This is a genomic window from Actinocatenispora thailandica (assembly GCF_016865425.1).
Classification (GTDB): Bacteria; Actinomycetota; Actinomycetes; order Mycobacteriales; family Micromonosporaceae; genus Actinocatenispora; species Actinocatenispora thailandica.
Genome location: NZ_AP023355.1, coordinates 7,220,518 through 7,329,722, shown reverse-complemented (window position 1 = coordinate 7,329,722; position 109,205 = coordinate 7,220,518). Strand labels below are relative to the sequence as shown.

The following is a 109,205-nucleotide window of genomic DNA, read 5'->3' as shown; positions in this document are numbered from 1 at the left end:
GACCCCGCGCCAGCTGCTCGGCGGCGACATCGACCGGTGCCGGTGCGGACACGACCACTCCGCCTCGTACCGGCCGTTCCTGGCCACCCGCCGCCACCCGCCGCCGCGGTGACCCGTCGCGCCGCGGCACGCGCCGGGTGCTCCGGCACAGCCGCAGCGACGCGCGCGTTTTCTTCAAGACCCGGCAGTGGCACCGCCCCTACGTTGGGCCGGTGTCCGACCTGACCTCGCTGCGTGCCGCGCTCGACGGCGCGGCGCTCGTCCCGGGAGACCCCGGGTACGAGGCGATCCGCCGCCCGGCCAACCCCGCGTACCGGCGCGTACGGCCGCGGCTGGTGGTGCGGTGCCGTTCGGAGCGGGACGTGGTGCGCGCCGTGCGGTACGCGAAGGCCCACGGTCACCACCTCGTACCGCGCGGCGGCGGGCACTGCTTCGCCGGACGGTCGTCGACCGACGGGATGGTGCTGGACCTGTCCGGCCTCGCCGGCATCGCGGTGGCCCCCGACGGGCTCGCCACGATCGGTGCCGGAGCCCGGCTGGGACAGGTGTACGCGGAGCTGCACGCCGCCGGCCGCACCCTGCCGGCCGGGTGCGGTGCCACGGTCGGCATCGCCGGCCTCACCCTCGGCGGCGGGATCGGCCTGCTCGGCCGCGAGTACGGGCTGACCTGCGACCGGCTGGTCGGCGCCCGCGTCGTGCTGGCCGACGGCAGCGTGGTCGACTGCGACGCGGACCGCGAGCCGGAGCTGTTCTGGGCGCTGCGGGGCGCCGGCGGCGGCCAGTTCGGCGTGCTGACCTCGCTGCGGTTCGACACCATCGCCGAGCCGGTCACCACGCGCATCGAGGCGCACTGGCCGCTCGGGGACACCGTCGCGGCGTGGCAGGAGTGGGCGCCGGACGCGCCGGAGCAGCTCACCCTGAACCTCACCGTGGTCGCCGAACCCGGCACGCCGGCGCGGGCGGTGCTGTTCGGCGCCGCCACCCTCGACGCGGGTACCACCCGCGGGCTGCTGCGGGAGTTCACCGGCCGCGCCGGCGCGGCGGCCGGGTTCGCGCTGCGCGCCGGCCTGCCGTACCACCGGGTCAAGGGCACCCTGGCCGACCCGCGGGAGGCACCCGGACGGGCGGTGCGGATCCGGTCGGAGTTCTTCGCCCGCCCGATGACCGGGGGCACCGTCGCCGCGCTGCTCGGCCGGCTCGGCGTACCGGGTGGCACGGACCGGCGGCTCGCGCTCACCGCGATGGGCGGCGCCTACGACCGGGTCGCCGGGGACGCCACCGCGTTCGCCCACCGCGGCCAACGGTTCCTGCTCGAACACGTCGGCGAACCGGACGATCCCTGGGTCGACGACTCGTGGACGACCGCGCACCGGGACGGTTCGGGGCGGGTGTACCCCAACTTCCCCGACCCGGCGCTGCACGACTGGGCCGTGGCCTACCACGCGGGCAACCTCGCCCGGCTGGCCGCGGTCAAGAACAGCTACGACCCGGGCCGGTTCTTCGACTTCCCGCAGTCCGTCTGACTGCGGCCCACACCAGCGAGGGGAACGACATGAGCATCCTGGTCACCGGAGGGTTGGGCATGATCGGCGGGCACACCGCCCGCGCCCTGCTCGACCTCGGCCGCGACGTGGTGGTCACCGCGCACCGCCGGTCCGACGTGCCGGCGTTCCTGGCCGGCCGGGTCGCGGTGGAGCAGTTGGACGTCACCGACCCCGACGCGTTCCGCGCGCTCGGGGACCGGTACGACGTCACCGAGATCGTGCACCTGGCCGGCAGCGTTCCCGGCGACGACCCGGTCGGGTTCTTCCGTACCGACACCGCCGGGCTGCTGAACGCGCTGGACGCCGCGCGCGCCTGGGGAGTGCGGCGGTTCGCCGTGGCCAGCAGCCTCGGCGTCTACCTCGGACGCGACGAGGTGCCGTGGCACGAGGAGCTGGCGCTGCCCACCGCGGAGCTGCCGCACCTGATCGTCGCGTTCAAGAAGGCCGTCGAGCCGATCACCACGCACGCGCTGCGGGGCAGCGGGGTGCAGCCGGTGGTGCTGCGCATCGGCAGCATCTGGGGGCCGCTGATGGACCCGGAGTCGCCGTTCAACCCGATCCCGTCCTACGTCAGCGCGCAGCTGCGCGGGGACCGGCCGGCACCGCTGCCGGCGCAGCTCGGCGGCGACTGGTGCTACGCGCCCGACGCCGGCCGCGCCATCGCGCTGCTGACGACGGCGGAGCACCTGCGGTACGACACGTACAACGTCTCCGGTGGCCGCCCGTACACCCGCCAGGAGCTCGCGATCGCGCTGGGCGCCGCGGATCCGGGCCCCGACCCGCAGCCCGCGCCCTACCAGGACATCGGCCGGTTGACCGCCGAGACCGGCTTCGAACCGGAGTTCGACCTGCCCCGGGCCGTCGCCCACTACCGCGCCTGGCGCGCCGACAACCCACGCTGAAAGGAAGACCAGCATGCTCGATCCCGACGTGCGCCGCGTCCTCGACGGCGCCTCCATCGCCCACCTGGCCACCGTGCTGCCGGACGGTGCGCCCCATTCGGTACCCGTCTACATCGGTACGCACGACGACCGGATCGTGTTCCTCACCGGTCCGGACTCGCGCAAGGCGCGCAACCTGCGCCGCGACCCGCGGCTGGCGCTGTCCGTCGCGCCCGCCGACGACCCGTTCCAGCCGGTGCTCGTGCGCGGCCGGGTGGTCGACTGGATCGACGGCGACGAGGCGTGGCGGATCATCGACCGGCTGGTCGCCAAGTACGTCGACCTCACCTACCCGCGGGACCAGCCGCGGGTGGTGGCCGTGATCGAGCCGGACCGGCAGTCGTTCGGGATGGGCTGAGCCGTGTACGGGGGTCTGATCCGGTTCACCTGCAAGCCCGGCAAGCGGTCCGCGTTCCTGGACATCGTGCGCTGGTCCGCCCGGTTGGCCCGGGACGGCGAGCCCGGCACCCTGCGCCTCGACGCCTACGTCGTGGACGGCGAACCCGACGTCGTCTACGGCTACGAGGCGTACGTCGACCAGGACGCCTTCCAGGCGCACATCACCAACCCGGCGGTGCAGCGGTTCGGCGCGGTGCTGGACGAGCTGGTGGAGGGCTGGACGATGATCGTGCCGTTCTGCGACAGCGTCGTGTCCAATGTGGACGATGATGGCGGGGATACCGCCCCGCAACGGTGAACGGCGGCGACCCCACCGCGAGGAGCGGCACGCGTCGTTCGTCGCGGTGCGGGGCCCGCATCGGACTTGCCGGCCTTGTGGCGACGATCCGCATCGTTCCCGGCAAGCGTGGACGCCCGGGTCGGCAGGACGAGCCGCCGCGTGACGTGCCGGCGGATCCGCCCCCCGGCCACCCCCGGGTCGGCCGCACGCGCCGTACGGCCGACCGGGTGCACCGAGCGGCCCCGGTGGGACCCCCCGTTCGGACCTGCTGGCGGCACGGCACGCCGCATACCCTCGGCAGGAGGGCCGCACCACATCGCCACCTGGGCCGACGGGGGCCGCCGAGCGGGGACGGGGGTCCGGGCGCGGCGGGCGGCACCTCCGTGGGGGGAGCCGGACGATGGACTCGATCACCGACACACGCACCGCCGCACCGGCCGGAGCACCGCCGGCCGCGGCGGCCACCTCGCCGCCGACCGCGCGGCAGCCGGAAGGCCCGGCAGCCACCTCGCCGCCGACCGCGCGGCAGCCGGAAGGCCCGGCAGCCACCTCGCCGCCGACCGCGCAGCAGCCGGAAGGCCGGGCGACCGCCGGTACGCCGCCCGCGGCGCCACCGGCCGCCCGGCTCGCGGTGGGGCTCGTCCTGCTGGCCGCGGACCGGCTCAAGATCACCGACGCGGTACCGGCACCGGCACGGACCGCGCTGACCGCGACCCTCGGCCTGGCGGACGAGGCCGCCGGCACGGTACGACGCGGACGCCGGGAGGCGATGCGGACGGTACGGTCGGTGGCCGGCACCGTCGACCGGATGGCGAACCGCTTCGCCGACGATCACCAGCGGCTGACCGCACCGGCCCGGCGCGGCGCCACCGCGGTCCGGCACCGGCTCGACCGGGCACGGCGTGCCGGGGACGCCGCCGCGAGCGCCGGCCGCGCCGACGCCGAACGGTACGTGGCGGGCCGGGTCGAGGACACGCTCGCCTGGGCCGGGCAGCGCGCCCTGCCACCGCTGCTGGACATGGCGGTGCCGCAACTGGTCGGCGACATCGTGCCGCGCATCCTCGACGGCGTGCTGCCGCTGATCCGGGACCGGCTGGTACCGACCATCATCGACGATCTCGCCGACGACCCGGCGGTTCGCGACCTCGTCCGGGAGCAGAGCCGGGGCCTGGTCGCCGCCGCGGCCGAACAGGTGCAGAACGCGACGGGCAGCGCAGACGACCGCATCGAGACGGGCCTGCGGCGACTGTTCGGCGGGCACCGGTGACCGCGCCCGCCGATCGGCACGGCTTCGCCGGCCTGGTCACCCGGCTCACCGGCCTGGTCACCGACGTCGGCCTGCTGACCATCGCCAGCCTCGCCCTCAGCAGCCTCCCGCCGGCCGCCTGGCGGCAGCTGATCGGGGACGAACCGCGCTGGCTCGACGTGCTCTGCGGCGTGCTCGCCGCGCTGCTCCCGTGGGCGTACTTCACGGCGTGCTGGGCCATGGCCGGCGCCACGATCGGCGGGCTGCTCGTCGGTACCCGTACCTGCCGGGCGGACGGCGCGCCGCTCGGGCCCGGCCGCGCCGCGGCACGCGCGTTCGTCGGCCTCGCCGCGGCGCCGGTCTGGCTCGTCGGCCTGCTCGGCGTCCTCACCGACGGGCACCGGCGGGCCTGGCACGACCGGCTGTTCGGCACCGTCGTGCGCCGCACCGGCGCCGGGCTGTCGCCGTTCGACGCCGGGCGTACCCGGCCGGCACGGCGCCGGGCGGGGCCGGCGGGCCGCCTGGCGCGGTGATCGCCGGTACCGGCCGAGGAGGCGGCGAGGATGACAGCGACGGCACGTGCCAGGGCCGGAACGGCGTCCGGGTTGATCCTGTTCACGCTGGCCTCGGCGCAGTTCCTGATGACGCTCGACAGTTCGGTGATGAACGTGTCGATCGCGACCGTCGCCACCGACCTGAACACGACGGTGACCGGCATCCAGACCGCGATCACCCTGTACACGCTGGTGATGGCGTCGTTGATGATCACCGGGGCGAAGGCCGGCGAGATCCTCGGCCGGCAGCGCGCGTTCGCCGCCGGGTGCGTGGTGTACGCGCTGGGCTCGTTCACCACCGCCATCGCACCGAACCTGCCCGTCCTGCTGCTCGGCTGGTCGTTTCTGGAGGGCATCGGCGCCGCACTGATCATGCCGGCGATCGTCGCGCTGGTCGCGTCGAACTTCGACCGCTCGCAACGGCCGCGCGCCTACGGGCTGGTCGCCGCCGCCGGCGCCATCGCGGTCGCCGCCGGCCCGCTGATCGGCGGGCTGCTCACCACGTACGCGTCCTGGCGGTGGGTGTTCGCCGGCGAGGTCGTCATCGTGGTCGCCATCCTGCTGCTCGCCCGGCGCGTCCGGGACACCCGGCCGGAGCGCGCCGGTCACCTGGACCTGGTCGGTACCGGCCTGTCCACGCTCGGCCTGGCCCTGGTCGTGTTCGGGATCCTGCGCGCCGGCGCCTGGGGCTTCGTGAACCCGAAGCCCGGCGGGCCGTCCTGGCTCGGCCTGTCTCCGGTCCTCTGGCTGACCCTCGCCGGCGGTTGCGTGCTGCTCGTCTTCCTCGGGTGGGAACGCCACCGCCGGCGGCGACAGGCCGACGCGCTCGTCGATCCGGCGCTGCTGCGCATCCGGAACCTGCGCGGTGGCCTGCTGTCGTTCTTCTTCCAGTACCTGCTGCAGGCGGGTCTGTTCTTCGCCATCCCGCTGTTCCTGTCCGTCGCGCTCGGCCTGTCGGCGATCGAGACCGGGCTGCGGATCCTCCCGCTGTCGGTGGCGTTGCTGGCCACCGCGATCGGCGTACCGAAGCTGTTCCCGAAGGCGTCACCGCGCCGCGTCGTCCGGCTCGGGTTCCTCGCACTGTTCGCGGGGATCGTGGCGCTGGCCGCGGCGCTGGACGCCGGTGTCGGCCCCGAGGTGGTCACCTGGCCGCTGGTACTGGCCGGGATCGGCGTCGGCGCGCTGGCCTCCCAGCTCGGCAGCGTCACCGTGTCGGCGGTCGGCGACGAGAAGAGCACCGAGGTGGGTGGCCTGCAGAACACCATGACGAACCTCGGCGCGTCGATCGGCACCGCGCTCGCCGGCGCGGTACTGATCTCTGCACTCAGCTCGTCGTTCTTCGCCGGTATCGAGGCCAATCCCGCCGTACCGGCGAACCTGTCGTCGCGGGCGCAGGTCGAGCTCGCCGGCGGGGTGCCGTTCCTGTCCGACCGCGACCTGTCCGCCGCGCTGGACGAGGCGGGCGTGACCGAGCCGACGAAGTCCGCGGTGGTCCAGGAGAACGAGGCCGCCCGGTTGGCCGGGCTGCGCTCCGCCCTCGCCGTACTGGCCGTCGGCGCCCTCGTCGCGCTGTTCGTCACCCGCGGCATCCCGCGCCGCCAGCCGGGCACGGAGCCCTGACCGGCGGGCGGCGCGGTTCGGGCCGGGGCGGGCCGGGTCGGGGCGGGCCAGGGCGGGGCGGGCCAGGGCGGGGCGGGCCAGGGCGGGCCGGCCAGCCGGGGCGGGCCCGGCCAGCCGGGCCGGGGCGGGCGTGCCGGCCGGGGCCGGCCGGCTTCGCCGATCGGGTCAGCGCTTCGTGCGGGCGCGGTGGATGCCGAGCCCGATGCAGCCCACCCACATCAAGGTGACCAGGCCGACCAGAGCGTCCGCGCCCCAGCCGTTGACGGCGTAGAAGTCGGCGGCGTTCATGCCGAAGTAGAGCGACGGCACGGCGAGCAGGTTGATCGCCGCGACGACGACGCTGCCGCCCAGGGTCCAACCGGGGACGATGCGCGGTCCGGTCGATCGCCGCACGGCGCGGACGAACCCGAGGAAGAACATCGCGATCCACAGGTGCGCGATCGGCCCGTGTGCCAGTGCCATCGCGGCGGCCAGCGGACCGTCGGTGGTCGGGTCCAGCGACCTGCCCGGGTAGGCGAGCGGGGTACCGGCTTCGAGCGAGGTCGCGAACAGGATGACCGCCCCGTAGGTCAGCAGCGACACGATCGACAGCTGCCCGGCGACGGTGCGCCAGCCGCCGTCGTCGACGGGCAGCAGCCGGGACAGCGCGACGCCGAAGAGGGTCAGCACGGCGACGATGGCCAGCGTCAGCAGGCTGCGCGTCAGGACGTTCCAGGCCGGTGGCGGGCCGGAGTAGACGAAGTAGAGGGCAACCAGGAGCACGGACAGCACACCGACCGTACCGCCGGCCCACCCGGCGAGCCGTGCGGACGACCGGTCCGGCGCGGTGGCCGCGGAACGGGTGGTGGACGCGCCGGGTGCGATCGATGGCGTCGTCACAGCGACCCCCGGACGGTCCCGGTCCGGTTGGCGGCGGTCGACCAGTGCCGTCGGACCTGGTCGAGCAGCAGCAACCCGGCGTCGATCAGCACCGCGCTGGCCGGTGTCCAGAGCCACCACGGGCCGTCCAGGTGCGCCCCGAAGATGGCCAGCATCAACCAGACGATGACCTGTACCGCGGTGGCGAAGGCGGCAACGGCCGTGGCGGTGAAACGCGCTCGGGTAGTGGTAGCGGGGTGCCGCTCGGCTGGGTTCAGCCCCAGCAGCATGCTGAGGTGGTGTCGGGTCTTGTTCATGCCGGCAACGATGTCGCCCCGCACCGTCCCGGGACGTCTGCCGTTCGGGCCGGGCGGGTCAGCCAACGGCCATCGGTGACTACCACTTTCGTTGACTGTCCGGGCCGGCGCTGCCGCCTAGGCTGACCGGGTGCAGCTCTCTGCGACCGACTCGCGCGGCAGCCGGCAGCGATGGGAATCACGCGGGAGGTCGGCGCTGCTGGTGCTCGCCTCGTTCGCCGGTGGCCTCGCGATGCTGTTCCTGGTCCTCGAACAGCGGCCCGGCGGCGGGTGGCGCGTCCTGGACGTCACGGTGGGTGCTGCCGCCAGCATCACCCTGCTGCTCCGGCGGCGCGCCCCGGTCGGCGTCGGACTGGCGCTCGCGGTCGTCGCCGGCTTCGCCGCGACCGCCGGCGTCGCCAACTACGTGGCACTGTTCGCCGTGGCACGTACCCGGCGCATCGAGCTCGCTTTCCTGGTCGCGTTCGCCGACCTGGCCGGCGCGCTCGGCTTCTGGCTTCTCTACCCGGCCAACTCCGTACTCAGCCTGACCATCGTGGTCAACGCGGCGATCGCGCTGGCGGTCGTGGGCTGGGGGGCGCTGCAGCAGAAGCAGCAGGATCTGGTGGCCGTCTACCGGGACCGGGCGGCGCGCATCGAGCGGGAGCGCGCGCTGCGGGCCGAACAGATCCAGCAGGCCGAACGTGCCCGGATCGCCCGGGACATGCACGACTCGGTCGCGCACTACATGTCCCTGATCGCGCTGTACGCCGGCGGGCTCGAAGTCGCCGGCGCGAGCGCGAAGGACGTGGGGCCCGCCGCCACCACCATCCGCACGACCGCGATCAAGGCGCTGGACGAGCTGCGCTCGGTGATCGGCATGCTGCGCGACGGCACCCTGGTGGTACCGCAGGAAACCGACCAGGAGCGGACCGTCCAGAGCCTCGTCGACGAGGCCCGGCAGGCGGGACAGCTCGTCGTCGCGCACCTCGACCAGGACACCGGGCAGGAGTCGGGCCCGGCCGCGGAAGAGGTCTACCGCATCGTCCAGGAGGGGCTGACCAACGCGCGCAAACACGCCCCCGGCGCGCTGGTGACCGTCGGCGTGCGCCGGGACGGCCGGGACATCCTGGTGACCGTCACGAACCCGGTCGACGAGGGCGCCCCGGCGCTGCCCGGCAGCGGCGCCGGGCTGCGCGGCCTCGCCGAACGTGCCACCGCCATCGGCGGCACGGTGCAGCACGAGATCATCGAGCACGGGGACGGTTCCGGCGAGTTCCGGATGCGTGGCAGAGTCCCTCACCGATGAACACCACCGTTTCGATCCTCATCGTCGACGACGACGCGATGGTCCGCGCCGGGCTGTCGATGGTCCTGTCGGCCGACCCCACGATCACCATCGTCGCCGAGGCACCGAGCGGTGCCGACGCCGTCGCCGCCGCCATCCGGCACCGGCCCGACGTCGTACTGATGGACCTGCAGATGCCCGAGATGAACGGCGTCGAGGCGACCCGCCGGATCCACCACGCGGTGCCATCCGCCGCGGTCCTGATGCTCACCACGTTCCACCTGGACACCCACGTGCTCGACGCGCTGCAGGCGGGCGCCAGCGGCTACCTGCTGAAGGACGTGGCGCCACAGGAACTCTGCCACGCCATCCACCTCGCCGCCGCCGGCGAATCCGCGTTCTCCGCGACCATCACCCGGCAGCTGGTGGCCCGCCAGGCGCGGTCGCGCGGCGACGACGGCAACGCCCGGGCCGCGCGCACCCTCGCGGTACTCACCGAACGGGAACGTGCGGTGGCCGAAGCGGTGGCCGAAGGGGCCGCCAACGCGACGATCGCCAAGGCCCTGTTCATGAGCGAGGGCACCGTCAAGACGCACATCTCGCGCGCACTCACCAAGACGGGCCTGGACAATCGCGTGCAACTGGCGCTGCTGGTGTTCCGGGCCCAGCAGAGCCGGTGAGCCGGGCACCGGACGGCTCGCGCCCGGCGCGCCGTGCCGGGCCGGCGTTGCGCCGACCGCGGAGGGCGACGGCGAGCAGCGCGACGGCGGCAGCAGCGCACAGCCAGGCGAACCAGTCGCCAACCCGGGCGTACGGGGTGGGCGTCGCCCCGGTGGCGACCGCGGCGACGAGGACGGCGTCCGGCCGTGCGGTGGCATCCGCCTCCGCGACGACACGGCCGGTGGGGTCGCTGACGGTGAGCCTGCCGTAGCGGCCGGCGCGGGCGATCCACAGCCCGCTCTCCACCCCGCGCAGCACCGCCATCCGGGAGTGCAGCCAGCCGTCACCACCCAGGTCCCAGGCCGGCGCGAGCAGCACCGAGGCGCCGTGATTCCGGTTGTCCCGCACCAGATCCGGGAAGTCGAGATCCTTGCAGACGATCAGCCCGTACCGGGTGCCCGGTACCCGCCGCAGCGGGCCGTGGCCGGGTTGCACCTCGTCGGTCTCCAGCCCGGGGATCAGGTGCCGCTTGGAGTAGCTGACCGGGGCCGCGCCGTCGGCGGGGAACGCGACGGCGACGTTGGTGGCCGTACCGCCGCGCCGGGCGACGGCACCGACCACGATGTCGACGTGCCGCCGTCGAGCCAGCCGGGCCAGCGGGCCGGCGACCAGCGGCCAGGTGCGGGGTGTGGTGTCGAAGACCTTCTCCGGCAGTACCGCGACCCGCGCACCGGCCGCGGCGGCCGCGGCGATCTGCCTGGTGTAGCGGGAAAGCAGCGCGCGGCCGGCGGCCGAGTCGGGCGTCGGCTCACCGTCGACCGGCCCGCCCAGTACCGCCACCCGGACCCGGTTCGCGGGCGGCGCGGCGGCCAGCCGGTAGGTCGTGTAACCGGCGGTCAGCAGAAGCAGTACGGTCGCCGCGACGGCGAGGCGCAACCGCGGCACGGCCGGCGCCGCGAGCGCGGCGATGACCGCCGGTACGCCGGTGACCAGGAACGTGACCCCCCAGGCGCCGGTGAGCGACGCGACCTGGACGACGGGGCGCAGCCCGGCCTGGGTGTAGGCGAGACTCAGCCAGGCGCCGTGCGGTTGCGCGATCGACAACAGGTACTCGCCGGCCGCCCACACCGCGGGAACCGCCAGCGCCGCAGCCACCGGCCGGCCCCGGCGCAGCAGTACCCGGAACAGCCCGACCGCGGCGACCGCGAGCAGCGGGTAGAACGCCAGTACCGCCACCAGGATGCCGGGCGGCATCCGGAGCTGGTGGGCGAAGTAGGACCACAGGGTGGACTGGGCGGCGATCCAACCGGCCGCGGTGGCACCGAGCGCCCACGGCCAGCGCAGCCGGGGCGCGGCGAGCAGCACCGGCAGCGGCACCAGCCAGGTCAGCGCGGCGACCGGGTGCAACCCGGTACCGAGGTAGCCCAGGGCGCCCGACGATGCGGCGGCGACCAGCGCGAGTACGGCGCTTCGCCCGATGGACCGCTCATCCGGTGATGCCATCGAGGATCCTCTCCAGGTTGCGGTGGCACAGCGCGCGGAATTCGTCGTCCGGCAGGCCGATCCGACCTCCGTGGTGCAGCGCGATCAGCCCGTGCAGCTGGGCGGCGAGGGTCAGCGCGACGCCGACCGGATCGTCGTCGCGCAGGACGCCGCGGCGCATTCCGTTGCGCAGCGCCTCGATCAGGACGTTGAGGGTGGGCGAGTCGCCGGCGGCGAAGTCGTCCGGGTACCGGCGGGCGGCGGGGCGCGGCGCGGTGAACAGGTAGTCGTAGAGGCGTGGCCGGTGCAGCGCGAAGTCGAGCAGCAGGTCGGTCGTCGCGTGCAGGTCGGCCAGCGGATCCTGTTTCGTGGTGCGCTGCCGCCAGCCGGCCGCCACCTCGTCGAACGCCTCCTGGCAGACCTGTTCCAGCAGCGTCTCCCGGTTCGGGAAGTGCCAGTAGGGCGTCATCGCGCTGACCCCGCACTCGGTCGCGATGCGCCGCATGGTCACCGCGGCGACGCCCTCGTCCTCCAGGATCCGCCGGGCCGCCGCCGCGATCGTCGCTCGTGTCTCGGTCACTTTTACACCGTAAGAGTGAGATCCGGCGAGCACCCTGGGGCCAGCCCCCGTAGTTCCGCCGCGCCCGCACCACGCTCGACGCGATCAGCCCTTCCGGCCGCGAGGTCTCGTCGGAGACACCGTGCCGCGCCGGACACCGGCACCGCCCGCCGTGCTGCCCGACCGGCATCCGCGCGCGTGACGATCGCGGACCATCGACGCCGTGCATACCATTTCCGGATGAGCGAACGGGGCGCAGATCAGGAGAAGTACGACGAGCCTTGCATCGACCTGGATTCCGAACCAGCCGGCCGCGGGGAAGCGGTTCGTCGGAAAGAGGCTCGTCCGAGCGTGTGGGCGGCGCTCGGGCGCCCAGAGCCCCTGGCACTCACCGGGTTCGTGCTGGCGCTGACCGGTCTGCTGGGTTCCGACTTTCTACAGCTGTTGCAGTACGCGATAGCCGGCCCGCTGACGGTGACCAGCTCGGCCGTGCTGGGCGAACAGCTGATGCACACGGCGGGACGGATCGGCCTCGCGCTGGGACTCGTATCCGGCGGTGTCTCGCTGCTCGCCCTCCGGCGCTCCATCACGCTGCGGGTCGGCGGATGGCCACAGGCGGTCGCTGGTGCCGGGGTGTTGCTCGCGGTGGTGATCGTCGTGGCCCACGCGTTGGTGCTGGCGCGGTGAGCGGGTCCGCAGCGAGATCCAGCTGCCGTTACACCGTGGACACCTGTCACCGGAGCCGCGGCCAGGCGGCGGACGCCGCCCAGTAGGTACTGGAACAGCTCATGGATCAGCAGCTCCCTATGCCACCGCCGCGACCGCGCTGATCACCATCGTCCGACGAACCCCCCGCTCTGCATACCCGAGTTGCCGGCAGCGCGTTCGCCGTGCCGGTCTCAGGAGCGGGTGGACAGGAACTCCAGCGTGCGCGAGGTCAGCAGCGCCGCCGCTTCCGCCCGGTAGGAGGGCAGCGTCGGGTCGGCGAAGTAGTGCTGGTCACCGGGGTAGACGAACAGTTCGGCGTGCCGGCTCTCCTTCGCCAGTTCCCGCGCCGCGTCGAGGTCGCCTTCCCCGGCGAAGATCGGATCGGCGTCCATGCCGTGCACCTGCACCGGGACGTCTCCCGGCCAGCGGCCGCCGAACTCCACGGTCGGCACGCACGCGTGGTACAGCAGGGCGCCGCGCGCACCCGCCCGGGTCTGGGCGAGCTTCTGCGCCGGCAGCACCCCCAGCGAGAAGCCCGCATAGACCAACGCGGCGGGCAGGTCGTCCACAGCGCGGGTGCCTCGTTCGATCACCTCGCCGAAGCCGATCTGCTCGACGTGACTCATCCCCTCGGCGATGCTGCCGAACGTCCGTCCCTCGAACAGGTCCGGGGTGTGGACGATGTGGCCGGCGCGGCGCAACTGGTCGGCGAAGCCGACGACGCCAGGCGTGAGCCCGAGCGCGTGGTGGAACAGGACGACTTCGGCCATGCTTCCTCCCTGATCGAACGGCGGGTCACCGCCAATGATCCACGAAGTTAGTATATTCGAGTGACTTCGATCAATAGGAGCTTCCCGGACTACGATCTCGACGCAGCCAAGATCGTGACCGCGCCGCACGAGCTGCGCGCGATCGCCGACCCGTTCCGCGGCATCCTGCTCGACCTACTGCTGGAACGAGCAGCGACGGTCACCGAACTCGCCCAGGCGGTCGGCCGCCCGAAGAGCACCGTCGCCCATCACGTGAAGGTGCTGCTGGACGCGGGACTCGTCCGAGTGGTGCGGACCCGGCGAGTGCGGGCGATCGAGGAGAGCTTCTACGGTCGGACAGCCCGCAACATCTCCGTGGGCAAGGTGCGGCCACAGGACGTCACGCCACCGCCCTGGCCCAACGAACTCGCCGACGCCGCCGAGGAATCCATGCCCGCCTACCACGCCGACCAGATGCGGGCGCTGCGCCACCACGCACACATCTCCGCCGCCCAGGCCGGCGCCTTCTGGGAACGCGTCGTCGCCCTGCTCAACGAGTTCGACCAGCTGCCTCGGGAAGGAGACACCTCGTACTCGTTCGTGGTCAGCCTCTATCCGGCCGAGCACCCCACCCTGCCGCCGGCGGCGCCGTGACCCCGCGGCCCGGCCCGCGCCGACCCCGCCACCGCCCGCAGCCCGGCCCAGGAACCACCCGCAGGCCGCTGTGACCTGCACCAATACCTGGACTTGGCGGCGCCGACCGGGCACGCAGGCAGCACTCCGCTTGGGGTACCGTGTCCGGTGCAGGGTCGCTAGCTCAATTGGCAGAGCTGCGGACTTTTAATCCGTAGGTTGTGGGTTCGAGTCCCACGCGACCCACGCTGTTATGAGACGCTTTCTCATTGGAAGGTCCCTAGCTTCGCTGAGAGTCACGGGCTTTTACCGCGGCAGGAGATCAAGCGTAGGCAGCCCGTCAACAACGCGCATTGTTTCGATACTGACCGTTGTCACCCGACAGATCAAGTCAACGATGTAGCGTGGGTCGTCGTGCTCGTCACACCAGTCGTTCGGGTCGTTAACGATGCCGGCCGCCTTGTCGATCTTCACCTGGTACCGATCGATCAGCCACTCCAACGCCGTACGCGAGCCGAGCTGGTAGCGGTGTGCCTCGTCCGGGATGCCGGCCAGGGTGACCTGCGAGTTGTAGACGATCGCGGAGTGGTCCGACTTCGACCGCCACTTCAGCTTCGTGACCCGCCACAGCTCCCGCTCGCCCTGCGCCGACTTCTCCCTGAGCTGCATCTCCAGCGGGTATGGCTTGACCGACTCGTAGTCCACATGCAAATGCGCCAGTTGCCGACCGGCCTCGGCGAACGTCGCCGACGGCCGGCTCGACCCGCAGCGGCGGGTCACGCTGCCGGCCGCGGACGAACGCCTCGAACCGCTCCCGATCTGGCGCCTTCGGAACCCGCGGCAACATCTTCCGCAGATCCCCAGCAAACAGCGAGGTTGGAGGCCTAAGCCCACGCTATGAATTGATGAAGACAGGGTTCTACATTCATGCGATATTGGACTATTCTGACCCGTCTCTCGACATTCCGGTCGTCTACCCCAACATTGACCATGAGGTTGACGAGTCTCAGTTCCAAATTCGAGTAGTTGCCGCATATAGGGAAGTCATAGAAACTGCGAATGTCATGGCATCGGAGGGGGACTCGCCTAATATAGAGGGCCTCCGTGAGAAATTTCGATCTACCGTCAAGCCGATATCGCGGGATTTCGGCATGACTGCTTCCGAGTGGGACAATTCCGCTAGCTAACCTCGATCATGGTCTTTTATCGCACGAATCTTCGTTGTTCGTGATCTCGGTGGGCAGCTCCGCTGAATGCGGAACTCAAGCGCGACAACGCGATCCTCAAACAGGCGTGGACGATGCCAAGGCAGTCGCGACGTTCTTGGAAACCCAGGCCGTTGACAACTTGAGCTTCATGCTCGAAACCGCGAAGATTGTGACGAAGCTTCTGGGGGCGATGACGGATGCCGCTGTCGATACGGCCGGGATTGTGTCGATTCCTGAGGCTTTGGACAAGCTCGCTGGGGCATGCGGGTCGATCGTGGAAGAGGGTTTGAACAACCTGATCGACATGGTCAAAAAGTTCGCTGGCGACTACGCAAAGACGATGGACCTGTTTGATCAGGGGAATACGCGATCCTATCTACCGAAGGGGCACTGGCCCAAGGTTGCGCCATAGTGGCATGTCACCCCTTGGGGATGTTTCCCGCTATTCCGTCGAGGGCGGAGCGGATACCGCGAGAGAAGATCTCCGGTGGCAGTGGCTGCGAGCCGCGCGGCAGGATCAGCTGCGACGAAAGCACGAGGTTGTCGTAGCTAACGATCGTGATGTACATCGTTTCAGCGCTTCGTGACCGCATGACCGTAGTGGCCTGGTCGCCAATGCTCTCATGAGTGACCGTGTCCTGCTTCTCGGACGCATAGGGCTTGAAGGTCTCGACTTCGCTGAGGTAATCGTTGCGGGCATCGCTTGTGCTGCGCCATACACTCGCCGTGAACTGGAACTTCGCATCACCGGCAGCGTGGCCGACATGGTGGTCGGTAGCTGCCAGATCCACTGCGCAGGAGCGCGAATCGGAGTCGTGTGTTGACTTTCCTGGCCGCTTCGCGCTGTATCCAAGCTCATCGAAGCTCTGTTGTGGAAGCAGGCTGCATCCGGAGCTGTAGCCCAGATGATAAGGCTGTGCCAGGGTCGGTCCGGTTCCGAAGAGGAAGGCCGGCCGGACAGTGAACACGACAATGCCAATGATCAAGATCACCGCGACGCCCAACAATGCGGATATCGTGGGAACCAGCCACGGCTTGCGCCATCGAATAGGGGTCGAGGACTGCGTAGAGTGGGAGGGCAGCATGGGCTACAACATAGCGATATGGCGCAAAGCGCAACGATCGATGTCAGAGCACACGCCACCATACTCGGCGTGCACAGACCCGATCTGTGAAGTCGACGGCGTCGGCGCCGTCCGCGAGGCGGTCTCAGGACAGCTCGAGGACCCCGTCAGTACCGGAGCGTGGATGACCTCGACGAACACGGCCGCTGTGCTCGACACAGACGACGCATCTCCGCAGGCCGCCGGCCGGCCTTCCCTGAGGTGGCAGTTCGGCGATGTCGGTGGGCAGTGGAATGCTGACGCCGCAACCCCGCTCACTGTGATCTCTGGAGGTTCGATGTCCGGCGAACGGTCGGGAAGCGGCTCATCGGGTGGCTTCAGCCCGGGTTGGTGCGCTACCGGCCTGGGTGAATACCGGCCCTGCCGCTATACCTACCAGCGCTATCCCTATGAGAGCCTGCCCCCTCTGGACTCCGCCGAGTTCACAGGCACCTTCCGATGGCTCGGTGGTCTCGGAGAGCCTGTTGCCGAGCAGGTCACGGTGCTCGATCGAGTGTCGGCCAGCCTCGCGGCCGAGGGTCTGACGCTGCCGTTGGACTTCGTCGCTTTCCAAACCGACTCGAAGCTGGACGGGGCACTGGACGAGGTCTCGGTGACCGGATGCTGGACCGACATCTCGCAGCCGTTACCCAGCCCGGTCGAGGCTGGCGCCTTTCTGGTGCGGTTCCTGCGCGACCAACAGGACTGCGTGATCTGGTACCTCTACCTGCGTCCCGCGGGTGAGACGTTCGTGGTGTTCTCCGATATCGACTACGAGGGGGAGTACGAGGCACGGCGCGACGGCTACGAGACGGAGACCGACCTCGACGACCCGGAGCAGCAGAGAAGCGCGATCAGCTGGTGTGCGCCCTCGTTCGAGGAGTTCGCCTACCGGTTCTGGGTCGAGAACCACCTCTGGCGCGCCCTCCGCGCCAACGACGTGTCCGGGCTCGAGCCCTGGGTGCGTGACTACCTGCGCCACTACTTCCCACCGTCGTCCTAGCCGTCACCGGGCCCGCGCAGCGGATCCAGGCAGTCTGTGCGGTCCAGTGGGACTGTCCCCCGAGCGTGCGGCACGTCGACACTGTTGACCGAGGCGTCGATGTTCTGCCGAGGGTCGGCGTCATGCTGCAGCGAGAAGCTCAGCTTCGAGCGCGTTCAGGGCCGAGGGGTGAGCCCGTCGCATGCTCAGGCGACGGTCCGCCCGAGGCCGCATGGCCAGAACGCTGGTTGGCGAGGCGCTGGTGTAAGACCGTGTCTCATTTGGTGATCTTGGTGAGTCTTCGGTAGCAGATCATCATGCAGGCGATCACCGCGAAGGCGTGGAAGTGTTCGGGTAGGCGATCGTAGCGGCGGGTCAGGCGCCGGTAGTTGACCAACCAGGACATGGTGCGTTCGACCACCCAGCGGTGTCGGCCCAGCCGTTGTGAGGACTCCACACCCTTGCGGGCGATGCGCACCTTGATCCCGCGAGCAGCGATCTCCCGCCGTAGTCGCCGCTGGTCGTAGGCCTTGTCGGCGTGCAGCTTGCCCGGCCACCTGCGCGGACGCCCGATGCGGCCCCGCACCGAAGGTAGAGCATCCAGCAGCGGCAGCAGCAACGCCGCGTCCGGGGTGTTGGCCGCGCTGATGTCGGCGGCGAGCGGCAGCCCGCCACGATCGGTGATCACATGGATCTTGGAGCCGGGCTTGCCGCGATCCACCGGCGACGGGCCGGTCAGATCCCCCCTTTGACCGCCCGCACCTGCACCGAATCGATCATCGCCCGGTCGAAGTCCAAGCCGCCGTGGCGTCGTAGCTGGTCCAACATCGCCCGGTGCAGCCGGACCCACAGCCCTGCATCGGTCCATTCGCTGAACCGGCGATGCGCGGTGGCTCTGGTCGTGCCGAACAGATGTGCCGGCAGGCTCCACCACGAACATCCCGCCTGCGCCGCGAACAGCATCGCCGCCAACAGGGCTCGATCGCTGGTACGGCGCCGGCCTCCGCCCTGCCGCCGGGACGGGGCGGCCGGGATCAACGGCTCGGCCAACTCCCACAACGAATCCGGGCACCACCGCTGCACATCCGACACATGATCATGAACGAACCAACCCCAAATGAGACACGGTCTAAGGCATCCTTCAACGGGCCAGCTGCCGGGCCGAGGACGCGCCGACGCCAGGCCGCGTTGTTCAGCTGCCCTGTACAACCTGGACCCGGCCGGTGATTGTCGGCAGCGATGATGCCCACGCGCGTGGAGTAAGGGTGGAGACCCAGGCGACCGCATCGGGCAGTGTCTGCTGCCCGGTCATCTCCGCAGCGGCGAGGTGGGGCGGCATGGCGCCCGTCTCGTGTAGCTGGTGCCACTGGGCCTGGTTGAGGACCAGAACTCGCAGGTTCGGTAGCTGTGCCACGAGGGTGAGGTCGGGCACGGTGACCGTCGACAGGTCGAGGCGGACCAGTGCCGGCATGTCGAGCAGCGGGGTGATCGTGACCGGGTGTGTGGCGTTGGCGATTTCCAGGTCCCAGAGGGTCGGATGGCCGGCCAGCGGCGTCAGATCGATGGCGTCGGCGCGGACGCTCAGCGATTCCAGCGGAACCGTACGGGGGATGGTCAGCTCGACTGCTTGCGCTGTCTGGATTGCCAGCTGGCGTAGTTGCGGCAGCGTTGCCAGCTCGGCCAGGTCGGAGCGGTCGCCGTCGTGCAGGTAAAGCTTCTGGACGTGCGAAGGTGCGGCGAGATCGGCGACCGCGGCAGCCAGTGACGTGTTCGCCAGGTTCAGTACTGCGCTGCCGTCGACCTCGATGGCGGCGCCGATCTGATCGGGCAGCCCGAGGTACTCCTCGTCTGGATACTCGTCCTCGACCTCGCCGGCTTGTAGGGCGGTGACCACTTCGGACAGGATCGCCGTCACCGACTCCGCGACATAGCCGACCGACTCGTCGTAGTCGCGGCCGTAGACGAACAGTTGGCCTGAGGTGCCGTCGGGAGCGGGGTCGAGGTCGATCGCGCACCAGTTGCATGCCCGGTCGGTGGCGACGGTGATCCAGCGGACGTTGCGAGACATCCGCCGAATCCGGCCGTACGGGGCGGCGTCGTGCACGACCCGTACGGGGCCGAACAGGTCGTCGTTCCATCCCCACGCGCCGAGTTCGGAGTCGAGGTAGTGCCGGACCACCTCGTCCAAAGGCAGCAACGACTGGCATCCCAGCAGACCATGCTCGGCGTCGTCATCGTGCACCAGCCGGTACAACGCGCGAAGGTCTTCGGGCAGCCGCAAGCCGATTCGTGCTTCCGCAGCAGCGATCTCGGCCTCGCTGTGACCGGGCGCGAACTGCGGCGGCCGGCCCTTGAGTTGCTCGTAGCGCCGCACGAACTCGTCCACCAGGCCGCCTACCTCCGCCAGTACGGCAGGGTCGGTGTCGCCCGGCTCCGGTGTGGTGGCCACCGACCGCACCGCCAACGGATGATGGGGGTACCGGAACTGCTGGTCGCCCACGACCCGCGCCGGCGACAACGTCCGCAGCCCGAGCGTGTATCGGAACTCGTAGGTGCCGGCCGGCCCGAACCTCAGCTCCATCGCCACCCCGGTCTGGTCCTGGGCCAGCGCGTTGACGACGGCGTCGATCTGGTCGCCGTCGTCAACTAGCTCGCCCTGCCAAGCGCGGCCCTCCCGGTCGTAGAGCCGCACCCCGGTGAACCGATCGTGGTAGCCGACCTGCAGCACGCCAGTCGCGTCACCCATCGACCGCGCGAGCATGACGGCCATCTCCTCCACCAGAGCCGCCAGCTCTCGTACCATCTCGCACATCACCCTTCACGCGTCCACGCCACCAACTCGGGTAGCCATCGGTCCCGCCACCGACCGCGCCGGCACGTGTCCGACACCTCTGCTGAGCCGCTAGAAGACTACGTCTGGCTCGAACGCTGAGGTGGCCCGCCACGGCCCGACCACGGACCTACGCCGCCTGACATCGACAATCTGAGCGCGACTCTCGCTGCTCAATGAGCCACACGACGCTGACCCGAGTTGACTGCTGGCTCCGACTCGCCAGACGCTGCGGATCGGGGCATACCGTGAGGCAGACAGGCACCGTGAGGAGGCACGCGTGACTGAGGATCTCGGCCCTCGGCCTGGCGAGTTGGACGCGGACTTCCGCGAGCGCATACGGCTGTGGTTCCTCTCTGTGCAGGAACACCGGATCGCGGCCCCTTACAAGGAGAGTGGGAATACGTCGCCTCCTTGTTAGGTGTAGCGACCCCCGGGCTCTGGAACGAACCCCGCGGCGACCACTGAGCGACGGCCACTCGACGCATCTCCAGCAATGCTGCCGGCAGCGCTGACCGCGCATCGTGCGGACTCATCGTTCGGGACTGCCGCGGTGCCAGTCTGACCGCCGACGACAGCTCGCGACAGAACGGTCTGGTCTGTGTCGGTGCACCGCGCCGTCTGGCTAGCCTCAGGCCGAGGACATATTGTCGAGTACTGGTTTGAGCAGGTCCGTGACCGTCTGGACGGGGTCGGGTTTGGTGACGAGGTCAGCGTCGAGCTCCAGCCGTAGGTTTCCCACGATGCAGACGGCGCCTGCGCCGGCACCGTAGTCACTCATCGTCGGGGTGCAGGTGTAGCCGCGGCTGTCGGTGTGGATTGTGGTGTCGAAGTTGAACTCCTTGTTCAGGTCGGCGATGGCGACGTCGGTGGCGTCGACGTGCCCACGATGGTGGAACAGCTTGATGCTCAGAGAGACCATTGCGCGGTCGCGGGGTGGGATGTCGGTGCCGCGTTTCCAGTCGATGTCGCAGGTGTCCTCGCCGTCGTCCATGCCGAGATCGCTGCGCCGGCCTTCGGAGAAGTAGTGGGTGAAGGCGTCGCCGTGCATCAGGTCACAGGGGTTGGGGATCGAGGTGTAGGGGCCGTCTTTGGCGAATGCTCCACGGTAGTAGGCAGTGATGGTCCCGCCTGCTGCCAGCACCACGAGGGCGGCGAGGGAGGCAATGACGGCAGCGATTGCCCGCCGGGAGCGGCGCCGGGGCGGTTCGGCCGGTGGGTTCGATGTGGACGCTGGCGGCGTCAGTGAGACCGGTGTTGGTGCCGGCGAGGGCTTGGTGGGCGAGCTGGTGGTTGCCGGTGCGGGTGGGGCGCCAATCGTGGGCAGGTGCACGGTTGTGGGGGCTGGGGACTGCCCCGAGTTTGGTTGACACTCGGGGTTGATGGGTGTCAGGCCGCGTGTGCGGTGGTGTAGATGGTCTCAAACTCGATCGGGGTCAGCCGGCCGAGGCGGGCTTGACGACGCCGGCGGTGGTAGGTGGCTTCGATCCAGGTCACGATCGCCAGCCTCAGCTGGTGACGGGTGGCCCAGCGGCGGCGGTTGAGCACGTTCTTCTGCAGCAGCGCGAAGAACGACTCCATCGCGGCGTTGTCGCCGCAGGCACCGACCCGTCCCATCGACCCGGTCAGCCCGGCCTGGTGCAGCGTGGTGACGTATTTCCGGGACCGGAACTGGCTGCCGCGATCGGAATGCACAATCGTGTGGTCCGGGCAACGCAGCCCGATGGCGTGCCGCAGCGCGGCGACCGCCAGCTCAGAGGTCATCCGAGAGTCGATGGAGTAGCCCACGATCCGGTTGGACCACAGGTCCTTGATCGCGCACAGATACAGCTTGCCCTCGGCGGTGGGATGCTCGGTGATATCGGTCAGCCACACCCTGTTGGGTGCCGCAGCGGTGAAGTCCCTGCCGCCGCCTGGCCGTTTGATCAGGTCGTCATGCACCGGCGGACCGGGCCTGCGGCCCAGACCGCGTTTGACCGAGTGGGCGCAGATGATCCGCTGGTCGCGGCACAGCCGCCATACCCGGTTGTCGCTGGCGTGGTGGCCGGCGGCGCGGAGCTGGTCGGCGACCAGCCGGTAGCCGAACTCCGGGTCATCGGCGTGCGCATCGAGTGCGGCGTTGGTCAGCCACGCATCCTGGTAGTCACGCTGCGAGACCGGCTCACGCACCCACTGGTAGTAGCCCTGCCGGGAGAAGCCCAGCACCCGACACGTCACCGCGACCGGCACCCGAACAGGGGCGCCGGCCGCGGCCAACTCTCGGACGAGCGGGTAGATCATTTTGGGTTGATGTCCCGGGCCAGATAGGCAGCCGCACGCCGCAGGACCTCGTTCTCCTGCTCCAGCAGCCGGTTGCGGCGCTTGAGCTCCCGCAGCTCCTGCGACTCCTCGCGGGTCACGCCGGGCCGGTTGCCGTCGGCAACATCGGCCGCTTTCAGCCAGTTGGACAGACACGACTCCGAGATCCCGAAGTCCTTCGCGATCTGCGTCAGCGGCGCGCCGCCGGCACGGGCGACCGCGACCACGTTGTCCCGAAACTCGCGGGGATAGGGCTTGGGCACAGCAAACATCCTTCCAGCAAGGCCAACAGCCTCACAGGTCAGGCGTCAACCAAACCCTGGGCAGTCCCGATCATCGACAAGGACCCTCCTGCCCTCGGCCAGGACTGCGTTGTTGGCGGTGTCCCAGGCGACCCCGAGTCCTTCGGCGACCCGGGCGATGGTGAGGTGCTGGACCACGATGGCTTCCAATGCCCACCGCAGCCCGGCCCGTGACAGCTTGGCCCGCGGCTCGGCCGCCGGAGTGGTGTCTTGTCGCCACACGTGCCCGCACTCGCGGCACCGATAGCGACGCACCGCGATTTCCAAGATGGTGGGCCGCCAGCCCAGCGGTTCATGTGCCAGGCGCCGGATCACCGTGTCACGGGCCACCCCTTCGGCATCGCAGCGGCGACACCACCGGTCGGGCTCGACAACTCGACACGCAAGCACCGCCCGGTCCGGCTCGAGTCGCTGCCCGATCACGGCGAGGCCGAGGCCGTCGAGCCGGGCGAAAGTGGTCAGGTCAGGCCGGCCGAACCCGGCCGGCACGGTAGCGTCAAGCACGTCGAGGTCTTCCAGATGGCGAGCGTGAGAACTTCCATCTTCGGGGACCTCGACGCCTACCTGGGGACCAACGCGCCAGCCCGACCTACACCCTCATCTGGGAAGAGCCGGTTTGCAGCTACCTCCACACAGTTCCCACCGTTAGTGCCGCGCCGGATCCTTCCGGATCTGATCAGTTCCCGGATGGGAGCAACGATTCGACTCGGGTGCGGGCAAGCTACCGCGAGTGCGCCGAGGGCTGGGAACAGATCGTTCCCGCGTTCCACGGCGCGGTCGTCGAGAGGCGGCATACCGGTGTGTGGTCGGCGCGGCGCATCACCGTCAATGTCACCCTACACTTGCGGTTGAGCTACCCAGACGGACGACGGGAACTGGTGTGGATACACGCGCGGGCCGAGAAGCCGGACCCGTTGGAGATCGACGCGGTGCTGTGGCTGTTGGAGCAGGCGGCCGACGATCTGCTGCAGAACGCGGAGCCGGTCTTTGTCGATGTGCGCCGCGCTCGTCTGATCCGTCTGCGGCCGTCGCGGGCGACCACCCCATGGATGGAAGCTGAGGCCGCCGGATTCGCCGAGCTGCTCGACCAGTTCGCGACGTCGGCCGCATAGCCAGATGTTGGGGGTAGGCGCTGACCACGCCTACCCCCACGGCGACCTCGACGCGCGGCCTTGCAGACACGACGAGCTCGCACTCACCGACCTCCTCGACGATCTCGGTGGTATCGACTACAGCTTCTCTTGAGCCGGGGCCCCACTGTTCGTTCCCCGACAGGGCGTCTGACAGCCGCGCGCAGTCGACTCGGCTTGCTGAGCGATCGACGGGTGCTCGGCCCGGCAGAGGCGATGAACGACGGCGTCTCCCGAAATACTTACTCAGAGTGAGACTATCAGGAACCGTTGCTCAACGATGTGGCACGACATCGCCAACGCCGAGTTCAAGCCGGTCCAGCTTCAGGTCGCTCATGAGCTGGGCCTTACCGTGCCCCGGCAGTGGCAGCAGCTGGCCCACACGAGGCATACACCGGGCACAAAAATCAGCAGCTCACCGCGTGAAATCACCGGTCAAAGCCATGTCCGGAAAACGTGAAGCCCCTCAACCAAAGGTTTCCGATAGCTCTTGCTGGACCCTGTTGCGGCGCAGATAGATCAACGACACCACCACCGCCTTGAACAATCCGAGCGTCGGCGGCCAGGTCTTATTTTCGTCCGCGATGTTGCGGTTGATCATGGCGCACAGTTCCTCAAGGCCAGCGCGAGAAAGGCCGGTGGTCTGATACATGTCAGACGGTCCGTTTGTTTGAGAGTTGAGTCGGGCAAGCCGAATTCTCCCAACAATCGGGCCGTCCCTCATGCCAACACGCCGTTATCAGCTCCACTTCGAGAGTGCCTAGATAGACCTCATTGTCCCCAGCCATGATGCGTCCGGAGTGCTAGCACACTCACGCCAACCATGATCCGCGCCACAGGCACGGTCGACAACTAGATGCAACGGGATCGCGGGCCTATCCCAATACTCTCCGACGCTGACGGGTTCGGCCCATTCCGCCGCCACTTTGGTCACTATCTTGATAAACACCGGACGATCGCGAAGCGCAGACTTTAAGAGTCTAGCTGGATTGCGAAGCGTCATGACGTAGCTAGATGCCGGAAGCCATTCAAGGTCTGCGAGGCACTCGTCAAGGGCCGGCCAGTTCCGCCCAAAATAGTCGGGCAGCATAGCTGCTTGGGCAAACTCGTCAAATAAGGCATCGAGCGTAGTCATCCTAGCGCCTTCAAGCTCGATCTTCTTACCTCCGCTGACGATGAGCTGGTCTGCCATTTTCCCGAACCGGTTTGAGTCAAGGTCGGCCGCAAATATCCACGGCGGGCCGATACTCAAGAGCGGGTTCTCAACCATCCGACTCACCGTACCCTATAGAACGATTTATAATGATCGTCCGTATACCAAGCGGACCCGTCGCTACCGGTTACCAATCGCTCCTCCTCACCTCGTGAAACGCCCTTGACCTTTGAGTTCACATCCCACTCACGATAAGTTACTCCATTGCCGCCGGGTAGAATAAGCGCTCCTTGGGACTGCCCCGAGACGTTCCTAATAGATGTCAAGTGGCTGTGGCGAGCTGTCGAAGGTCGGCCCGGAGACTGTAGTAGATCTCTCGGGCTATGTAGCGTTTCAGGCACCGGATGATGTCCTTTTTGGACAGTCCTTGCTCGGTGCGACGCTTGGCATAGGCGCGGGTGCGCTGGCAGTAACGCAGCCGGACCACGGCGATCAGGTGCAGGGCCCGGTTGGCTTGACGGTCGCCGAAGGGGTTGAGTCGGTGGCGTGTGGTCTTGCCCGAGGAAGCGGGGATGGGGTCGGCAGCGCACAGGTGAGCAAAGGCGGCCTCGCTGTGTAGCCGATCGATGTTCTGACCGGCGGTGATCAGCATCTGCGCGGTGTGGATGGGGCCCATGCCTAGCAGGTTGAGGGTGCGGGGTGCTGCGGCGTGCACCATCTCGGCCAAGCGCTGTTCGATTTCGGCGGCCTCGGCGGTCAGCGCTGCGATGCGGCGCGCCAGGCCGCGCAGAGCAAGCTTGGCCGCCTGGACGGGGTCGGCCAGCTGGTTGTGGTTCGGACGCCAGGTGGTCGCCTGACTGGCTTTGCCCGCAAGCGTTGTGGCGGTCAACGACCGCCGGATGGATTCGGGGGCCGTGATGGCCAGTTCGCTGAACTGGTTGAATGCTGCGGTTCGAGCCTTGACCGCGGAGTCGCGGGCAGTGTGCAGCAGCCGGATGGCCTCCACGATCCCGGTCGTGTCTTTGGGAACTGCGATGCATTCCCCGGCCAGCACCTTGCGAGCGGCTGCCTCAGCGTCGATGGCGTCGGTCTTACCACGCAGGGGCCTGTCAGGAACTCTGTGGGTGGGCTGGTGATCCAGAATGCTGGGGCGAGTGTCTCGGCGGGAAGGATCGTCTGTGTCGGAGTGGGAGTCAGCGGCGGAGGATTCCGCTGGGCAGGCGGCTGGTCAGACGCCGGAGCGTGAGCCTGGTGTGGATGTGCGGATCGCGCAGGAGCTGCCGAATCGCAGAAGGCAGCCAACCGCGCCCACGCACGGCTACGCGGCCCCGGCGAACGCGCGAACGCACAGCTCAAGACCTGGAAGGTACTCGCCAAGCTACGCTGCAGCCCGCACCGCGCCGGCCACCTCGCCAAAGCCATCCACGTCCTGCACAACCACGAACTCGCAGCAGGATGAAAAAGGCTCAGTGGTGACGAATTACAGGAGCTCTCGACAAGACCCCATGGCGGATGTTCTGGTCTCGCCCGGGTGAGCTATAACAATTCAAATCCTGCCACTGTGGGTAGGCATGCAAGATTGGACAACACGTAATGCTGCAGGACGATTTTAGAGTGGGACAGACGTTAACGCTGTCCTGCGAGCCTACGGATGCTCGAGTCGAGAGCATAACGAAACACTACGTTTCTATTGAATGGCCGTGGCGTGAGCCTGATCCGGAGTCTCAGATCCGATGGAGTGGGAAAATCTCCCTACCTTCGCGCGTCGACAGCGCCGAGTGGATCAATACTCCGTGGCGTACTGAACCTTCTGTTGAGGATCTCCGCGCAGGAATTGTTTGCATGATTGGAATTCCGCCAACGAATGTGATAGTGCGCGATGTGCGGATCTTCACTCCCGCGCGAGACGTCGGTTGGCTTCCACGTCCCACCCTGGGGCTCGGGGTCGTCCCCGAGGGGGAGAGCGAGAACGATCCGGAGGCCGGCTACCTCATATATGTTGACGGTGGGGAACCTATTTCCGTGATCCGAAGCTAGATTATCTCTTCCTATGTGGCCGTGGTTAATAGTCTGCCGAATTGCTTGGCCCGGGAGGGATCGTTGCTCGGGTTGATGGAGGTGAAGCCTGATTTTGGCGGCATCGAGCGGGCATTCTGGTGTCGCCTTGCTTGCAAGGCCGGCTGAGACGGGGTCGTGCCAGGCGAAGCGTAGACCGGCGAACACGCCCGTGTCGGTCGAGTGGCCGGACCGGCGATCGCGTGGTGGCGCTGCATGGCGGTCAGGCAGCAGAGTGAGACGGCGAAGCTGGCCGCGTTGGCCAGCAGGCCGATCACCGGGCCGCCGGCCTGGGCGATCAGGCCGCCGAGTTCTGGCCCGCTGACCTGGGCGACCTCGCGGCTGCCCAGCAGCTTGGCGTTGCCTTCGGCGAGGCCTGTCTCGTCGACTACCCCGGGGAGCAGGACCTGGAAGGCGCTGTGGAAGAACACGGCCGCTGCGCCGGCGATCAGGGCGACCGTGATCAGCTGCACCACCGTCAGTACTCCGCGCCAGGCGGCCGGGGAAGAACGTGATGCCGGCCAGATGCAGCCGGTAGAACAGGAAGTACAACGGCAGCAGGCCGAGCACGAAGGTCGGGAACGACAGGCAGGTCAGCGCGAACAGGGTCGCCGCCCGGCCGCACTCGCCGACCTCCTCGACGATCTCGGTGGTACCGACCACAGCGTCTCTTGAGCCGGGCCCCACTGTTCGTTCCCCGACAGGGGCCTCTGACAGCCGCGCACAGTCGACTCGGCTGGGTGAGCGATCGATGGGTGCTCGGCCTGGCAGAGGAGATGAACGACGGCGCCTCCCGAAATACTTACTCAGAGTGAAATTGTCGGGAACAGTTGCTCAGCGATGTGGCACGACATCGTCAACGCTTCACTGGCGGGGCCGGATCACACATTTTGTGGTAGTTCACCGGCCGAGTCAGGCGCAGTTTCGTCCCGTGCCTTGGCCGGTTGCCGCAGTCGACTCTCCGCCGCTGGGTGCTCCAACGGTGCTCCATCGGGCTGAACTTACTTTTCGTTAGATTGCGCTAGCTTTCAGTTCCGTCACCGTGCGCAGTCGGCGATCGGGCAGGTTCGCTGTGCAACGAGGCGATGCTGTGGTAATCTAAGGTAAATCAAGTTCATAGCCGTTGAGCTAAAGATCAACAAGGCTATGGGCTTTTAATCCGTAGGTTGTGGGTTCGAGTCCCACGCGATGCACCTGCCTTGACCGGCGGAAATACCTTTTCCGGTATGGCCGAGTCGATCCCTGGGTGTCACGCGGATGCCATGCGATCGTCGACCCGCCAAGCGGCTGATTACCCTTCGGATTCTCACCGCCGGTCCGGAGACTCGCCCAGGATTCTTGCTGCTATTCGGCCGGTCGTTTCTTGTGCTATTCCTGGCTGCGGTCGCGCGGTACAGGGTGGTGATCCCCTCGTTGCATCCGCGCCGCGCTGGCGGCGACTGTCGGTGGCCGCCGTCGGCCGGCGCCGCCCGGCCTGGTGTGGATGTCGGGACTGCAGGCAGAAGCGATGCTCAGGTGATCAGGCCGGCGCTGGTCAGCCAGATGTGTTCGCATGTCGCCGATGCCTGTCGGAGCTCCTCGCGGGATTCCTGTGAGGCGTGGTAGAAGGTGCGCTCGATCATCCAGCACAGCGAACGTGCCATCGCCGGGGCCTGGTAGGGCTTGGCGCCGGCCTGAATGCCGGCGCGTTCCAGAACGGCGGTGATGGCCTCGATGAACAGGTCAGCCGTGTGCTGCCAGAGTTCACCAATCTCCGGCACGGTCAGCGACAGGTCGATCGCCGTGCGCATGACCAGGCCGTGCTCGTTCCACAGTTCGACCGTGCGCTGCATGGCTGCTGCGATGGCCTGGCGCGGCTCCTCGGCCTGCGCGGTGGCCCGGGACCGTTCCCACAAGTGCTCCACAGTCCGGGCGACGAGTGCGGTGACCACCTCTTGCTTGGAGCCGAAGTAGAAGTACAGCGCGCCGCGTGTGATGCCGGCACCCTGGGCGAGGTCGCCGACGGTCATGGCGTCGTAGCCCTTCTGCGCCAGTAGGGCTTCACAGGTGTCCAGAATGGACCGCTCCCGGACATCGCCCTTGCGTTCGGTGGCGCGTCGGCTTCGCCCCGGGTGATGGCCGGTCATCAGAGCTGGGCGCCATCGGCGAAGTCGGTCGTGCGCGAGAGCGTCTCCCACGCCCGAATGTCCTTGTCCACCGCCGTCCGCGCGGCCGTGACCAGCCGCAGCGCATCCGAGCCGAGTACGAGGTGGGCCGGCGGCTGGTCGACCGACGCGATGTGCACGACGGCGTCCCCGGCCTTGGCGGGATTGCCCAGTTGGTTTCCGCTGGCCTTCTGCCGGGCCTCGCGGATGGGGGTGAACAGCTCGTCGTAGTCGTCGATGGATCGCACGGCGCGGGTCATGGACCGTCCGGCCCAGTCGGTGCGGAAGGAGCCGGGTTCGATCGCCGTCACCTGGATCCCGAACTGTGCGACCTCCTTGCCCAGCGCCTCCAGGATGCCTTCCAGAGCGAACTTGCTGCCGCAGTACGCGGACATGCCGGGCACGGCCATCAACCCGCCCATGGAGGTGACGGCCATCAGGTGTCCGCGGCGGCGCCGTCGCATGTGCGGCAGGGCCGCCTGCAAGGTGGCCACGGCCCCGAACACGTTGACGTCGAACTGTCGCCGCACCTCGGCCAGCGGGGTTTCCTCGAAGGTTCCCTCCAGGCCGTAACCGGCGTTGGCGATGACGACATCCAGCGGGCCGACGCTTCGTTCCAGCTCCGCGACGACGCCGGCGACGGTGTCGCCGTCCGTCACGTCCACGATGCGGCCGTGAGCACGCCCCGGGCTGAGTTCTTCGAAGGCTCGCCGGTCCGCCTCGGCGCGGACGGTGCCGGCGACGGTGTGCCCGGCGGCCAGGGCAGCCAGGGCGATTGCGCGCCCGAGGCCGGTGCTGACGCCGGTGATCAGCCAGTTCCGCGTGCTCATGGTTCTCCAGTCGGGTCTCCCGGGGACTTCGTACGCCCCAAAAAATCTACACCATGTCGAGTTTTCTCGCCACGGTGTCGATTCCGAGCCGCGCGCGGGGGCGTGCCACCCGGGCGCCTAGCGCTGCGAGGGGCGTCGCCGGTGGTCGGCGACGCCCCCGAGACGGCGCGTCAGCGTGCGGTCGCCGGCTCCGAGTCGGGCACGCGTTCCGGTCGCCGAGTCCGGAACACCAGCAGGACCAGTAGCGCGCCGAGGATGGCGATGCCGGCGGCGCCGAGGAACGCGGCCGAGTAGCCGGCGGTGAGGTCGGTGGGGTGCCCGATCCGGTCCGCACCGTAGGAGACGCCGACGGCGGTCATTGCGGCGAGCCCGAGCGCGGAGCCGACCTGGTACGACGTGTTGACGATGCCGGCCGCCAGGCCGCCTTCCTCCGGCCGGGCGCTGCCGATGGCGGTGCCCAGCGAGGGGATGAACGCCAGCGCCTGGCCCAGCGCGGCGAGCAGCGACGCCGGGAGTACGTCGACCAGGAAGTTGCCGGTGGGCCGCGCGAACGACAGCCACACCAGGCCGGCGGCCAGCGCGAGCAGGCCACCGACGATGAGCGGCTTGGTACCGAACCGGGCGATCAACCGGGGCGCGACGGCGACCATCAGGACCACGATGAGCAGCGTCATCGGCAGCAGGGCGGTACCGCTGGCGAAGGCGCCGTAGCCGAGCACCTGCTGCAGGTACAGGTTCAGGAAGTACCACATCGGGATCCAGGCCGCGCCGAGCAGCGCCTGCGCCAGGTTCGCGGCGCCCAGCTGCGGGGTGCGGAAGATCCCGAGCCGGACCAGCGGCTCCCGCCGGATCCGTTGCAGGACAAGGAACCCGGCCAGCAGGGCGACGGCACCGGCCAGTACGGCCAGGGTCGACGGCGCCGCCCAGCCGGCCTGCGGGGCGCGCACGATCGCCAGTACGGCCAGGGCGAGGCCACCGGTCACCGCGGCGGCACCGGTGACGTCCACCGACCCGCGCCGGCGGGCCGCGGCCGGCATCAGCAGTGCCGTGGCGATGATGGCGACCGCGGCGATCGGCACGTACAGCCAGAACACCCACGGCCAGGACAGCCACTGGGTGATCACGCCGCCGAGGAACACCCCTGCGGTACCGCCGGCCGGTGCCGCGGCGCCGTAGATCGCCAGCGCCCTGCCGAGCTCGCCGGGCCGTGCCCCGAAGAGCGTCATCAGCAGGGTCAACGCCGACGGCGCGATCAGCGCCGAGCCGGCTCCCTGCACCACCCGGCCGACGAGTTCCACGCTGGCGGTGCCGGCGAGCGCGGCGAGCACCGACCCGATCGCGAGGATCACCCACCCGGCACCGAACACGCGGCGCGCGCCGAGCAGGTCGGCCAGCCGGCCGCCGAGCAGCAGGAGACCGGCCAGCGCGATCACGTACGCGTTGAAGACCCACGACAACCCGCCCGGTGAGAACCCGAGATCGGTGCGCATCCGCGGTAGCGCCACCCCGATGATCGAGGTGTCCATGATCACCATGAACTGCGCCAGCGCGATGAACCCCAGCGCCCACCAGCGCCGCGTACCCGTTGCTTCGAACGACATGACATCCTCCGACGGTATGGCAATACCCCCTAGGGGTATCGCGCTGCCGGACGTTAGCGCACCCGAACCACGGAACACAAGTACCCCGTGGGGGTATGTGAGCGCGACCGCACGGCGCAACTCGGGCGCCGGGAAGAGGTGGCGACAACCCGGCATCGCGCCAGGCCCCGCGGGAGGTGGTGCGGGATCATCGGCCGCGCGGCACGTGCGCGCGGTCGCAACCGGGGCCGCGCGGCACGTTCGCGCGGTCGCCACCGGGGGCGCGCGAGACGGTGCCGGCCACGCTCGACCGGCCGGCGCGGTGACCGTCGCCGCATCCGGTGGCAGCGGCGAGCGCGGCTGCGCCGACGGCCACCGACCGGGTGCGCCGAAGGTGCGCGCATCCGAACATGATGGTGTACTCGGTTCCGTTGCCGGTCCGGAAGCCGCGCCACCGCCGGCACGGGGCCGCCGGCCGGCGCGCACCGATTCACCGAAAGCACTCGTCGCAGATACCCGCGTGGGGTATCGTACGCCGATGGTGACGGCGAGGACGGTGCGATGACCGCGGTACTGCTGCTGGGCGGGCTCGCGGTCCTCGCGATCGCCGGCCTGTACGGCGTGGGTCGGCTGGTCCGGGTGGCCGCGCAGGGCACCGCCCGCACCCCGTTCCTGTCCGGGAACCCACCCGTCGAGCACGCCGTCTCCCGCTACCACGTGCGCTGGTACACGGTGACGATGCTGTTCCTCGCGTTCGACATGGAGATGGTCTTCATGTACCCGTGGACGCTGGTGGTCGCCTCGGTCGGGGCCAGCGCGGTGATCGAGATGTTCGCGTTCCTGGCGGTGCTCGTCGCCGGCGTGCTGTACGCGTGGCGGGAAGGCGCGCTGCGATGGGTCTGACCGCGACGCTGCGGCGGATGACCCCGCTGCGGCCGATGATCGTCACCGCCCCCGGCGGCGAGCCGGCCCGGATGGCGGTGGAACGCTGGTGCGACCGGCACGGGTGGCTCCCCGCGTACGCCCCGGCGCAGGCGAACACGCTGGTCGTCTGCGGTGCCGGGGCCGGCGAGTTCGACGACGCGATCGACGCGGTCTGGGACCAGCTCCCGCTGCCCCGCCGGCGGGTCACCGTGACCGGCCCGGACGAGGTCGACGCCGCCCTGCAGGACGCGATCACCGCGCTGCGTTCCGGCGCGGACGCCGGAACCAGCGGACCCGCCGCGCCGAGTGACGGCCGCCGCCCCGCGGACGGCCAACGGGCCGCGGGGCACCGGGATGCGGACGGTACGCCCGGCGGACACCGGCACGCCGACGGCGAGCCGCCCGCCGCGCCGGACCGGCCCGAGCACGCAGACCACGAACCCAGCGGACACGACGAGCACGACCACGGCGGGCACGAGCCCGACGAGCACGGCGGAAACGACGAGACCGAGCCCGGGCACGGCAAGCGCGAGCGCGGGATGGAGGAGCCCCACCCGCACGAGCACGGCGCGCACGAGCAGGCGGGTCGCCAAGCCGGGCACCCCAGGGACGAGCACGGCGGGCACGAACGGGGCGAGCACGGTGGGCACGAGCACGGCACACACGAGCACGCGGGTCACCAAGCCGGGCACGGCGGGCACGAGAACGGCGGGCACGAGAACGGCGGGCACGAGAACGGCGGGCACGAGCACGGTGGGCACGAGCACGGTGGGCACGAGCACGGTGGGCACGAGCACGGCGGGATGATGATGCCGGGCGGGGTGGCGATGGCCGATCGCGGCACCGATCGGGACGGGCTGATGCTCGACCGGTTGCATCTCACGCTCGGGCCGGCGCTGTACCCGTGGCCGGCGGGATTTCTGGTGCGGCTGGTCCTCCAGGGCGACGTCGTGCAGGAAGCCGAGGCGCAGCGGTTGCCCGGCGGGCCGCGGCCACCGACGACACCCGCGGTGCGGCTGCTCGACCAGGTGCAGGCCCTGCTGGTACTGGCTGGCTGGCAGCGGGCGGCGCGGGACGGCCGCCGGCTGCGGGACGAGGCGCGGTCCGGGACGGCGCCGGCCGGCTACCGGCGCTGGGCGGCGCGGCTCCGCCGTTCGCGCCTGTTGCGTTGGTCGCTGGCCGGGCTCGGCCGGCTCCCGGTCGAACCGGCGACCCCGGCGAGCCCGCAGCACCGGCACCCGGTCGACCCGGCGGCCCCGAACGGGCGGCTCTCGGACGAGCCGGCAACCCCGGCGAGCCCGCAGCACCGGCGCCCGGCCGACCCGGCGGAGCCGGGCGGGCGGCTCGCGGTCGAGCCGGGGGCGGGCGCCGACGTGTACGACCGGTTGTCGGCCTGGCTCGACGGGCTGGACGCGGTGTTCGCCGGCCACCGCGTCGAGCTGGTCGAACCCGATCCTGGCCTGCTGCCGGCGGCGCTGGCGGGCGGTGATCTCGCCGCCGCGCGGTTGACCGTCGCCAGCCTCGCCGCGATGCCGGCGAGCCGGTCCGCGGTGGAGCGTGCCCGATGATCGAACAGGCTCCACTGTGGACGGTACCGGTCGCCGGTGCGGTACTGCTGGCGCTGGCCGGTGGCGCCGCGGCCCTGCGCGGCGGGCTGGCCGCCGGCCGCGCGTCCGGTGCCGGTACGCCGGGGGCGGAAGCGGCGCGGCTGCTGGTCCAGCAGCGGCGGTCGACGGTGGCCGCGGACCGGCTGCTGTGGCGGTTGGGTCCGGCCGCGGTGTGCGTGGCCGCGACGCTGGCGGTACTGGTGGTGCCGCTGGGCCGGTGGACGGTCTGGGACTCGCCGGTCGGGGTGGTCTGGTTCAACGCGATGGAGGTCGTCGTCTGGGCCGGCCTGTGGCTGACCGGCTGGGGCGCGAACTCGGTGTGGGGGCTGGTCGCCGGCTACCGCTTCCTGGCGCAGGGGCTGGCGTACGAGCTGCCGCACATGTTCGCGCTGACCACGGTGGCGCTGGGCGCCGGTTCGCTGCGGGTCGGCGACGTGGTGGCCGCTCAGTCCGGGCTGTGGTTCGTGGTGTGGATGCCGGTGGCGTTCGTCGCCTACCTGGTGGCGGCGCTGGGGATGGCGTTCTGGGGCCCGTTCGACGCGCCCGCCCAGGCGGACCTGGCGGGCGGGGTCGGCGCCGAACTGTCCGGGGTGGACGCCCTGCTGCTGCGCGCCGGCCGCTACCTGATGCTGACCGCCGCGGCGGCCTTCGCGGTACCGGCGTTCCTGGGCGGCGGCGCCGGGCCGCTGCTGCCGGCGTGGCTGTGGTCGCTGGTGAAGACGGCGGCGGTGTTGACGCTGCTGGTGTGGTTGCGGGACCGGTTGCCGACGGTACGGATGGACCGGTTCACCGAGCTGTCCTGGGTGGTGCTGCTGCCGGCGACGCTGCTGCAGGCGCTGCTGGTGGCGATCGTGGTGTTGGTGAGGTGAGCGGGATGCAGCTGGTGGTGTTCGTCGTCTGCGCGGTGGGCGCGGTCGCGGCCGGTGCGGCGGTGTTCTGGGTCGACTCGATGGCGCGGGCGACGTTCGCGCTGCTCGCCTCGTTCCTGTTCGTCGCGGTCGACGTGCTGCTGCTCGACCTGGCGTACCTGGGGGTGTTGATCATCCTGATGATGATCATGGAGATGGTCGTGATGGCCGTTTTCATGATCATGTACATGATGAATCCGGCCGGGCTGATGCCGATGAGCATGGTGCACAACAGGAGAGGCTCGCTGGCGATCGCGGTCGGCACCTTCCTGGTGCTGGCGGCGGGCATCCTGCTCATCCACTGGCCGACCCGGCGCGGCGCGCCGCCGGCGGAGCCGACCCGGCAGCTCGGCGAGGCGCTGATGGGCTCGAAGATGCTGGTGATGATGGTGCTCGGGCTCGCGCTGTTCGCCACCATGGTCGCCACCGTGGTGTTGGCGCAGCACCGCGGCCGCTACCACCGGTACGGGGACGAGCTGGACCGGCGCGCCCCGGACGACCCGATCCGCGGCGGGGTGGGCCGATGATGCTCCAGCTGTTCCTGCTGCTCGCGGCGGCGCTGCTGGCGATCGGGCTGTACGGCGCGCTGTCCCAGCAGTCGATCGTGATGATCATGATGGGCATCGAGCTGATGGTCAACGCGGTCATCGTGGCCGGCGCCGCGTCCTGGTGGTTCCTGTCCCCGCACCGGCCGGACGGCCAGGTCCTGGTGGTCGTGGCGATCACCGTGATGGCGGTCGAGATGGCGATGGGGTTCGCCGTCACCACCGCGATCTTCCGGGCCCGCGACGTCGACATGACCGACATGGCCGCGGACCTGAAGAAATGATCGCCCTGCTGCTGGTCGTGCTGCCGGTCGCCGCCGGCGTGGCGCTGCTGGCCGCCGGCCGCGCCGCGAACCGGGCCGCCGCACCAGTCGCGGCCGGTACCGCGGCGGTCACGGTGGTACTGGCCGCGCTCGCCGCCGGGACCCGGCCGGCGGCGTCGGTGCCGCTGTTCGCCGGGTTGCCGGCCGGGCTGCGGGTCGACGGCCTGTCCGCGGTCCTGGTGCTGACCGTCTCGGCGGTGACCCTGGCGGTGTCGACCTACGCGGCCGGGGAGCTGTCGGCGGATCCCGGCCGGTGGCGGTTCTTCGGGCTGATGCTGGTGTTCGCCGGCGCCATGCTGGTGACGGTCACTGCGACGACGCTGCCGGTACTGCTGGCGGCGTGGGAGGTGATGGGAGCCACCTCGTACGCGCTGATCGGCTTCTGGCACCGCGACCTCGACCGGGTCCGCGGCGGCGAGGTGGCGTTCCTGACCACCCGCACCGCCGACGTCGGCCTGTACCTGGCGGCGGGTGCCGCGGTGGCGGCCGGGGTACCGGGGCTGCGGCTGGCCGGGCTCACCGGCGCACCCGGCGGGTGGCGGGACGCGATCGCCGCCGGCGTGGTGCTGGCCGCGCTCGGCAAGTCGGCGCAGCTGCCGTTCAGCTTCTGGCTGTCGCGGGCGATGGCCGGCCCCAGCCCGGTCTCCGCGCTGCTGCACTCGGCGACCATGGTCGCCGCCGGCGGGTACCTGCTGCTGCGGCTGCACCCGCTGCTCGCGGCGACGTCCTGGGCCGCGCCGCTGGTCGCCTGGGTCGGCGCCGGTACCGCGCTGCTCCTCGGTGCGGTGGCGGTGGCGCAGCGCGACCTCAAGCAGCTGCTCGCCGCCTCCACCTGCGCGCAGCTCGGGTACCTGGTGCTCGCGGCGGGGGTGACCGCGGTGGCCGGCGGTGCCCAGCAGTTCGTCGCGCACGCCGCCACCAAGGCCCTGCTGTTCCTGTGCGCCGGCGCGTGGCTGACCGGGCTCGGCACCAAGCAGCTGCCCGGGCTGGCCGGCGCGGCCCGACGGTACCCGCTGGTCGGGGTCGTGTTCACGATCGGCGCGGCGAGCCTCGCCGGGCTGCCGCCGCTGTCGATCTGGGCCGCCAAGGACGAGATCCTCGCCGCCGCCGGGCGTTCGTCGCCCGCGCTGTACGCGGTCGGGCTGGCCGCCGCGGTGCTCGCCGCCGCGTACTCGGGCCGGGCGATCGCGGCGGTGTGGCACCGCGGCCCCGGCGACGACCGGTACCGGGAGCAGCCGAGCGCGCCGGTGACCGCGCCGATGCGGGCCGCGCTGGTGCCGCTCGCGGCCGGCGCCGCCGGGCTCGGCGCGCTGTCGCTGCCGCCCGCCGCTGCCGCCTGGCGCGCGCTGCTCGGGGTGCCGGCGGAACCGGGCCCGTCGGCCACCGAACTGGTCACCTCCGGCCTGCTCGCGGCGGTCACCCTCGGCGGCGTCGTCGCGGCGCAACGGGTGTCGGCCCGGCGCCGACCGTCGACCACGGCGCCGGACCCGAGCACGGTACCGGTACGTCCGGCGTCGCGCGGCGCGGCGCCGGCGGCCACCCGGCTGCTGGTCGACTGGCTCCTGCTGGAACGGGCCGCGACGGTGCTGGTCGCCCGGCCGGTGCTGCGGCTCGCCCGAATGCTGGCCACCGTGGACGATCGGCTGGTCGACGGCGGGGTCCGCGCCGCGGTCTGGTGCGCGACCGCCCTGTCCACGGCCGCCGGTGCGGTGGTCGAGCTGCGGGTCGACACCGTGGTCCGTTCCCTCGCGGCCGGGGTGCGTCGGCTCGGGTCGTGGGCCCGGCTGCCGCAGACCGGGCAGCTGCACCAGTACTACGCGCAGGCGGTGCTCGGCCTCGCGCTGTTGATCCTGCTGCTGATCGTCTTCGGGTCGAGGTGAGCTCGTGCTGCTGAGTCTGGTGGTGTTCTGGCCGCTGCTGGTCGGCGTCGGGCTGCTGGCCGTGCCCCGGCTGCCGGACCGCGCGGTCCGCTGGCTGTGGGTGGCGGCCAGCGCCGTCGACCTGGCGCTGGTGGTGGCCATCTGGGTCGGCTACCGGGGCCACGGCATCGGGTACCAGACGAACCTGGCGTGGATCCCGTCCGTCGGCGTCGGCTATCACGTCGGCGTCGACGGGCTGTCGCTGCCGCTGCTGGCCATGACCGCCGTGCTGTTCCTCGCCTGCGCGATCTACTCGCTGCGGCAACGCACCCGGGTACGCGGGTTCGCCGCGCTGTTCCTGTTCCTGGAGACGGTCAGCCTGGGGCTGTTCGTGTCGCTGGACCTGATCCTGTTCTTCGTCTTCTTCGACCTGTCGATCGTCGGCATGTACTTCGTCATCGCCGGCTGGGGGCACGGGGACCGGCAACGCTCGGCGCTCAAGTTCTTCCTGTACACGTTCCTCGGTTCGCTGGCGCTGCTGCTGGGCTTCATCGGCCTGTACCTGTCGGCGACCCCGCACACGTTCGACATGGTGGCGCTGACCCGCGCGCATCCGCTGACCGGTCTGGGCGGCGGCCTCGCGCTGCTGGCGATCGGTCTCGGGCTGGCGATCAAGACGCCGACGGTGCCGTTCCACACCTGGCTGCCGCCCGCACACACCGACGCGCCCGCGGCCGGCTCGGCGATCCTGGCCGGCGTGCTGCTCAAGATGGGCACCTACGGGTTCGTCCGGATCGCGATGCCGATGCTGCCGGACAGCTGGCGGCGGTACGCGCTGGTCGCGGTGGTGATCGGGGTGGTGTCGGTGGTCTACGGGGCGCTGGTCGCGCTGGCGCAGCGCGACTTCAAGCGGATGATCGCCTACACCTCGGTCAACCACATGGGCTACATCCTGCTCGCCGTGGGCGCCGCCGGCCTGCTCGGCTCGGGCGCCGCGGCGCGCTCGCTGGCGGTCACCGGCGCGGTCACCCAGATGGTCAGCCACGGGCTGATCACCGGCGCGCTGTTCCTGCTGTCCGGGGTGCTGTACCAGCGGGGCGGCAGCTACGCGATGGACTCCTACGGCGGGCTCGCCACCCGTACGCCCCGGTTCGCGATGCTGACCGCCGCAGCCGCGTTCGCCTCGCTCGGGCTGCCCGGCTTCTCCGGCTTCATCGCCGAGTTCCAGGTGTTCGCCGGCAGCCTCGGCCCGGTACCGGTCGCCACCGCGATCGCGGTGCTCGGCATCCTGCTCACCGCGGCGCTGTTCCTCGCCGCCCTGCGCCGGGTCTTCCTCGGCGGCTACCGGGCACCGCGCGGCGCCACCGTCACCGACCTGACCGCCGTGGAGGCGGTGGCGATCGTCCCGCTGATGCTGCTGGCGCTGCTGATCGGCGTGCTGCCCCGGTTCCTGCTCGACCTGATCGAACCGGCCGCCCGCACCGCGGCGGAGCTGGTCGCGCGATGACCGGCCTGCACGAGGATCCCGGCGCGCTGCTGCCCGAGCTCGCCCTGGCCGTCGCGGCCGTCGCCGGGCTGCTCGCCGGCTCGTGGCTGCCCCGGCGGCGGCAGTGGCTGGTCCGGCTGCTCGGCGCGATCGGCTGTACGGTCGGCATCGCCGCGGCCGTCGTCGCCGCCACCGGCCCCGCCCGTACCGTGTTCGGCGGCAGTTACGCGGTCGACACCGGCCTCGCCGTGGCGCGGGTGGTGATCCTCGCCGGCACCCTGCTGGTCCTCGCGATGGCCGGCGGCACGCTGTCCGGGCACCGGCGGGAGACCGAGTTCGTCGTCCTGCTGCTGCTCGCCGCGCTCGGCGCCATGGTGCTGGCCGGCACCGACGACCTGCTGCTGCTGATCGCCGGCTACCTGCTCGCCAGCGTCCCGCTCTACGCCCTGACCGCGTTCGACGCCGACCCGGCGGGCACCGAGGCGGCCCTCAAGTACTACCTGATCGGGGCGCTGTTCGGGGTGGTGCTGATGCTCGGCGTCGCGGCCCTGCTGGCGGCCGGCGGCGGCACCGACTACCCGACGCTGGCCCGGACGCTGCCCGGTGCCCCGCCGGTACTGGCCGCCGCCGGGTTCGTCGGGGTGTTCGGCGGGCTGCTGTTCAAGGCCGGCGGCGCACCGGCGCAGTTCTGGGTACCGGACGTCGCCGAGGGCGCCGGCACCCCGGTCGCCGCGTTCGTCACCACCATCCCGAAGATCGGCGCGCTGATCGCCGCGTACCGGCTACTCGACGTGGCGGTACCCGGGGTCGCCGGCGGCCGGCTGCTGGTCGCCGCCGTCGCCGCCGGCACCATGACGCTGGGCAACCTTGCCGCGTTCGCGCAGACCAACCCGCGGCGGCTGCTCGCCTACTCCACCATCAGCCAGGTCGGCTACCTGCTGATGGCCGTCGCCGCCGCCGGGCACGCCGCCCTCGCGCTGCCCGGCCTCGGCTTCTACCTCGCCGGGTACGCGGTCACCAACATCGGCGCCTTCGCCGTCCTGGCCGCGCTGCCGTCGGCGACCCTGGACGGCCACCGCGGGCTGTTCGGCCGGCGGCCGGTGCTGGCACTGGCGCTGGTGATCTGCCTGCTCGGGCTGGTCGGCACGCCGCCGACCGCGATCTTCGTGGGGAAGCTGTCGGTGTTCACGGCCGCGTTCGACGCCAACCTGCTCTGGCTGGTCGTCGTCGCCGCGGCCAACACGCTCGCCAGCCTCTACTACTACCTGCGCTGGATCGTCCCGCTGTTCCAGCGGGACGGCGCGCCGCACCCGACGCCCGCCGGCCGGTGGCCGGCCGCGGTGGCCGTCACCGCCGCCGCCGGGTCCCTCGCCCTCGGGCTCGCCGCCGAACCGGTCGTGCACGCCCTCTCCGGCCACCTGCTGCGCTGACCCGGGAGCCGTGCGCGGCGACGGCGGCCGTCACGCCCCGGCGACGCAGCGGCCGTCACGCCGTGGCGAAGCGGCGGGCGAAGGCGGCCCGGTTCGCGGACTCGGCGGAAGGCGGAGGTGCGGGTGCATACCGGTGACGTATGCGCCCGTGCCGACAACGCCGCGAGCGGGCGAACGGGCCCGGCGCAGCCGGGTGGCTGGCCATGAAGACACGCCCTAGCCTCGGCGAGCCCAAGCGGCCCAACGGTTATCGCCGGCGCCGCCGGGCGCGCAGTACCCGCCAGCCGGCGAACCCGGCGACGGCGAGCACGGCGGCGCCGAGCAGGTACAGCTGGTACCGGGTGATCAGGTGTTCGATCGCGGGCAGGTGCCCGCCGGCCAGGTACCCGAGGGCGGCCCAGACGCCGACCCAGGCGGCGGCGCCGATCATGTTGAACGCGAGGAACCGGCGCCACCGCATCCCGGTGACGCCGGCGAGCAGGCCGTTCGCCTGCCGCAGGCCCTCCACGAACCGGGCGATCACCACGACCTTCCCGCCGTGCCGCAGCATGAACCGTTCGGCCCGGTCCAGCCGGCGCGGGGTGAGCAGCACGTACCGGCCGAACCGGTGCAGCAGCGGCCGACCACCGAAGTGGCCGATGGCGAAGCCGATGTTGTCGCCGGCGACGGCGGCGACGAAGGCGATCGCCGCGACGGCGAGGATGTTCAACCGGCCGGCGTGCGCCGCGATCGAGGCCAGGATCAGCACCGTCTCGCCCGGTGCGGGCACCCCGAAGTCCTCCACCAGCACCAGCACGGCCACCGCGAGGTAGCCGTACTGGCCGAGCAGGGCGCCCAGGTCGACGAACGCCGCAGTCACCGGTATCGGCCTCCCCGCGGGCCCGGCACCGCGCCCCCCGGCGGCACCGTCCGACGCCTCCCACGGTACGGGGCCGGTCGGTGTCGTTCGCCCATCCCGCGCACCCCCCGACCGATCGATTACTACAACACACTGTAGTAGTAAGCACGGCCGCGGCCTCCGTCCCGGACGGACGGGTCGATACGGTCCACCGGTGGCAGCCGACCGATGGCAGCGGAACCCGGCCTCGGGCGAGGCGTTGTTGACCGGTTGGTCACCATGGGGCCGCCCGGGTTTGGCGGGGGCGCCGGGTGGGGTGAATGCTGGGGTGGACCATCCCCGTACGAAGGAAGACACATCGTGCGCGTGAACGCATATGCGGCACCGTCGGCGACCGAACCGCTGGTCCCGACCACCATCGAGCGCCGGGACGTCGGCCCGTCCGACGTGCTGATCGAGATCAGGTACGCCGGCATCTGCCACTCCGACATCCACCTGGTCCGCGGTGACTGGGGGCCCGTCACCTACCCGCAGGTGGTCGGGCACGAGATCGTCGGCGTCGTGGCCGAGGTCGGCGCCGAGGTCACCCGGCACCGGGTCGGCGACCGGGTCGGCGTCGGCTGCCTGGTCAACTCGTGCCGGGAGTGCGAGAACTGCCGCGCCGGCATGGAGCAGTACTGCCTGAACGGGGCCGTCGGCACCTACGCCTCGGTCGACCGGGACGGCACGATCACCCAGGGCGGCTACTCCACCCACGTCGTGGTGGACGAGGACTTCGTGCTCCGGGTGCCGGAGTCGATCCCGTTCGAGAAGGCGGCGCCGCTGCTGTGCGCCGGCATCACCACGTACTCGCCGCTGGCGCACTGGCAGGCCGGCCCGGGCACCCGGGTCGCGGTCGTCGGCATGGGCGGCCTGGGGCACATGGCGGTCAAGATCGCGCATGCGATGGGCGCCACGGTCACCGTGCTGTCGCAGTCGCTGAAGAAGCGGGACGACGGGCTCGCCCTGGGCGCCGACGAGTACTACGCGACGAGCGACCCGGACACGTTCGAGGCACTGAAGAACAGTTTCGACCTGATCGTCAACACGGTCAGCGCGCCGCTGGACATGGACGCCTACCTGGGGCTGCTGCGGTTGAACGGCACGCTGGTCAACGTCGGCGCCCCGCCGGAGGCGCTGCCGGTGCACGCGTTCGCGCTGTCCCGCAACCGGCGGTCGTTCGCCGGGTCGAGCATCGGCGGTATCCCGGAGACCCAGGAGATGCTCGACTTCTGCGCCGAGCACGGCATCGCGCCGGAGACCGAGCTGATCTCCGCCGACTACGTGAACGAGGCGTACGAGCGGGTGCTGGCCTCCGACGTGCGGTACCGCTTCGTCATCGACATCGCCACGCTGGCCTGAGCACCGCCGCCACGCTGGTCTGAGCACCGCCGTCGCCGCCGGCCCCGCGCCGGCGGTGACGGCGTCAGTCCGGCAGGTCGGCGATGCGGGTGGAGATCCGCTCCAGCACGGCCAGGTCGTCCCGGCTGAGGTGGTCCAGCAGCCGCCGCCGGACCGACTCCAGGTGGCCGGGCGCGGCCGCGGCGAGGGTCCGGAAGCCGGCGTCGGTCAGGTGGTAGATGGAGCCGCGTCCGTCGGCCGGGTCGGGTTCCCGCTCGATCAGCCCGCGCGCCTCCATCCGGGCGGCGTGGTGCGACAGCCGGCTGCGGCTCCATTCCATCTTTTTGGCGAGGTCCTTGAGGTTCCAGCGCCAGCCGTCGCGTTCGGAGAGCGTGCTCAGCACCTCGTAGTCGGTGGTCGACAGTCCGAGCTCGGCCAGGTCGCGGCCCAGCCGGGCCGGTAGCGCGGTGAGCAGCCGGCGCAGCGCGCGCCAGGACCGGTCCTCGTCGGCGTCGAGCCACCTCGTCTCGGGCACCGGACCAGTCTACTTTCCGTTGACGCGTCACCTAAACCGCGGTACTGTCATTGACATGTCACAGAAATTCCCGGCGCTGCCGGCCCGGCCCGCGACCGCGCGGGACGTGCCCGAACTGCTCGTGCTCCAGCGCTGCTGCTGGGTCGACGAGGCCATCGCGAACGACACGCTCGACATCGCCGCGCTGCACGAGACGCTGGCCGACGTCCGCGCCGGGCTGAACCGGTGGCACACCTGGTGCCTGCGCCACGACGGCCGGCTGATCGGCGCGGTCCGGGCCCGCCGGGACGGCGCCAGCTGGCACCTCGGCCGGCTGATGGTGGCGCCGGACCAGCGCCGCAGCGGGCTCGGCCGGGCACTGCTGCGGCACGCCGAGGCGCAGGCGCCGCCCGGGATCGACACGTTCGTCCTGGAAACCGGCCGGCGCAGCACCGACAACATCCGGTTCTACCGCAGCTGCGGGTACCGGCTCGCCGGCAGCGCGGGCCCGCACGCCGTGCGGTTGGTCAAACCGGCTGCCGCCGAGACCACGACGAACCGGGCCGGCACCACGACGAACCGAGCCGGCGGCGCCGAGCCCGCGGCGAGCGGGACCGGCGGCGCCGAGCCGGCTGCGAGCGGGACCGGCGGCTGACCCGGCGGCGGCTCAGGGCTCCAGATCGGTGCAGGCCCGCCCGGTCGGGAAGTCCAGCGGCACCGAGGCCTGGTCGTGCGCGATCAGCCAGTCGTCGCCGACCTTGCGGAAGCAGAACGTCCCCCGCACCCACATCCCCTCGGTGGCGGTGCCGTCCGCCAGCGTCCCGCTGAGCCGTCCGAAGCAGTGCGCGAACGCCACCACGTCGCCGACCTCGACGGCCAGGTCGCGTACCTCGTAGTGCAGGTCGTCGAGCATCGCGAAGGCGCGCTCCCAGTTCTTCAGCTTCGCCTCCACACCGACGTGCTGTAGTGGCGGTTCGACGTCGAAGGACACGACGTCCGGTGCGTAGATCCGCCGCAGCGCGTCGAGGTCCTTCGCGCCGAGTCCGTCGGCGATCCCGCTGATCAGCTGCCGGATCGTGGCCTCGTCTGCCTGGTGTGCCGTCGACATGGTCGGTGTTCCCTCCGGTACGGGTGAATGCTTGGTCCGATACCGGTACGACGAAGCGCGGCCACCGAATGTCAGGGGGCGCGGCGACCTCACATTCCAGCCGGCTGCGTCGTCGTACCGGTAGGGGAGCCGACCGAGCAGACTGCCGGCCCCGCGTGCCGAGACCGGTGAGGAGCATCCGACGGCCATGACGAGCGACCCGGCGCCAAGGCAGGACGGGTCCGGGACGGACCTGAGCGTGATCATGGGCGAGCGACGACAGCTGATCAGCCTCGCGTACCGGCTGCTCGGCTCGCTGGCCGAGGCCGAGGACGCCGTGCAGGAGACCTATACCCGGTGGTACGCGATGTCGCCGGAGCAGCGGGCCGCGATCGAGTCGCCGGGCGGCTGGCTGACCCGGGTGGCCAGCCGGATCTGCCTGGACCTGCTCGGCTCGGCGCGGGCCCGCCGGGAACGCTACGTGGGCGAGTGGATCCCGGAGCCGGTACCGGACCGTACCGGCTGGATCAGCGGGCGCGCGACCGGCGGCACCGACGACGCGGACCCGGCCGACCGGGTCACCCTGGACGAGTCGATCAGCATGGCGTTCCTGGTGGCGCTGGAGGCGATGACCCCGGCGCAGCGGGTCGCGCTGATCCTGCACGACGTGTTCCGCTACTCGTTCGCGGAGATCGCCGAGATCACCGGCCGCACCCCGGCGGCCTGCCGCGAGCTGGCGTCGGTGGCGCGGCGCCGGATCCGCGCCCAGCGGCATCCCGCGGCGCCGACGGCGGCGCAGGCCGGCCTGGTCCGGCACTTCAAGCACGCGTGGGCGGCGAAGGACATCGACGGCCTGGTCCGGCTGCTCGACCCGGACGCGGTGTTCACCGCGGACGGCGGCGGTCTGGTCCGCGCCGCGCTCGAACCGGTCGCGGGCCGGGAGCGGATCGCGCGGTACGTCGTCGCGATCTCCGGCCAGCTGACCGACCGCGTCACGATGGAGGAGACCACCGTCAACGGCCAGCCCGGCCTGGCGATCCGGCACGACGACATCGTCATCTCGGTCTACGCGTTCGACGTCGTCGGCGACCACATCACGCACATCTGGGCGGTACGCAACCCGGACAAGCTCCGGCCGTGGACGCTCGGCTGACCGTACCGCTCGGCCTGCCGGTCGCCAGCGGTCCGGCCATTCCCGGCCGCGCCGCGGCTCGTCGGGTGTCGAGCCGCGGCGAGCGGGCGGTCCGGACGCTTCCCGCGGCAGAATCGGCGGATGGGCAGGTCGGTACTGCAGCAGGCCCGCGGCGGCAGCGCCGCGGCGTTCCGGGAACTCGTCGAGCCGCACCGCGGCGAGCTGCACCTGCACTGCTACCGGATGCTCGGCTCGCTCGCCGACGCCGAGGACCTGGTGCAGGAGACGCTGCTCGCGGCCTGGCGGGGGTTGGACGGCTTCGCCGGCCGCTCGTCGATCCGGACCTGGCTGTACCGGATCGCCACGAACCGCTGCCGCAACGCGCTGCGCGACGCGAGCCGGCGGATCCCGGCCGAGCCGGTCCCACCGTTCGCCCCGCCGGCGCCGTCCCGGCGGGCCGCGGTGACCTGGCTGCAGCCGTACCCGGATGCGGCGCTGGACCGCATCGTCGAGCGCGCACCGGACCCGGCCGCCCGGTACCTGAGCCGGGAGACGGTGGAGCTGGCCTTCGTCACCGCGGTGCAGCAGCTGCCGCCGCGGCAGGCCGCGGTGCTGCTGCTGTGCGACGTGCTCGACTTCGGCCGTACCGAGGTCGCCACGATGCTGGACACCACGCCGAACGGGGTCAAGGGCACCCTGCAGCGGGCCCGGGCCAGCCTCGCCGAGCACCGCGAGACCGACGTCCGGGACGCCGTCCAGGGGCGGGTACGGCCGCCGGCCGGCGGCGGGGACGATGCCGGCGCCGGGGACGAGTGGGAGCTGGCGCGGCGGTTCGCGGTCGCGTTCACCGCGGACGACATCGACGGCGTGCTGGCGCTGCTCACCGACCAGGCGTGGCTGGCGATGCCGCCGGCGCCGCACGAGTATCACCGGGCCACGGCGATCCGCGCGTTCCTGGCGGCCAGCACGCGGGGTCGCGGCGGCCGGCGGCTCCGGCTGGTACCGACCGGCGCGAACCGGCAGCCGGCGTTCGGCTGCTACCTGGACGATCGGCCGGGCGCCGACGACGTGCCGGCGACGTTCGACGGTGTCCTGGTGCTCACGCCCGCGGCGGGCCGGATCGGGCGGATCACCCGGTTCCTGGATCCGAGTCTGGCGGAGCCGTTCGAGCTGCCCGTTCACCGTTGACCGTTCCGATTCCCGGCCGGCCGGTGTCTGTACCGGAAAGGCCGCGGCCGAACCGGCGGCGCCAGGCCGTACGGCTTCGGGTGACGGCACGACACGGGAGGTAGTCATGGAACCGAACACCGATCCGGTAACCGCCTACTACGGGCTGTTGCTGGACGGGACGGCGTCGTTCGACCCAGCTCGGCTGCGGCCGTTGCTGGCCGACGAGCTGGTCTTCGAGGGCCCGATCGCCGGCCGCGTGGTCGGCGCGGACCGGTTCGTCCGGGGAGTCACCGGCTTCGTCGAGACGATGCGCGGGATGACGATGCTGCACCGGCTGGCCGGCGACGGCGAGGCGGCCACGATGTACGACGCGGAGCTGCCCGGCGGCACCGTCCGGTTCGCGGAGTTCTTCCGGCTCGCCGACGGCCGGATCGCCGGCCTGCGCCTGCTGTACGACGCCGACCGGTACCGCGCCGCCGGCGGTCGCTGACCCGCCACCCGCCGACCGCAGCGGCGGGGGTCGGGCCGGCCGGCCCGACGATCGCGCCGGACGGCCCGGCCCCGACCGACGCACGTCCCCGGGCCACGGCGGGCGCCCCGCATCGCACGTACCCGGACCACGGCGGGCGCCCCGCATCGCACGTACCCGGACCACGGCGGGCGCCCCGCATCGCACGTACCCGGACCACGGCGGGCGCCCCGCATCGCACGTGCCCGGGGGACGGCGGGCGCGCCGCCGGTTCCGCCGACTCGCGGGTCCGCGGCGCGCGGTCGCCGTAGCGTGACGGTACGGGCCGGCGAGCCAGGGGGCGGTGGTGGACGGGGCGACGGGGTCGGCGGCGGGCCACGAGGCGCGTACCGGCGCGGGAGTGCTGCGGCTGGTGCTGCTCGGCGCCGCGATCGGGGTGCCGGCCGCGTTCGCCGCGGCCGGGTTCCTCGCCCTGGTGCACTTCCTGGAGACCTGGCTGTGGACCGACCTGCCGTCGGCGCTCGGTCACCGCACGCCGCCCTGGTACCTGGTGGTCGGGTTGCCGGTGGCCGGTGCGCTGATCGTGTTGGCGGTGCGGCGGCTGCTGCCGGGTGACGGCGGGCACCGGCCGTTGCAGGGCATCGGTGGCGGGCCGACGCCGCTGGCCGCCGGCCCCGGTGTCGTGCTCGCCGCGCTGGGCACCCTGCCGTTCGGGGCGGTGCTCGGGCCGGAGGCGCCGATCGTCGCGATCGGCTCGGTGCTGGGGGTGGCGGCGTCCCGGCTGGCCCACCTCGATGCACGGCGCACCCAGGTGCTGTCCACGGCCGGCTCGTTCTCGGCGATCTCGGCGCTGTTCGGTGGCCCGGTGGTGGCCGGAATGCTGCTGCTGGAGGCCGGTCTCGCCGCCGGTTCGGCGCTGCTGCCGGCGCTGGTGCCGGGCGTGGTCGCCGCCGCGATCGGCTACGTGATCTTCATCGGGTTCGGCACCTGGGGCGGCCTGAACGCGCCCGGCCTGACCGTGCCGCACCTGCCCGCCTACCAGGGGCTGCACCTGTACGACCTGCTCATCGCGATCGCCGTCGGCATCCTGGCGGCGCTGCTGCTCGCCGGCGTGCACCGGGTCGCGAGCCGGGTGGAGCGGCTGCAGCAGCGGTTCGGGATGGCGCCGGTGCTGGTCGGCGGCGGCCTGCTGGTGGGGTTGCTGGCGCTGGCGGCCACCGGGCTCGGCGCGGACTCGACCAACGTGCTGTTCTCCGGCCAGACGTCGCTGCCGGCGCTGGTCGGTGCCGGCAGCGTGGGCGCGCTGCTGGTGCTGCTGGTCGGCAAGGCGCTGGCCTACGCGGTGAGCCTGGGCTGTGGGTTCCGCGGCGGGCCGATCTTCCCGGCGATCTTCCTGGGCGTCGCGCTGGCGGCGGTGGCCACGGTCGGGTTCGGGGTGTCGCCGACGCTCGCGATCGCGGTCGGTACCGCGGCCGGGATGGCGGCGCAGGCCCGGTTGCTGTTCTCCCCGTTGGTCTTCGCCGCGCTGCTGGTCGGCCACGCCGGTACGGACGCGGTACCGGCGGTGGCGCTGGCCTCGGCGACGGCCTGGCTGGCGGCGCAGGCGCTCACCGGCCGGAAGCACACTTGACAGTGCTTATATAAGCACTGTTACATTCGATCCCGTGACGGAGGACGAGGACGACCCGACCGAGCGCAGCCGGTGGCGACCGGTCCGGCTGCTGCTCGCCGCGATGGACGACGAGATCGCCGCGGTCTACGCCGATGCGGCGATCGAGGGGCTGCGGCCGACCTGGGCGATGGAGCTGATCCGGCTGCACCGGCGCGGCCCGATGACGATCACCGAGCTGGCCCGGTCGGTGCAGGTGACGCACTCGGGCGAGAGCCAGAAGGTGGCCGCGATGCGGGCCGCCGGCCTGGTCCGCACCGTGCCCGGTCCGGATGCCCGCAGCAAGCGGGTGACGCTCACCGCGAAGGCGACCCGGCTGGTCGACCGGCTCGCCGCCGAGTGGGAGGCCACCGAGGCCGCGCTGGAGGACCTGGAGGACGAGCTGCCGTACCCGCTCAGCCGGGTCGTCACCGACATCCAGGAAGCGTTGGCGCGCCGGAGCTTCCACGACCGGATCCGGGACCGACTCGACCGGGACCCACGATGGGTGTGAGCGGCGCGCTGCTGGACGTCACGCCGCTGCGCAGCTCCCCCGCGTACCGCCGGCTCTGGCTCGGTGGAGTGTTCTCCGGTTTCGGCAGCCAGGCGACCATGGTCGCGGTGCCGTACCAGATGTGGCAGCTGACCCACAGCACCGTGTGGACCGGCGCGGTCGGCATCGCCCAGGCGGCGCCGCTGATCGCGGTCGGCTTCGCCGCCGGTGGCCTGGTGGACCGGGTCGACCGGCGCCGGCTGTACCTCGTCGCGCTGACCGGGCAGGCGCTGTGCTCGGTGCTGCTCGCGGTGCAGGGCTTCGCCGGCGTCGTGCCGGCGATCGGGGTCCTCGCGATCGTCGCCGTGCAGTACTGCTTCGTGGCCACCGGTGGCCCGGCGGCCCGGACGTTCATCCCACGGCTGCTGCCACCGCAGCAGCTCGCCGCCGGCCTGGCGCTGAGCCGGATCTCGTTCCAGGGCACCATGCTCGTCGGGCCCGCGGTGGCCGGGTTGGTGATCGGCTGGTTCGGGGTCGGCGGCTGCTACCTGATCGACGCGGTCAGCTTCCTGCTGGCCTTCTACGGCGCGGCCCGGCTGCCGGCGATGCGCCCGGACGGCGAGTCGGCCCGGCCCGGCCTGCGCGGCGTCGCCGACGGGTTGGCGTTCCTGCTGCGTACCCCGGTGGTGCGCGGCGCGCTGCTCACCGACCTCGCCGCGACGGTGCTCGCGATGCCGATGAGCCTGTTCCCGATCGTCAACGCGGAACGCTTCGGCGACAACCCGCGAACGTACGGGCTGTTCCTGACCGCGATCGCGGTCGGCGGCGTGCTCGCCTCGGTGCTGTCCGGCACGTTCACCCGCCGGGCCCGGCCGGGCCGGGCGATGCTGGCCGGCGCCGCCGTCTGGGGCGTCGCGCTCGCCGCGTTCGCCGTGGCGCCGAACCCGTGGCTCGGCCTCGCGTTCCTGGCCGTCGCCGGCGCCGCCGACACCGTCTCGGTCGTCTCCCGCAGCACCATCGTCCAGCTCGCCACCCCGGACGCGCTGCGCGGCCGGGTCGCCGCCGCCGAGCAGGCGGTCGGCCAGGCCGGCCCGGACCTGGGCAACCTGCGCGGCGGCCTGGTCGCCGGCGCCACCTCCGGTACCGCGGCGCTGCTGTCCGGCGGGCTCACCTGCCTGGCCGGCGTCGCCGCGATCGCCCTGACCACCCCGTCCCTGCGCCACACCCGTACCGAGCCGGAACCCGCCCCGAGCCCGCCCGCACCTGACCGCCGCCCCGGCGCTGTTGATCATGGTGTTGTCCGAACGGTAAGCGCTTACCGAACGAGCTAAGCCCATGACCAACAGGGCTCGGGCGCCTCGGGGGTGGGATGGGTCAGGGGAGGGTGTGTTGGGCCTGGTCGATGAGGCGTTGCAGGTGCAGGCCGCGGTGCACGTCCAGGTCGGACGAACGGCCGGCGCGGACCGCGGCGGCGAACTCGCGGCGCAGCGTCGCCCAGCGCTCCGCGTCGTCGGCGGTGTCCGCGGCCAGCGCGGCAAAGTCCAGCGACAGCGAGCCGGCCGGGCCGAACAGCTCGAACGTCTCGTACCGGCCGTCGCCGGTGCGCGGCACCACGCCGGACAGCGCGAGCTGGCTGATCGCGCCGCCGGCGTGCCGGCAGGTGAGCGTCAGGTACCGGCGGGAATCGCCGGCGGCGGTCACCTGCTCGACGGGGCCGACCGCCGCGTCCAGCAGGTCCAGCGCGTGCGGCCCGATGTCGTGCAGCGCGCCGTACTCCAGCCGCCACCCGTGCGCGTAGTCGCCGGCGATGAACGCCCCGGTCAGCTGCCGGGCCTGCGCCCCGTACGCGTCGAACGCCGCCGCCGCGCGAAGGAACTCGCGGACCCGCGGCCGGTACCGGTTGCTCAGCGCCAGCTGGCTGACCACGCCGGCGGCGTCCACCGCCTCGGTCAGCGCGATCGCCTCGGCCAGGTCGAGCCCGATCGGCTTGTCCAGCAGCAGCGCCCTGCCCGCCCGCGCCGCCTCGATCGCCATCCTCGCCTGCACGTCCGGCGGTACCGCGAACGCCACCGCCTCGCAGCGATCCAGCAGCGCGGCGTAGTCGTCGTACGCCTCGGTGCCGTGCGCGGCGGCCAGCTCCCGCGCCGCGTCCGGCCGGCGGGCCCACACGCCGACCAGCTCCGTCTCCGGCCCGGCGGCCAGCATCGGCGCGTGCATCCCGCGCGCCCACGGCCCCGCCCCGACCAACCCCACCCGTACCGGCTGCGCCTCAGTCATGCCCCGACCCTACGGTTCGGTCCGTCGTACCGGCGCGACGCGACCGGAAGTCACGACCCACGCCCCGCGCAGTCGGCGAGCTGGCCCAGGGCTGACCCGGCGCAGCCGGCGGACCAGCTCGGCGCAGCCGGGGGGCCGGCTCGGCGCAGCCGGCGGGTCGGCCCGGGCCGGCACGGCGGGCCGGCCCGGCGGGCACCGTCAACGTCGGCCGGTGAGCCGGACGCTGAGGTCCCAGAGTTGTTGCTGGATGCGCGGGTCGTACGCGTCGGGATGCGCCCGGGCCGGCTCGGTACGGTCGAAGAACTGACCGCTGACGCCGTCCATGGCCGGGTCGAGGACCAGCCGCCGGGTGGCGTGCAGGCCGGTTTCGAGCGAGTCGACGGTGTGCCCCACGGTCTGCAGGACCATCTTGGTCGGCATGTAGGTGGCCGGGTGCAGGCTGTTGACCGTGACCCGGCGCGGGTCGAGCTGCCGGGCGAACACCAGCGCAGTGGTGATCATCGCGAGCTTGGACTGCCCGTACGCGCGCATCCCGGTGTAGCCGTTGGCGAGGAACGGGTCGTCGAAGTCGATCGGGGCCTGCCCGAGCGAGGCGACGTCGACCACCCGGGCCGGCGCGCCCCGGTCGAGCAGCGGCAGCAGCCGCCGGGTCAGCGCGAACGCGGCGAGGTGGTTGACCGCGAACCGCAGCTCGTACCCGTCGGGGGTGAGCCGACGGTCGGTGCCGTCCGGTTCGCCGCCGCCGACGCCCGCGTTGTTGACGAGCACCGAGAGGTACCCGGTGCGGTTCTCGATGTCGTCCGCGAGCCGGTGCACCTGCGCCAGCTCGGACAGGTCGGCGCGGACGGTCTGGATCGCGGCCGGCGCGTCCGCGAGCTCGGCGGCCAGTTCGTCGAGCCGGCGCTGGTCCCGCCCGTGCAGGAGGAGTGTGGTGGCGGGTTCGCGGGCGAGGGCGCCGGCGAGGGCCCGGCCCAGCCCGTCCGTCGATCCGGTGACCAGGATGATCCGATCGGCCATCTGTCGCTCCCTGCCGCGGTTGTCGGGTCGCGGCCGGGGAGTGTCCGCGGCGTGCACCCGGGCCGTCCCGGCCAGCCTACCCATTAACGAGACGCAGTGTCTAGAAACTGGCCGGGCCCCGGTACCGGTCAGCCCGTCCGGGTGGCGCCGTGCGCGGCGAAGGAGTTGCGGTCGCCGGCCCAGGCATCCCGCGGTACCGCGGCCTCCAGCCGGTCGAGTTCGTCCGCGCCGAGCACCAGGTCCGCCGCGGCGGCGTTCTCGGCGAGCCGGTCGGCGCTGCGGGTGCCCGGGATCGGTACCACGTCGTCGCCGCGGGACAGCAGCCAGGCGAGCGCCAGCTGGCCGGAACTGACGTCCCGCTCGGCCGCGATCGCCTGCACCTCGCGCAGCAGGGCCACGTTGCGCTCCCGGTTGGCCCCGGCGTAGCGCGGGTCGCGGTCCCGGAACGGTGCGGCGGACGTGACACCGGCGAGGATGCCGGAGCCGAGCGGCGAGTACGGCACCACGCCGATGCCGAGCCGCCGCGCGGTCGGTACCACCTCGTCCTCGATCTCGCGCCACCACAGCGACCACTCGCTCTGCACCGCCGCGATCGGGTGCACCGCCGCCGCGGCCACCAGCTGCGCCGGGCTCGGTTCCGAGATCCCGAGATGGCGGACCTTTCCGGCGGCCACCAGCGCCGCCATCGCGCCGACCGTGTCCTCAACCGGTACCGCCGGATCGGGCCGGTGCAGGTAGTACAGGTCGATGCTGTCGACGCCGAGCCGGCGCAGCGACGCGTCGCAGTAGCCGGCCACCCGGTCCGGGTGCGCGTCCAGCTGGGTGCCGTCGGCGTCCCGCACGATGCCGAACTTGGTGGCCAGCGTGACCTCGTCGCGTCGGGTGGCGAGCAGCCGGGACAGCAGCCCTTCGTTGTGCCCGGCGCCGTAACTCTGCGCGGTGTCGAGCAGCGTGACACCGAGGTCCAGCGCGCGGTGCAGGGTGCCGAGCGAGGCGTCGTCGTCGGCCGGCCCGTACCCCTGGGACATGCCCATGCAGCCGAGCCCGAGGGCGGAGACGGTCAGCGCGTCACCGAGTGTGCGTTTCTGCATGGCCACGACGCTAGGTGGGCCGTACAGTGGTGTCCCGCTGCCGTTGTTACCAGTACCGGGAGTGCCAGGATGGCGCCGAACCCGCGCGAGCTCGGCGAGCTGCTGCGATCCCGGCGGGCGCGGCTGAGCCCCGCGGACGTCGGGCTGCCGGCCGGCCCCCGGCGCCGCACCGCCGGGCTGCGCCGCGAGGAGGTCGCCGCGCTCGCCGCGATCTCCCCGACCTACTACACGTTCCTGGAGCAGGGGCGGGCGGTGACACCGTCCCGGCAGGTGCTCGACGCGATCGCGGCCGCGCTGCGACTCGACGACGGCGAGCGCGCGCACCTGCACGAGCTGGTGCACGGCACGGCGCCGGCCACCGCACCGCCGGCCGCGGAGGCGCTGGCGCCGGGGCTCGGCGCGCTGGTCGACCGGCTCGACCCGGCCCCGGCGTACGTGACCGGCCGGCGGTTCGACGTGCTCGCCGCGAACCGCTCTGTCCGTCTACTGTGGACCAACTGGCCGGCGGTGCCGGTCGCCGACCGCAACATGGTCTGGTGGATGTTCACCGACCCGGCCGCCCGCGAGGTGCTGGTCGAGTGGGAGCGCGAGGCGGCTGCGCTGCTCGGCCGCTACCGGGCCACCGCCGCCCGCTACCCGGACGATCCGTCGTTCGCCGCGCTGACCGACCGGCTGCACGCCGCGAGCGCCGAGGTGCGCGCCTGGTGGCCGCGACACCAGATCACCCGGGTCGGCGGCGGCCACAAGCTGCTCCGGCACCCCGCCCTCGGCGAGTTCCGGCTCGACCACGTGGTGCTCACCGTGGCCGACGCCGCCGACCAGAAGCTCGTCGCGTTCGACGCAACGGCCGAGATCCTGGCCCGACTGGCGGATCTGCCGGACCCGCCCGCGTGCCACGATCGAGCCATGACCACCGGTTCGGACCGCCCGCGCCGATGAGGGCGCTGCTGGTCGCCGCACCGCTGCTGGGGCACCTGTTCCCGCTGGTGCCGCTGGCCGACGCGCTGCGCACCGCCGGCCACGAGGTACGACTCGCCAGTGCCGGCGCGGCGGCCACCGATGCCGGCGTCGCCGTCGACGACCTGCTGCCCGGCTTCCGGTACGAGCCGATCGCCCGGCGCGCCACGCTGCGCCACCCGTTCCGGGCCCGCGCCGAGCGCTCCGATCCCGCCGGCACCGTGACCCGGTTCGCCGAGATCAACCGGCGGCTGCGGGCCCCGCTCACCGACCTGGTGTCCTCGTTCGCCCCGCAGATCGTGGTCTACGAGCCGAGCGCCCCGGTCGCCGCCGCCGTCGCCGCCGAGCACGCGCTGCCCGCGGTACTGCACGAGATCTCGCTGCGCGAGGGCCGGCCGCTCGCCGCCGCCGTGCTGGCCCGGCTCGGTACGGTGGCCGGCACCGACCCGATCGGTACCTTCACCGTCGCGCCGCCCAGCCTGGTCGGCGACCGGCCCGGCTGGCCGATGCGCTACGTGCCCTACGCCGCGGCCGGTGACGTGCCCGGCTGGCTGCGCGAACCGCCACCGGACCGGCCCCGCATCCTCGTCACCCGGCCCACCGCGCCCAGCCGCCGGGACCGGCTGATGGCCGCCGTCCTCACCGCCGCGGCTCGGCTCGACGCCGAGATCGTCCTGATCCGGCCGGACCGCCGGCTGATGACCCGGCCGCTACCGGACAACGCGCGCTGGGTCGAGTGGGTGCCGCTGCCGTCCGCGCTGCGCACCGCCGCCGCAGTGGTGCACCATGGCGGCGCCGGCACCATGCTCACCGCGCTCGCGCTGGGCGTACCCCAGCTGGTCCCGGCCGAGCCCGGTGACCGGGGCTACCACGCCGCGCTGCTCGCCGACCGCGGTGCCGGTCTCACCGTCACCACCCCGGACCAGATCGACCCCGGCACCCTGGACCGGCTGCTCGCGGATCCCGCGCTGCACACGGCCGTCGCCGAGGTACGCGCCGAGATCGCCGCGATGCCCGCCCCCGCCACCCTGATCGACCGCCTCACCGCGCTCACCTGACGGTGCGGATTCCGTTCGCAGCGGGTGCCGGCTGTGCGCCGGCTGCCGCGGCGGGACGATTCGGGTGGTGCGCCCGGTTCGTACGCTGGTGCGGTGCGCCCCCGCTACCGCCTGCCGCTGCTGCCCACCCTGCTGATCTCCGCCGCACTGATGACCCTGGTCTGGAGCGCCCTGACGGGGTACAAGACGGTGGTGTTCCTCGGCGGCGACCAAGTGACCGCGCACATCCACCAGTGCGAGACGCACAACAGCAGTCGCGGCGGCACCCACACCACCTGTTACGGCAGCTGGCAGGACTCCCAGGGCGCCACCCACCACGGCACGGTCGACGGCGCCGGTTCGTCCGACTCCGGGAGTGACGTCCCGGTCCGCGCGCTGGGCAACGCGGCCGAGCTGGACGACGGGCTGACCGTGGTGCCGTACCTGATCGTCGAGGCGCTCTTCCTGATCCTCACGATCGTGCTCGCCGTCATCGTGGTCGCCAAGTACCGCGGGAGGAAGCGCGCGCCGTTCCCGCCGGGCCGGCTGCCCGGCCCGGTCCCGCGTGCCTGGCCGCCGCGGCGGCGGTGATCGCGTGAAAGACGTCTCAGCCTGTGGATGGCGGCTTCGCGTTCGGCCGGCGATGACGTAACGTGGCCGTCGATATGTACCGCGGCCTGCTTCTCCTTCGCTGCCGCGACGAGGCCCGTTAGAGGCTGGCACCTCGTCGCGGAGGTGCCGCGCGCCGGTCGTTCCTGCTTGGGCCATCCGCCCGTTGGGCCTCTGGCGACGTCTTGTCGACACATCGATGTCGCCGCCCGAGGATCGTCCCGATATCCGCCCGTACCAGCACCCTCGGCCCGCCGCGGCACACCCCGCCGGGCGCGCCGGAACGCCGCAACCGCACGGCCACACGTACGGGCGCCGTCAGCTCCCCGCAGCACGCGAAGAAGGAGTACGCCGCGATGACCGGCGCCACGTTCAACCGCCAGCAACCCTCCCCGATGCCGTACCACCGGTACCGGCCGTTCCACAGCTACAACAAGGTGGAGCTGCCGGACCGTACCTGGCCCGGCCGGCGCATCGAGCGCGCGCCGCGCTGGCTGACCACCGACCTGCGCGACGGCAACCAGGCGCTGGTCGACCCGATGAGCCCGGAACGCAAGCGCCGGATGTTCGACCTGCTGGTACGCATGGGGTACAAGGAGATCGAGGTCGGTTTCCCGTCGGCCAGCCAGACCGACTTCGACTTCGTCCGGGAACTGATCGAGGGCGGCCGGATCCCGGACGACGTGACGATCTCGGTGCTGACCCAGGCCCGCGAGCACCTGATCGAGCGCACGGTGCAGAGCCTGGTCGGCGCGCACCGCGCGACGGTGCACATGTACAACGCGGCGGCGCCGGTGTTCCGCAAGACGGTGTTCGGGTTCGACGGCGACGGCCGGGCGCAGACCCGGGCCATCGCGGTCGAGGGCAGCCAGGCGGTCGTCAAGTTCGCCGAGCAGTACCTGACCGGCACCGAGTTCGGCTACGAGTACTCGCCCGAGATCTTCATGGACACCGAACTCGACTTCGCGATCGACATCAGCGAGGCCGTGATGGACGTCTGGCAGCCCGGCCCCGGCCGGGAGATCGTGCTGAACTACCCGTGCACCGTCGAGCGCTCCACCCCGAACGTGTACGCCGACCAGATCGAGTACATGAGCCGCAACCTGTCCCGGCGCGAGCACGTCTGCCTGTCCGTGCACACCCACAACGACCGGGGTTGCGCGGTGGCCGACGCCGAGCTGGCCGTACTCGCCGGCGCGGACCGCATCGAGGGCTGCCTGTTCGGCAACGGCGAGCGCACCGGAAACGTCGACCTGGTCACCCTGGGCATGAACCTGTACTCGCAGGGCGTCGACCCGCAGGTCGACTTCTCCGACATCGACGAGATCCGCCGCACCGTCGAGTACTGCAACCAGATCGGCGTGCACGAACGCCACCCGTACGCCGGGGACCTGGTGTTCACCGCGTTCTCCGGGTCGCACCAGGACGCGATCAAGAAGGGGTTCGAGGCGCGCGAGGCGGAAGCCGCCGCCCGCGCCGTGCCGGTCGACGAGGTCGCCTGGGAGATCCCGTACCTGCCGATCGACCCGCACGACGTGGGCCGCAGCTACGAGGCGGTCATCCGGGTCAACTCGCAGTCCGGCAAGGGTGGCGTCGCCTACCTGCTGAAGTCCGAGTACGGGCTGGACCTGCCGCGGCGGCTGCAGATCGAGTTCTCCGGCGTGGTGCAGCGGCACACCGACGACGAGGGCGGCGAGGTCGCCGCGGCCCGCATCTGGGAGATCTTCCAGCAGGAGTACTCGGTGGACCACCAGCCGAACCGGCGGGTCGTGGTGCACGACTACGTGACCCGGTCGGCCACCGACGACAAGCTCGAACTCGGCGTCGAGTTCTCCGCCGGCGGCACCCGGCACACCGCCACGGTCACCGGTAACGGCCCGATCGACGCGTTCGTCCGGGCGCTGTCCGACGTGGACGTCGCGGTCCGGGTACGCGACTACGCCGAGCACGCGCTCACCAGCGGCGGGGACGCGGTCGCCGCGGCGTACGTCGAGTGCGAGGTCGGCGACCGCACGTACTGGGGGGTCGGCATCGACGCCAACATCACCACGGCCTCGCTGCGTGCCGTGACCAGCGCCGTCAACCGCTCTCGCGACTGATCCCACCGCCGCGGCGCGCTGGCTTGCCACCATCGGCAACCCGCCCGCCGCGGCGCGCTACCGAGGCCGCGCCTCGATCCCGGGGGCGGCGGTCGGCAGCCCAAGCCGCGCGGCGGCGCCGAGCAATCGCTGGTCATAGGTCACGAAGGCGGCGAGCGGCACGCTGTCGAGCAGCACACTGTGCGCGCTGGCCAGGTGGATCGCGTCCAACGAACGGAGCAACGGATCGGCGTACGTCGCGGCGGTCGCCCGCACCGTCGCATCCATCTCGATCTTGTTGATCCGAGCCAACATGGTTGGCACGGCGGACAACCGTCCAGGATCGGCACGTCGAAGCGCGCGGGGCACCTCGACCTCGGCCAAGGTCGAGGACGTCAGCGGTTCGGCGGACCGTTCCCCGAGCCACGAGACCAGCGCAGCGGTCTCCAGCTCCGGCCGGAGCAGCTTCACTATCGCGGCCGTGTCGAGATAGATCACAGGCGCTCTTCCCGCTGCTCCGACACGATCGCGGCAGCGTCGAGCGAGGCGTCGACCGCGCCGGGCGGCATGGTGATGGGCGCCGAGTTGGTGGCGGGCGTGACTCGGCCGCGGGCGATGAGATCGTCCAGCTCGCCCGCCTCGGCCGGGACGATTCGGGCGATGACCCGTCCCCGGTTGGTGATCTCCACCGTCGCGCCGTGCTCGACTTTGCCCAGCACCGATGCGGTGTCCTGGTTGAGCTGACGAATGGGTACGCTCTCCATCACCGCATCGTACTACGAATCTGTACTACGTTGCCACGGGCGATCTGCAACCCCCGCATCCGGGAGATCTCCGGGACCAGGCACCCGGGGCCACGGTCGGAGAGGATCGTCGCGCGGTCCGCGCCGCCCACCGAGGGCTACTGGCATGGCGGTGTCCACCGGACGGTGGACACCGGTGTCGAGGATCGGTCGACGGTGCGGCGCCCCGACCGCGGCGATGCTGGTCGGCATGACGCATCTCAAGGACGACGAACTGATCCCGGCGCTGTCCGCGCAGCTCGGCGAGCCGCTGCTGGCCGCCGCCTACGCGCGGGTGGACACGGTGCTGGGCCTGACCCGGATGCTCTCCCCGCTGGGCAACTACCTGATCGCACGGCCCGCCGCGCGGGCCGCCGCGCACCGCATCACCGAACGCACCGAGGTACCGCTGGACGCCGCGATGATCCTCGGCCTGACCGGTACCGCGCTGCACATCTGGCGGGCCGATCCGATGCTCAACCGGGTGGGCGAGCACGCCGGCGAGGTGTCCCTGGACCGGATCACCGAGCTGACCGTCACCCCCGGCCGCGCCTGGCATCCGATCCGGATCGTGCTGGCCGACGGCGAGAAGATCGAGGTCGAGGGGCGCGGCGCCGCGCACCTGCTGGCGACGGAGTTCGAGCGGCTGCGGGTGGGTTGATCCGGTACCGCATGCTGGTCCGGTGCCGCAGCCGCCGCCCCACCCCGAGACCGTGCACGCCTGGACGCGGGGGGCTGTCGTGCGCGACGCGTACTACGGGCTCGTGATGGCCGGTTCCCTCGCCGCCGTCTGGTACTCGGGGGCAGGCGGCGGCCGGGTCGTCGCGCTGGCCGCGCTGATCGCGCTGACCGGCTGGTACTGCCTGGTCGGCCGGCGGGCGGTCCGGATGCGGCCGATGTCGGCGCGGACCGCCGGCTACCAGCTCGGCGCGCTGGCGCTGCTGGTCACCGCGCAGGCGGCGACGCTGTCGAGTTCGTGCCTGCTGTTCGCCGCGATCCCGCAGGCGTTCCTGCTGCTGCCGCTGCGCTGGGCGGTGCTCGCCACCCTGGTCGGCAACGTGGTTCCGGTGACCGCGCTGGCCGGCGAGGCCACGTACCCGAGCCTGGTCGGCACCGGTGCGGCCCTGGTGGTGGTGGCGTGCGCGGCGTACTTCGGGTGGTGGATCCAGCGCATCATCCAGCAGAGCCGGGAGCGGGCGGACCTGATCGCCCAGCTCGCCGACGCGCGGGCGGACCTCGCCGCGGCGGAACGCGCGGCCGGCGCGCTGGCCGAGCGGCAGCGGCTGTCGACCGAGATCCACGACACCCTGGCGCAGGGCTTCACCAGCATCCTGATGCTGCTCCAGGCGGCCGAGGCGGCACCGCCGGAGCAGGCGAAGGTGCACCTGGAGCGGGCCGCGCGCGCCGCCCGGGAGAACCTCGCGGAGGCCCGCGCGCTGGTCGGCGCGCAGCCGCCGACGAACCTGACCGGGTCGTCGCTGCCGGACGCGCTGCGCCGGCTGGCCGGCCGGCTCGGCGAGGAGACCGGCATCGACGCCGGCTGGGAACTCACCGGCGAGCCGCGCCCGCTGCCGGCCGGTACGGAGGTGGTCGTGTTGCGCTGTGCCCAGGAGTCGCTGACCAACGTGCGCCGGCACGCCCGGGCGGCCACCGCGAGGCTGCGGCTGAGGTACCTGGCGGACGCGGTGCGGCTGACCGTGGCCGACGACGGTGTCGGCTTCGATCCGGCCGCGGCGGCCGGGTTCGGCCTGCACGGCATGCGGGAACGCGTCGCGCAGGTGGGCGGCCGGCTGGAGATCGCCAGTACGCCGGGGCGCGGTACCACGCTGACCGTGGACGTGCCGGCATGATCCGGGTGCTGCTGGTGGACGACCATCCGGTGGTCCGGGAGGGGCTGCGCGGGATGCTCGGCGCGGAGGCCGACATCGAGGTGGTCGGCGAGGCCGGGTCGGCGGCCGAGGCGGTCGTCGCGGCCCGCGCGCAGGACCCGGACGTGGTGCTGATGGACCTGCGGATGCCGAACGGCGACGGCGTGGCGGCCACCGTCGCGGTGCTCGCGCAGCAGCCGCGCTGCCGCGTCGTGGTGCTCACCACGTACGAGAACGACGCCGACATCCTGCGCGCGGTCGAGGCGGGCGCGACCGGCTACCTGTTGAAGGACGCCGGCCGGGCGGAGCTCGCGCAGGCGATCCGGGCGGCGTCGCGCGGCGAGACGGTACTGGCCCCGTCGGTCGCCGCGAAGCTGGTCTCCCGGCTGCGCTCGCCGGTCGGGCTGACCTCGCGGGAGATCGAGGTGTTGCGGCTGGTCGGCGCCGGCCGGACGAACGCGGAGATCGGCCGGGCGCTGCTGATCAGCGAGGCGACGGTCAAGACGCACCTGCTGCGCACGTTCGGCAAGCTCGGCGTCTCGGACCGCACCGCCGCCGTCACGGCCGCGCTGGAGCGGGGCATCCTGCCGCCGTACTGACCGCAGCCGGGCCGCGGAATCGTCGACGCACGATCGTCCGACGGTGGCGATCGTCCGGCGGGTGATCGCCCGACGCCGGTCTGTCACCGATTGTTGGGTATTTGTCCCCTCCCATACCGGGGTAAAAACGTGCATGATGCCTCCCAAGGTATGAAGTTTCCCGACGGAGGAGGACAGATGCGCATCCGAACCGTGCTCGGCGCCGTGGTGGCTGCCGGCACCCTCGCCGCGATCGGGCTGGCCGGTCCCGCCCAGGCGTACCCGCCGACCCCGCCGTCGGCGAGCGAATCCGCGACGCACCTGGCCACCCTGACCGTCGCGGCGCCCGGATCGATGGACGGGTACAGCCGGGACAAGTTCCCGCACTGGATCTCGCAGGGCGACAACTGCAACACCCGCGAGGTGGTGCTCCAGCGCGACGGCAGCGGCGTCACCGTCGGCAACGACTGCTACCCCACCGCCGGCTCCTGGTACAGCGTGTACGACCAGACCACGACCACCGACCCGAGCAAGGTGCAGATCGACCACATCGTGCCGCTCGCGGACGCGTGGCGGTCCGGCGCCGCGGACTGGACCACGGCGAAGCGGCAGGACTTCGCGAACGACCTGACCGACCCGCAGCTGATCGCGGTGTCCGCGTCCAGCAACGAGTCCAAGGGCGACCAGGACCCGTCCGAGTGGAAGCCGCCGTCGGAGAGCGAGTGGTGCTACTACGCGCGGGACTGGATCCAGGTCAAGTACGTGTGGAAGCTGACCGTCACCAGCGCCGAGAAGGCCGCGCTGAGCGACATGCTCACCAACCACTGCTGAGGTGAGCCGGCGGATGTCCGGTGTGCGCCGGACATCCGACAAAACCTGGCAGCGTGCCGCGCCGGCCGGCACGATCGGCGCCATGAGCCAGACGTACTCGGGAGACTTCAGTACCGGCCAGGGCGGCGTGTTCACCGACGAGGTCGGGGTGATCACCGGCCCGGTCACGCTGCGTACCACGGTGGACGGCGAGCGCCGGCTCGTCGTCGAGGTGCAGTACCAGGGCGCCGACGAGTGGTACACGGTGAAGGGCGGCAGCTGCACGCTGCACGACGCGGCCGACGCGGAGCCGGTGCACCGCCTCGTGCTGGCCGTCCTCGCCCGCGGCGGCGAGGGCGACCGCCCGCACTGACCCGCAGGCGGCGACGGCGACCGCCCGTACCGACCTGCATCCGGCCCCGGCCTGACCCGCATGCGGCGCGGGCGACCGCCCGCCCGTGGCGACGTCAGCGGCGCGGCTGGCCGTAGCGCCCGAGCCGGGCGGTGATTGCGGCGAGTTCGGCGTCGTCCAGCAACTTCGGCGGCCGGCCGGCGCCGAGCACCCGCAGCGCCACGTCGCAGACGTACTCCAGGTAGACCGCCCGGTCGTACGCGGCGGCCAGCGTGTCACCGAGGGTCACCGCACCGTGGTTGGCGAGCAGCACGCCGGTGCCGTCGCCGAGCGCCGCCAGCATGTTCTCCGCGAGTCGCGGCGTGCCGTAGCTCGCATACTCGGCGACCCGCAGCCGGCCGCCGAACATCCCCAGGTAGTAGTGCACCGGCGGTACCTCGTCGACCAGGCAGGACAGCGCCGTCGCGGCGACCGAATGGGTGTGCACGATGGCGCCGGCGTCCCGGGACGCGTAGCAGGCGAGGTGCATCGGCGCCTCGCTGGTCGGCGCGAGCGGCGCCTGCACCGGCGTCCCGTCCAACCGGTGCACGCCGACCTGATCGGCGGTCAGGGTGCCGTAGTCGACCCCGGACGGGGTCACCGCGACCAGGTCACCGACCCGGACGCTGACGTTACCGGCGGTACCGACGACCAGTCGCTCGGCCACCAGCCGGCGGCACACCGCCACCACCTCGGCCCGCTCGGCGGCCAGCAGCATCGCGTCGTCCTCTCGATGGGGGGCAGGTCCACCCCGAACCGGCCCGGGTGGTCGGGCACCGGGCCGGTCAGCCGCCGTTCGGCCGCCGACTCGGTTCCACCGGCGGTCCGGTGACCGGGCAGCTCACCCGGGACGCCGGCGCCCGCTCGGCGGGCAGCCGACCGGTGGGGCGAAGCAGTACCGCCGAGAGCACGCTACCGGCCGCGAGCAGCGCGGCGCAGATCAGCATCGCGATCCGGAACCCGTGATCGAACGCGGTCGGTTCCTGGTACGCGGCGCCGGACAGGCCGGCCGCCAGCGGCAGGGCGGCGACCGCGAGCAGTCCGGCGGCGCGGGCGACGGCGTTGTTGACGCCGCTGGCGATGCCGGCGTGCCGCTCGTCCGCGGCGGCCAGCACCGTCGCGGTCAGCGGCGCCACCACCACCGTCATGCCCAGCCCGACGACCACGACCGCCGGCAGCACGTCGGTCAGGTAGTTCGCGTGCGGCCCGATCCGCAGCATCAGCAGCATCCCCACCGCGGTCAGCGCCGGGCCGGCGATCAGCTGGGTCCGCGGCCCGATGCGCTGGGCGACCCGGCCCGAGGTCGCCGACAGCGCCAGCATGATCAGCGTGAACGGCAGCAGCGACACGCCCGCCGCCAGGGCGGTGTAACCGGAGACCGTCTGCAGTTGCAGGACGACGAAGAACATCAGGCCGCTGAGCCCCGCGTACACCGCGAAGGTGACCGCGTTGATGGTGCTGAAGGTGCGGGAGCGAAACAGGCCGAGCGGCAGCATCGGGTTCGCCGCCCACCGCTGCCGCAGCAGGAACGCCACCAGCGCGGCGACCCCGAGCGCGCCGGCGATCAGCCCGACCGGCCGGCCCGCCGCGTCGGTCGGTTGCACCAGCGCGTAGGTCACGCCGGCCAGGCCGAGCGCGCACAGCGCCGCGCCCAGCACGTCGAACGGGCCGGTGTTCTGCGGGTCCCGGCTCTCCGGCACGTACCGCAGGGTGACCGCGACAGCCAGCGCGGCGAGCGGCAGGTTGAGGTAGAACACGAACCGCCAGCTGGCCGCGTCCACCAGCCAGCCGCCCAGCAGCGGGCCGATCGCGGTGGCCACGCCGCCCAGACCGGACCAGGCACCGATCGCCCGCGCCCGGTCGTCCTTGCGGAACGTCGCCTGGATCAGCGCGAGCGAGCCGGGGGTGAGCAGCGCGCCGCCGACGCCCTGCAGCAGCCGGGCCCCGATCAGTACCGGCATCGTCGGCGCGACGCCGCACAGCGCCGAGGCGGCGGCGAACCAGGCGGTGCCGATCACGAACACCCGGCGCCGCCCGTACCGGTCGCCGAGCGAGCCGCCGAGCAGGATCAGCGCCGCCAGGGTCAGCGTGTACCCGGTGATCGTCCACTGTAGACCGGACAGTTCGGCGTGCAGCTCCTTGCCGATGTGCGGCAGTGCGACGTTCACGACGGTGCCGTCGAGCATCGCCATACCGGACGCGAGCACCGTCGCGAGCAGCACGCCGCGGCCGGTACCGGAGGAGAACGCGACGGATCCGGCGGTGCCCCGGTGCGCCGCGCGGTCGGTGCGGACAGCTTCGCCCATGCGGCCCACGATGCCATCCGGCGGACCGGTGTGGCGACAGGATGGCGGACGGCATCCGAACCGGAACTCTCGGTACCGGCGGGGCGGGTTGCGGGTTGCCGGCTGATAACGGCCGCGCCGCACGGGCAACGCAGTGTAAGAATGGTGGGCCGTACACGACTGACTGTTTGGCCGGTCGGTGTCCGATAGCGGCGCGTGGACGGTCGGCGGTCGGGCTTCGACCGCGGCGGTCCGCACCGGACGGCGTCACTGGCGGTCCGGGCCGCGCGGGCTCCCAGCTCGGCCGACTCGACAACGTGCCGCCGGCGGCTCGTCCGACGTGGCAGCGCTTGGGAGGTAAGGGAATGAGCATCAGCAGGACGGTCGGCGCCCGCCGACGCGCCGCGCTGGTCGCGGTGCCGCTGCTGGGTGCGTTGCTCGCCGCGGCGGGTTGCAGCGGCAACTCCGCGACGCCGAACGCCGGCAGCACGAAGGCCGGTGGCTCCGGCTCGGCCAGTACCGTCGACAAGATCATCAGCTCCGCGCCGGTGGCGTCCAGCCTGCCGGACAGCCCGACGCTGAAGAAGATCAAGGCGGACGGCAAGCTGGTGTACGGCGGGACCGCCTCGGCGCCGCTGTTCTCCCTGAAGGACCCGACCTCGGGCGACCTGACCGGATTCGATGCGGACCTGGCGAAGATGCTCGCGAAGTACATCACGGGCAAACCGCAGACCGACATGAAGCAGGTCCAGGTGGAGACCCGCGAGGCGCTGCTGCAGAACCACTCGGTCAACGCGGTGTTCGCGACGTACACGATCACCCCGGAGCGGGCGCAGAAGGTGGCGTTCGCCGGGCCGTACTACTCCTCCGGCGACGCGATCCTGGTGAAGAAGGACAACACCTCGATCAAGACGGTCAAGGACCTCAACGGCAAGAAGGTCGCCACCGAGTCCAGCTCGACCGCCGCGAACGACCTGAAGAAGTTCGCGCCGAAGGCGAAGGTGCAGCTGTTCGAGGAGAACAACGACTGCCTGCAGGCGGTGCAGCAGGGCCGGGTCGACGCGTACGTGCTGGACCAGGGCATCCTGGTCGGCGACGCGAGCACGAACTCCGACGTCAAGGTGGTCGGCCAGCCGTTCACCGCGGAGCCGTACGGGATCGGCCTGCCGAAGGACGACCCGGCGTACAAGAAGTTCGTGAACGACTGGCTGACCAAGATCGAGCAGGACGGCACCTGGGCGAAGCTGTGGAAGGCCACCATCGGCACGGTGGTGTCCGGCAGCGCACCGGAGCCGCCGAAGCTCGGCTCGGTCAAGGGCTCCTAAGAGGTCCTGACAGCGTCGTAGCGGTCGGCCACCAGCGATGGCGGCCGGCCGGTCAACGCCACGGAGGCAGCGGTGGACATCTTCTCGCACGCCGGCGACCTCGGCCACGGGTTCGTGGCCACCCTGGAGATCGTGCTCGTGGGGTTCGCCGGCGCGCTGGTGGTCGGCACCCTGATCGCGATCTGCCGGATCAGCCCGGTGCTGCCGCTGCGCGCGTTCGGCTGGTTCTACGTCGAGGCGTTCCGCGCGGTGCCGCTGCTGGTGCTGCTGGTGCTGTGCGTGTTCGGGCTGCCGTGGATCGGCATCGTGCTGTCGCCGTTCTGGTCGGTCTGCCTGGGCATCGGGCTCTACGCCGGCGCGATCGTCTGCGAGACGCTGCGCTCCGGCATCCGCGGGGTGCCGTTCGGGCAGGTCGAGGCGGCCCGCGCGATCGGGTTCACGTTCGGCCAGTCGCTGCGCTACGTGGTGCTGCCGCAGGCGTTCCGGGCGATGGTGCAGCCGTTCGGCAACGTGTTCATCGGCGTGGTGCTCGGCACGTCGCTGTGCGCGGCGGTCGGCGCGCAGGAACTCACCTACGCGACGAAGGTGCTGAGCCTCTCGGTCGGCTCACCGCTGGTCTGGTACGGCTGCGCCGCGGTGCTGTACATCGTGGTGACGCTGGGCAGCGCGTACATCTTCGGCATGATCGAGCGGCGGGTCAGGTTCCAGCGATGACCCGGCGCGGTGGCGGATCCGGCGTGAGGAGCGTGGCATGAGGGGCGTCGAGCCGGTGCTGTTCGACCGTCCGGGGCCGCGTGGGCGGCGCCGGATCGTGGTGGCCACGGTCCTCGCGGCGCTGGCGCTGGCGGCGCTGCTGCTGCTCGCGGTCCGGCAGTTCGCGGTGCACGGCCAGCTGGCCGCCGACAAGTGGCAGCCGTTCACCCAGTGGCCGATCCTGAGCTTCCTGCTCAACGGGTTGAAGTACACGATCCTGGTGACGCTGCTGTGCACGGTGATCTCGATGCCGGCGGGCGCGGCGATCGCGCTCGGCCGGCTGTCGAAACGCCGCTGGGTGTCCTGGCCGGCGGTGGCGTTCACCGAGATCTTCCGGTCGCTGCCGACGATGCTGCTGATCCTGGTTTTCCTGCTGGCGCTGCCGCCGGTCGGGATCAACCTGCCGACGATCTGGAAGCTCGCGGTACCGATCTGCCTGACCGGCTCGGCCACCATCGCCGAGGTGTTCCGGGCCGGCATCCTGGCGCTGCCACGCGGCCAGACCGAGGCCGCGTACGCGATCGGCATGCGGTACGGGCAGGCGATGCGGTTGGTGGTGTTGCCCCAGGTGATCCGGCCACTGCTGCCGCTGCTGCTGGTGCAGCTGATCAACCTGCTGAAGGACTCCACGCTCGGCTACGTGGTGACCTACTCCGAGCTGCTCTACTCCGGCAAGATCCTCGGCGAGTACGTGCACGCGCCGATCCAGACCTATCTGGTCGTGGCCGCGATGTACATGATCGTCAACTGGCTGATCACCCGCCTCGCGCATCTGATCGAGCGGCGCCAGGGCCGGTTGCCCCGGTTCCGCACCCGCCAGGTCGACGACACCGCGGCGGTCACCGCCGCCGCGGCCGAGTGACGCGCCCGGGGCGCTCGCCACACAGCGCCCTAGCCCGGTTCGGCGTCGTCGTCCGGTTCGGGGTAGGCGAACCAGCGAATCCGGACCGGCCGGGCGCCGGGGGGCGCCTCGTCGACGCGCTGCGCGTACCGGTGTACGAGTTCCAGGTATTCGGCCTCGAAGGCGCGGAACTGCTCCGGTGACAGGTGGGTGCCGGCGCGCGACCAGGTGGTCATCGGCTTGTCCCGCTCCCAGTGCGTGACGAGGTTGTCGACCAGCGTGCCGATGTCGTGCGCGTCCTCGGCGAGCCGGCGCCGGGTGACCTGCTCGACCAGGTCGCGGCCGGCCTCGTCGAGGGTGTCCGGGTCCGCGGTCCGCCAGCTGGTGTTGGTGCGTCGCCACCAGCGTTCCCGCCCGTTGCCCCGCTCGGGCAGGTCCTCGATGTACCCGTACCGCTCCAGCTGGCGCAGGTGGTAGCTGAGGGTGCCGGTGTTCTGCCCGAGGCGCTCGGCGAGCGTGGTGGAGGTGACCGTGCCGTCCCGGTCGATCTCCCTGAGGATGCGCCGGCGCAGCGGGTGGGTGAGCGCCTTCAGCGTCTCCGGATCGGCGACTCGGTGCCGTATCGGCTCGGGCATGTCCCCTAGGTTACATCTACAGACTTTTGTTTGCAGAGAAACCTCTGTTGTTTGCTAGCGTGGACCCGGAACGACACGAGGAGGCCCGATGGCGCCGGGTACACGAACGTTTCGGCTGGTCGGAGCGGCTTTCGCGGTGGCGGCAGCGGCGATGGTGCCGTGGCTCGCGATCCTGTCCCGGACCCTGCCGAGCAGCGCCCGGGCACACAACTGGTCGCTCGCCTGGGTCGGCTTCGACGTGCTGCTCGCGCTCGGCCTGGCCGCGACCGGCTGGCTGGCCTGGCGCCGGCACCGCGGGGTCGTGGTCACGGCGACCGCCACCGCGACCATGCTCGTCATCGACGCCTGGTTCGACGTACTGACCTCCGCACCCGGCGGCGATCTCGACCAGGCGCTGCTGCTGGCCGGCTGCTGCGAGCTGCCGGTCGCCGCCGGCTGCCTCGCGCTCGGCATCGTCGCCGCTCGCCGGCTCCGCTGACCGCGTCCGCCGCGCCAGCGGTGCCAGCCCGGCCAGCGGTGCCAGCCCGGCCAGCGGTGCCAGCCCGGCCAGCGGTGCCCGCCGGGCCAGCCGGGCGAGGCCGGGCCGACCGGCACGGCCGCGGTCACCCGCCCGGCGGGCCGGCCCGTGATCGGTACGCCGTGATCGGTCCCGCGGCGGTCAGCGGGTGATCGGGGTTTCGGCGGCGCCGCGAACCAGGTCGGCGTAGCCGGGGAGCACCTCGGCGAGCGGCGCGGCCTCGGGATGCCAGGCACGCTCCCACTCCAGCGACAGCGGCCCGGCGTAGTCCCGCCGGCGCAGCTGGGCCAGCACCTCGGGCAGCGGCAGCACGCCGGCACCCGGCGGTACCGGCGAGTTGTCCCCGGCCGATCCGACGTCCTTGAGCTGCACGTATCCGAGCCACGGCGAGACCAGGGCGGCGGAGGCGGCGGGTGTCTCGCCGCCGAGCCAGGTGTGCAGCACGTCCCAGATCACCCCGAGCGGGACCCCGTCGGTGGCGGACACCCCGGCACGGTCCGCGGCGGCGGCGACCACCCGGACCGCGTCCTGCGCCCGGCGGTGCGAGTCGTGCGTCTCCAGCAGCACGCCGACGCCCGCGTCGGCGGCGGCGGGGGCCACCGCGGCGAGCCTGCGTACCGCCCGGTCGTCGGCGGCCCGGTCCGGCTCGCCGCCGCCGGGAAACACCCGCACGTACGAGGCGCCGACCGCGACGGCCGCCGCCAGGTACCGGCGCAGGTCGGCCACCACCTCGCCGTCGTCCCCCGGGCCGGCCACCCGGATGTACGAGTCGAGCGCCAGCGCGGTGAGCCCGGCCGCGGCGAGCCGGTCCCGGATCTCGGTCAGCTCGGCGGCGGACCGGCCGGGGTGCACCGGCTCGCCGTCGGCGTAGCGGAACTCGATGCCGGTACAGCCGGTCGCGGTGGCCAGCTCGATCACCTCGGGGAGCGGCAGCCCGGGGCAGCCGAGGGTGGCGAACGCGATCACGTCAGCTCTCCAGTCCGGTCGTGGCGCCGCGGGCGGGACCGAGCGCGGCGGCACCGTCGCGTACCTGCCGGGTCGCCGGGATCGGCGCGACCGGCCGGACCAGCGCGGCGGTGCTGTCCCGCAGCACCACCTCGGCGTCGATCCGGATCACCTGCGGCGCCTGGTCGTCCCGGCTGGTGAGGGCCAGGTCCAGGGCGCGGGCGCCCATCTCGGCGAGCGGCAGCCGCACCGTGGACAGCGGCGGGGTGAGGTCCCGTACGGTCGGGATGTCGTCGAAGCCGGCGAGCGAGACGTCGTCCGGCACCCGGATGCCGAGGTCGCGCAGCGCGGCGAGGGCACCGATCGCCATCACGTCGGAGAGCGCCACCACGCAGCTGACCTCGCGCAGGGCACCGGACTCGTGCAGTTGCCGGACCGCCGCGTACCCGCCGTCCCGGGTGAAGCCGCCGTCCGCGACCCGGTGGTTGGGCAGCTTCGCCGCGGCCCGGCCGAGTTCGTGCCGGAAGCCGAGGTACCGGTCCCGCACGGTCAGCAGGTGTTCCGGCCCGGTGACCAGGGCGAACTCGTGGTGGCCGAGTTCCAGCAGGGCACGACCGAGCGCGCGGGCGCCGCCCTGGTTGTCCGGCAGCACGGTGTCCACGTCGAACCGGTGCTGGCTGACCACGGCGACCCGGCCGCCGCCCGCGGTGTAGGCGGCGAGCGCGGCGCGCAGCTTCTCGCTGCGTTCCCGGTCGTGGTAGCCGGAGCCGGCCAGGATGATCGCCTGGGCGCGCTGCTGGTGCAGCATCCGCACGTACGCGAGTTCCCGGTCCGGGTCGCGGAACGTGCAGGACATCATGACGAGCATGTCGTGCTCGGTGGCCCGGCGCATGGCACCGCCTGCGATGGCCGCGAAGTACGGGTCGGAGACGTCGTGCAGCACCAGGCCGACGCTCGCGGTGTGACTGCCGGCGAGCGCCTGCGCGTGCGCGTTCGGCGTGTAGTGCAGCTCGCTCGCGGCGGCGAGGACCTTGTCCCGCAGCTGCGGCCGGACGACCCGGTTGCCACCGTTGAGGACCCGGGACGCGGTAGCCACCGACACCCCGGCCTGTCGCGCCACCTCGGCGAGTGTCGCCACAGCGGTGCCCCCTTCCCGCGTGCATGCGCGCGCGGCATGCCACCCGGTATCCCTACCATCCGGACCGGCCCGTCGCGGCCCGGGGCCGCGCAACGCGCCCGGTGGTCGTGCTTGACCCGATCGAGACCGCCAGTCTACGGTACGGCAAGCGCTTTCCAGGTAAGCGCTTACCGCTGCCCGTGGGAGGAACGGCCGCATGCCAGTACGTACCGTCGGTATCGCCATGAACGGGGTCACCGGTCGCATGGGCTACCGGCAACACCTCGTCCGCTCGATCCTCGCGATCCGGGACCAGGGCGGGGTGGAACTGCCCGACGGCACCCGGGTCGTACCGGAGCCGATCCTGGTCGGCCGCAACGAGACGAAGCTCGCCGAGATCGCCGCCCGGCACGGCCTCGACCGGTGGTGCACCGACCTCGCGGCGGTGCTCGCCGAACCCGACGTCGAGGTGTACTTCGACGCCCAGGTGACCTCCGCGCGGGAGAAGGCGATCCTCGCCGCGATCGCCGCCGGCAAGCACGTGTACACCGAGAAGCCCCTCGCCGAGTCCGTCGAGGGCGCCCGCACGCTCGCCGCCGCCGCCCGGGCCGCCGGCATCGTCGACGGCGTCGTGATGGACAAGCTGTTCCTGCCCGGGCTGCGCAAGCTGCGCCGGCTGATCGACGGCGGCTTCTTCGGCCGCATCCTGTCGATCCGCGGCGAGTTCGGCTACTGGGTCTTCGAGGGCGACTGGCAACCGGCCCAGCGGCCCTCCTGGAACTACCGTGCCGCCGACGGCGGCGGCATCGCGCTGGACATGTTCGCGCACTGGAACTACGTGCTGGAGGACCTCTTCGCACCGGTACGGGCGGTGACCGCACGGGTCGCCACGCACCTCACCGAGCGGGTCGACGAGGCCGGCCGGCCCTACCGCGCCGACGCCGACGACGCCGCGTACGGGATCTTCGAACTCGACGGCGGCGTGGTCGCGCAGATCAACTCGTCCTGGTGCGTCCGGGTCAACCGGGACGAGCTGGTCGAGTTCCAGGTCGACGGCACCGAAGGCTCGGCCGTCGCCGGGCTGCGCCGCTGCCGATTCCAGCACCGCGCCGGCACCCCGAAACCGGTGTGGAACCCGGACCTCGCCACCCCGGAACCGTTCCGGGAGCAGTGGCAGGAGGTGCCGGACAACGAGGAGTTCGACAACGGCTTCAAGGCGCAGTGGGAGCAGTACCTGCGCGCCGTCGTCGCGGGTGAGCCGTTCCGGTACGACTTCGCCGCCGCGGTACGTGGCGTGCAACTCGCCGAGCTGGGGTACGTCAGCTCCCGGGAGGGCCGGCGCGTCGAGATCCCCGCGGTCGAGACCCCGCAGGCCGAGACTCCGGCGGGCGGCACCCCGGCCGTCGAGACCCCGGCCGTCGAGACCCCGGCGGTCGAGGCATGACCGCACTGCTACTGCCCACCGCGGACGGGCAGCTCACCAGCTACCGGCTGCGCGCCCCGGTGTCCTGGCCCTCGGCGCGCCCGCCGGCCACCTCCCGGATCGCGTACGCCGCCGCGCACGTGGTCGCCGATCCGTTGGCGGACAACACGCCCGGCAAGCCGGCTGCGGTCGACTGGGACGCCACGCTGGCGTACCGGCGGCACCTGTGGTCGCTCGGCCTGGGTGTCGCAGACGCGATGGACACCGCGCAGCGCGGCATGGGGCTGGACTGGGCGGCCACCCGGGAACTGATCGTCCGCTCGGCGGACGCCGCCCGCGACTTCGCCGGCCCGGCGCTGCTCGGCTGCGGTGCCGGCACCGACCAGGGCACCGCGCCGTCCACGCTGGACGACGTGATCGCCGCGTACGAGGAACAGGTCGCGACGGTCGAGGACGCCGGCGCGACGGTCATCCTGATGTGCAGCCGGCAGCTGGCCCGGCTCGCCCGCGGACCGGAGGACTACGCCCGGGTGTACGGCCGGCTGCTCGACCAGGTGCGCCGGCCGGTGATCCTGCACTGGCTCGGCGACATGTTCGACCCGGCCCTCGCCGGCTACTGGGGATCCACCGACCTGCCCGTGGCGACGAAGAACTTCCTGGACATCGTGGCCGCACACGCGTCCACGGTGGACGGTGTCAAGGTGTCGCTGCTCGACGCGTCGCACGAGGTCGCGCTGCGCGCCGCGCTGCCCACCCGGGTGCGGCTCTACACCGGTGACGACTTCAACTACCCGTCGCTGATCGGGTCCGGATCCGATGCGCTGCTGGGCATCTTCGACGCGATCGCACCCGCCGCCGCTGCCGCGCTGCACGCCTTGGACGCCGGCGACCGCAACCGGTACGACGAGATCCTGGCGCCGACCGTACCGCTGTCCCGGCACGTGTTCGGCGCCCCGACGTACCACTACAAGACCGGGATCGTGTTCCTCGCCTGGCTCAACGGGCACCAGGACGCGTTCACCATGGTCGACGGGCGGCAGAGCGCGCGCAGCCTGGTACACCTGGCGGAGACGTTCCGGCTGGCCGACGCCGCCGGGCTGCTGCGCGACGGCGAACTCGCGGCCCGGCGGATGCGCGCGCTGCTCGCGGTGCACGGGATCGAGGACTGATGGAGTACGACGTACCCACCGGAGCGCCGGCCGCGGCGCCGACCCCGGCCGCGGGAGACCCCCGACTGTCCCGGCTGTCCCTCAACCAGAAGACCGTCGACCGGCTCGACCTGCCCGCCGCCGTCGACCTGTGTGCCCGGCACGGGATCCCGGCGATCGGGCTGTGGCGGGAACCGGTGACCGCCTACGGGGTACGGCGCTCCGCCAAGCTGGTCCGCGACGCCGGGCTGCGGGTCTCGTCGCTCTGCCGGGGCGGGTTCCTCACCGCCGAGGACCTCCCGCTGTTCCGCGCCGCGATCCACGCCAACCAACGCGCGATCCTCGAAGCCGCCGAGCTCGGCACCGACACGCTGGTGATGGTCGTCGGCGGCCTACCCGCCGGCTCCCGCGACCTGGCCGGCGCCCGCGAGCGCGTCGCCGACGCGATCGCGGAACTCGCCCCGTTCGCCGCGAGCCAAGGCGTGCGACTCGCGCTGGAACCCATGCATCCGATGTTCTGCGCCGACCGCGGCGTACTATCCACTGTGGACGAAGCGGTTGCGATGGCGGCCCCGCACCCGGTGGAATCGGTCGGCGTCGTGGTCGACACGTACCACGTCTGGTGGGATCCGACCGTCGCCGCCGCGATCGCCGCGGCCGGCGACCGGATCGCCTCGTTCCAGGTGTGCGACTGGGTCGTACCGCTGCCGGCCGACACGCTGCTCGGCCGGGGCATGATGGGCGACGGGCACATCGACTTCCGGGCCTTGCGCGGGATGGTCGACGACGCCGGCTACTCCGGCGACATCGAAGTGGAGATCTTCAACGCGGACGTGTGGGCCGCCGACGCCGACGAGACCGCGGCGACCGTGAAGCGCCGGTACACCAGCGAGGTGCTGTAGCGCGCGATCTGCGCGGCGTGGACGGCTCGACGTGGACGGCTCGACGTGGACGTCTCGGCGCGGTCGGCTCAACGCGGTCGGCGGCGGGGCGCGGTCGGCGCGGACGGTGCGGCGCGGACAGTACGGCGGGGCGGAGCGCTGGTGCGGCGCGGTCGGCTCGGCACGGACAGTTCGGCGCAGACGGTGCGACGGGGCGGAGCGCTGGTGCGGCGCCGTCGGTGCGGTCGGTGCGGTGCGGCCGGCGCGGCGGCACGCGGCACCGTGACACGGAACGCCGTGGTGCGCGGGGCCGCGCTGCGCAGAACCGTGACGCGAGATGCCGTGGCGCACCGTCGATGCCCGCGCTGTAGCACGCAACGCCGTTGCCTGCAAGGTTGTCCACAGGCAACGGCGTTGTCCACAGCTTGCCGGTCATTCACCGCCGTAGACCCGGCCGAACGGTACGATCGTGCCGGGGTGCGCCCCCGAGGAGGGTGGGGGACTGCTTCGAGCCGCCTTGCTCAGCATCGCCTTTCCCGGCGCCTCTGCCGGCGGTTCAGCTCGGGATCTTGTCGAGGAATCCGGCCACCTGGGTGATCCGGCCGTCGCCGTCGATGGTCACGACGTCGAACCCGATGACGATGGGCTCGGCGCCGTCGGGGCCGAGGTGCCAGTTGAACCGCGCCAGGTGGTGGTGGTCGTCGACCGGCCCGCCGAGGCTGAACCGCAGCCCGGGGAACTGCTGCTGCGCCTCGCCGAGCAGTGCGTCGATCGCCTCCGGCCCGCGCACGTCGGCGAGCGGGTCGGTGTAGCGGGCGTCGGCGGCGAAGATCTCGTCGACCAGGGCGCGGCGGGCGACCGGGTCGTTCTCGTTCCACGCGTCGAGGTAGCGGGTCGCGAGTGCGGTGGTGTCTGCCATGACTTCCTCCTGTTGTCTCGTCTCGGCGCGACCGACGGTTGCCGCATCGGCGCGACCGACGGACGCTCCGCCGGTGCGGCCGGGCGTTGCCCCGCCGGTGCGGCCGGGCGTTGCCCCGCCGGTGCCGCCGGGCGTTGCCCTGTCGGTACGAGGAACGCTACGGGCGCGACCGGGGCCGCCGAATCAGTCACGGATCGGTAGTTCACTGCCCGGCGCGACCGGCCCGGCTCGGCCGCCCGGCGCGAGGTCGGCGGCGCCAACGCGTCGGCCGATTCCCGCCAGCCACCGCCGGCGCACGCCCGGAGACTGGCAGCATGGAGTACGAGAACAGCCACACCCAGATGGCGCCGAGCATCCTGTACTGGGGCACCCCGGTGGTCCTGCTGTCCACCGAGAACCCGGACGGCACGGCCAATCTGGCCCCGATGTCGTCCGCGTTCTGGCTCGGCCGGCGCGGCGTGCTCGGCCTCGGCGCCGGCTCGCAGACCGCGCGTAACCTCCGCCGTACCGGGGAGTGCGTGTTGAACCTGCCCTCCGACGAGCAGGCCGATGCGGTCGATCGGCTCGCGCTCACCACCGGCAACCCCTGTGTGTCGGCGGTCAGGGCCACCCGCGGCTACCGGTACGAGCCGGACAAGTTCGGCACCGCACGGCTGACGCCGCTGCCATCGGAGACCGTGACGCCGCCGCGCGTCGCCGAGTGCCCGGTCGCGATGGAGGCGACACTCGCCGCGGCACATCCGGTCGCCGCCGACAACGACCGGGAGTCCGGCAAGATCGTGGCGTTCGAGGTGCTCGTCCGCCGGGTCTGGGTGCACGACGAGATCCGCGCCGCGGACCGGGCCGACCACGTCGACCCGGATGCCTGGCGACCGCTGATCATGAGCTTCCAGCAGCTGTACCGGCTCGGGCCGCGAGCCCGCTCGTCCCGCCTCGCCACGATCCCGAGCACCTCTACCGGGACAGCGAGTACGTCCCGGTCACGACCTGACCTCGAAGCACCGGGCACGGTCGCGCCGCCGCGGTCGGGTCGGGTCTCCCGCACCGGCGGTACCCCCGGTACCGGCTGGCCGACCCGCCCGCCCATCCGGCGCGGCGCCTGTCAGTCCGCCGGGGACAGGCGAACGAGCATCTTGCCGATGTTGCCGCCGCGCATCATGTCCAGGAACGCCTGCGGCGCGTTGGGCAGGCCATCGGCGAACGTCTCCCGGTAGGACAGCTTGCCGTCGGCGAGCCACCGGCCCGCCCGCTCGACGAACTCGTCCCGCAGGTCGGCGTGGTCCCGGACGAGGAAGCCGCGCAGGGTGAGCCGCCAGCCGATCAGCCGGGCCAGGTTGCGCGGCGCGGTCTGCGGCTCGGTCTCGTTGTACCCGGAGATCATCCCGCAGATCGCGGCCCGGCCGAACCGCTTCATCGAGCCGATCGCCGCTTCCAGGTGCTCGCCGCCGACGTTGTCGAAGTACACGTCGATGCCGTCCGGCGCCGCCGCGCGCAGCTGCCGGGCCACCGGCCCGTCGTGGTAGTCGAACGCCGCGTCGAAGCCCAGCTCGTCGGTCAGGTAGCGGACCTTCGCAGCCGTACCGGCCGAGCCGACGACCCGGCCGGCCCCGAGCAGCCGGGCGAACTGGCCGGCCGCGCTGCCGACCGCGCCGGCCGCACCGGACACGAACACGGTCTCGCCGGGCTGCAGCGCGGCGATCGCCACCAGCCCCGCGTACGCGGTGAGTCCGGTCATGCCGAGGATGCCGAGGTAGCTGGAGACCGGAGCCGCGGCCGGATCGACCCGCACCGCATGGTCGGCGTCGAGCAGTGCGTAGTCGCGCCAGCCGAGACCGTGCAGCACCGTGTCACCCACCGCGTACCGCGGCGAGCGCGACTCGACGACCTCGCCGATCGCGCCGCCGTCCAGTGGCCTGCCGACCTCGAACGGCGGCACGTACGACTCGACGTCGTTCATCCGGCCGCGCATGTACGGGTCGACCGACATCAGGGTGTTGCGCACCAGCACCTGGCCGTCGGCCGGCGCCGGCACCTCGACCGTGGCCAGTTCGAACGTCTCCGCGGTGGGCCACCCGTCCGGCCGCGCCGCCAACCTGATCTCCCGCCCAGCTGTCATGCCACCAGGCTAGGCGGCGCCCCGGGTTCCCGGGCGCCGACCGCCCGTTCGGCGCCCCGTCCCCGGGCTGCGCCGCCGGGCGGCGGCCCGTCCCCGGGCTGCGCCGCCGGGCGGCGGCCCGGACGCCGGCGGTCAGACGTCGACGGAGCGGCGCCCCTCGAACGCCCGGCCGAGCGTGATCTCGTCCGCGTACTCCAGGTCGCCGCCCACCGGCAGCCCGGACGCGATGCGCGTCACCGCGATCCCCATCGGCTTCACCAGCAGAGCGAGGTACGTCGCGGTCGCCTCGCCCTCGGTGTTCGGGTCGGTGGCGAGGATCAGTTCGGTCACCGCACCCGACTGCAGCCGGGTCATCAGCTCCCGGATCCGCAGGTTGTCCGGGCCGACGCCCTCCAGCGGGTTGATCGCCCCACCGAGCACGTGGTACCGGCCGCGGAACTCACCGGTGCGCTCGATGGCGACGACGTCCTTCGGCTCCTCCACCACGCACAGCACCTCGTCGGTGCGCCGCGCGTCGCGGCAGATCCGGCACTCGTCGGCCTCGGCGACGTTGAAGCAGACCCGGCAGAACCGCACCTGGTCCTTGACCCGGGTCAGCGCCGCGGCCAGCCGGGTCACGTCCTCCCGGTCGGCGGCGAGCACGTGGAACGCGATGCGCTGCGCGCTCTTCGGGCCGACCCCGGGCAGCCGACCGAGCTCGTCGATCAGGTCCTGGATGGCGCCCTCGTACACCGGCGGTCCTAGAAGCCCAGACCGGGCATGCCGCCGGCCATTCCGCCGAGGCCACCCGCGATCGGGCCCATCTTCTCCTGCTGCACCTTGCGCGCCTCCTCGGTGGCGCTGCGCACCGCCGCGACGATGAGGTCCTGCAGCGTCTCGATGTCGTCCGGGTCGACCACCTTCGGATCGATCTCCAGACTGCGCAACTCGGCGCTGCCGGTCACCGTCGCGGTCACCAGGCCACCGCCGGCGCTGCCCTTGACCTCGGTGTCCGCCAACTCTTCCTGCGCCGAAGCCAGCTGCTCCTGCATCTTTTGTGCCTGCTTGAGCAGTTGCTGAAGGTTCGGCTGCCCGCCACCCGGCATCACGGCGACTCCTCGGGGCTCGTCGGCTCTGCGGTCTGTCCCTGCCGAGCGTAGCCGCCACAACGCAGCACCACCCGCGCCGCCCGCCGCCGGCCGTCCACCCGCGAACCCGGCACACGAACCGCCCGGCGAGCCGGCAGACGGGGCCTGCCTCCCCGGCCGAGGCTGCGGGCCAGCCGCTAGGTGTACTGACCACAGAGGTTGGTGACGGAAGCCACGGGCTGATGATCTTGAACAGGTGAGGGCCTTCCGGGTTCGGTGTGAAGCGACGAAACGACACACCAGACGATCCCAGGAAGGCCCTCGATGGTTCACGCTAACGCACCCTTGACACCGACAGGCAGGCTGCGTCTGGCTCGTGTGGTGGTCGAGGACGGGTGGCCGCTCCGGCGGGCCGCGGAACGCTTCCAGGTGTCGGTGACCACGGCCAAGCGGTGGGCCGACCGGTACCGCGAGACGGGCGAGCAGGGCATGCAGGACCGGTCCAGCCGCCCGCGCACCAGCCCGGCCCGGACACCGACCCGCACCGAACGCCGCATCATCAAGGTGCGTGTCCTGCGACGGTGGGGGCCGGCCCGTATCGGGTATCTGCTGGGCCTCAACCCCGCCACCGTGCACCGGGTCCTGACCCGCTACCGGCTGGCCCGCCTGACCCATCTGGATCGGGCCACCGGCCGGGTCGTGCGCCGCTACGAGCGTGACCGGCCCGGCGAGCTGGTGCATGTCGACATCAAGAAACTCGGCAACATCCCCGACGGCGGCGGACACAAGATCCTCGGACGTCAACAGGGGCGTAAGACCCGATCCGGCGCCGGCTACAGCTACCTGCACAACGCCGTCGACGACCACTCCCGCCTGGCCTACAGCGAGATCCTGCCCGACGAAACCCAACACACCGCCGTGGCGTTCTGGCAGCGCGCGCACACCTTCTTCACCCACGCCGGGATCACCGTCGAAGCCGTCCTGACCGACAACGGTTCCTGCTACAAGAGTCTCCTGTGGCGTGACACCCTTGCCGCGCAACAGATCTCCCACAAACGCACCCGCCCTTACCGGCCCCAAACCAACGGGAAAGTCGAACGGTTCAACCGCACCCTGCTCGACGAATGGGCCTACGCCCAGCCCTACCAGACCGAAACCGACCGCCGCGCCGCCTACCCAGCCTGGCTCCACACCTACAATCACCACCGCCGACACACCGCACTCGGCGGCCAACCCCCCGCCACCCGCGTCCCCAACCTCACAGGACAGAACAGCTAGGGCGTGTCTTCATGGCCAGCCACCCGGCTGCACCGAGGCGGAGCCATGAAGACACGCCCTAGTCGAGCGGCTCCGCGCCGAGCTTCTGCACCAGCAGCGACACCGCCCGGTCCTCGACACTGATCGGCTTGGGTGCGCTCGCCGGGTCGAACGGTTCGTCGGTCGGCTCGTCGCCGGGCGCGAACCCGTCCAGTGCTGTCGCCGCGCTTCGATCGGCCGCGGGCGCGGGTGGCGGCGTCGCGGCACCGCCGGGCACCGGGGTCGTGCCGCCGAGACTGACCGGTACCGGATCGTCCGGCGAGAAGTCGGTCGGTCCGTCCGGCAGCCAGTCGGGGGCGCTGGCCGGCCGCGGCATCGTCGCCACCGCACCGGCCGGTGTCGCGGCCACGGCCGCGGGCTCTCCCGGCCCCGGTGCGGTACGGACGGCGCTCGCAACCGGCCCGTTCCCGACCCCGACCCCGACCCCGGCTCCGGCTCCGGTTCCGGCGGACAGCGCACCGGGCTCGGCCGGGCCGGCGCCGTTCGGGGTGGATCCGACCGTCGCCGAACCGGTCGGCGCCGCACCGTTCGAGGACGGGGCCGCGGAGGGGCCGGTGCCGCCGTCCGGTTGGCCGGCCGGCGGCGCGGCGGGGCCACCCGGGCGGGTGATCTCGGGCCAGCCGCCGACCTCGCTCACCGGCGCCGCGGGCGTGGCCGGCGCAGTCGGCGGGGCCGACGCGGCCGGCGGGGTCGGCGCGGCGGCCGGCGGAGCGCTGCGTTGCGCTGCCGGCCGGCTCGACCCAGCCGGGTTGGCCTCGCACCGGATCCGCAGCCGGTGATGCAGCACGGTCTGCACCGCGTCTTGGATCACCGACGCCAGGCTGTCGTCGTTGAGTCGCGCCGCGGTACCCGCGTTCCGCGCCTTGAGCACCAGCGTGTCGCCGTCCAACGCGTACGGCCCGGCGTTCTGCCCGAGGATCGCCCACACCATCTGCCGCCGCCGCTTCACCTCGGCCAGGACGGCACTCCAGTGCGCCTCGACGGTGGCCAGGTCCACCTCGCCGGGCGCGGCGGGCACACCCGAGCCGGCGCCGGTCTGCGGCACACCGGCGGCGACCGGCGCGGGCGCCGTGGCCGGCGCAGCCGCTACGGACGCCGGAGCCGCGGTGGCCGGGCCGGACGCGGTGGATGGCGCGGCCGGCGCGGAAGGCGCGGCCGGGGTGGCGGTCGTGGGCGGCGCAGCCGGGGCGGGCGCGGACGGGCCCGTCGCCGACGCGGCGCTCGCCGGATCCGGAGCCGCGGGGCTCGCCGGCTCTGCCGGTGCGGTACGGACCGGGGCAGGCTCACCGGGCGCAGGTTCAGTCGGCGCCGGTGCGGTCGGCCGGGGTGCCGCGGCCTGCGCCGGCACCGCCGCCGCGGGCCCGGCCGGAGCGCCCTGGCCCGGCCCGGCCGCCAGTGGCACCGCGCCACCGGCGGTGATCCGCTGTTCCAGCGTTTCCAGACGTTGCAGCAGGTCGGCGGTGCTGTCGTCGCCGGGCAGCAGCATCCGGGCGCAGAGCACCTCCAGCACCAGCCGCGGCGAGGTGGCGCCGCGCATCGAGGCGAGCCCCTCGTGCAGGATGTCGGCCATCCGGGACAGCGTCGCCGGACCGAGCCGCCGCGCCTGCGCGGTGAGCCGGTCGACCTCGTCCGGCGGCACCGCGAGCAGGCCCTTGCCCGCGGCGTCCGGCACCTGGTTGAGCACGATCAGATCGCGCAGCCGTTCCAGCAGGTCGGAGGCGAACCGGCGGGGGTCGTGACCGGCCTCGACGACCCGGTCGACCGCGCCGAACAGGGCGCCGCCGTCGGAGGTGGCCAGCCCGTCGACCGCGGCGTCGATCAGCTCCACGTCGGTCACGCCGAGCAACGCGACCGCCCGCGGATAGCTCACCCCGGACTCGTCGGCGCCGGCCAGCAGCTGATCCATGATCGACTGGGAGTCGCGCACCGACCCACCGCCAGCGCGCACGACCAGCGGAAACACCGCCGGATCGACCTTGACGCCCTCCTTGGCGCAGACCGACTCCAGGTGCTCCCGCATCACCCCGGGCGGCACCAGTCGGAACGGGTAGTGGTGGGTCCGCGACTTGATCGTGCCGAGCACCTTGTCCGGTTCGGTGGTCGCGAACACGAACATGACGTATTCGGGCGGTTCCTCGACCAGCTTCAGCAGCGCGTTGAACCCGGCCGACGAGACCATGTGCGCCTCGTCGATGACGTACACCTTGTAGCGGCTGTTCACCGGTGCGAAGAACGCCTTCTCGCGCAGCTCGCGGGCGTCGTCGACACCACCGTGACTGGCCGCGTCGATCTCGATCACGTCGATCGAGCCCGGCCCGTCCGGCGCGAGCGCCCGGCACGAATCGCACTCGCCACACGGCTCCGGCGTCGGGCCCTTCTCGCAGTTGACCGAACGGGCCAGAATTCGGGCGCTGGACGTCTTGCCGCAGCCGCGCGGCCCGCTGAACAGGTAGGCGTGGTTCAGCTTGTCGTTGCGCAGCGCCGCCATCAGCGGCTCGGTGACCTGCTCCTGACCGAACACCTCGGCGAAGGTGCGCGGCCGATATTTCCGGTACAGCGCGATGTTGGGCACCGGCGTCTCGCCCCCTCTCCGAGACCCACTGCTGGCCCCGGAGCCGAAGTCTAGGTCAGCGCACCGACACCATCCGCCCGGCGCGGCCGGGTGGGTGACGGCGGGCCTCGCGGCGCCCGACACGGGCCGGCACGGGCCGGCCGGACGGCCGGGATGCGGGCACGAAAGGGCCCCCGTGCACCCGTGAGAGCTCGCGTACCCTTGCTGCCTTCCGGCCCTGGGGGAGTTGACGAGATGCACGCCGCACGAGGGGCTGGCGACTACTGTACAGGGCACGCGGCGGCCGAACCCACCCGCATCTGGCGCCTGTCGATACCGGCTGGGAACCTCCCCACGCGGACCGGTATCGTGTCCTGCGGAGGATTCGCCTAGTGGCCTAGGGCGCACGCTTGGAAAGCGTGTTGGGTTCACACCCTCACGAGTTCGAATCTCGTATCCTCCGCCGCCTGAACAGGCAAAACGTCGGGCCGGCACCCACCAGGTGCCGGCCCGACGTGCGTCCAGTCTCAGTTGCGGCCCTGCCGCGTACCGGGGTCCTCGGATCCCGCCGAGTGCCTGCAGGCCGAGTGCCCGGAAGCCGCGCGCCGTCAGTCGTGGTCGGGGGCGCCGGTGAGGTGGTGGTCGGCGGCGGCGAGGGCCTCCTCGACCAGGCGGCGGACGTGGCCGCCTTGCAGCGTGTACAGGGCTCGCCGGCCGTCGCGGCGGGCGCGCACCAGCCCGGCCAGCCGCAGCTTCGCGAGGTGCTGGGAGACCGCCGGTCGGGCTGCCCCGGTGGCTTCCACCAGGCTGGACACGTCCCGTTCCGCGGTACGGAGCAGCCAGGTCAGCCGCAGCCTGGTGGGGTCGGCGAGCATCCGCAGGGCGGTACTGGCGGCCTCGACCTGCTCGCCGGTGGGTAGCTGATGCACATGCTCGGCAGCTGCATCGTTGTCGCGTGCGTACATGAGCACATATTCTGGCCGGGCCAGGCAGCCACGTCCACTCATCCCGACAGGACACCGCATGTCCCGCCACCACCAGCACCCGTCCGGCGACCACGAACACGACAACGGACACCCCGGCCACCACGACCGGCACGACCGGCACGACAGTGGCGGGTGGGCGCACCGGATCCGGCACGCGATCACGCCGCACTCGCACGACTCGGCCGACAAGGTCGACTCGGCGATGCAGGCCAGCCGGGACGGGATGCGCGCGCTGTGGATCTCCCTCGCCGGGTTGGGGGCCACCGCGGTACTGCAGGCCGTGGTGGTCGTGATGTCCGGTTCGGTGGCCCTGCTGGGCGACACCCTGCACAACGTGGCCGACGCGTTGACCGCGGTTCCGCTCGGCCTGGCGTTCCTGGTCGGCCGCCGCGCCGCGAACCGGCGGTACACCTACGGGTACGGCCGGGCCGAGGACCTCGCGGGCATCGTCATCGTCGTGTTCGTCGCCGCTTCCGCCGCGCTGGCCTGCTACGAGGCCATCAGCCGGCTGCTGCGTCCGGCCCCGGTGCACAACCTGTGGGTGGTCGCGCTGGCCGCGGTGATCGGCTTCGCCGGCAACGAGCTGGTCGCCCGCTACCGGATCCGGGTCGGCCGGCGCATCGGTTCGGCCGCCCTGGTCGCCGACGGGCTGCACGCCCGCACCGACGGCTTCACCTCGCTCGCGGTACTGCTCGGCGCCGGTGGTGTCGCTCTCGGTTGGAACTGGGCCGATCCGGTGGTCGGGCTGGGCATCACGGTGGCCATCGTGTTCGTGCTGCGAGACGCCGCCCGCGAGATCTACCGCCGCCTGATGGACGCCGTGGATCCCGCGCTGGTCGACACCGCCGAAGCCACCCTCGGCGGCACTCCGGGCGTCCGCGGCGTCGACGCGCTGCGGCTGCGCTGGATCGGGCACACCCTGCACGCCGAAACGAACCTCACCGTCGATGCCGACCTGACCGTGAGCGACGCCCACACCATCGCGGTCGACGCCGAACACGCCCTGCTGCACGCCGTCCCGCGGCTCGCCGGGGTCACCATCCACACCGACCCCGCCACGGACGCCGACCCGCACCAACCCCTCGCCCACCACCGGTGACCCGGCAAGCGGCCCACGATCGGGCAGCCGAGGCGAAGCTGCTGCTGTTCGAGCACGCGTTCAGCCGCTGGCAGGTGGCCCGGGTCGATCTGAAGACCGATGCCCGCAACGTCCGGTCCCGGCGGGCCATCGAGGCCGTCGGCGGCCGGTTCGAGGGGGTACTGCGGAGCTGGTCGCGGTCGTGGGCGCCGGGTGAGGACGGACGGCTGCGCGACTCCGCGATCTTCTCCATCGTCGCCGCCGAGTGGCCGGACTGCCGGGCCCGGCTGATCGCCCGGCTGGCCGACCGCGGGGTGCACTGACCGCGGGGTGCACTGACCGCGGCGGCGACCCGGCCGTTACGGGGCGTGCAGCGGCGGGTGGGTGGCGGCGATCTTCTTGGGCACGCACATCCGCCAGGCGTCGAGCACGAGTTCGCGCATCTCGGGCACGTCGAGCTCGGACAGCCGCACCCGCACCCAGTTGAACCGTTCGTCGGAGGGCAGCGGCGGCAGGAACTTCGCCGGCTCGCCGGCCACCAGCGCGTCGCGCTCCTCCTTCGGACAACCGAACCCCATGATCGTCTCGTCCCGGGACAGCGACGCGTAGACGATGCTGCCGATCCGGAACTTGACCCGGTCGTACACCAGGGCCTCGGTGGTGCGGGGCAGCCGGGTCGCCCAGCTGCGTATGTCCTCGACGGTGACCATGCGTCCGGTCTACCCCCGGGCACCGACATTTCCGGGGACAATGGTGCGTGGCCCGTTGGGTACTGCACGTCGACCTGGACCAGTTCGTCGCGGCGGTGGAGATTCTGCGCCGGCCCGAGCTGCGCGGCCGGCCGGTGGTGGTCGGCGGGGACGGCGATCCGAGCCGGCGCGGCGTGGTGAGCACCGCGTCGTACCAGGCCCGGCGGTACGGGGTGCATTCCGGGCAGCCGTTGCGCACCGCGGCGCGGCTGTGCCCGGACGCGGTGTTCCTGCCGGTCGACCGGGAGGCGTACCAGGCGGCCTCGGCGACGGTGCTGGCCACCCTGCGCGGCGTCGACGCGGTCGTGCAGGTGCTGGGGTGGGACGAGGCGTTCCTTGCCGTGGACACCGACGATCCGGCGGAGCTCGCGGCGGAGATCCAGCGCCGGGTGCGCGCGGCGACCGCGCTGGACTGCACCGTCGGCATCGGTACCAACCGGATCCAGGCGAAGCTCGCCACCGGCTTCGGCAAGCCGGCCGGCATCTTCACCATCACCCCGGACACCTGGTACGAGCTGCTCGGCGACCGGCCGCCCGACGTGCTGTGGGGGATCGGCGCGAAGACCGCGAAACGGCTGGCCGGGCTGGGCATCACGACGGTGGCCGGGCTCGCCGGTACCGATCCGGGGGCGCTCGCCGCGGCGCTCGGCCCGGCGACCGGGCCGTGGCTGGTGCGGTTGGCCCGCGGCGAGGACGACGGGGTGGTGACCGACGCACCGCACGTACCGCGGTCCCGCAGCCGGGAGACCACGTACCAGGAGGATCTCGCGGACTGGGCGCGGGTGCGCGGGGAGGTGGCTCGGCTCGCCCGGCTGGTCGCCGCCGACGCGGGCGACCGGGCGGTGGAACGAGTGGTGGTCAAGGTTCGGTACGCGCCGTTTCGCACCCGCACGCACGGCCGTCAGCTGCCCCGGCCGACGGTCGACGCCGACCTGATCGAGCGGGCGGCGCTCGCCGCACTCGACGAGTTTCCCTCGGACCGCCCGGTCCGGCTGCTCGGCGTCCGCGCCGAGTTCCCCCGCTGACCTGGCACGGAAGTCGCGCGCACCGGCCCGGCCACCTCGGACAGCGGTTTCCCGGGTGCAGCGGAGACGAGGTCGAACTTGCCGTCGTGAAACTGTCTATTGTGGAAGGCAGTTGGTGGTGGCATGCGAATCGACCCGGATGGGTATGACGCCGGCATGCAGACACTCAATGTGGTGCTGTTGATCGCATCCGTACTGTTCCTGGTGCTGGGCGGAATCAGCTACAGCCACCGGCGGACCCGCAAGGTGCGCTGGGAATGGCTCGGCATCGCCTGCCTGGTCGCGACGATGCTGGTGACCAAGCTCGCCGCGCTGTTCTGATCCGCCCCACTCCCCTCCCGCCGGCACCGGCGTCGACAGCCGGTGCCGGCCACGCCGACCGCGCTCGGCGACCGCACCACCCCCGGAGGCACTCATGCTGCTGATCCACAACGAGGACGCGGGAACCACCGACGCCGAGTCGATCGAGACCGGCGAGAAGCTCATCGGTACGCCGGTCACCCGGGTCGCCGTCTCGGCCGGCGCCGCGCTCGACCGGATCCTCACCGAGCACGACGACGAGGACGTGGTCGTGGCCGGTGGCGACGGATCGCTGCACGCCCTGCTGCGCGCGCTGTACCGCCGGGGCGAGCTGGACCGGCGTCGCGTCGGCCTGCTACCCCTCGGTACCGGTAACGACTTCGCCCGCGGCAGCGGGATCCCGCTGGACGTGGCCGCGGCGGCGGGCATCGTCCGGGACGGCGTCACCCGCGCCGTGGACCTGATCGTGGACGACACCGACGACGTGGTGGTGAACGCGGCGCACATCGGGGTCGGTGCCGACGCCGCGGACAGCGCCCGCCCGCTCAAGCCGCACGTCGGCCCGGCCGCGTTCCCGATCGGTGCGGTCCTGGCCGGCCTGGTCCGGCCCGGCACCCGGCTGACCGTGGTCATCGACGGCCGTACCGTCACCCATCCGCGGCACCGCAACCTGATGGTGGCCGTCTCCAACGCGCCGACGATCGCCGGCGGCAGCGCGCTGCTCAGCCCGGACGCGTCGGTGCACGACGGCCGGATGCACGTGACGATCTCGCAGTCGACCGGGCCGCTCGCGCGGATCGGTTACGCGCTGCGGCTGCTGCACGGCCGGCACGTCGACTCCTCCGACGTGATCCACGGCCCGGCGGACCGGGTGCTGGTGGCCGGCGAACGGTTCCGGGTCAACGCGGACGGCGAGCTCTCCGAGCCGACCGTCAGCCGGTCCTGGCGGGTACTGCCGGGCGCCTGGCGCCTGTTCGTCCCGGCCGACCGTCCGACGGGCCGGCAGCCGGCGGCCGAAGCCGACGGGGAAGCTGATCCGACTGCGGAGGCGGAGGTCCAGCGGTGACCGCGATCCGGTGGCCGTGGCGGCACGCGCCCACCCACCACCGTCAGGTGCTGATGCGCCGCGTCGGCCGGGCGGGCTACGCCGCCTACGGGGCGATCCACCTGCTGGTCGCCTGGCTCGCGGTGCAGATCGCGTTCGGTGGCTCGGGCCGGTCGGCCGACGCCGGCGGCGCGCTCGCCACCCTGGCCGGCGCCGCGTTCGGCCGGGTACTGCTCGCGATCCTCACCGTGGGGCTGCTGCTGCTGACCCTGTGGCGGCTCGCCGAGGCCGTCTGGGGCGAACCCGGCCACGGCGACCATCCCGGCACGCAGCGGCGGCTGACGTCGATCGCGCAGGCGATCTGCTTCGCCGCGCTGACCGCGACCACGGCGCGGACGGTGCTGTCCGACCGCGCGCCGTCCAGCGGGCGCAGCGAGCAGCGGGCCACGTCGACCGCGCTGAGCCTGCCGGGCGGCCGGTTCCTGGTCGGCGCGATCGGCGTCGGGGTGGTCGCGCTCGGCATCGGCATGCTCTGCTACGGCCTGCTCCGCCGGTTCGAGCGCGCCATGCAACTGGACCGGCTGGGTCACCGGGCCCGGCGCGCGGTGCTTGCCGTCGGCGCGGTCGGGCACGTCGCCAAGGGCGTCGCGTACGGCATCGTCGGCGTGCTGCTGACCGTCTCGGCGGTCACCTACCAGCCGCACCACAGCCGCGGGCTGGATCAGGCGCTGCGGGTACTGGCCGGGCAGCCGCACGGCCGGGTGCTGCTGTGCCTGGTGGCCTTCGGGATCGGCTGCTTCGGCCTGCTGTGCTTCGTCCGCGCCCGCTACCAGCGACGCTGACCGACGCACGCCACCGGCGGCCGGGCCGGGTCAGGGGGCGCGTCGCCACCGGGCCGCCGCGAGTGCCGCGAGTGCCGCGAGCAGCAGTACCAGCCCGGTCGCGGCGACGAGCGCCGGCGGCAGCGGTGCCGCGGCGCCGGGCGCGCGGGTCGCGCCCATGACGTCGAGCAGCGGCAGGCCGTTCGCGATCGTGTACCACAGCGGCAGGTACACCGCCTGGAACAGCCGCTGGGTGCGGCCGATCGAGCCGAGCGCGAGCGCCAGCGAGGGAAGGAACACCGCGCCGCCCGCCCACGCCGCGACGCCGACCCCGTCACCGTGCCCGACCAGTACGGCCAGCGGCCCGGCACCGGTCGCCACCGTCACCGCGAGCCCGGCGCACCACTGCGCCAGCCGCCGCCGGTACGGCCGGGGCAGCGCGGCGAGCAGCCCGTCGGTGCCGTGCTCGGCGTCCCGGGTGCCGAGCCGGGACCAGAGCAGGATCGGCCACAGCCAGGCGATCGGCAGCGTCAGCCGGATCCCGCCGGTACCGGCGGCGATCCCGGCCACGACGATCGCCGCGGCGACCAGCCACCACCACCAGCGCATCCCGGCCAGCAGGATGCGCAGCTCACCCAGTACCAGCCGGGGCAGCACGACGCCGCCCGCCGTGGCCGCCGTCGTCGGCAACCCGCCGGCGTCCGGGACGGACCGGCCCCGCGCGGCCGTGGCGGCCGGGGCACCGGCGGATGCGGGAATCGGCACGGCAGCCGCGACGCCCGCGCCCGGGGGAGCCGCCGGGGCGCCCCGGAAACCGCCGGGCGGCATGGCGGGCGAGACGCGGGCAGGCGCGGCGGCACGGCGGGGGCGGCCCCGGGCCGGGTCGAAGCGCGGGAACCAGAACGCCGGGAGCAGCACCAGCACGATCGCGATCGCCACGAGGAGCAGCCGGGTACCGAGGAAACCAGCCGACGGCACGAAGCCGTGCCACTCGAAGGTCCGCAGTGGACTGTCCAGATAGGTCAGTCCGAGGCTGAAGTCGCCGTGCACCCGGGCGTGCTGCGCGACGAGATCGGCCCGGATCGAGTCGAGCGGTTGCTGCCAGCCCAGACCGCCGAGCGGGGCGTGCGCGCTCAGACCGCCCACCAGCAGTACCATCCAGGCGAAGAACCAGGCGACGTTGCCGATCCCACCGCGCAACACCGGCACCGTCTCGCTCACCAGGGCGAGCGAGCCCACGAGCACCAGCACCGGCAGCGCGAACACCAGGTACGGCAGCAGCAGGCCGACCGGATCGACCGCGCGCGACTCGCCACGGATCTGCTGCAGCGCAACGGCGGTGACAACCAACACGCCCAGCATGCTGGCGAACACCATGACGTTGCTGAGCAGCTTGCCGAGCAGGTATCCGGTGGTACGCAACGGGGTCGCGGCGAGCAGCCGACCGACCCCGGTGCGCTCGTCGCGCGCGATCCCGCCACGCACCACGTAGAAACCGGCAAACGACAGCCACAGCGCGCCGCCCATCGCGGTCGCGAGGCCGACGTAGTCGCTGCTGTAGCGGCCACGGTAGTCACCGATCTGCAGTACCGCCCAGTGCGCGCCGGCGCCGGGCAGGATCAGCCAGCCCAGCGCGACGGTCGCCGCGAGCGTCACCAGGAAGGCCGGTCGCCGCACCCGGTCCCGGAAGTCCGCGCCGGCCACCGCGAACACACCGCCGACCCAGGAACCCGACCGCACCGTCGAACGACCGCCGCCTCCGGGCACCGCCGCGCCGGCAAGCCCGGCAAGACCGGTCACGAAACCATCGCCGGCCTCGGGCGGCACCGTCGTTCCGCCACGCACGGCCGCCCACATCTGGCCAGCGCATCCAGGCGGCGTCACCGGACCAGCACTTCCGGGCGGTCCCGCCGGGTCGGCGCTGCCGGGCGGCCTCATCGGGTCACCGCCGCGGCCGGTTCGGCGCGGGCGACCGCCGCCAGGTACGCATCCTCCAGGTCCGGGTCGACCGCCGTCGCCGCGTCGAACGGCCGTACCGGGCACAGCAGCCGGACGAGCACCCCGTCGGCGCGGTGCGTCGTGCGGGTGACCCGGAACCGGGCCTGCACCTCGGGCAGCGCCTCGGCCGGCACCACGGCGGTCCACGCGTGACCGGTCACCGCGCCGATCAGCGCCTCCGGCGTACCGCGGGCGCGCAGCCGGCCGCCGGCCAGGATCGCGACGTCCCGGGCCACCGACTCCACGTCGGACACGATGTGGGTGGACAGGATCACCACCCGGTCGGTAGCGAGCTCGCTGAGCAGATTGCGGAACCTGACCCGTTCCTGCGGGTCGAGCCCGGCGGTCGGCTCGTCCACGATCAGCACCGCCGGGTCGCCGAGCAGCGCCTGCGCGATGCCGACCCGCCGCAGCATCCCACCGGAGTACGTGCCGAGCGGCCGCCGCGCCGCCTCGGTGAGGTTGACGGTGGCGAGCAGTTCGTCGATCCGGGCCCGCGCCGACCGGGCCCGCAGCCCCTTGGCGGCAGCCAGGTAGCGCAGGAACTCCCGCGCCGACAGCTTCGGGTAGCCGGTGAAGTCCTGCGGCAGGTAGCCGAGCGAGGTGCGCAACCCGTCCGGTCGGGCGACGACGTCGTGACCGCGGAACAGGATCCGGCCCGCGCTCGGCCGGGTCACGGTCGCCGCGATGCGCATCAGGCTCGACTTGCCGGCGCCGTTCGGGCCGAGCAGTCCGATCAGGCCGGCGTCCAGCCGCAGCGTCACGTCGTCGACCGCGCGCCGACCGCCCCGGTACACCTTGGTCACGCCGAGCAGTTCGAGCATCAGTGGCCGCCGGTCAGCTTGGTGGCGCGGCCGTTTCGCAGCACCCGGACGCCACGGGGCACGTCGACCTGGAACCGTACGTCGCACAGCGCAAGGCCGGTGCAGCCGGCGTCGATGTCGAGCGTGTGCCCAGTCAGCCGCCAGTGCGCGTGCGGGCTGCTGCCCGGCTTGTGCACGAACCACCGGGTGACCCGCACGTCCCGCCGGTCCACCGGTACCAGGTCGGTCGGCGTACCGTGCGCCACCACGTTCAGCGTGGTGCCGGAGAACGGGAACGTCCGGTGCTGCGGCCGCGCGTCCTTGGCGTCGATCGTGCAGCCGGCGGTCAGCAGGACACCGGCGGCGATCAGCGGCAGCGCGGCGAAACGAAGCGGGACAACGGTTGTCGGCAACGGAACCTCCAGGAACGCGACAGGTCCCTGCCAGCCTCCGCCGTCGCCGCGCACCGCACATCTGCCGTTCGGCAGATATCCGTCCACCCGCAGCGCCCCGCACCAGCCCGCGAAACACGCGGGCACGGCATGCCGCCACGGAAGGCACACGACGTCACGCAGGCCGACTCAACACGGCACGCCATCACCGAAGCCACGCGACATCGCGGGGCGCTCAGCGCGGCAGGCCGTCACCGCAGGCACGCGACGTCGCGGGGGCGGCTCAGCGCGGTAGCACGGCGTGTACCTGCCAGCCGTCGCCCTGGGGGCCCCAGCGCAACGTGCCGCCGAGCGCGTCCACCCGGGCCGCCAGGCCGGCGAGCCCGGTGCCGCCGTGCCCGTAACGGCCCGGTTCGCCCGGCCCGGCGCCACCACCGGGCCGGCGGCGCCGGTGCCCGCCGGTGTCGGTGACGGTGACCGCGATCGCGCCGGTACCGGACGGAGCGACGGTCACCGTGGCCTGGGCGCCGGCGGCGTGCCGGCGCACGTTGGTCAGCGCCTCGACGACGATCCGGTACCCGGTCTGCTGGGTAGTGTCCGCGACCGGGCCCAGCGCTTCGTCGAGCCTCAGCGTGGCACCGAACCGGTCGGTGACCTCGGTCAGGTCGGCGAACCGGTACAGCCGGCGCGGTGGCGTGCCGGTGCGCAGCGACGCGACGGTACGGTCCATCGAGTCCAGCGCGCGCACCCCGGCGGCCTCGACCCGGCCGAGCAGCTCCCGCATCTGGTCCGGCTGGTACGCCTGCTCCCACTGCGTGGCCTGCACCTCGACCACGATCCCGGTCAGCTCGTGGGCGACGAAGTCGTGCAGATCGGCCGCAACCGACAACCGTTGCGCCGCAAGCAGATCGTCGACCGCGCGGGCTCGCCGCACGGCGAGCAGGCGCAGGTAGAGGCCGAGTCCCGCGGCGCAGGCGGCCGGGAACATCGACAGCGCGCAGAGCAGTGCGACGGCCAGCGCGTCGCTGGCCGGATGCGCCAGCAGCGCCCGGATCGGCAGCAACACCACCGCCAGCGCGGTCGCCGGCCCGAGCAGCGCCGCCACCCGGCCGGGCGCGCTCCGGATCGTCCGGGTCACCAGTACCAGCAGCGCCAGGTACTCGGGCAGCGCCCACAGCACCGCGTAGTCCTGCGGACCGCGGTACGCGGCGTCGGCGGCGAACGACAGCGCGCAGGCGACCGCGACCGCGCCGAGCAGGAAGCGGCCCCGCCAGCGGACGAACGCCACGAACCCGGCCACCGCCGCGGGCAGCGCGACGAGCAGCGCGGCGCCCGCCTCGGTCTTCGCCAGCGGTACCGGCAGCAGCAGCACGACCGCGAGCGCGACGCCCGCGGCGAGCCGCACCCGGCCACGCCAGGCGGCCGCGGTCGTCGACCGCTCCGCGGCACCGTCCCCAGGGGCCGGTCGACCGGGATCGGTCACCGGACGTCCCGCGGCGACGGGTAGCCCATCTCCCAGGCGTGCAGCGCGATGCCGACCCGGTTGCGTACCCCGAGCTTGCGCTGGATGCTCGCCACGTGCGTCTTCACCGTGCCGGGCGAGATGTACAGCTCGCGGCCGATGTCGGCGTTGGTTCTCCCGGCGGCGACCTGCCCGGCGATCTCGATCTCCCGCTCGGTCAACGCCTCGCCCGCCGGACCGCCGCGCGCCGCCCGCCGTCCCCCGGCGGCACCGGCCGCGCCACCCTCGCCCACCGGGCCGTCTCCCGACCGACCACCGTGGACCCCGGTGCCGCCGAGTACCTGCCGCTCGCCCGCGGCGGGGCCGCCGGCACCGGTGACGTGGCGCAACAGCCGTACCGTGACGGACGGGCTGATCAGGCTGTCCCCGACCATCGCGGCCCGGACCGCCTCGATCAGCAGTGCCGGCCCGGACCGCTTCAGCAGGAATCCGGACGCGCCGAGCCGCAGCGCCGGGTACACGTACTCGTCCAGGTCGAACGTGGTGACCACGACCACCCGCACCGGCCGCGGCCCAGCGACCAGCCGGCGGGTCACCTCGATGCCGTCCAACCCGGGCATCCGGACGTCGACCAGCGCCACGTCCGGCGCCAGTCGGGCCGCCGCGTCGACCGCGGCCAGCCCGTCCGCCGCCTCGCCGACCACCTCGATGTCCGGCTCGCCGTCCAGGACGCGCCGCAGCCCGCGCCGCACGGCGGCCTGGTCGTCCGCGATCAGTACCCGAATCCCCACGCGAAGCCATGCTGCCACGTCCGGTGCCGCCACCCGTCGCGGAATGCGCCGGTCAGTGCCCGGCGACCAGCTCGTACGAGTGCAGCCGGGCGGCGTGGTCCCACGCCTGGGTGGTGACCATCAGCTCCTGCGCGCCGGTCCGGGCGACCAGCTCGGTCAGCTGCTCCGCGACCTGCTTCGGGTCGCCGACGACGGTGTGCTGGCCGCGCTGCTCCATCAGCTGCCGGTCCAGCGACGTGTACGGGTAGTTCGCGGCCTGTTCGGGGCTCGGCAGCGGGCCGGGCCGGCCGGTGCGCAGCTGCAGGAACGACAGCTCCTGGGAGCTTGCCATCCGGCGCGCCTCGTCCTCGGTGTCGGCGCAGAACACCGACACCCCGAGCATCACGTACGGCTCGGCCAGGTCCGGCGACGGCCGGAACGACGAGCGGTACAGCTCCACCGCCGGTACCGTGTTGTCGCCGGCGAAGTGGTGCGCGAACGAGAACGGCATGCCCAGCGCGCCGGCCAGCTGGGCGGAGTAGCCGGACGAGCCGAGCAGCCAGATCGGCGGTCGGTAGCCCCGGCCGGGCACCGCGGTGATCGACGCGTACGGGTGGTCGTCCGGGAACTCGCCGTCCAGGAAGCCGATCAGCTCGCCGAGCTGGCGCGGGAACTCGTCCGCCGCCGGGGAAGCGTCCCGCCGCAGCGCGTGCGCGGTGACCTGGTCGGTGCCGGGCGCGCGGCCCAGCCCCAGGTCGATCCGGCCGTCGTGCAGCGCGGACAGCATGCCGAACTGTTCGGCCACCACCAGCGGCGCGTGGTTGGGCAGCATCACGCCGCCGGAGCCGATCCGGATCCGTTCGGTCGCGCTGGCCAGGTGGCCGATCAGCACCGGCGGAGAGGAACTCGCGATGCCCGGCATGTTGTGGTGCTCGGCCACCCAGTACCGGTGGTAACCGAGCCGCTCCGCCAGTCGTACCAGCTCGACGCTGTTGCGCAACGCGTCGGCCGGCGTCGATCCGTCCGGTACCGGCGCCAGGTCCAGCACCGACAGTTTCACCTCGTCAGACACAGCCACGTGACCTGCAACGCCCGACGGCCCCGGCTGCTTCCCGGCCATCCCCGCCGGTAGGCGATGTCACAGACCGGCCGGGTCACAGACCGGCCGGATCGCGGCGCGGCCGGGTCGCGGCGCGGCCGGATCGCGGCGCGGATCACAGACCGGCCGGATCGCGGCGCGGCCGGGTCGCGGCCCTGTTGCGGCGCCCCTTTGCTCTGGGCACTCACCTGCACCACCGATGGTGCGCTGAAGTGCGCAGAGCAAAGGACAGCCAAGCAACACCCCTGGCGGGGCAGGGCCACGAGGGGCGCCAGCCGCGGCGCCCCGGGCCGGTGTCAGCTGGGAGTGGCGGCCAGCTCGGTGAGAATGCCCCGGGCGTGGCTGGTCAGGTACCACTCGTGCCGGTACGTGTCGGCGAAGCCGTCGCCGCCGACCGCCGCCGGCGCGATCTGGCTGGCGTGCGCGGCCATCGCGGCCCGCTTCGCGGCGAGTTCGGCGTCGGTCGCGCTCAGCCGCACCGGAATCTCGTACCCGGCGCGGCCGTAGTCGCCGGTGTGCCCGCTCGCCGCGTCGATCAGGTGGGTACCGCCGCGCCCGCGCAGGTGGTCCCGGTCGACGGTCGCCTCGTACGACACGGCACCGGTCATGGCCGCCGCGAGCGCGCCGATCCGGTGCACCGCAACGTGATCGGGGTGTCCGTAGATGCCTCGGTCGTCGTAGTGCAGCACGGTGTCGGCCCGTTCGGCGTCGATGACCTCGGCGAGCCGGCGGGCCAGCCGGTCGGTCCGGCCGCGGGCCAGTGCCCGCGGGTGCCGGGCCGACGGCCAGCCCATCATGCCGGAGTCGCGCCGGCCGAGCAGCACCAGCCGGGACACGCCGAGCAGCTCCGCGGCGGCCTCCAGCTCGGCCAGCCGGCGGCCGTGCACGGACTCGCCGGGCCGCAGCGGAGCGAGCTGTTCGCCGAGTTCCCCACCGGTGGCCATGACGAGGACCACCCGGGCGCCGCGGTCGGCGAGCCGGCGCATGGTGGCCGCGGTGAAGATCGCCTCGTCGTCGGGATGCGCGTGCAGGACGACGACGGCGCGGCCGGACAGGTCGGGCGCGGCCGGCGAACCGGTCAGCGCGGTACGGGCAGGGCGGGAGGCCGCGGTACGGGCAGGGCGGGAGGCACTGAGGGCCGAAGACATGGGTACGCTCACTGACTCGACGGGAGCCCGGCGACGACCGGGCGGGGCGCGGGAGATCAGCGGCAACAACACGGACACGCGGCGGCGGCAATCGGCGCGTGGCCGGTCGCGGTGCAGCGCAGGTCCGTCATGAACCGGGATTCTGCCACGCCCGCCGGTCACCCCGCCACGACACCCCGAACACGGTCCGCGATCCGGACGCCGTCTCGGAACGCCGCGACTGGTGACCCAGACCCGAGCCGCCACCCTCGAGTGGCGGCGCCCCGGCCAGCACGCCCGCCCCGCCCCGCGCCAACGGTCCAGCCAGCGCCGCCAGCCCCGGCCCGCCCCAGCGGTCCAGCCAGCGCCAGCCGGCTCGGCAAGCGCGGCCGACCGGCCAGCGCCAGCGGCGCGGCCAGCGCCAGCCGCAGCGCCGCCGGGCCGGCACGGCACGCTGGTGGCGCCGGCATCCACCGCGGCCGGTCAGGCGGCGGCGAGGATCCAGCGATGCCCGAACGGGTCCGCGATGCGGCCCATCCGGCCGTACTCGTGGTCGCTCAGCGGGAAGATCTCGGTACCGCCGGCGTCGATCGCCCGCTGCCAGACGGCGTCCACGTCGGGCAGCCGCAGCGTCAGGATCACCGAGACGGCGCCGTCCGGTGCGGGATCGACGTGGTCCGCGTCCTTGACGGCGAACTCGCTGCCGCCGATCGACAGGTCCGCGTGCACGATGCGCCCGTCGTCCCGGTAGCGGCTCAGCTCGGCGGCGTCGAAGGCGCGCTGGTAGTAGTCGATGGCGGCGGCCGCGTCGCGGACCGCCAGGGTCGGTGCGAGTGTGTTGTCCATGCCTGCCATGGTGCCGGCCGTGGACCTGCTGGTCTTGGAAAAACCCGACCGCTCAGCCAGGCGGCACCGGAAGGTGGTTGGGCGTCCGGGCCTCGCGCGGCCGGTACCGGGTGGGTGTCACCGAAGCGAACGCCCGGAAGTCGTGGATCAGGTGCGACTGGTCGACGTAGCCGTGCTCGGCGGCCAGCGCGGCCCAGTCGACCCCGGCGCGGCCGGCGACGGCCCGTGCGACCGCGCAGTCGGCGGCGACGCGCTGGAACCGGCGGATCCGGGCGTACCGCTTCGGGGTGTAGCCGGTGCGGGCGGCGAACCGGCGGGTCAGCCCCCGGTCGGTACGGCCCAGCCGGTCCGCGACGGTGGCCACCGGCAGGCCGCGTTCCAGCGCGGTCGCGGCGGCACCGACGAGCCGGTCCGGCCCGGCGAGCGGGTCACCGAGCCGGGCCAGCAGCAGCTCGGCGAGGGCCGCGAGCCGCCGGCGCGGCGTCGGGTATCCGCGCAGCCGCTCGGCGAGGGTGGCCCCGTCGCGGCCCCACACCTGGTCCAGCGGCAGGTCCACATCGGCCGCCGGGGTGCCGAAGAACGGGAAGCCGCCGCCGGGGCGGAAGCAGGCCCCGACGACCTGGCGCTGCTCGGCGGTGTCGATGCACACCGGCCCGGCGAGCGCCCCGGACACCGTCGCCGCGGGCATCCGGTGCACCCGGGCGAAGCCCGGACCGTCGTACCAGCGCTGCTCGTCCTCGGCGAGGTTGACGATCAGCTGCTGCCGCCCGGTCGGCAGCGCCAGTTCCAGCGCATCACCGAGCGGCTCGTCGTACCAGTAGAGCTTGGTGACGAACGGGGCGAGCGGGGCCGGTGGCGGCATCGTCAGCAGCATCGCCTGCCAGGTTACGGCGCCGGGTCAGCTCGCCGGGGCAAGCGGGCGGCGGTGGTCCTCGACCAGTTCCAGATCGGCCAGGTTGACCAGTTCGGCCACCTCGTCCACCGACCGGCACACCGCCACCTGGTAGCCGCTGTGTGACACGCGCAGCAGGTCGCGGGGCCGGCCGTCCTCGGCTGCGGTCCCGATCACGTGTTCGACGGTCCAGCGACCGTCCCTGCTGCGGTACATCGCCTTCGACGGTAAGCCGGATTCCTTGGCGTGGCCTGGAAAAACGGCCCCGATGTAACGGAGGAAACGGCCTCGGCGTTGCGCCGGCCACACTTCTGCCGGTCCGGGCAACCAACCCCGCCGTTCGGCCGAGTCGCCGACCAACCGAACGGGCCAATCCGGTCAGGGTTCCTGACAGAGCCGCGACGGCTGCGGGCAGCCGCCCTTCGCGGGATCGGCCGGGCATAGCGGGCATCGCCCGCCGCAGGTTCGGGCACCGCGGACCGCGGGCGCCGCGGGATCCGTCGGGCCCGGCGGGCGCCGCCCGACCGGCCGGGCCGGGGGAACGCCCGCGGCGGCTGTCGGACCCGGCTCCTACGATGCCATCATGCCGATGCCCGTTGCCGACCACCTCGCCACGCTGCGCGCCGAAGGCGAGCTGCTGGCCGCCGCCGCCGACGGCGCCGATCTCGCCGCGCCGGTGCCGACCTGTCCCGGCTGGACGCTCCGCGACCTGCTGCGACACATCGGCGGGATCCACCGCTGGGCCGGACATTTCGTCACGACCGGCCGCGCCGAGGCGTCCACCGACGAGCTCGACCGGGAGCTGATGGAGACCTGGGGTGCCGACGCCGATCTGGTCGACTGGTTCCGCGCCGGGCACGCCGCGCTGGTCACGGCGCTGGCCGAGGCACCCGATTCGTTGTCCTGCTGGACGTTTCTGCCGGCGCCGTCGCCGCGGGCGTTCTGGGCCCGGCGGCAGGCGCACGAGACGTCGATCCACCGGGTCGACGCGCAGTCCGCGGTCGGTCCGGTGACCGGGGTGGCACCGGAGTTCGGCGCCGACGGGCTGGACGAGCTGCTGCTGCGGTTCCTCACCCGGCGCCGGCACCGGTCGGACTGGGGTGCACCGAGCCGGCTGTCGCTGACCGCGACCGACGTCGACCGGCGCTGGCTGGTCGAGATCTCCACGGCCGGCGTCCGGACCGACGCCGACCCGACCGCGGCGGACTGCGCGGCGGCGGACTGCGCGATCACGGCGAGCGCGTCCGACCTGTACCACCTGATGTGGAACCGGCGGGAGCACACCGGCCTGGTCCTCGCCGGCGACCCCGAGGTGCTGGACCGCTGGCGCACCGCGATGACCGTCCGCTGGTCCTGACGCCCGACCGGTGTGCCGTGCCCGGACCGGCCGCGGGCGGTCAGCCGGCGAGGCCGACGACGAGGAACATGAACGCCATCCCCAGTACGGTCATGCCGAGGGTGAGGCGGCTGGGGTGCCGGGCGTGTGCCTCCGGCAGGATGTCGCTGGTCGCGATGTAGAGCAGGAAACCCGCGAAGAAGCCGAGATAGAGCCCCAGCACCGACTCCGGTACCCGCACGAACAGCGTCACGGTGGCCCCGAGCACCGGCGCCGCCGCGTCCAGGCACAGCAGGGTGAGCGCGCGGCGGCGGGCGTTGCCGTACAGCGAGGTGATGGTGAAGGTGTTGAAGCCGTCGGCGAAGTCGTGCGCGACGACGGCGATCGCGACGGTGGCGCCGATCGCGGTGCTGGCCTGGAAACCGAGGCCGATCCCGAGCCCGTCCATGAAGCTGTGCGCGACCAGCGCGGACGCGGCGAGTACCCCGACGGTCGGGTAGTGGTGGCCGTGCGGCTCGTACTCGTGCTCGTGCGCGCGGTGCAGCGCGGTGCCGCGCTCGATGACGTGCAGGGCGAGGAAGCCGGCGGCGAAGGTGATCATCACCGCGGGAACGCCGAGCACGTGGTAGGCGTTCTGCGCGAACATCTCCGGCAGCAGGTCGAAGGCGACCACGCCGAGCAGGACGCCCGCGGCGAGGCCGAGGATCAGGTGCAGCTTGTCCCGGGCCCGGAGCGCGACGAGGCCACCCGCGAGGGTGGCCACCAGGGACAACAGCGTGACGAGGACCGCCATGCCGCCCAGCATATTCGACAACGATTTTCTCTTTCACCGCGCCGCCCCGCGATCTCCATCACGCCCCGGAGACGACGGCGGCCCCCGAGAGACGACGACAACCCCTGGAGACGACGGCGGCCCGCCACCGAGACGGTGACGGGCCGGGTCGCGGCCGCCGGAGTCAGGCGAGTACGTCGGCGACCGCCCGGTACGGCAGGTCGTGCGCGGCGGCGACCGGCTCGTTGGTGAGCTGGCCGGCGTGCGTGTTGAGCCCCTGGGCGAGCGCCGGGTCGTCGGCGAGCGCGGCGCGCCAGCCCTTGTCCGCCAGCGCCACCGCGTACGGCATGGTCACGTTGGTGAGGGCGAACGTGGAGGTGTTCGGCACCGCGCCGGGCATGTTCGCGACGCAGTAGAAGATGCTGTCGTGCACCCGGTAGGTCGGGTCGGCGTGCGTGGTGGGACGCGAGTCCTCGAAGCAGCCGCCCTGGTCGATGGAGATGTCCACCAGCACGCTGCCCGGCCGCATCCGGGACACCAGCTCGTTGCTGACCAGCTTCGGCGCCTTGGCGCCCGGTACCAGCACCGCGCCGATCACCAGGTCGGCGTCGGTGACCGCCTTCTCCAGCTGGAACGCGTTCGAGGCGACGGTGTGGATCCGGCCCTCGTACAGGTGGTCCAGCTCGCGCAGCTTGTTCACGTTGAGGTCGAGCACGGTCACGTCGGCGCGCATGCCGACCGCGATCTCGATGGCGTTGCTGCCGGCGACGCCGGCGCCGAGCACGACGACCTTGGCCGGCGTGACCCCCGGTACGCCGCCGGGCAGCACGCCGCGGCCACCGGCGAACCGCATCAGGTGGTACGCGCCGACCTGCGGGGCGATCCGGCCGGCGACCTCGCTCATCGGGGCGAGCAGCGGCAGCGAGCGGTCGGCGAGCTGCACCGTCTCGTACGCCACCGAGGTGACCTTGCGGGAAAGCAGCGCGTCGGTGCACTCCCGGGACGCGGCGAGGTGCAGGTAGGTGAAGAGCAGCTGGCCCTCGCGCATCCGGTGGTACTCCTCGGCCACCGGCTCCTTGACCTTGAGCACCAGTTCCGCGTCGGCCCACACCGCGTCGGCGGTGTCACCGATCTTGGCGCCGGCGTGCAGGAACTCGTCGTCCGGGATGGAGGAGCCGACACCCGCGCCGCGCTCGACGACGACCTCGTGCCCGTGCGTCACCAGTTCGTGCACCCCGGCCGGGGTGATCGCGACCCGGAACTCGTTGTTCTTGACCTCGCGTGGAACGCCGACCTTCATGACGCACTGTCCTTCCGACTGCAGGCACCGTTGCCTGGGAGAGGTCGTGCGGATCGGGCTCGACCGACCTCTGCTTGATCTGATCACCGGTTCAACGACACGAGCCGTTGGTGGGTCGTCGAGTGGCGACCCCTCTGCGGTAATGGTCCGGCCTGAGGTGACCGTCGGTCATCGTTCCGGCGAAACGAGTCGGAGACCGATCGTTGTGCACCGAGCACAACTCAGCCGTGCAACCTGCCCGCATATAGCTGGATCTGTAGTGCCAAGCGCACGTCCGGTGCATCCAGGTCCACCGGGAGCGCAGCGCGCAGCCGGCGCATCCGGTAGCGGAAGGTGTTCGGATGTACGTGCAGCTGCCGGCTCGCCGCCGCCGGATCGGCCGGGTGCGCAAGGTAGGCCCGAAGCGTCTCGCCGTACCAGCCGCCGCGCGAGTCGTCGGTCGCGAGCAGCTGGCCGAGCGGCCCGATCGCGAGCAGGTCGGCGAGCGGCACCGCACCGGTGACCAGGTCGAGTACGGCGGCTGCCCAGGAGTCCTCGTGCGCGGCCACCGGCCCGGTGACGAAGCCGCGGTCGATCAGCCGGAGCAGCGCCGCGGCCTGCGCGGTCGAGCGGTGCAGCTCGCCGATCCGGTCGACCGGCCCGCCCGCGGCGACCCGGACGTCCGGTTCGGTACGCGCCAGTTCGGCGCCGAGCTTGGCCAGCCACGGCCAGGAGCCGGTGTCGCCGTGCTCGGTCACCACCGCGTACAGCCGGCCCTGGTACTCGGTGATCGCCGGGCGGCGCCAGCCCCGGCTGCGCCCGATCGACTCCCACAACGCCTGCAGCCGGTCCGCGTGCCGGGGCGTACCGGGCTGCGGATCGTCCGGCGCGGCCAGGTCCAGCGCGACCGCCCGGTACGGGCCGGGCGGCAGGGCGAGGTCCGCCGGGTCGTCCGCGCCGGTACCGGACAGGGCGGCACGCAGCCGGTCGGCGGCGACCCGGCGGGCCACGTCGGCGGCGGCGCGCACCCGCAGCAGGTGCAGCGCCACCACGCTGGCGGTGTCGGCGAACGCCTGGACCCGCTCCTCCGGCGGCCGTTCCGGCACCAGCGCCCAGATCGAACCGAGCAGCTGCCCGGACAGCCGTACCGGGACGATCAGCCGGGGCATCGTCCCGTCCGGCTGCCCGGGTACGAAGATGGGCTCCGACCCGCTGCCGAGCCGGCGGAACACCCCGCGGGAGCGGAACTGGCGCAGCACGTCGGCGGGCACCCGGCGGCCGACGATGGTGGACAGCCGGGCGGCGTCGGCCTGCTCCTGCCGCTTCGAGTACGCCAGCACCCGGGAGAACTCGTCCTCGATGGTGACCGGCGCGTCGATCACCGCGGCGGCGGCGTCGGCCAGGGTGAACAGGTCCTGGAACGCCGGCGAGTCGACCGAGCCGGCGGGGGCGCCGACGGTACCGGTGTCGACCAGGCTGCGCAGCAGCCACACCACCTGCGCCCAGGACACCTGCCGGCGGGCGGTCACCAGCGGCAGCCGCAGCTCCCGGGCCCGCTTCCGTACCTCGGGTTCGCGCGCGACGGGGGGCCGCAGCAGCAGCGCGGCGGCGCCCCGGTCGGCGCACCGGGCCAGCACCGCGAGCGCCGCCGGCACGTCGTGTACCGCGACGCCGAGGACCAGGTCGCCGGGGTGGATGCGGTCCACGTCGGACGGGTCGGGATCGGCGACGACGACATCCCGCACGCCGGGATCGGTACCGACCTCGACGGGTTCGAGCAGCCCGGGGCCGAGCGCGTCGAGCACCCACCGCAGCCCGATCACCGCGCCTCCCCCGCCGTCGTCGTGGCACCCATTCTGTCCCCGTACCCCCGTGTACCGGCCGGCGAGCCGGGTAGCCGGTGTGGCGAGCGCGACGGTTGAACCGGCCGCCGAGCGGGTAATCTGGAGTTGTTCCAGATAAGGCCCGGTCCAGCCGGGTACCTGGAGGTCCGGTGGAAGGGGGCTTTCCGCCGCACCTCCGACGACCACAAGGGGGAGAGACCATGGCAGCCGTCACCGGCCCGCTGTCCGACGAGGCACGCAAGGTCACCGGCGATGCCCTGCAGTCGGCACTGGTCGACCTGATCGACCTGTCGCTGTCGGCGAAGCAGGCGCACTGGAACCTGATCGGCCCGCACTTCCGGTCGCTGCACCTGCAGCTCGACGACGTCGTCGACATCGCCCGCAAGCACATGGACATCGTCGCCGAACGCGCCGTCGCGATCGGCGTCAACCCGGACGGGCGCGCCGAAACGGTCGCCAAATCGGCGCACGCCAAGCAGCTGCCCGACGGGTACGTGCAGGACCGCGACGTGATCGAGTTCTTCACCGGCCTGCTCGCCGAGGTCGTGCAGCGGTTCCGGACCCGGGTGCGCGACACCGACGAGGCCGACCCGGTCACCCAGGACCTGCTGATCGCGGCGACCCAGGACCTGGAACAGCAGCACTGGATGATCCAGGCTCAGCAATAGCCGGCACCGGCGGCCCGACAGCTGCGTCGGGCCGCCGCCGTCCGGGTGGGGTCAGCCGTCGAAGGCGGCGCCGGCGGCGGTCGGGTCACCCGCTGCGATCGCCCGGTAGATCTCGGCGTGCCGCTCGTACAGGCCGGGCGGCGGTACCGCGTCGGCCGAGTCCGGCCGGTCCGGCCAGATCAGCTGGGCCTTGCGCAACGCGCCGACCACCCCGGACCGCAGCAGGGTCAGCGCCGGGCTGTCCGCCGCCGCGACCATCGCGTCGTGGAACTCCTCGTGCGCGGTCAGCACGGCGTTCGGCCGGTCGTCCCGCATCCCCTCCAGCGCCTGCCGCAGCGCGGCGCGCTGGGCCGGGTCGGCGTGCGTCGCCGCCTCCCGCGCGGCCTGCCGGTCGAGCGCGTCGAGCGCGGTGAACATCGACTCCGCCGGCAGCCCGGAGAACGTCACCGCCACGCCGAGGGTTCGGGTGAGCGCCTGCGGGTTCAGCGCCTCCACGTAGGTACCGGAGCCGGAGCGGCGGCGCAGGATGCCGGCCGACTCCAGGAAGCGCAACCGGTCCCGGAGCGCGGTCCGGCTGACCCCGAGGTGGGTGGCAAGCTCGCGCTCGGCCGGCAGCCGCTCGCCGGGCCGGATCTCCCGGATGATGGCGGCGAGCCGCATCGCGAGCGGATCTGCCAGCGCGTCCGGTGGATCGGCGAGCGGCCCGTCACCCGTGTACCCGTAGCTCATGGCCCGCATTGTTCCGCGTACTGCGCGGATGTGCGGCCCCGGTACGGCAGGTTTGACCGAATCTTGCCCCGCCCGGCCGGCCGACCCCGGACTCGCGGGCGCGGGATCGGATGCGACGAGGCCGCATCGGCGAGCGATGCGGCCTCGGAACGCAAGCCCGGGCGGACCCACGACCGCGGAAAGTCTCTGTCTTCCCCCGTCGTGCAGCCCGCCCGGCTGCCGGTGTCTCGCCCCCCTGGCCGGTGCCACCCCCCAGTTGCGCCGGCCGCAAGACACCCTGGTCGTCGCGATTCATTCCCGTCGATCGGTACGACCACCTACAAGGTTGGTAGCACCGCGCATGGTTGTCAAGAGTTGCCGGCGAATTACTCGGCGTAATTTTGCCAGGTGAGGATGGGTGGGTTTGGGGCTCGGAGTCGCTACTCGGCAGTGGTCGACCGCTGGATCATGCAGGACAGCCGGGCCGTGCAGACCAGCCGGCCGGCGTCGTCGACGACCTGGATCTCGTACGTGGCGAGGCTGCGCCCGAGCCGCAGCGCCGTCGCGGTGGCGGTGACGCTCCCGTCCCGCACACCGAGGTGATGGCTCGCGTTGATCTCGATCCCGACCGCCCGCCCGCCGCGACCGGCGTGCAGCGCCGCCGCGACCGACCCGACGGTCTCCGCCAGCACGCAGGACGCGCCACCGTGCAGCAGCCCGTACGGCTGGGTGTTGCCGACGACCGGCATCCGGCCGACGACCCGCTCCGCGCTGGCCGACAGCACCTCGACGCCCATCCGGTCGGCCAGCGCGCCCATGCTCTCGAAGACCTCGTCCAGGGCCGCCTGGGTCGCCGCCCGGTCGTCCACGCCCACCTCGTCGTCCGCCATGCCCGCGACGCTACCCGCCCACCGCGCGACCCCGGAACGCCGTGTCACCGACGTGCCGCGCACCACCCTCCGCCCCGCGCGGGGAAGGTCGACCCGAGCGATTTTCGTTGCCCGGCAACGGTTTCGGTCCGGCCCGGCGGCATCCCCGTTGTCCGCCAAGCCAACCGCCCCGCCCGCTCGGGCGAGCATCATCGGCCGGGCCTGTCCGCTCGGGCAGGCGTGGCCGGCCGGGCCCGTTGTCCGACTCCCAGCCGACCACCTCGTCAATCCACTATGGACGGTCTCACGCTGCCGTGTACCCCGCTGACCGCAGCGTATCCGGCCACTTTATGTCCATAATGGAGTGTCGTCCGTGGCTGGCTGGACGGGGTTCCACCGGCGCCCACCGCCGGCGTTCGAGCAGCCCGACCGCGCGCCGTCGTGGGCGAGGCCGCGTCGGGCGCGTCCGGCGCGTCGATCGGCCGCTCGGTGCGGCCGACGCCGAACGCGTAGCCGAACAGCCCGCCGAACGCGGCCCCGGCCGCCCCCGCCAGCACCGCAACGGACAGCCACGGCAGCAGGTCGACGCCGGTCACGACTCGCTCACCACCCGCACCCCGGCCAGCCGCACCGGCACATCCTGCTCGCGGATGTCGGAGCCGTCCAGGTACCAACCGTGCAGGACGGCCGTCCCCGGCTGCTCGCCACGCCGTACCCCGATCGCGCGGAACTTGGCCGTCCGCCCCGGCCGCGCGGCGGCGGTCAGCTCCACGATCCCGCCCTCCGGCGGCAGCTCGTCCTCACGCATCGGCCACCGCCCCGGCCGGCCGGCACCGCCCGGCCAGCCGCAGACTTCCCCGGTACGGATCGGCCGGACGCCGGCGCTGCACCGCCGCCCCGGTCACTCGCCGGTCGAGCACGCGCAGCGCGGCCGCCCGGTACATCGCCCGCCGGATCGCGCGGATCCGCCGGGCCCGCGCGCGCCGGGCCCGCCACGCCGCGATCACCGCCACCACCCGGCCGGGTCGTACTCGTTGCGCCGCAACCATTCCAGCGCACTCAGGTATCGCGCGCGCAACCGCCTGGCCGCGCGCACGCTACGGTAGACGAGTTCCATCGATGGTTCCTCACTTCCGTCGGTGGGGCAGGGGCGCGATGCGAGGCTTGCCGGCATGCATCGCGCCCCACCTGCTTTCTTCGACCGCCGTCGAGCGGCGGGGACACCGGACCGCCCGCGGGGTGACCATCGGTAGGACCGCCACCCCGCATGGTGAGATCCGGCGGTTTGGACAGTAGACTCCGTTGCGGCAGTTTGCAAGCAACGAGTTAGTGTGTACGTGTTATCGGGAGGTTCCATGCCCCCACGCCCCAAGAGCCCGTCGGCGCAACGACGTCTCATCGCCTTGACACTCAAGGAACTCCGGGACCGGTCCGGCAAGGACCTGAAAGAAGTCTCCACCGCCGTCGAGCGCACCAGCACCTGGTTGAGCCGCGCCGAGCGTGCCGAGATGACCCCCGGGCCGAACGATCTCAAGGCGCTGCTCGTCTACTACGGCCTCGACCCGGAAAGCGCGCAGGTGCAGGCGATCCAGTCGGTCGCCAAGCTCGCCCGGGGCCGGGGCGGCTGGTGGCACTCCTACTCGGACTACATGCCCAAGGAGTTCGGCAATTTCGTCGGCCTCGAAACCGCCGCCTCCCTACTCCGCGAGTACGAAGACTCTCTCGTTCCCGGTCTCCTACAGACCGACGACTACGCCCAAGCGGTCCTGCTCGCCGGACAGCGCGCGCCGACCGAGGCTGACATTCGCGAGAAGCTGGCAGTCCGGGCACACCGCCAGCGGCTCCTGGACGTGGACGATCCGCCAGAGCTTCGGGTGGTCCTCGATGAGGGCTCCATTCGCCGCGAGGTCGGGGGAGCCGACGTCATGCGCGGTCAGGTCGACCACCTTCTCGACATGTCACGGCGAAGCAACATCAAGATCCAAGTGCTTCCCTTTCGATCCGGCGCACACCCCGGGCTTGATGGGCCGTTCACGATCATCGACTTCCCGCCGCCGCCCGAGGGCTATCCGGACACGGCACAACCTCGACTCATCTACATCGAATCCATGATGAACGCCTGGTACCTGGAAAAGCCGGAGGAGATCATTGCCTACGACAATGCATGGGATGACATCCGGTCACTGGCATTAACGCCCTCGGACTCCGTCGAGCTTCTGCGTAGGATCGCCGATGACCTGAGTCGGTGAGTTAGGAAGGAAGCGCGGGGATGTCTGTCGATCTGACGCGCGCCCGATGGCGCAAGAGCACTCGGTCCGGCACGCAGGGTGGTCAGTGCGTGGAGGTCGCGACCAACCTCCCGAGGTTGTTGCTGTCCGCGACAGCAAGGACCCGGACGGGCCGGTACTGGTGGTCGCGGCACGGGCATGGGCTGCCTTCGCGGACTCGATGAAGCAGGCCTGAGCGAGCGGCGCAACGGCCCCCGACCGTTCGGGGACCGTTCTCCCATGCAGCAACGGACCCGGCGGGGGAGGGCACGTGTCAACGGACGGCGTTCACGAGCGGGTGGGTCCCGGCGTGGCGGAGCGGGTCAGGGCGAGCTTCGACAGCCAGGGGCTGATGCGTCATCTCGGTGCCGAACTGGCCGAGGTCGCGCCGGGCCGAGTGCTCATCCAGCTGCCGAACCGTCCCGAGGTCAGCCAGCAGCACGGCTACGTGCATGCCGGGGCCACCAGCGCGATCGCGGACAGTGCCGGCGGGTTCGCCGCGTTCACGCTGTTCCCCGAGGGCAGCACGGTCCTCACCGTCGAGTACAAGATCAACCTGCTCGCGCCGGCGATCGGGGATCGGCTGGAGGCCGTCGGCACCGTGTTGAAGGCGGGCCGCACCCTGACCGTCTGCCGGCTGGAGGTGTTCGGCGTCCGCGACGACCACCGCTCGCTCGTCGCCACCGGCCAGCAGACGCTCATCTGCGTACCGGCCAGGCCAGAGCGGTGACGCGACCGGACGCGGGTCGGCACCCTCAGCGCGGCACCGTCCGGCGCGCCTCGGTAGGGTCGCCGCCCGTCACGTACGAGTAGAAGCTCTGCGCGGCGCCGTCGAGGTACGCCAGCACGGGTTCGCGCATGGCCGGGAACGGCAACGTCGCGAGGCGCTCCCGGGCAACACCCAGCCCGACGAACTCGCTGTCGATGACGTCGCCGGGCTCCAGCTTGCCGCCGGGCAGGCTGCTGAACTCCCGGCCGGCGAAACGTTGCCGCACCAGCAGCAGCCGCCCGTCCCGGATCAGGATCCCGGCCACCGCGGCGATCCGCCGCACGGTCAGGCCCGGATGGCGATCAGGTGCAGCAGCGAGGCCACCGCCCGGTACGGGTCGGTCCGCCCGGCGCGCTCTTCCGCGTCCAGCAGCGCGGCGAACGTCTCCGCGTCCGGCACCGGCGCGTCCGAGGCGGCCGGGTCGGTGAACACCCGCACCCCGTACCAGGCGAGTACCGACAGGCCGAGGTCGGCGAGGGACGCGGTCAGGTCGGCACGGCGGTCGGCGCGGGCCGGCACGCCGATCCGGTTCAGGTAGCCGGCCTGGGTGAACGCCCGGTGCGCGGCGGCCCAGTCGCCGGCCAGTCCCGGCCGCATCGCGAGCGCGTCCCCGTTGCGTACCAGCAGGGACAGCATGCCGCCGGGCGGCAACAACCGGGCCAGGTCGGCGAGCAGCGGCGCCGGGTCGGCGAAGTACATCAGGACCCCGTGGCACAGCAC

The 109,205-nt window shown here is 72.4% G+C and carries 120 protein-coding genes, 2 tRNA genes, 1 other RNA gene and 3 pseudogenes (2 of these 126 only partly in view); 65 read left to right on the top strand and 61 right to left on the bottom strand.

Features of this window, described 5'->3' with window-relative positions:
* The 8 genes from Athai_RS33335 to Athai_RS33300 all read left to right on the top strand — a co-directional run.
* Positions 1–112, top strand: the end of a protein-coding gene (locus Athai_RS33335; RefSeq protein WP_203965151.1) for a DUF6597 domain-containing transcriptional factor. Its footprint begins 719 nt before the window's first position; 112 of the gene's 831 nt are visible here — the last part of the coding sequence; its start codon lies beyond the left edge, outside the window; the stop codon is at positions 110–112.
* A gap of 100 nt (positions 113–212) precedes the next feature.
* Entirely contained in the window at positions 213–1,523 is a 1,311-nt protein-coding gene (locus tag Athai_RS33330; protein WP_203965150.1) for an FAD-binding oxidoreductase, read from the top strand.
* Positions 1,524–1,552: 29 nt separating this feature from the next.
* Positions 1,553–2,446, top strand: a complete 894-nt coding sequence (locus Athai_RS33325; RefSeq protein ID WP_203965149.1) for an NAD-dependent epimerase/dehydratase family protein — start codon at positions 1,553–1,555, stop codon at positions 2,444–2,446.
* Positions 2,447–2,459: 13 nt separating this feature from the next.
* Complete coding sequence (locus Athai_RS33320; RefSeq protein WP_203965148.1) at positions 2,460–2,843, top strand: TIGR03618 family F420-dependent PPOX class oxidoreductase; 384 nt, start codon at positions 2,460–2,462, stop codon at positions 2,841–2,843.
* 3 nt (positions 2,844–2,846) lie between these two features.
* Positions 2,847–3,182 (top strand): putative quinol monooxygenase, encoded by a 336-nt coding sequence (locus Athai_RS33315; protein ID WP_203965147.1) that lies wholly within the window; start codon positions 2,847–2,849, stop codon positions 3,180–3,182.
* Between the two features lie 382 nt (positions 3,183–3,564).
* A complete protein-coding gene (locus Athai_RS33310) occupies positions 3,565–4,431 on the top strand; it encodes a hypothetical protein (RefSeq protein WP_203965146.1) in 867 nt (288 codons plus the stop codon).
* Positions 4,428–4,943 (top strand): RDD family protein, encoded by a 516-nt coding sequence (locus Athai_RS33305; RefSeq protein ID WP_203965145.1) that lies wholly within the window; start codon positions 4,428–4,430, stop codon positions 4,941–4,943. The genes Athai_RS33310 and Athai_RS33305 overlap by 4 nt, the downstream gene beginning before the upstream one ends.
* A gap of 30 nt (positions 4,944–4,973) precedes the next feature.
* Positions 4,974–6,584: an MFS transporter gene (locus Athai_RS33300; protein WP_203965144.1), complete on the top strand. Its 1,611-nt coding sequence runs from the start codon at positions 4,974–4,976 to the stop codon at positions 6,582–6,584.
* 165 nt (positions 6,585–6,749) lie between these two features.
* Here the strand turns inward: Athai_RS33300 and Athai_RS33295 are convergent, their stop codons facing one another.
* Both Athai_RS33295 and Athai_RS33290 read right to left on the bottom strand, forming a co-directional pair.
* A complete protein-coding gene (locus Athai_RS33295; protein ID WP_203965143.1) occupies positions 6,750–7,463 on the bottom strand; it encodes a hypothetical protein in 714 nt (237 codons plus the stop codon).
* Entirely contained in the window at positions 7,460–7,759 is a 300-nt protein-coding gene (locus Athai_RS33290) for a hypothetical protein (protein WP_203965142.1), read from the bottom strand. Before Athai_RS33290 ends, Athai_RS33295 begins: the two co-directional genes overlap by 4 nt.
* Before the next feature lie 130 nt (positions 7,760–7,889).
* On the opposite strand from Athai_RS33290, the gene Athai_RS33285 reads away from it, so the two are divergent.
* Both Athai_RS33285 and Athai_RS33280 read left to right on the top strand, forming a co-directional pair.
* Positions 7,890–9,047, top strand: a complete 1,158-nt coding sequence (locus Athai_RS33285; RefSeq protein ID WP_203965141.1) for a sensor histidine kinase — start codon at positions 7,890–7,892, stop codon at positions 9,045–9,047.
* Complete coding sequence (locus Athai_RS33280) at positions 9,044–9,706, top strand: response regulator (RefSeq protein ID WP_203965140.1); 663 nt, start codon at positions 9,044–9,046, stop codon at positions 9,704–9,706. The genes Athai_RS33285 and Athai_RS33280 overlap by 4 nt, the downstream gene beginning before the upstream one ends.
* On the opposite strand, the gene Athai_RS33275 is transcribed toward Athai_RS33280, so the two are convergent.
* Both Athai_RS33275 and Athai_RS33270 read right to left on the bottom strand, forming a co-directional pair.
* Entirely contained in the window at positions 9,636–11,189 is a 1,554-nt protein-coding gene (locus Athai_RS33275) for a nitrilase-related carbon-nitrogen hydrolase (protein ID WP_203965139.1), read from the bottom strand. The two genes, Athai_RS33280 and Athai_RS33275, sit on opposite strands and share 71 nt — an antisense overlap.
* Complete coding sequence (locus Athai_RS33270; protein WP_203965138.1) at positions 11,173–11,748, bottom strand: TetR/AcrR family transcriptional regulator; 576 nt, start codon at positions 11,746–11,748, stop codon at positions 11,173–11,175. The genes Athai_RS33275 and Athai_RS33270 overlap by 17 nt, the downstream gene beginning before the upstream one ends.
* 219 nt (positions 11,749–11,967) lie before the next feature.
* Between Athai_RS33270 and Athai_RS33265 the strand changes: the two genes are divergently transcribed.
* Positions 11,968–12,414: a hypothetical protein gene (locus tag Athai_RS33265; RefSeq protein ID WP_203965137.1), complete on the top strand. Its 447-nt coding sequence runs from the start codon at positions 11,968–11,970 to the stop codon at positions 12,412–12,414.
* A 212-nt stretch (positions 12,415–12,626) separates the two neighbouring features.
* On the opposite strand, the gene Athai_RS33260 is transcribed toward Athai_RS33265, so the two are convergent.
* On the bottom strand, positions 12,627–13,205 hold the full coding sequence (locus Athai_RS33260; RefSeq protein ID WP_203965136.1) for a dienelactone hydrolase family protein: 579 nt from the start codon (positions 13,203–13,205) through the stop codon (positions 12,627–12,629).
* Positions 13,206–13,265: 60 nt separating this feature from the next.
* Between Athai_RS33260 and Athai_RS33255 the strand changes: the two genes are divergently transcribed.
* Together Athai_RS33255 and Athai_RS33250 are read left to right on the top strand one after the other, a co-directional pair.
* Complete coding sequence (locus Athai_RS33255; RefSeq protein WP_203965135.1) at positions 13,266–13,838, top strand: ArsR/SmtB family transcription factor; 573 nt, start codon at positions 13,266–13,268, stop codon at positions 13,836–13,838.
* A gap of 152 nt (positions 13,839–13,990) precedes the next feature.
* Positions 13,991–14,063, top strand: a tRNA-Lys gene (locus tag Athai_RS33250).
* Between the two features lie 60 nt (positions 14,064–14,123).
* Here the strand turns inward: Athai_RS33250 and Athai_RS33245 are convergent.
* Positions 14,124–14,522, bottom strand: a complete 399-nt coding sequence (locus Athai_RS33245; protein ID WP_239157316.1) for a type ISP restriction/modification enzyme — start codon at positions 14,520–14,522, stop codon at positions 14,124–14,126.
* A 588-nt stretch (positions 14,523–15,110) separates the two neighbouring features.
* Between Athai_RS33245 and Athai_RS33240 the strand changes: the two genes are divergently transcribed.
* Complete coding sequence (locus Athai_RS33240) at positions 15,111–15,437, top strand: hypothetical protein (RefSeq protein ID WP_203965134.1); 327 nt, start codon at positions 15,111–15,113, stop codon at positions 15,435–15,437.
* Between the two features lie 7 nt (positions 15,438–15,444).
* Here Athai_RS33240 and Athai_RS33235 read toward each other — a convergent pair whose 3' ends face one another.
* Positions 15,445–16,017, bottom strand: a complete 573-nt coding sequence (locus Athai_RS33235) for a hypothetical protein (protein WP_203965133.1) — start codon at positions 16,015–16,017, stop codon at positions 15,445–15,447.
* Here Athai_RS33235 and Athai_RS33230 point away from each other — a divergent pair.
* Positions 16,004–17,131, top strand: a complete 1,128-nt coding sequence (locus Athai_RS33230; protein WP_203965132.1) for a hypothetical protein — start codon at positions 16,004–16,006, stop codon at positions 17,129–17,131. The genes Athai_RS33235 and Athai_RS33230 overlap by 14 nt on opposite strands.
* 256 nt (positions 17,132–17,387) lie before the next feature.
* Here Athai_RS33230 and Athai_RS33225 read toward each other — a convergent pair.
* The 5 genes and pseudogenes from Athai_RS33225 to Athai_RS33205 form a co-directional block, all read right to left on the bottom strand.
* A protein-coding gene (locus tag Athai_RS33225; protein WP_420829771.1) for an IS5 family transposase occupies positions 17,388–18,202 on the bottom strand; the annotation gives its coding sequence in 2 pieces (ribosomal slippage) (positions 17,388–17,851 and positions 17,851–18,202; 816 coding nt in all).
* A gap of 100 nt (positions 18,203–18,302) precedes the next feature.
* On the bottom strand, positions 18,303–19,913 hold the full coding sequence (locus tag Athai_RS33220) for an SMI1/KNR4 family protein (protein WP_203965131.1): 1,611 nt from the start codon (positions 19,911–19,913) through the stop codon (positions 18,303–18,305).
* 658 nt (positions 19,914–20,571) lie between these two features.
* Positions 20,572–21,087 carry a hypothetical protein gene (locus tag Athai_RS33215; protein WP_203965130.1) on the bottom strand — a complete coding sequence of 172 codons (516 nt, stop codon included), beginning with the start codon at positions 21,085–21,087 and terminating at the stop codon, positions 20,572–20,574.
* A 242-nt stretch (positions 21,088–21,329) separates the two neighbouring features.
* Positions 21,330–22,501, bottom strand: a protein-coding gene (locus Athai_RS33210; protein WP_203965129.1) for an IS3 family transposase whose coding sequence is annotated in 2 segments (ribosomal slippage) — positions 21,330–22,231 and positions 22,231–22,501 — 1,173 coding nt in all. Because the reading frame shifts where the segments join, the coding sequence is not laid out codon by codon here.
* Positions 22,502–22,570: 69 nt separating this feature from the next.
* Positions 22,571–23,044 (bottom strand): annotated as a pseudogene (locus tag Athai_RS33205) (ISL3 family transposase); the annotation flags it as partial.
* Positions 23,045–23,250: 206 nt separating this feature from the next.
* On the opposite strand from Athai_RS33205, the gene Athai_RS33200 reads away from it, so the two are divergent.
* Positions 23,251–23,652, top strand: coding sequence for a hypothetical protein (locus Athai_RS33200; protein WP_203965128.1), 402 nt, complete (start codon positions 23,251–23,253; stop codon positions 23,650–23,652).
* 298 nt (positions 23,653–23,950) lie between these two features.
* Positions 23,951–24,130: a hypothetical protein gene (locus Athai_RS33195; protein ID WP_203965127.1), complete on the top strand. Its 180-nt coding sequence runs from the start codon at positions 23,951–23,953 to the stop codon at positions 24,128–24,130.
* A 6-nt stretch (positions 24,131–24,136) separates the two neighbouring features.
* Here Athai_RS33195 and Athai_RS33190 read toward each other — a convergent pair whose 3' ends face one another.
* The 4 genes from Athai_RS33190 to Athai_RS33175 form a co-directional block, all read right to left on the bottom strand.
* On the bottom strand, positions 24,137–24,322 hold the full coding sequence (locus Athai_RS33190; protein ID WP_203965126.1) for a hypothetical protein: 186 nt from the start codon (positions 24,320–24,322) through the stop codon (positions 24,137–24,139).
* Between the two features lie 108 nt (positions 24,323–24,430).
* Positions 24,431–24,940: a barstar family protein gene (locus Athai_RS33185; RefSeq protein ID WP_203965125.1), complete on the bottom strand. Its 510-nt coding sequence runs from the start codon at positions 24,938–24,940 to the stop codon at positions 24,431–24,433.
* A gap of 5 nt (positions 24,941–24,945) precedes the next feature.
* Positions 24,946–25,224: a ribonuclease domain-containing protein gene (locus Athai_RS35445; RefSeq protein ID WP_420829811.1), complete on the bottom strand. Its 279-nt coding sequence runs from the start codon at positions 25,222–25,224 to the stop codon at positions 24,946–24,948.
* The gene (locus Athai_RS33175) at positions 25,146–25,877 is read right to left on the bottom strand and encodes a transposase (RefSeq protein WP_203965123.1); all 732 of its coding nucleotides are present in this window, start codon (positions 25,875–25,877) and stop codon (positions 25,146–25,148) included. The genes Athai_RS35445 and Athai_RS33175 overlap by 79 nt, the downstream gene beginning before the upstream one ends.
* Positions 25,878–26,105: 228 nt before the next feature.
* On the opposite strand from Athai_RS33175, the pseudogene Athai_RS33170 reads away from it, so the two are divergent.
* Positions 26,106–26,282, top strand: a pseudogene (locus Athai_RS33170) (transposase family protein); the annotation flags it as partial.
* Positions 26,283–26,871: 589 nt separating this feature from the next.
* Here the strand turns inward: Athai_RS33170 and Athai_RS33165 are convergent.
* Positions 26,872–27,354 carry an MFS transporter gene (locus Athai_RS33165; protein WP_203965122.1) on the bottom strand — a complete coding sequence of 161 codons (483 nt, stop codon included), beginning with the start codon at positions 27,352–27,354 and terminating at the stop codon, positions 26,872–26,874.
* Here Athai_RS33165 and Athai_RS33160 point away from each other — a divergent pair.
* Entirely contained in the window at positions 27,338–27,553 is a 216-nt protein-coding gene (locus Athai_RS33160) for a hypothetical protein (protein WP_203965121.1), read from the top strand. The two genes, Athai_RS33165 and Athai_RS33160, sit on opposite strands and share 17 nt — an antisense overlap.
* Positions 27,554–28,389: 836 nt before the next feature.
* Here the strand turns inward: Athai_RS33160 and Athai_RS33155 are convergent.
* The 3 genes from Athai_RS33155 to Athai_RS33145 form a co-directional block, all read right to left on the bottom strand.
* Complete coding sequence (locus Athai_RS33155) at positions 28,390–29,004, bottom strand: TetR/AcrR family transcriptional regulator (protein WP_203965120.1); 615 nt, start codon at positions 29,002–29,004, stop codon at positions 28,390–28,392.
* Positions 29,004–29,852: an oxidoreductase gene (locus tag Athai_RS33150; protein WP_203965119.1), complete on the bottom strand. Its 849-nt coding sequence runs from the start codon at positions 29,850–29,852 to the stop codon at positions 29,004–29,006. The genes Athai_RS33155 and Athai_RS33150 overlap by 1 nt, the downstream gene beginning before the upstream one ends.
* 170 nt (positions 29,853–30,022) lie before the next feature.
* A complete protein-coding gene (locus Athai_RS33145) occupies positions 30,023–31,453 on the bottom strand; it encodes an MFS transporter (RefSeq protein ID WP_203965118.1) in 1,431 nt (476 codons plus the stop codon).
* A 540-nt stretch (positions 31,454–31,993) separates the two neighbouring features.
* Between Athai_RS33145 and Athai_RS33140 the strand changes: the two genes are divergently transcribed.
* From Athai_RS33140 to Athai_RS33105, 8 genes are read left to right on the top strand one after another with little or no spacing between them, the layout of a single operon-like run.
* A complete protein-coding gene (locus tag Athai_RS33140) occupies positions 31,994–32,335 on the top strand; it encodes an NADH-quinone oxidoreductase subunit A (RefSeq protein ID WP_203965117.1) in 342 nt (113 codons plus the stop codon).
* The gene (locus Athai_RS33135; protein WP_203965116.1) at positions 32,326–33,924 is read left to right on the top strand and encodes a hypothetical protein; all 1,599 of its coding nucleotides are present in this window, start codon (positions 32,326–32,328) and stop codon (positions 33,922–33,924) included. The genes Athai_RS33140 and Athai_RS33135 overlap by 10 nt, the downstream gene beginning before the upstream one ends.
* A complete protein-coding gene (locus Athai_RS33130) occupies positions 33,921–34,832 on the top strand; it encodes a complex I subunit 1 family protein (protein ID WP_203965115.1) in 912 nt (303 codons plus the stop codon). Before Athai_RS33135 ends, Athai_RS33130 begins: the two co-directional genes overlap by 4 nt.
* A 5-nt stretch (positions 34,833–34,837) precedes the next feature.
* Positions 34,838–35,398 carry an NADH-quinone oxidoreductase subunit J gene (locus Athai_RS33125; RefSeq protein WP_203965114.1) on the top strand — a complete coding sequence of 187 codons (561 nt, stop codon included), beginning with the start codon at positions 34,838–34,840 and terminating at the stop codon, positions 35,396–35,398.
* Positions 35,395–35,700: an NADH-quinone oxidoreductase subunit NuoK gene (locus Athai_RS33120; RefSeq protein ID WP_203965113.1), complete on the top strand. Its 306-nt coding sequence runs from the start codon at positions 35,395–35,397 to the stop codon at positions 35,698–35,700. Before Athai_RS33125 ends, Athai_RS33120 begins: the two co-directional genes overlap by 4 nt.
* A complete protein-coding gene (locus tag Athai_RS33115; protein WP_203965112.1) occupies positions 35,697–37,619 on the top strand; it encodes an NADH-quinone oxidoreductase subunit 5 family protein in 1,923 nt (640 codons plus the stop codon). The genes Athai_RS33120 and Athai_RS33115 overlap by 4 nt, the downstream gene beginning before the upstream one ends.
* Positions 37,620–37,626: 7 nt before the next feature.
* On the top strand, positions 37,627–39,105 hold the full coding sequence (locus Athai_RS33110; protein ID WP_203966680.1) for a complex I subunit 4 family protein: 1,479 nt from the start codon (positions 37,627–37,629) through the stop codon (positions 39,103–39,105).
* Entirely contained in the window at positions 39,102–40,514 is a 1,413-nt protein-coding gene (locus Athai_RS33105) for an NADH-quinone oxidoreductase subunit N (RefSeq protein ID WP_203965111.1), read from the top strand. Before Athai_RS33110 ends, Athai_RS33105 begins: the two co-directional genes overlap by 4 nt.
* 247 nt (positions 40,515–40,761) lie before the next feature.
* Here the strand turns inward: Athai_RS33105 and Athai_RS33100 are convergent, their stop codons facing one another.
* Positions 40,762–41,373 (bottom strand): DedA family protein, encoded by a 612-nt coding sequence (locus tag Athai_RS33100; RefSeq protein WP_239157315.1) that lies wholly within the window; start codon positions 41,371–41,373, stop codon positions 40,762–40,764.
* A 336-nt stretch (positions 41,374–41,709) separates the two neighbouring features.
* Between Athai_RS33100 and Athai_RS33095 the strand changes: the two genes are divergently transcribed.
* Positions 41,710–42,753 carry an NAD(P)-dependent alcohol dehydrogenase gene (locus Athai_RS33095; RefSeq protein WP_275422679.1) on the top strand — a complete coding sequence of 348 codons (1,044 nt, stop codon included), beginning with the start codon at positions 41,710–41,712 and terminating at the stop codon, positions 42,751–42,753.
* 64 nt (positions 42,754–42,817) lie between these two features.
* Here Athai_RS33095 and Athai_RS33090 read toward each other — a convergent pair whose 3' ends face one another.
* A complete protein-coding gene (locus Athai_RS33090; RefSeq protein WP_203965110.1) occupies positions 42,818–43,267 on the bottom strand; it encodes a MarR family winged helix-turn-helix transcriptional regulator in 450 nt (149 codons plus the stop codon).
* 55 nt (positions 43,268–43,322) lie between these two features.
* Between Athai_RS33090 and Athai_RS33085 the strand changes: the two genes are divergently transcribed.
* Positions 43,323–43,901, top strand: coding sequence for a GNAT family N-acetyltransferase (locus tag Athai_RS33085; protein WP_203965109.1), 579 nt, complete (start codon positions 43,323–43,325; stop codon positions 43,899–43,901).
* Positions 43,902–43,913: 12 nt separating this feature from the next.
* On the opposite strand, the gene Athai_RS33080 is transcribed toward Athai_RS33085, so the two are convergent.
* Complete coding sequence (locus Athai_RS33080; protein WP_203965108.1) at positions 43,914–44,354, bottom strand: YybH family protein; 441 nt, start codon at positions 44,352–44,354, stop codon at positions 43,914–43,916.
* A gap of 187 nt (positions 44,355–44,541) precedes the next feature.
* Between Athai_RS33080 and sigJ the strand changes: the two genes are divergently transcribed.
* The 6 genes from sigJ (at position 44,542) to Athai_RS33050 (ending at position 50,576) form a co-directional block, all read left to right on the top strand.
* Complete coding sequence (gene sigJ / locus Athai_RS33075) at positions 44,542–45,486, top strand: RNA polymerase sigma factor SigJ (RefSeq protein WP_239157313.1); 945 nt, start codon at positions 44,542–44,544, stop codon at positions 45,484–45,486.
* A gap of 120 nt (positions 45,487–45,606) precedes the next feature.
* Entirely contained in the window at positions 45,607–46,653 is a 1,047-nt protein-coding gene (locus Athai_RS33070) for an RNA polymerase subunit sigma-70 (protein ID WP_203965107.1), read from the top strand.
* Between the two features lie 106 nt (positions 46,654–46,759).
* Entirely contained in the window at positions 46,760–47,125 is a 366-nt protein-coding gene (locus Athai_RS33065) for a nuclear transport factor 2 family protein (protein ID WP_203965106.1), read from the top strand.
* A gap of 325 nt (positions 47,126–47,450) precedes the next feature.
* Positions 47,451–48,734 (top strand): chloride channel protein, encoded by a 1,284-nt coding sequence (locus tag Athai_RS33060; protein ID WP_203965105.1) that lies wholly within the window; start codon positions 47,451–47,453, stop codon positions 48,732–48,734.
* 34 nt (positions 48,735–48,768) lie between these two features.
* Complete coding sequence (locus tag Athai_RS33055) at positions 48,769–49,266, top strand: MarR family winged helix-turn-helix transcriptional regulator (protein ID WP_239157312.1); 498 nt, start codon at positions 48,769–48,771, stop codon at positions 49,264–49,266.
* Positions 49,257–50,576, top strand: coding sequence for an MFS transporter (locus tag Athai_RS33050; protein WP_203965104.1), 1,320 nt, complete (start codon positions 49,257–49,259; stop codon positions 50,574–50,576). The genes Athai_RS33055 and Athai_RS33050 overlap by 10 nt, the downstream gene beginning before the upstream one ends.
* Before the next feature lie 43 nt (positions 50,577–50,619).
* Here the strand turns inward: Athai_RS33050 and Athai_RS33045 are convergent, their stop codons facing one another.
* The 3 genes from Athai_RS33045 to Athai_RS33035 all read right to left on the bottom strand — a co-directional run bounded on the left by Athai_RS33045 (position 50,620) and on the right by Athai_RS33035 (position 53,630).
* Entirely contained in the window at positions 50,620–51,522 is a 903-nt protein-coding gene (locus tag Athai_RS33045) for a Gfo/Idh/MocA family protein (RefSeq protein ID WP_203965103.1), read from the bottom strand.
* Positions 51,523–51,720: 198 nt separating this feature from the next.
* Complete coding sequence (locus Athai_RS33040; RefSeq protein ID WP_203965102.1) at positions 51,721–52,539, bottom strand: SDR family NAD(P)-dependent oxidoreductase; 819 nt, start codon at positions 52,537–52,539, stop codon at positions 51,721–51,723.
* Positions 52,540–52,667: 128 nt separating this feature from the next.
* Positions 52,668–53,630 carry an aldo/keto reductase gene (locus Athai_RS33035; RefSeq protein ID WP_203965101.1) on the bottom strand — a complete coding sequence of 321 codons (963 nt, stop codon included), beginning with the start codon at positions 53,628–53,630 and terminating at the stop codon, positions 52,668–52,670.
* A 69-nt stretch (positions 53,631–53,699) separates the two neighbouring features.
* On the opposite strand from Athai_RS33035, the gene Athai_RS33030 reads away from it, so the two are divergent.
* The 4 genes from Athai_RS33030 (at position 53,700) to leuA (ending at position 58,332) form a co-directional block, all read left to right on the top strand.
* A complete protein-coding gene (locus Athai_RS33030) occupies positions 53,700–54,569 on the top strand; it encodes a helix-turn-helix transcriptional regulator (RefSeq protein WP_203965100.1) in 870 nt (289 codons plus the stop codon).
* Positions 54,566–55,645, top strand: coding sequence for a nucleotide disphospho-sugar-binding domain-containing protein (locus Athai_RS33025; protein WP_203965099.1), 1,080 nt, complete (start codon positions 54,566–54,568; stop codon positions 55,643–55,645). Before Athai_RS33030 ends, Athai_RS33025 begins: the two co-directional genes overlap by 4 nt.
* A 93-nt stretch (positions 55,646–55,738) precedes the next feature.
* Complete coding sequence (locus Athai_RS33020; protein WP_203965098.1) at positions 55,739–56,215, top strand: hypothetical protein; 477 nt, start codon at positions 55,739–55,741, stop codon at positions 56,213–56,215.
* 374 nt (positions 56,216–56,589) lie between these two features.
* Positions 56,590–58,332, top strand: a complete 1,743-nt coding sequence (gene leuA, locus Athai_RS33015; protein ID WP_203965097.1) for a 2-isopropylmalate synthase — start codon at positions 56,590–56,592, stop codon at positions 58,330–58,332.
* Between the two features lie 57 nt (positions 58,333–58,389).
* Here leuA and Athai_RS33010 read toward each other — a convergent pair whose 3' ends face one another.
* The gene (locus tag Athai_RS33010) at positions 58,390–58,809 is read right to left on the bottom strand and encodes a type II toxin-antitoxin system VapC family toxin (RefSeq protein WP_203965096.1); all 420 of its coding nucleotides are present in this window, start codon (positions 58,807–58,809) and stop codon (positions 58,390–58,392) included.
* Entirely contained in the window at positions 58,806–59,075 is a 270-nt protein-coding gene (locus tag Athai_RS33005) for a type II toxin-antitoxin system Phd/YefM family antitoxin (protein WP_203965095.1), read from the bottom strand. The genes Athai_RS33010 and Athai_RS33005 overlap by 4 nt, the downstream gene beginning before the upstream one ends.
* Positions 59,076–59,304: 229 nt before the next feature.
* Between Athai_RS33005 and Athai_RS33000 the strand changes: the two genes are divergently transcribed.
* The 5 genes from Athai_RS33000 to Athai_RS32980 all read left to right on the top strand — a co-directional run bounded on the left by Athai_RS33000 (position 59,305) and on the right by Athai_RS32980 (position 62,722).
* Positions 59,305–59,754, top strand: a complete 450-nt coding sequence (locus Athai_RS33000; protein WP_203965094.1) for a hypothetical protein — start codon at positions 59,305–59,307, stop codon at positions 59,752–59,754.
* Between the two features lie 79 nt (positions 59,755–59,833).
* Positions 59,834–60,943: a sensor histidine kinase gene (locus Athai_RS32995; protein WP_239157311.1), complete on the top strand. Its 1,110-nt coding sequence runs from the start codon at positions 59,834–59,836 to the stop codon at positions 60,941–60,943.
* Complete coding sequence (locus Athai_RS32990) at positions 60,940–61,560, top strand: response regulator (protein ID WP_203965093.1); 621 nt, start codon at positions 60,940–60,942, stop codon at positions 61,558–61,560. The genes Athai_RS32995 and Athai_RS32990 overlap by 4 nt, the downstream gene beginning before the upstream one ends.
* 177 nt (positions 61,561–61,737) lie before the next feature.
* Positions 61,738–62,370: an HNH endonuclease family protein gene (locus Athai_RS32985; RefSeq protein WP_203965092.1), complete on the top strand. Its 633-nt coding sequence runs from the start codon at positions 61,738–61,740 to the stop codon at positions 62,368–62,370.
* An 82-nt stretch (positions 62,371–62,452) separates the two neighbouring features.
* On the top strand, positions 62,453–62,722 hold the full coding sequence (locus Athai_RS32980) for a hypothetical protein (protein ID WP_203965091.1): 270 nt from the start codon (positions 62,453–62,455) through the stop codon (positions 62,720–62,722).
* 94 nt (positions 62,723–62,816) lie between these two features.
* On the opposite strand, the gene Athai_RS32975 is transcribed toward Athai_RS32980, so the two are convergent.
* The gene (locus tag Athai_RS32975; RefSeq protein ID WP_203965090.1) at positions 62,817–63,458 is read right to left on the bottom strand and encodes a class II aldolase/adducin family protein; all 642 of its coding nucleotides are present in this window, start codon (positions 63,456–63,458) and stop codon (positions 62,817–62,819) included.
* A 67-nt stretch (positions 63,459–63,525) separates the two neighbouring features.
* Complete coding sequence (locus Athai_RS32970; protein WP_203965089.1) at positions 63,526–65,046, bottom strand: MFS transporter; 1,521 nt, start codon at positions 65,044–65,046, stop codon at positions 63,526–63,528.
* Between the two features lie 344 nt (positions 65,047–65,390).
* On the opposite strand from Athai_RS32970, the gene Athai_RS32965 reads away from it, so the two are divergent.
* From Athai_RS32965 to Athai_RS32955, 3 genes are all read left to right on the top strand, one after another.
* Positions 65,391–66,350: a glutamate ABC transporter substrate-binding protein gene (locus tag Athai_RS32965; RefSeq protein ID WP_203965088.1), complete on the top strand. Its 960-nt coding sequence runs from the start codon at positions 65,391–65,393 to the stop codon at positions 66,348–66,350.
* A 72-nt stretch (positions 66,351–66,422) separates the two neighbouring features.
* Positions 66,423–67,064 carry an amino acid ABC transporter permease gene (locus Athai_RS32960; RefSeq protein ID WP_203965087.1) on the top strand — a complete coding sequence of 214 codons (642 nt, stop codon included), beginning with the start codon at positions 66,423–66,425 and terminating at the stop codon, positions 67,062–67,064.
* A 37-nt stretch (positions 67,065–67,101) separates the two neighbouring features.
* Positions 67,102–67,965 carry an amino acid ABC transporter permease gene (locus Athai_RS32955; protein ID WP_203965086.1) on the top strand — a complete coding sequence of 288 codons (864 nt, stop codon included), beginning with the start codon at positions 67,102–67,104 and terminating at the stop codon, positions 67,963–67,965.
* 29 nt (positions 67,966–67,994) lie between these two features.
* On the opposite strand, the gene Athai_RS32950 is transcribed toward Athai_RS32955, so the two are convergent.
* Positions 67,995–68,579, bottom strand: a complete 585-nt coding sequence (locus Athai_RS32950; protein WP_203965085.1) for an ArsR/SmtB family transcription factor — start codon at positions 68,577–68,579, stop codon at positions 67,995–67,997.
* Positions 68,580–68,667: 88 nt separating this feature from the next.
* On the opposite strand from Athai_RS32950, the gene Athai_RS32945 reads away from it, so the two are divergent.
* Positions 68,668–69,057, top strand: a complete 390-nt coding sequence (locus Athai_RS32945; RefSeq protein ID WP_203965084.1) for a hypothetical protein — start codon at positions 68,668–68,670, stop codon at positions 69,055–69,057.
* A 180-nt stretch (positions 69,058–69,237) separates the two neighbouring features.
* Here the strand turns inward: Athai_RS32945 and Athai_RS32940 are convergent, their stop codons facing one another.
* Both Athai_RS32940 and Athai_RS32935 read right to left on the bottom strand, forming a co-directional pair.
* Positions 69,238–70,062: a sugar phosphate isomerase/epimerase family protein gene (locus Athai_RS32940; protein WP_203965083.1), complete on the bottom strand. Its 825-nt coding sequence runs from the start codon at positions 70,060–70,062 to the stop codon at positions 69,238–69,240.
* Position 70,063: 1 nt separating this feature from the next.
* Positions 70,064–71,161: a LacI family DNA-binding transcriptional regulator gene (locus tag Athai_RS32935; RefSeq protein ID WP_239157310.1), complete on the bottom strand. Its 1,098-nt coding sequence runs from the start codon at positions 71,159–71,161 to the stop codon at positions 70,064–70,066.
* A gap of 214 nt (positions 71,162–71,375) precedes the next feature.
* On the opposite strand from Athai_RS32935, the gene Athai_RS32930 reads away from it, so the two are divergent.
* The 3 genes from Athai_RS32930 to Athai_RS32920 are packed head-to-tail and all read left to right on the top strand — an operon-like array spanning position 71,376 to position 74,631.
* Complete coding sequence (locus Athai_RS32930; protein WP_203965081.1) at positions 71,376–72,602, top strand: Gfo/Idh/MocA family protein; 1,227 nt, start codon at positions 71,376–71,378, stop codon at positions 72,600–72,602.
* Positions 72,599–73,750 carry a dihydrodipicolinate synthase family protein gene (locus Athai_RS32925; protein ID WP_203965080.1) on the top strand — a complete coding sequence of 384 codons (1,152 nt, stop codon included), beginning with the start codon at positions 72,599–72,601 and terminating at the stop codon, positions 73,748–73,750. The genes Athai_RS32930 and Athai_RS32925 overlap by 4 nt, the downstream gene beginning before the upstream one ends.
* The gene (locus Athai_RS32920; RefSeq protein ID WP_203965079.1) at positions 73,750–74,631 is read left to right on the top strand and encodes a sugar phosphate isomerase/epimerase family protein; all 882 of its coding nucleotides are present in this window, start codon (positions 73,750–73,752) and stop codon (positions 74,629–74,631) included. The genes Athai_RS32925 and Athai_RS32920 overlap by 1 nt, the downstream gene beginning before the upstream one ends.
* 535 nt (positions 74,632–75,166) lie before the next feature.
* On the opposite strand, the gene Athai_RS32915 is transcribed toward Athai_RS32920, so the two are convergent.
* Positions 75,167–75,529: a nuclear transport factor 2 family protein gene (locus tag Athai_RS32915; RefSeq protein ID WP_203965078.1), complete on the bottom strand. Its 363-nt coding sequence runs from the start codon at positions 75,527–75,529 to the stop codon at positions 75,167–75,169.
* 314 nt (positions 75,530–75,843) lie between these two features.
* Between Athai_RS32915 and Athai_RS32910 the strand changes: the two genes are divergently transcribed.
* Complete coding sequence (locus Athai_RS32910; RefSeq protein WP_239157309.1) at positions 75,844–76,743, top strand: flavin reductase family protein; 900 nt, start codon at positions 75,844–75,846, stop codon at positions 76,741–76,743.
* On the opposite strand, the gene Athai_RS32905 is transcribed toward Athai_RS32910, so the two are convergent.
* The 3 genes from Athai_RS32905 to Athai_RS32895 form a co-directional block, all read right to left on the bottom strand.
* Positions 76,632–77,645, bottom strand: coding sequence for an NADP-dependent oxidoreductase (locus Athai_RS32905; protein WP_203965077.1), 1,014 nt, complete (start codon positions 77,643–77,645; stop codon positions 76,632–76,634). The two genes, Athai_RS32910 and Athai_RS32905, sit on opposite strands and share 112 nt — an antisense overlap.
* A 132-nt stretch (positions 77,646–77,777) precedes the next feature.
* Positions 77,778–78,377 (bottom strand): recombination mediator RecR, encoded by a 600-nt coding sequence (gene recR / locus Athai_RS32900; RefSeq protein ID WP_203965076.1) that lies wholly within the window; start codon positions 78,375–78,377, stop codon positions 77,778–77,780.
* Positions 78,378–78,385: 8 nt separating this feature from the next.
* The gene (locus Athai_RS32895) at positions 78,386–78,730 is read right to left on the bottom strand and encodes a YbaB/EbfC family nucleoid-associated protein (RefSeq protein WP_203966649.1); all 345 of its coding nucleotides are present in this window, start codon (positions 78,728–78,730) and stop codon (positions 78,386–78,388) included.
* A 306-nt stretch (positions 78,731–79,036) separates the two neighbouring features.
* Between Athai_RS32895 and Athai_RS32890 the strand changes: the two genes are divergently transcribed.
* Complete coding sequence (locus tag Athai_RS32890; RefSeq protein ID WP_203965075.1) at positions 79,037–79,990, top strand: IS481 family transposase; 954 nt, start codon at positions 79,037–79,039, stop codon at positions 79,988–79,990.
* 58 nt (positions 79,991–80,048) lie between these two features.
* On the opposite strand, the gene Athai_RS32885 is transcribed toward Athai_RS32890, so the two are convergent.
* Together Athai_RS32885 and ffs are read right to left on the bottom strand one after the other, a co-directional pair.
* Positions 80,049–82,601: a DNA polymerase III subunit gamma and tau gene (locus Athai_RS32885; RefSeq protein WP_239157308.1), complete on the bottom strand. Its 2,553-nt coding sequence runs from the start codon at positions 82,599–82,601 to the stop codon at positions 80,049–80,051.
* A 164-nt stretch (positions 82,602–82,765) separates the two neighbouring features.
* Positions 82,766–82,856: signal recognition particle sRNA small type (gene ffs, locus Athai_RS32880), an RNA gene on the bottom strand.
* Positions 82,857–82,958: 102 nt separating this feature from the next.
* Here ffs and Athai_RS32875 point away from each other — a divergent pair.
* A tRNA-Ser gene (locus Athai_RS32875) sits at positions 82,959–83,043 on the top strand.
* 145 nt (positions 83,044–83,188) lie between these two features.
* Here the strand turns inward: Athai_RS32875 and Athai_RS32870 are convergent.
* Positions 83,189–83,545 (bottom strand): ArsR/SmtB family transcription factor, encoded by a 357-nt coding sequence (locus Athai_RS32870; RefSeq protein WP_203965074.1) that lies wholly within the window; start codon positions 83,543–83,545, stop codon positions 83,189–83,191.
* Positions 83,546–83,603: 58 nt separating this feature from the next.
* On the opposite strand from Athai_RS32870, the gene Athai_RS32865 reads away from it, so the two are divergent.
* The gene (locus Athai_RS32865) at positions 83,604–84,665 is read left to right on the top strand and encodes a cation diffusion facilitator family transporter (RefSeq protein WP_203965073.1); all 1,062 of its coding nucleotides are present in this window, start codon (positions 83,604–83,606) and stop codon (positions 84,663–84,665) included.
* Positions 84,662–84,967 (top strand): GNAT family N-acetyltransferase, encoded by a 306-nt coding sequence (locus Athai_RS32860; RefSeq protein WP_203965072.1) that lies wholly within the window; start codon positions 84,662–84,664, stop codon positions 84,965–84,967. The genes Athai_RS32865 and Athai_RS32860 overlap by 4 nt, the downstream gene beginning before the upstream one ends.
* 36 nt (positions 84,968–85,003) lie before the next feature.
* Here the strand turns inward: Athai_RS32860 and Athai_RS32855 are convergent, their stop codons facing one another.
* Positions 85,004–85,354 (bottom strand): MmcQ/YjbR family DNA-binding protein, encoded by a 351-nt coding sequence (locus Athai_RS32855; protein ID WP_203965071.1) that lies wholly within the window; start codon positions 85,352–85,354, stop codon positions 85,004–85,006.
* A gap of 47 nt (positions 85,355–85,401) precedes the next feature.
* Here Athai_RS32855 and Athai_RS32850 point away from each other — a divergent pair, with 47 nt between their 5' ends.
* The 4 genes from Athai_RS32850 (at position 85,402) to Athai_RS32835 (ending at position 88,605) form a co-directional block, all read left to right on the top strand.
* A complete protein-coding gene (locus tag Athai_RS32850) occupies positions 85,402–86,418 on the top strand; it encodes a DNA polymerase IV (protein WP_203965070.1) in 1,017 nt (338 codons plus the stop codon).
* Positions 86,419–86,574: 156 nt separating this feature from the next.
* The gene (locus Athai_RS32845) at positions 86,575–86,739 is read left to right on the top strand and encodes a hypothetical protein (RefSeq protein ID WP_203965069.1); all 165 of its coding nucleotides are present in this window, start codon (positions 86,575–86,577) and stop codon (positions 86,737–86,739) included.
* A 94-nt stretch (positions 86,740–86,833) separates the two neighbouring features.
* Entirely contained in the window at positions 86,834–87,784 is a 951-nt protein-coding gene (locus Athai_RS32840) for a diacylglycerol/lipid kinase family protein (RefSeq protein ID WP_203965068.1), read from the top strand.
* Positions 87,781–88,605, top strand: coding sequence for a DUF1206 domain-containing protein (locus Athai_RS32835; protein WP_203965067.1), 825 nt, complete (start codon positions 87,781–87,783; stop codon positions 88,603–88,605). Before Athai_RS32840 ends, Athai_RS32835 begins: the two co-directional genes overlap by 4 nt.
* A gap of 30 nt (positions 88,606–88,635) precedes the next feature.
* Here the strand turns inward: Athai_RS32835 and Athai_RS32830 are convergent, their stop codons facing one another.
* The 10 genes from Athai_RS32830 to Athai_RS32780 all read right to left on the bottom strand — a co-directional run bounded on the left by Athai_RS32830 (position 88,636) and on the right by Athai_RS32780 (position 98,189).
* On the bottom strand, positions 88,636–90,384 hold the full coding sequence (locus Athai_RS32830) for an ABC transporter permease (RefSeq protein ID WP_203965066.1): 1,749 nt from the start codon (positions 90,382–90,384) through the stop codon (positions 88,636–88,638).
* Positions 90,385–90,518: 134 nt separating this feature from the next.
* On the bottom strand, positions 90,519–91,406 hold the full coding sequence (locus tag Athai_RS32825) for an ABC transporter ATP-binding protein (RefSeq protein WP_203965065.1): 888 nt from the start codon (positions 91,404–91,406) through the stop codon (positions 90,519–90,521).
* Entirely contained in the window at positions 91,406–91,798 is a 393-nt protein-coding gene (locus Athai_RS32820) for a hypothetical protein (RefSeq protein ID WP_203965064.1), read from the bottom strand. The genes Athai_RS32825 and Athai_RS32820 overlap by 1 nt, the downstream gene beginning before the upstream one ends.
* A 262-nt stretch (positions 91,799–92,060) precedes the next feature.
* A complete protein-coding gene (locus tag Athai_RS32815) occupies positions 92,061–93,260 on the bottom strand; it encodes a sensor histidine kinase (protein ID WP_203965063.1) in 1,200 nt (399 codons plus the stop codon).
* Positions 93,257–94,030, bottom strand: coding sequence for a response regulator transcription factor (locus Athai_RS32805; RefSeq protein WP_239157307.1), 774 nt, complete (start codon positions 94,028–94,030; stop codon positions 93,257–93,259). The genes Athai_RS32815 and Athai_RS32805 overlap by 4 nt, the downstream gene beginning before the upstream one ends.
* 52 nt (positions 94,031–94,082) lie before the next feature.
* On the bottom strand, positions 94,083–95,081 hold the full coding sequence (locus Athai_RS32800; RefSeq protein WP_239157306.1) for an LLM class flavin-dependent oxidoreductase: 999 nt from the start codon (positions 95,079–95,081) through the stop codon (positions 94,083–94,085).
* Between the two features lie 323 nt (positions 95,082–95,404).
* Complete coding sequence (locus Athai_RS32795) at positions 95,405–96,256, bottom strand: PIG-L family deacetylase (protein WP_203965060.1); 852 nt, start codon at positions 96,254–96,256, stop codon at positions 95,405–95,407.
* Between the two features lie 462 nt (positions 96,257–96,718).
* Positions 96,719–97,081 (bottom strand): VOC family protein, encoded by a 363-nt coding sequence (locus Athai_RS32790; RefSeq protein WP_203965059.1) that lies wholly within the window; start codon positions 97,079–97,081, stop codon positions 96,719–96,721.
* Positions 97,082–97,133: 52 nt separating this feature from the next.
* On the bottom strand, positions 97,134–97,955 hold the full coding sequence (locus tag Athai_RS32785) for a helix-turn-helix domain-containing protein (protein ID WP_203965058.1): 822 nt from the start codon (positions 97,953–97,955) through the stop codon (positions 97,134–97,136).
* A gap of 24 nt (positions 97,956–97,979) precedes the next feature.
* Positions 97,980–98,189, bottom strand: a complete 210-nt coding sequence (locus Athai_RS32780) for a hypothetical protein (RefSeq protein ID WP_203965057.1) — start codon at positions 98,187–98,189, stop codon at positions 97,980–97,982.
* Positions 98,190–98,556: 367 nt separating this feature from the next.
* On the opposite strand from Athai_RS32780, the gene Athai_RS32775 reads away from it, so the two are divergent.
* Complete coding sequence (locus Athai_RS32775) at positions 98,557–99,330, top strand: maleylpyruvate isomerase family mycothiol-dependent enzyme (RefSeq protein WP_203965056.1); 774 nt, start codon at positions 98,557–98,559, stop codon at positions 99,328–99,330.
* A 40-nt stretch (positions 99,331–99,370) separates the two neighbouring features.
* Here the strand turns inward: Athai_RS32775 and Athai_RS32770 are convergent, their stop codons facing one another.
* From Athai_RS32770 to Athai_RS32760, 3 genes are all read right to left on the bottom strand, one after another.
* On the bottom strand, positions 99,371–100,102 hold the full coding sequence (locus Athai_RS32770) for a ZIP family metal transporter (RefSeq protein ID WP_203965055.1): 732 nt from the start codon (positions 100,100–100,102) through the stop codon (positions 99,371–99,373).
* 163 nt (positions 100,103–100,265) lie between these two features.
* Complete coding sequence (gene ald, locus Athai_RS32765; protein ID WP_203965054.1) at positions 100,266–101,381, bottom strand: alanine dehydrogenase; 1,116 nt, start codon at positions 101,379–101,381, stop codon at positions 100,266–100,268.
* 221 nt (positions 101,382–101,602) lie between these two features.
* On the bottom strand, positions 101,603–103,183 hold the full coding sequence (locus Athai_RS32760; protein WP_203965053.1) for a helix-turn-helix domain-containing protein: 1,581 nt from the start codon (positions 103,181–103,183) through the stop codon (positions 101,603–101,605).
* A gap of 221 nt (positions 103,184–103,404) precedes the next feature.
* Between Athai_RS32760 and Athai_RS32755 the strand changes: the two genes are divergently transcribed.
* Entirely contained in the window at positions 103,405–103,872 is a 468-nt protein-coding gene (locus tag Athai_RS32755) for a Dps family protein (protein ID WP_203965052.1), read from the top strand.
* Between the two features lie 51 nt (positions 103,873–103,923).
* On the opposite strand, the gene Athai_RS32750 is transcribed toward Athai_RS32755, so the two are convergent.
* The 5 genes from Athai_RS32750 to Athai_RS32730 form a co-directional block, all read right to left on the bottom strand.
* The gene (locus Athai_RS32750; protein WP_203965051.1) at positions 103,924–104,601 is read right to left on the bottom strand and encodes a FadR/GntR family transcriptional regulator; all 678 of its coding nucleotides are present in this window, start codon (positions 104,599–104,601) and stop codon (positions 103,924–103,926) included.
* 419 nt (positions 104,602–105,020) lie between these two features.
* A complete protein-coding gene (locus tag Athai_RS32745; protein WP_203965050.1) occupies positions 105,021–105,470 on the bottom strand; it encodes a PaaI family thioesterase in 450 nt (149 codons plus the stop codon).
* Positions 105,471–105,733: 263 nt separating this feature from the next.
* Complete coding sequence (locus Athai_RS32740) at positions 105,734–106,045, bottom strand: hypothetical protein (protein WP_203965049.1); 312 nt, start codon at positions 106,043–106,045, stop codon at positions 105,734–105,736.
* Positions 106,042–106,257, bottom strand: a complete 216-nt coding sequence (locus Athai_RS32735) for a hypothetical protein (protein WP_203965048.1) — start codon at positions 106,255–106,257, stop codon at positions 106,042–106,044. Before Athai_RS32735 ends, Athai_RS32740 begins: the two co-directional genes overlap by 4 nt.
* On the bottom strand, positions 106,250–106,465 hold the full coding sequence (locus tag Athai_RS32730) for a hypothetical protein (RefSeq protein WP_203965047.1): 216 nt from the start codon (positions 106,463–106,465) through the stop codon (positions 106,250–106,252). Before Athai_RS32730 ends, Athai_RS32735 begins: the two co-directional genes overlap by 8 nt.
* A 387-nt stretch (positions 106,466–106,852) precedes the next feature.
* Between Athai_RS32730 and Athai_RS32725 the strand changes: the two genes are divergently transcribed.
* From Athai_RS32725 to Athai_RS32715, 3 genes and pseudogenes are all read left to right on the top strand, one after another.
* Positions 106,853–107,698 carry a helix-turn-helix domain-containing protein gene (locus tag Athai_RS32725; protein WP_203965046.1) on the top strand — a complete coding sequence of 282 codons (846 nt, stop codon included), beginning with the start codon at positions 106,853–106,855 and terminating at the stop codon, positions 107,696–107,698.
* A 20-nt stretch (positions 107,699–107,718) separates the two neighbouring features.
* Positions 107,719–107,912, top strand: a pseudogene (locus tag Athai_RS32720) (DUF397 domain-containing protein).
* 75 nt (positions 107,913–107,987) lie between these two features.
* Entirely contained in the window at positions 107,988–108,446 is a 459-nt protein-coding gene (locus Athai_RS32715; protein ID WP_203965045.1) for a PaaI family thioesterase, read from the top strand.
* A 25-nt stretch (positions 108,447–108,471) separates the two neighbouring features.
* Here Athai_RS32715 and Athai_RS32710 read toward each other — a convergent pair whose 3' ends face one another.
* The gene (locus Athai_RS32710; RefSeq protein ID WP_203965044.1) at positions 108,472–108,750 is read right to left on the bottom strand and encodes an NUDIX hydrolase; all 279 of its coding nucleotides are present in this window, start codon (positions 108,748–108,750) and stop codon (positions 108,472–108,474) included.
* A 20-nt stretch (positions 108,751–108,770) separates the two neighbouring features.
* Positions 108,771–109,205, bottom strand: the 3' portion of a protein-coding gene (locus tag Athai_RS32705; protein ID WP_203965043.1) for a methyltransferase domain-containing protein. The gene runs 363 nt beyond the window's last position; the window shows 435 of its 798 coding nt (coding positions 364–798); its start codon lies off the right edge, out of view — the gene reads right to left on this strand; it ends in the stop codon at positions 108,771–108,773.

Bases quoted from the DNA above. Each gene is read 5' to 3' on its own strand.
- Athai_RS33325 (WP_203965149.1), top strand. From the start codon at position 1,553: ATGAGCATCCTGGTCACCGGAGGGTTGGGCATGATCGGCGGGCACACC.
- Athai_RS33320 (WP_203965148.1), top strand. From the start codon at position 2,460: ATGCTCGATCCCGACGTGCGCCGCGTCCTCGACGGCGCCTCCATCGCC.
- Athai_RS33310 (WP_203965146.1), top strand. From the start codon at position 3,565: ATGGACTCGATCACCGACACACGCACCGCCGCACCGGCCGGAGCACCG.
- Athai_RS33300 (WP_203965144.1), top strand. From the start codon at position 4,974: ATGACAGCGACGGCACGTGCCAGGGCCGGAACGGCGTCCGGGTTGATC.
- Athai_RS33290 (WP_203965142.1), bottom strand. From the start codon at position 7,759: ATGAACAAGACCCGACACCACCTCAGCATGCTGCTGGGGCTGAACCCA.
- Athai_RS33280 (WP_203965140.1), top strand. From the start codon at position 9,044: ATGAACACCACCGTTTCGATCCTCATCGTCGACGACGACGCGATGGTC.
- Athai_RS33275 (WP_203965139.1), bottom strand. From the start codon at position 11,189: ATGGCATCACCGGATGAGCGGTCCATCGGGCGAAGCGCCGTACTCGCG.
- Athai_RS33265 (WP_203965137.1), top strand. From the start codon at position 11,968: ATGAGCGAACGGGGCGCAGATCAGGAGAAGTACGACGAGCCTTGCATC.
- Athai_RS33260 (WP_203965136.1), bottom strand. From the start codon at position 13,205: ATGGCCGAAGTCGTCCTGTTCCACCACGCGCTCGGGCTCACGCCTGGC.
- Athai_RS33230 (WP_203965132.1), top strand. From the start codon at position 16,004: ATGATCAAGATCACCGCGACGCCCAACAATGCGGATATCGTGGGAACC.
- Athai_RS33220 (WP_203965131.1), bottom strand. From the start codon at position 19,913: ATGGTACGAGAGCTGGCGGCTCTGGTGGAGGAGATGGCCGTCATGCTC.
- Athai_RS33195 (WP_203965127.1), top strand. From the start codon at position 23,951: ATGTGGCACGACATCGCCAACGCCGAGTTCAAGCCGGTCCAGCTTCAG.
- Athai_RS33190 (WP_203965126.1), bottom strand. From the start codon at position 24,322: ATGTATCAGACCACCGGCCTTTCTCGCGCTGGCCTTGAGGAACTGTGC.
- Athai_RS33185 (WP_203965125.1), bottom strand. From the start codon at position 24,940: ATGGTTGAGAACCCGCTCTTGAGTATCGGCCCGCCGTGGATATTTGCG.
- Athai_RS33155 (WP_203965120.1), bottom strand. From the start codon at position 29,004: ATGACCGGCCATCACCCGGGGCGAAGCCGACGCGCCACCGAACGCAAG.
- Athai_RS33150 (WP_203965119.1), bottom strand. From the start codon at position 29,852: ATGAGCACGCGGAACTGGCTGATCACCGGCGTCAGCACCGGCCTCGGG.
- Athai_RS33145 (WP_203965118.1), bottom strand. From the start codon at position 31,453: ATGTCGTTCGAAGCAACGGGTACGCGGCGCTGGTGGGCGCTGGGGTTC.
- Athai_RS33140 (WP_203965117.1), top strand. From the start codon at position 31,994: ATGACCGCGGTACTGCTGCTGGGCGGGCTCGCGGTCCTCGCGATCGCC.
- Athai_RS33135 (WP_203965116.1), top strand. From the start codon at position 32,326: ATGGGTCTGACCGCGACGCTGCGGCGGATGACCCCGCTGCGGCCGATG.
- Athai_RS33130 (WP_203965115.1), top strand. From the start codon at position 33,921: ATGATCGAACAGGCTCCACTGTGGACGGTACCGGTCGCCGGTGCGGTA.
- Athai_RS33125 (WP_203965114.1), top strand. From the start codon at position 34,838: ATGCAGCTGGTGGTGTTCGTCGTCTGCGCGGTGGGCGCGGTCGCGGCC.
- Athai_RS33120 (WP_203965113.1), top strand. From the start codon at position 35,395: ATGATGCTCCAGCTGTTCCTGCTGCTCGCGGCGGCGCTGCTGGCGATC.
- Athai_RS33115 (WP_203965112.1), top strand. From the start codon at position 35,697: ATGATCGCCCTGCTGCTGGTCGTGCTGCCGGTCGCCGCCGGCGTGGCG.
- Athai_RS33105 (WP_203965111.1), top strand. From the start codon at position 39,102: ATGACCGGCCTGCACGAGGATCCCGGCGCGCTGCTGCCCGAGCTCGCC.
- Athai_RS33085 (WP_203965109.1), top strand. From the start codon at position 43,323: ATGTCACAGAAATTCCCGGCGCTGCCGGCCCGGCCCGCGACCGCGCGG.
- Athai_RS33080 (WP_203965108.1), bottom strand. From the start codon at position 44,354: ATGTCGACGGCACACCAGGCAGACGAGGCCACGATCCGGCAGCTGATC.
- sigJ (WP_239157313.1), top strand. From the start codon at position 44,542: ATGACGAGCGACCCGGCGCCAAGGCAGGACGGGTCCGGGACGGACCTG.
- Athai_RS33070 (WP_203965107.1), top strand. From the start codon at position 45,607: ATGGGCAGGTCGGTACTGCAGCAGGCCCGCGGCGGCAGCGCCGCGGCG.
- Athai_RS33065 (WP_203965106.1), top strand. From the start codon at position 46,760: ATGGAACCGAACACCGATCCGGTAACCGCCTACTACGGGCTGTTGCTG.
- Athai_RS33050 (WP_203965104.1), top strand. From the start codon at position 49,257: ATGGGTGTGAGCGGCGCGCTGCTGGACGTCACGCCGCTGCGCAGCTCC.
- Athai_RS33045 (WP_203965103.1), bottom strand. From the start codon at position 51,522: ATGACTGAGGCGCAGCCGGTACGGGTGGGGTTGGTCGGGGCGGGGCCG.
- Athai_RS33040 (WP_203965102.1), bottom strand. From the start codon at position 52,539: ATGGCCGATCGGATCATCCTGGTCACCGGATCGACGGACGGGCTGGGC.
- Athai_RS33035 (WP_203965101.1), bottom strand. From the start codon at position 53,630: ATGCAGAAACGCACACTCGGTGACGCGCTGACCGTCTCCGCCCTCGGG.
- Athai_RS33030 (WP_203965100.1), top strand. From the start codon at position 53,700: ATGGCGCCGAACCCGCGCGAGCTCGGCGAGCTGCTGCGATCCCGGCGG.
- Athai_RS33025 (WP_203965099.1), top strand. From the start codon at position 54,566: ATGAGGGCGCTGCTGGTCGCCGCACCGCTGCTGGGGCACCTGTTCCCG.
- leuA (WP_203965097.1), top strand. From the start codon at position 56,590: ATGACCGGCGCCACGTTCAACCGCCAGCAACCCTCCCCGATGCCGTAC.
- Athai_RS33005 (WP_203965095.1), bottom strand. From the start codon at position 59,075: ATGGAGAGCGTACCCATTCGTCAGCTCAACCAGGACACCGCATCGGTG.
- Athai_RS33000 (WP_203965094.1), top strand. From the start codon at position 59,305: ATGACGCATCTCAAGGACGACGAACTGATCCCGGCGCTGTCCGCGCAG.
- Athai_RS32990 (WP_203965093.1), top strand. From the start codon at position 60,940: ATGATCCGGGTGCTGCTGGTGGACGACCATCCGGTGGTCCGGGAGGGG.
- Athai_RS32985 (WP_203965092.1), top strand. From the start codon at position 61,738: ATGCGCATCCGAACCGTGCTCGGCGCCGTGGTGGCTGCCGGCACCCTC.
- Athai_RS32980 (WP_203965091.1), top strand. From the start codon at position 62,453: ATGAGCCAGACGTACTCGGGAGACTTCAGTACCGGCCAGGGCGGCGTG.
- Athai_RS32975 (WP_203965090.1), bottom strand. From the start codon at position 63,458: ATGCTGCTGGCCGCCGAGCGGGCCGAGGTGGTGGCGGTGTGCCGCCGG.
- Athai_RS32970 (WP_203965089.1), bottom strand. From the start codon at position 65,046: ATGGGCGAAGCTGTCCGCACCGACCGCGCGGCGCACCGGGGCACCGCC.
- Athai_RS32965 (WP_203965088.1), top strand. From the start codon at position 65,391: ATGAGCATCAGCAGGACGGTCGGCGCCCGCCGACGCGCCGCGCTGGTC.
- Athai_RS32955 (WP_203965086.1), top strand. From the start codon at position 67,102: ATGAGGGGCGTCGAGCCGGTGCTGTTCGACCGTCCGGGGCCGCGTGGG.
- Athai_RS32950 (WP_203965085.1), bottom strand. From the start codon at position 68,579: ATGCCCGAGCCGATACGGCACCGAGTCGCCGATCCGGAGACGCTGAAG.
- Athai_RS32945 (WP_203965084.1), top strand. From the start codon at position 68,668: ATGGCGCCGGGTACACGAACGTTTCGGCTGGTCGGAGCGGCTTTCGCG.
- Athai_RS32930 (WP_203965081.1), top strand. From the start codon at position 71,376: ATGCCAGTACGTACCGTCGGTATCGCCATGAACGGGGTCACCGGTCGC.
- Athai_RS32925 (WP_203965080.1), top strand. From the start codon at position 72,599: ATGACCGCACTGCTACTGCCCACCGCGGACGGGCAGCTCACCAGCTAC.
- Athai_RS32920 (WP_203965079.1), top strand. From the start codon at position 73,750: ATGGAGTACGACGTACCCACCGGAGCGCCGGCCGCGGCGCCGACCCCG.
- Athai_RS32915 (WP_203965078.1), bottom strand. From the start codon at position 75,529: ATGGCAGACACCACCGCACTCGCGACCCGCTACCTCGACGCGTGGAAC.
- Athai_RS32910 (WP_239157309.1), top strand. From the start codon at position 75,844: ATGGAGTACGAGAACAGCCACACCCAGATGGCGCCGAGCATCCTGTAC.
- Athai_RS32905 (WP_203965077.1), bottom strand. From the start codon at position 77,645: ATGACAGCTGGGCGGGAGATCAGGTTGGCGGCGCGGCCGGACGGGTGG.
- Athai_RS32895 (WP_203966649.1), bottom strand. From the start codon at position 78,730: ATGCCGGGTGGCGGGCAGCCGAACCTTCAGCAACTGCTCAAGCAGGCA.
- Athai_RS32890 (WP_203965075.1), top strand. From the start codon at position 79,037: ATGGTTCACGCTAACGCACCCTTGACACCGACAGGCAGGCTGCGTCTG.
- Athai_RS32870 (WP_203965074.1), bottom strand. From the start codon at position 83,545: ATGTACGCACGCGACAACGATGCAGCTGCCGAGCATGTGCATCAGCTA.
- Athai_RS32865 (WP_203965073.1), top strand. From the start codon at position 83,604: ATGTCCCGCCACCACCAGCACCCGTCCGGCGACCACGAACACGACAAC.
- Athai_RS32855 (WP_203965071.1), bottom strand. From the start codon at position 85,354: ATGGTCACCGTCGAGGACATACGCAGCTGGGCGACCCGGCTGCCCCGC.
- Athai_RS32845 (WP_203965069.1), top strand. From the start codon at position 86,575: ATGCAGACACTCAATGTGGTGCTGTTGATCGCATCCGTACTGTTCCTG.
- Athai_RS32840 (WP_203965068.1), top strand. From the start codon at position 86,834: ATGCTGCTGATCCACAACGAGGACGCGGGAACCACCGACGCCGAGTCG.
- Athai_RS32825 (WP_203965065.1), bottom strand. From the start codon at position 91,406: ATGCTCGAACTGCTCGGCGTGACCAAGGTGTACCGGGGCGGTCGGCGC.
- Athai_RS32795 (WP_203965060.1), bottom strand. From the start codon at position 96,256: ATGTCTTCGGCCCTCAGTGCCTCCCGCCCTGCCCGTACCGCGGCCTCC.
- Athai_RS32790 (WP_203965059.1), bottom strand. From the start codon at position 97,081: ATGGACAACACACTCGCACCGACCCTGGCGGTCCGCGACGCGGCCGCC.
- Athai_RS32785 (WP_203965058.1), bottom strand. From the start codon at position 97,955: ATGCTGCTGACGATGCCGCCACCGGCCCCGCTCGCCCCGTTCGTCACC.
- Athai_RS32780 (WP_203965057.1), bottom strand. From the start codon at position 98,189: ATGTACCGCAGCAGGGACGGTCGCTGGACCGTCGAACACGTGATCGGG.
- Athai_RS32775 (WP_203965056.1), top strand. From the start codon at position 98,557: ATGCCGATGCCCGTTGCCGACCACCTCGCCACGCTGCGCGCCGAAGGC.
- Athai_RS32770 (WP_203965055.1), bottom strand. From the start codon at position 100,102: ATGGCGGTCCTCGTCACGCTGTTGTCCCTGGTGGCCACCCTCGCGGGT.
- ald (WP_203965054.1), bottom strand. From the start codon at position 101,381: ATGAAGGTCGGCGTTCCACGCGAGGTCAAGAACAACGAGTTCCGGGTC.
- Athai_RS32755 (WP_203965052.1), top strand. From the start codon at position 103,405: ATGGCAGCCGTCACCGGCCCGCTGTCCGACGAGGCACGCAAGGTCACC.
- Athai_RS32750 (WP_203965051.1), bottom strand. From the start codon at position 104,601: ATGAGCTACGGGTACACGGGTGACGGGCCGCTCGCCGATCCACCGGAC.
- Athai_RS32745 (WP_203965050.1), bottom strand. From the start codon at position 105,470: ATGGCGGACGACGAGGTGGGCGTGGACGACCGGGCGGCGACCCAGGCG.
- Athai_RS32735 (WP_203965048.1), bottom strand. From the start codon at position 106,257: ATGCGTGAGGACGAGCTGCCGCCGGAGGGCGGGATCGTGGAGCTGACC.